68 protein-coding genes and 2 tRNA genes are annotated in these 82839 nt (G+C 59.5%); 24 read left to right on the forward strand and 46 right to left on the reverse strand.

Features of this window, described 5'->3' with window-relative positions; translation table 11 throughout:
* Nucleotides 1-26 precede the first annotated feature (26 nt).
* From ACM6J5_RS12765 to ACM6J5_RS12775, 3 genes are all read right to left on the reverse strand, one after another.
* Entirely contained in the window at nucleotides 27-917 is an 891-nt protein-coding gene (locus ACM6J5_RS12765; RefSeq protein ID WP_414928627.1) for an esterase/lipase family protein, read from the reverse strand.
* Between the two features lie 107 nt (nucleotides 918-1024).
* Nucleotides 1025-1330, reverse strand: coding sequence for a DMT family transporter (locus tag ACM6J5_RS12770; RefSeq protein WP_056725381.1), 306 nt, complete (start codon nucleotides 1328-1330; stop codon nucleotides 1025-1027).
* The gene (locus tag ACM6J5_RS12775; RefSeq protein WP_414928628.1) at nucleotides 1331-1969 is read right to left on the reverse strand and encodes an FMN-dependent NADH-azoreductase; all 639 of its coding nucleotides are present in this window, start codon (nucleotides 1967-1969) and stop codon (nucleotides 1331-1333) included. It lies immediately after the preceding gene.
* Between the two features lie 116 nt (nucleotides 1970-2085).
* Between ACM6J5_RS12775 and ACM6J5_RS12780 the strand changes: the two genes are divergently transcribed.
* The 3 genes from ACM6J5_RS12780 to ACM6J5_RS12790 all read left to right on the forward strand — a co-directional run bounded on the left by ACM6J5_RS12780 (nucleotide 2086) and on the right by ACM6J5_RS12790 (nucleotide 4813).
* The gene (locus ACM6J5_RS12780; RefSeq protein ID WP_414928629.1) at nucleotides 2086-3015 is read left to right on the forward strand and encodes a LysR substrate-binding domain-containing protein; all 930 of its coding nucleotides are present in this window, start codon (nucleotides 2086-2088) and stop codon (nucleotides 3013-3015) included.
* A 278-nt stretch (nucleotides 3016-3293) separates the two neighbouring features.
* A complete protein-coding gene (locus ACM6J5_RS12785; protein WP_414928630.1) occupies nucleotides 3294-4055 on the forward strand; it encodes a hypothetical protein in 762 nt (253 codons plus the stop codon).
* Nucleotides 4056-4129: 74 nt separating this feature from the next.
* Nucleotides 4130-4813 (forward strand): hypothetical protein, encoded by a 684-nt coding sequence (locus ACM6J5_RS12790; RefSeq protein WP_414928631.1) that lies wholly within the window; start codon nucleotides 4130-4132, stop codon nucleotides 4811-4813.
* Nucleotides 4814-4896: 83 nt separating this feature from the next.
* On the opposite strand, the gene ACM6J5_RS12795 is transcribed toward ACM6J5_RS12790, so the two are convergent.
* On the reverse strand, nucleotides 4897-6963 hold the full coding sequence (locus ACM6J5_RS12795) for an AsmA family protein (RefSeq protein WP_414928632.1): 2067 nt from the start codon (nucleotides 6961-6963) through the stop codon (nucleotides 4897-4899).
* 388 nt (nucleotides 6964-7351) lie between these two features.
* Between ACM6J5_RS12795 and ACM6J5_RS12800 the strand changes: the two genes are divergently transcribed.
* The 7 genes from ACM6J5_RS12800 (at nucleotide 7352) to ACM6J5_RS12830 (ending at nucleotide 12643) form a co-directional block, all read left to right on the forward strand.
* Nucleotides 7352-7822, forward strand: coding sequence for a hypothetical protein (locus tag ACM6J5_RS12800; RefSeq protein ID WP_095945432.1), 471 nt, complete (start codon nucleotides 7352-7354; stop codon nucleotides 7820-7822).
* A 172-nt stretch (nucleotides 7823-7994) separates the two neighbouring features.
* A complete protein-coding gene (locus tag ACM6J5_RS12805; RefSeq protein WP_095945433.1) occupies nucleotides 7995-8627 on the forward strand; it encodes a TetR family transcriptional regulator in 633 nt (210 codons plus the stop codon).
* A gap of 285 nt (nucleotides 8628-8912) precedes the next feature.
* Nucleotides 8913-9413 carry an urease accessory protein UreE gene (gene ureE, locus ACM6J5_RS12810; protein ID WP_150673196.1) on the forward strand — a complete coding sequence of 167 codons (501 nt, stop codon included), beginning with the start codon at nucleotides 8913-8915 and terminating at the stop codon, nucleotides 9411-9413.
* Nucleotides 9410-10084, forward strand: coding sequence for an urease accessory protein UreF (locus ACM6J5_RS12815; RefSeq protein WP_095945435.1), 675 nt, complete (start codon nucleotides 9410-9412; stop codon nucleotides 10082-10084). Before ureE ends, ACM6J5_RS12815 begins: the two co-directional genes overlap by 4 nt.
* Before the next feature lie 23 nt (nucleotides 10085-10107).
* Nucleotides 10108-10722 (forward strand): urease accessory protein UreG, encoded by a 615-nt coding sequence (gene ureG / locus ACM6J5_RS12820; RefSeq protein ID WP_046039876.1) that lies wholly within the window; start codon nucleotides 10108-10110, stop codon nucleotides 10720-10722.
* 27 nt (nucleotides 10723-10749) lie between these two features.
* The gene (locus ACM6J5_RS12825) at nucleotides 10750-11322 is read left to right on the forward strand and encodes a HupE/UreJ family protein (RefSeq protein ID WP_414928633.1); all 573 of its coding nucleotides are present in this window, start codon (nucleotides 10750-10752) and stop codon (nucleotides 11320-11322) included.
* Nucleotides 11323-11503: 181 nt separating this feature from the next.
* On the forward strand, nucleotides 11504-12643 hold the full coding sequence (locus ACM6J5_RS12830) for an AGE family epimerase/isomerase (RefSeq protein WP_414928634.1): 1140 nt from the start codon (nucleotides 11504-11506) through the stop codon (nucleotides 12641-12643).
* 7 nt (nucleotides 12644-12650) lie between these two features.
* Here ACM6J5_RS12830 and ACM6J5_RS12835 read toward each other — a convergent pair whose 3' ends face one another.
* From ACM6J5_RS12835 to ACM6J5_RS12880, 10 genes are all read right to left on the reverse strand, one after another.
* Complete coding sequence (locus ACM6J5_RS12835; protein WP_095945438.1) at nucleotides 12651-13556, reverse strand: cation diffusion facilitator family transporter; 906 nt, start codon at nucleotides 13554-13556, stop codon at nucleotides 12651-12653.
* Between the two features lie 170 nt (nucleotides 13557-13726).
* The gene (locus ACM6J5_RS12840; protein ID WP_414928635.1) at nucleotides 13727-14488 is read right to left on the reverse strand and encodes an SDR family oxidoreductase; all 762 of its coding nucleotides are present in this window, start codon (nucleotides 14486-14488) and stop codon (nucleotides 13727-13729) included.
* 297 nt (nucleotides 14489-14785) lie between these two features.
* Complete coding sequence (locus ACM6J5_RS12845) at nucleotides 14786-15034, reverse strand: hypothetical protein (protein ID WP_414928636.1); 249 nt, start codon at nucleotides 15032-15034, stop codon at nucleotides 14786-14788.
* Between the two features lie 298 nt (nucleotides 15035-15332).
* Nucleotides 15333-16049, reverse strand: coding sequence for an ABC transporter ATP-binding protein (locus ACM6J5_RS12850; RefSeq protein WP_007979701.1), 717 nt, complete (start codon nucleotides 16047-16049; stop codon nucleotides 15333-15335).
* Entirely contained in the window at nucleotides 16046-16918 is an 873-nt protein-coding gene (locus ACM6J5_RS12855) for an ABC transporter ATP-binding protein (protein WP_095945441.1), read from the reverse strand. Before ACM6J5_RS12855 ends, ACM6J5_RS12850 begins: the two co-directional genes overlap by 4 nt.
* Entirely contained in the window at nucleotides 16915-18198 is a 1284-nt protein-coding gene (gene livM, locus ACM6J5_RS12860) for a high-affinity branched-chain amino acid ABC transporter permease LivM (protein WP_095945442.1), read from the reverse strand. Before livM ends, ACM6J5_RS12855 begins: the two co-directional genes overlap by 4 nt.
* Nucleotides 18199-18201: 3 nt before the next feature.
* Nucleotides 18202-19116, reverse strand: coding sequence for an ABC transporter permease subunit (locus ACM6J5_RS12865; RefSeq protein ID WP_008048116.1), 915 nt, complete (start codon nucleotides 19114-19116; stop codon nucleotides 18202-18204).
* Nucleotides 19117-19355: 239 nt separating this feature from the next.
* Nucleotides 19356-20489, reverse strand: coding sequence for an ABC transporter substrate-binding protein (locus tag ACM6J5_RS12870; protein ID WP_008048115.1), 1134 nt, complete (start codon nucleotides 20487-20489; stop codon nucleotides 19356-19358).
* A 362-nt stretch (nucleotides 20490-20851) separates the two neighbouring features.
* Nucleotides 20852-22135, reverse strand: a complete 1284-nt coding sequence (locus ACM6J5_RS12875) for an NAD(P)/FAD-dependent oxidoreductase (protein ID WP_414928637.1) — start codon at nucleotides 22133-22135, stop codon at nucleotides 20852-20854.
* A 155-nt stretch (nucleotides 22136-22290) separates the two neighbouring features.
* Nucleotides 22291-23781 (reverse strand): aldehyde dehydrogenase family protein, encoded by a 1491-nt coding sequence (locus tag ACM6J5_RS12880; protein WP_056725425.1) that lies wholly within the window; start codon nucleotides 23779-23781, stop codon nucleotides 22291-22293.
* A gap of 174 nt (nucleotides 23782-23955) precedes the next feature.
* Here ACM6J5_RS12880 and ACM6J5_RS12885 point away from each other — a divergent pair, with 174 nt between their 5' ends.
* From ACM6J5_RS12885 to nadE, 3 genes are all read left to right on the forward strand, one after another.
* Entirely contained in the window at nucleotides 23956-24867 is a 912-nt protein-coding gene (locus tag ACM6J5_RS12885; RefSeq protein ID WP_095945444.1) for a LysR family transcriptional regulator, read from the forward strand.
* 205 nt (nucleotides 24868-25072) lie between these two features.
* Complete coding sequence (gene pncB / locus ACM6J5_RS12890; protein ID WP_095945445.1) at nucleotides 25073-26299, forward strand: nicotinate phosphoribosyltransferase; 1227 nt, start codon at nucleotides 25073-25075, stop codon at nucleotides 26297-26299.
* A gap of 4 nt (nucleotides 26300-26303) precedes the next feature.
* Nucleotides 26304-27131, forward strand: a complete 828-nt coding sequence (gene nadE / locus ACM6J5_RS12895) for an ammonia-dependent NAD(+) synthetase (protein ID WP_414928638.1) — start codon at nucleotides 26304-26306, stop codon at nucleotides 27129-27131.
* 173 nt (nucleotides 27132-27304) lie between these two features.
* On the opposite strand, the gene azu is transcribed toward nadE, so the two are convergent.
* Entirely contained in the window at nucleotides 27305-27751 is a 447-nt protein-coding gene (azu, locus tag ACM6J5_RS12900) for an azurin (protein WP_095945447.1), read from the reverse strand.
* A gap of 344 nt (nucleotides 27752-28095) precedes the next feature.
* Here azu and ACM6J5_RS12905 point away from each other — a divergent pair, with 344 nt between their 5' ends.
* Together ACM6J5_RS12905 and ACM6J5_RS12910 are read left to right on the forward strand one after the other, a co-directional pair.
* Nucleotides 28096-28683, forward strand: a complete 588-nt coding sequence (locus tag ACM6J5_RS12905; RefSeq protein WP_095945448.1) for a TIGR00730 family Rossman fold protein — start codon at nucleotides 28096-28098, stop codon at nucleotides 28681-28683.
* Between the two features lie 68 nt (nucleotides 28684-28751).
* Nucleotides 28752-28931, forward strand: coding sequence for a hypothetical protein (locus ACM6J5_RS12910; RefSeq protein WP_095945449.1), 180 nt, complete (start codon nucleotides 28752-28754; stop codon nucleotides 28929-28931).
* A gap of 153 nt (nucleotides 28932-29084) precedes the next feature.
* Here ACM6J5_RS12910 and ACM6J5_RS12915 read toward each other — a convergent pair whose 3' ends face one another.
* From ACM6J5_RS12915 to rnr, 11 genes are all read right to left on the reverse strand, one after another.
* On the reverse strand, nucleotides 29085-29975 hold the full coding sequence (locus ACM6J5_RS12915) for a transglutaminase family protein (protein ID WP_095945450.1): 891 nt from the start codon (nucleotides 29973-29975) through the stop codon (nucleotides 29085-29087).
* Nucleotides 29975-32461: a circularly permuted type 2 ATP-grasp protein gene (locus ACM6J5_RS12920; RefSeq protein WP_414928639.1), complete on the reverse strand. Its 2487-nt coding sequence runs from the start codon at nucleotides 32459-32461 to the stop codon at nucleotides 29975-29977. Before ACM6J5_RS12920 ends, ACM6J5_RS12915 begins: the two co-directional genes overlap by 1 nt.
* Before the next feature lie 88 nt (nucleotides 32462-32549).
* Nucleotides 32550-35825, reverse strand: a complete 3276-nt coding sequence (locus ACM6J5_RS12925) for a DUF2126 domain-containing protein (protein ID WP_414928640.1) — start codon at nucleotides 35823-35825, stop codon at nucleotides 32550-32552.
* 339 nt (nucleotides 35826-36164) lie between these two features.
* Nucleotides 36165-38468 carry a YgiQ family radical SAM protein gene (locus ACM6J5_RS12930; protein WP_007994999.1) on the reverse strand — a complete coding sequence of 768 codons (2304 nt, stop codon included), beginning with the start codon at nucleotides 38466-38468 and terminating at the stop codon, nucleotides 36165-36167.
* A 190-nt stretch (nucleotides 38469-38658) separates the two neighbouring features.
* Entirely contained in the window at nucleotides 38659-40056 is a 1398-nt protein-coding gene (gene dnaB, locus ACM6J5_RS12935) for a replicative DNA helicase (RefSeq protein WP_053153720.1), read from the reverse strand.
* A gap of 120 nt (nucleotides 40057-40176) precedes the next feature.
* The gene (gene rplI / locus ACM6J5_RS12940) at nucleotides 40177-40623 is read right to left on the reverse strand and encodes a 50S ribosomal protein L9 (RefSeq protein ID WP_034149636.1); all 447 of its coding nucleotides are present in this window, start codon (nucleotides 40621-40623) and stop codon (nucleotides 40177-40179) included.
* Between the two features lie 19 nt (nucleotides 40624-40642).
* Nucleotides 40643-41536: a hypothetical protein gene (locus ACM6J5_RS12945; protein ID WP_095945453.1), complete on the reverse strand. Its 894-nt coding sequence runs from the start codon at nucleotides 41534-41536 to the stop codon at nucleotides 40643-40645.
* A gap of 36 nt (nucleotides 41537-41572) precedes the next feature.
* Complete coding sequence (rpsR, locus tag ACM6J5_RS12950; RefSeq protein WP_002551829.1) at nucleotides 41573-41803, reverse strand: 30S ribosomal protein S18; 231 nt, start codon at nucleotides 41801-41803, stop codon at nucleotides 41573-41575.
* 28 nt (nucleotides 41804-41831) lie between these two features.
* Nucleotides 41832-42254, reverse strand: coding sequence for a 30S ribosomal protein S6 (gene rpsF, locus ACM6J5_RS12955; RefSeq protein ID WP_008048087.1), 423 nt, complete (start codon nucleotides 42252-42254; stop codon nucleotides 41832-41834).
* Nucleotides 42255-42559: 305 nt separating this feature from the next.
* Nucleotides 42560-43327, reverse strand: coding sequence for a 23S rRNA (guanosine(2251)-2'-O)-methyltransferase RlmB (rlmB, locus tag ACM6J5_RS12960; protein WP_095946402.1), 768 nt, complete (start codon nucleotides 43325-43327; stop codon nucleotides 42560-42562).
* Complete coding sequence (gene rnr, locus ACM6J5_RS12965) at nucleotides 43324-45951, reverse strand: ribonuclease R (RefSeq protein WP_095946401.1); 2628 nt, start codon at nucleotides 45949-45951, stop codon at nucleotides 43324-43326. The genes rlmB and rnr overlap by 4 nt, the downstream gene beginning before the upstream one ends.
* A 225-nt stretch (nucleotides 45952-46176) precedes the next feature.
* Between rnr and ACM6J5_RS12970 the strand changes: the two genes are divergently transcribed.
* The 4 genes from ACM6J5_RS12970 (at nucleotide 46177) to ACM6J5_RS12985 (ending at nucleotide 49365) form a co-directional block, all read left to right on the forward strand.
* Nucleotides 46177-46263 (forward strand) — tRNA-Leu (locus ACM6J5_RS12970).
* A 167-nt stretch (nucleotides 46264-46430) separates the two neighbouring features.
* Nucleotides 46431-46517: transfer RNA gene (locus ACM6J5_RS12975), tRNA-Leu, on the forward strand.
* A gap of 272 nt (nucleotides 46518-46789) precedes the next feature.
* Entirely contained in the window at nucleotides 46790-47800 is a 1011-nt protein-coding gene (locus tag ACM6J5_RS12980) for an extracellular solute-binding protein (protein WP_095946400.1), read from the forward strand.
* Nucleotides 47800-49365 carry an ABC transporter permease gene (locus tag ACM6J5_RS12985; protein ID WP_414928641.1) on the forward strand — a complete coding sequence of 522 codons (1566 nt, stop codon included), beginning with the start codon at nucleotides 47800-47802 and terminating at the stop codon, nucleotides 49363-49365. The genes ACM6J5_RS12980 and ACM6J5_RS12985 overlap by 1 nt, the downstream gene beginning before the upstream one ends.
* Before the next feature lie 120 nt (nucleotides 49366-49485).
* Here the strand turns inward: ACM6J5_RS12985 and ACM6J5_RS12990 are convergent, their stop codons facing one another.
* From ACM6J5_RS12990 to ACM6J5_RS13045, 12 genes are all read right to left on the reverse strand, one after another.
* Nucleotides 49486-51420, reverse strand: a complete 1935-nt coding sequence (locus ACM6J5_RS12990) for a methyl-accepting chemotaxis protein (RefSeq protein ID WP_095943161.1) — start codon at nucleotides 51418-51420, stop codon at nucleotides 49486-49488.
* Nucleotides 51421-51570: 150 nt separating this feature from the next.
* Nucleotides 51571-52860, reverse strand: a complete 1290-nt coding sequence (locus ACM6J5_RS12995; protein WP_150673205.1) for an adenylosuccinate synthase — start codon at nucleotides 52858-52860, stop codon at nucleotides 51571-51573.
* Between the two features lie 54 nt (nucleotides 52861-52914).
* Nucleotides 52915-54102, reverse strand: coding sequence for an ATP phosphoribosyltransferase regulatory subunit (locus ACM6J5_RS13000; RefSeq protein ID WP_150673206.1), 1188 nt, complete (start codon nucleotides 54100-54102; stop codon nucleotides 52915-52917).
* Nucleotides 54103-54414: 312 nt separating this feature from the next.
* Entirely contained in the window at nucleotides 54415-55284 is an 870-nt protein-coding gene (gene hflC, locus ACM6J5_RS13005; RefSeq protein WP_056725458.1) for a protease modulator HflC, read from the reverse strand.
* Nucleotides 55284-56459: an FtsH protease activity modulator HflK gene (gene hflK, locus ACM6J5_RS13010; protein WP_150673207.1), complete on the reverse strand. Its 1176-nt coding sequence runs from the start codon at nucleotides 56457-56459 to the stop codon at nucleotides 55284-55286. The genes hflC and hflK overlap by 1 nt, the downstream gene beginning before the upstream one ends.
* Before the next feature lie 96 nt (nucleotides 56460-56555).
* The gene (hflX, locus tag ACM6J5_RS13015) at nucleotides 56556-57857 is read right to left on the reverse strand and encodes a ribosome rescue GTPase HflX (RefSeq protein WP_008048071.1); all 1302 of its coding nucleotides are present in this window, start codon (nucleotides 57855-57857) and stop codon (nucleotides 56556-56558) included.
* Nucleotides 57858-57869: 12 nt separating this feature from the next.
* Complete coding sequence (gene hfq, locus ACM6J5_RS13020; RefSeq protein WP_414928642.1) at nucleotides 57870-58130, reverse strand: RNA chaperone Hfq; 261 nt, start codon at nucleotides 58128-58130, stop codon at nucleotides 57870-57872.
* Nucleotides 58131-58223: 93 nt separating this feature from the next.
* Nucleotides 58224-59195: a tRNA (adenosine(37)-N6)-dimethylallyltransferase MiaA gene (gene miaA, locus ACM6J5_RS13025; RefSeq protein ID WP_095943165.1), complete on the reverse strand. Its 972-nt coding sequence runs from the start codon at nucleotides 59193-59195 to the stop codon at nucleotides 58224-58226.
* Nucleotides 59195-61105 carry a DNA mismatch repair endonuclease MutL gene (mutL, locus tag ACM6J5_RS13030; protein ID WP_414928643.1) on the reverse strand — a complete coding sequence of 637 codons (1911 nt, stop codon included), beginning with the start codon at nucleotides 61103-61105 and terminating at the stop codon, nucleotides 59195-59197. Before mutL ends, miaA begins: the two co-directional genes overlap by 1 nt.
* Nucleotides 61102-62532 (reverse strand): N-acetylmuramoyl-L-alanine amidase, encoded by a 1431-nt coding sequence (locus ACM6J5_RS13035; RefSeq protein WP_095943167.1) that lies wholly within the window; start codon nucleotides 62530-62532, stop codon nucleotides 61102-61104. Before ACM6J5_RS13035 ends, mutL begins: the two co-directional genes overlap by 4 nt.
* Nucleotides 62533-63003 (reverse strand): tRNA (adenosine(37)-N6)-threonylcarbamoyltransferase complex ATPase subunit type 1 TsaE, encoded by a 471-nt coding sequence (gene tsaE, locus ACM6J5_RS13040; protein WP_095943168.1) that lies wholly within the window; start codon nucleotides 63001-63003, stop codon nucleotides 62533-62535. It abuts the gene before it with no gap.
* Nucleotides 62991-64490, reverse strand: coding sequence for an NAD(P)H-hydrate dehydratase (locus ACM6J5_RS13045; RefSeq protein ID WP_150673209.1), 1500 nt, complete (start codon nucleotides 64488-64490; stop codon nucleotides 62991-62993). Before ACM6J5_RS13045 ends, tsaE begins: the two co-directional genes overlap by 13 nt.
* Before the next feature lie 63 nt (nucleotides 64491-64553).
* On the opposite strand from ACM6J5_RS13045, the gene queG reads away from it, so the two are divergent.
* Nucleotides 64554-65624: a tRNA epoxyqueuosine(34) reductase QueG gene (gene queG, locus ACM6J5_RS13050; RefSeq protein WP_414928644.1), complete on the forward strand. Its 1071-nt coding sequence runs from the start codon at nucleotides 64554-64556 to the stop codon at nucleotides 65622-65624.
* Between the two features lie 31 nt (nucleotides 65625-65655).
* Here the strand turns inward: queG and ACM6J5_RS13055 are convergent, their stop codons facing one another.
* From ACM6J5_RS13055 to orn, 5 genes are all read right to left on the reverse strand, one after another.
* The gene (locus tag ACM6J5_RS13055; protein WP_414928645.1) at nucleotides 65656-70539 is read right to left on the reverse strand and encodes an RHS repeat-associated core domain-containing protein; all 4884 of its coding nucleotides are present in this window, start codon (nucleotides 70537-70539) and stop codon (nucleotides 65656-65658) included.
* A gap of 43 nt (nucleotides 70540-70582) precedes the next feature.
* Nucleotides 70583-71563 carry a hypothetical protein gene (locus tag ACM6J5_RS13060; protein ID WP_095943172.1) on the reverse strand — a complete coding sequence of 327 codons (981 nt, stop codon included), beginning with the start codon at nucleotides 71561-71563 and terminating at the stop codon, nucleotides 70583-70585.
* A 161-nt stretch (nucleotides 71564-71724) separates the two neighbouring features.
* A complete protein-coding gene (locus ACM6J5_RS13065; protein WP_150673212.1) occupies nucleotides 71725-75741 on the reverse strand; it encodes a dermonecrotic toxin domain-containing protein in 4017 nt (1338 codons plus the stop codon).
* 109 nt (nucleotides 75742-75850) lie between these two features.
* Nucleotides 75851-76462: a trimeric intracellular cation channel family protein gene (locus tag ACM6J5_RS13070; RefSeq protein ID WP_095943174.1), complete on the reverse strand. Its 612-nt coding sequence runs from the start codon at nucleotides 76460-76462 to the stop codon at nucleotides 75851-75853.
* A gap of 194 nt (nucleotides 76463-76656) precedes the next feature.
* Nucleotides 76657-77199, reverse strand: a complete 543-nt coding sequence (gene orn, locus ACM6J5_RS13075; protein ID WP_007995036.1) for an oligoribonuclease — start codon at nucleotides 77197-77199, stop codon at nucleotides 76657-76659.
* A gap of 106 nt (nucleotides 77200-77305) precedes the next feature.
* Between orn and rsgA the strand changes: the two genes are divergently transcribed.
* The 4 genes from rsgA to ACM6J5_RS13095 all read left to right on the forward strand — a co-directional run bounded on the left by rsgA (nucleotide 77306) and on the right by ACM6J5_RS13095 (nucleotide 80398).
* On the forward strand, nucleotides 77306-78337 hold the full coding sequence (gene rsgA, locus ACM6J5_RS13080; protein WP_150673213.1) for a small ribosomal subunit biogenesis GTPase RsgA: 1032 nt from the start codon (nucleotides 77306-77308) through the stop codon (nucleotides 78335-78337).
* A 200-nt stretch (nucleotides 78338-78537) separates the two neighbouring features.
* Nucleotides 78538-78945: a TIR domain-containing protein gene (locus tag ACM6J5_RS13085; RefSeq protein WP_414928646.1), complete on the forward strand. Its 408-nt coding sequence runs from the start codon at nucleotides 78538-78540 to the stop codon at nucleotides 78943-78945.
* A gap of 2 nt (nucleotides 78946-78947) precedes the next feature.
* Nucleotides 78948-79907, forward strand: a complete 960-nt coding sequence (locus ACM6J5_RS13090; protein ID WP_414928647.1) for a caspase family protein — start codon at nucleotides 78948-78950, stop codon at nucleotides 79905-79907.
* The gene (locus tag ACM6J5_RS13095) at nucleotides 79907-80398 is read left to right on the forward strand and encodes a toll/interleukin-1 receptor domain-containing protein (RefSeq protein WP_095943177.1); all 492 of its coding nucleotides are present in this window, start codon (nucleotides 79907-79909) and stop codon (nucleotides 80396-80398) included. The genes ACM6J5_RS13090 and ACM6J5_RS13095 overlap by 1 nt, the downstream gene beginning before the upstream one ends.
* A gap of 103 nt (nucleotides 80399-80501) precedes the next feature.
* Here ACM6J5_RS13095 and ACM6J5_RS13100 read toward each other — a convergent pair whose 3' ends face one another.
* From ACM6J5_RS13100 to ACM6J5_RS13110, 3 genes are all read right to left on the reverse strand, one after another.
* A complete protein-coding gene (locus ACM6J5_RS13100; RefSeq protein ID WP_150673215.1) occupies nucleotides 80502-80771 on the reverse strand; it encodes a PAAR domain-containing protein in 270 nt (89 codons plus the stop codon).
* Entirely contained in the window at nucleotides 80768-82447 is a 1680-nt protein-coding gene (locus ACM6J5_RS13105) for a DUF2875 family protein (protein ID WP_414928648.1), read from the reverse strand. The genes ACM6J5_RS13100 and ACM6J5_RS13105 overlap by 4 nt, the downstream gene beginning before the upstream one ends.
* A partial coding sequence (locus ACM6J5_RS13110; RefSeq protein ID WP_414928649.1) for a DUF3274 domain-containing protein occupies nucleotides 82444-82839 on the reverse strand: 396 nt, incomplete at its 5' end. The genes ACM6J5_RS13110 and ACM6J5_RS13105, both read right to left, overlap by 4 nt.

Genomic DNA, 82839 nt, shown 5'->3' on the forward strand with positions numbered 1-82839 from the left:
TTGCTCGCGATGAACGATAACCCGGTCTAAAGCCCTGCCGCGGTCAGCCGCGCCGCATGCTCGACAAACAAGCGGATCGGCTCGGCTCCCTTGCCTACCAGCCCCAGCGACTGGTTGACGATATCGAAGTGATCCAGCGGATATTCGTCACCAATCACCATGCCCAGATGCGAGCTGTAGCGTCCGACCATGCCGTCGCAATGCCCGGTTTCGCGGACGAAAGTTTTAGCGAACAGCCGGCAAGTGCGGTTGGTGCCGTCCAGCAGATTGCGCCCGCGATCGGTGATGCCCGGTTGCAAGGTGCCGGACCAGGAGTAATAGCGCACGCCGTTGACCTCCTCCGGCCCCTGACCACCCCAGGTCTCGGGCAATCCCTGTGGATAATGCTGGTTGAACAGCGCGACGCCAGCGCTGGTGAGGGAGTGATGGGACGCATGGATAGCCACCGGCAGCTTCGGCCCGCGGTAACCGGTGTCCAGCCACCCCATCAGCACGGCGACCATTCGCAGAAAAAAGCACAGTAGACGACCACGGACACTGTCATGGGGGTAATGCTCGTGCAGGTAATCGGCGAGCTCCGAACCGTGGTTCGGCCCCGCCACCGATGTCACCGATGCCACCAGGTCCGGGCGTTTGGCCGCGGCATAACGGGCGGTCAACGAGCCCTGGCTATGGCCGATCAGGTTGACCTTGGCGGCCCCGGTCTCCCGCAGAATTTCGTCGATACGCACAAGCAATTGTTCGCCGCGCACTTCGTTCGAATTGAGCGGCGAGACCTGCACGGCGAACACCACCGCACCACCATGGCGCAACGTCTCGACGATCCCGTACCAGTACGGATAAAACACCAACCGGATGAACCCGAGCATTCCCGGGACTAACACCAGCGGGTAGCGCGGGGCAGAACCTTGCGACATGGGCGGACATCCTGGTGGTCGGGCGGTGACGCAAGGCGGGATGCAAGACATCCGCCAAGCATCGCCAGCGAAGATGACAACTCAGCGACAAGTCTATGTCATCCGCCCTACTTCAACCCCACCACGCCCGCCACGATCAGCCCGACCGAGACCAGCTTGATCACGCTCAGGCTTTCACCCAGCAGCGCGAAACCGAGAAACACCGTGCCCAGCGAACCGATGGCGGTCCAGATCGGGTACGCGATGCTCACCGGCAACTCGCGCATGGCCAGGGTCAGGAAATAGATCCCACCCACAGCGGCCACCACGGTGATCAGCGAAGGCCAGAGCCGGGTAAAGCCCTCGGCGTACTTCATGCCCATGGCGAAGGTGACTTCGAACCCGGCGGCGACCAGCAGAAACAGCCAGGCCATCTAGAACTCCCCGGCCAGCGCCAACAGACGCCGCTCAGCCTCGGCGGCAGAGATCTCAAAGCTACGCTCGGCGGACTCTTCACCCTCGGCAGCCACCACGGTGACGTCCGTGATGCCGATGAATCCGAGCACCGTGCGCAGCAGCGTGTCGGCATGGTTCATGGCTTCCAGTTCGCCGCCCGGGCCAAAACCGAAGCCGCCACGGCTGGTGATGATCAGGGCTTTTTTGCCCTGCACCAAGGGTTGGTACTGGGCCACGCCATTGTCCAGGGTGTGAGCGAAGGTCACTCCCACCCGCACAATCTGATCGATCCAGGCCTTCAAGCCGCTGGGTACGCTGAAGTTGTGCATCGGCGTGGATATCAACAGCACATCGTGGCCAAGCAGTTCGCCAACCAGTTCGTCGCTGAGGGCCAGGTCAGCCTGCATCGACAGCGGCCGAGCGGCGGGCTCGGGGTAAAACGCGGCGGCCACGAATGCCTCGTTGACCGGAGGAATCAGTGCCCGACCGACTTCGCGCCGGGTCAACTGTGAATGTGGATGACGGGACTGCCAGGCCGACAGAAACACTTCGGCCAAACGCCGGGAGTGTGAACGGTCACCACGGGGGCTGGCGTGAACGGCAAGAATTCTACTCATCTGTCTCTCCTCAGGGCTAAACTCAAACGGCTTGTGGCTTGTGGCTTGCAGCTTGAAGCTCACCACCGTCCTCGTTCAAATGAGCAGAAATCAGTCTGGATGAATTCATTTCATCCATGGAGTGTTCAATGTTTGCCTCGTTGCCGTTGACCGCCCTGCGGGCCTTTGAATCCGCCTCGCGCCTGTTGAGCTTCAAGGCCGCCGCCGAAGAACTGTCCGTTACCCCGACGGCGGTGTCCCACCAGATCCGCTCCCTGGAGAGCTGGCTCGGCGTGCCGTTGTTCGAGCGCCTGCCACGCCAGGTACGCCTGACCGAATGCGGCGAACGGCTGTTCCAGAGCCTGCACGGGGCTTTCCTCGAAGTGGCGCAAAGTGTCGATACACTGCGTCCGCAACGCAGCGGCGCCAACCTGACGGTCTCCACCACCGCCGCCTTCGCCGCCCTGTGGCTGGTGCCACGCTTGGGACGCTTCTACGCCCGGCACCCGAACATCAATGTGCGCCTCGATACCCACTGCGAGGTCATCGATCTGCATCAGGACGCCAGTGTCGATCTGGTGCTGCGCTACAGCCTTGATGATTACCCCAACCTGTACGGCCAGTGCCTGTTCGATGAGTCCTTTGGTGTCTACGGCTCGCCCGAACAAGTGGCCTTGGCGTCGAGTCGCACCCCCACACTGATCAGCGTTCGTTGGCACAACTCCAAGCTCTATGCCCACGGCTGGGAAGCCTGGTGCGCTCGCTCCGGCGAAACCTGGCTAAGCGACCAGCCCGCCGTGCGCGAGTACGACGAAGAGCATTACGCCCTGCAAGCGGCAATTGCCGGCCAAGGCCTGGTGCTGGCGAGCAATATTCTGGTGTCGGAAAGCGTGGCCAGTGGCCTGTTGTTGCCGTACCGGGGGGAAATCCAGGTCGACGGTGCCGGCTACAGCGCACTGTGCGTGCCTGGACGCGAACGTCATCCACCGGTTCGGGCTTTTTTTGCGTGGTTGCGTGAAGAGGCATTGTTGTCCGGGCATGCGCTGGCACCTGGGGTAAATGACTGACCGGCAGATATCCCGTTACCGAAAGCTACAGCGCCAACTGCGAAGCGGCGCTGCGCCTGCTCGGCGAATAGCCGGTCATCGAACTGATGATATGGCGGATATACTGAAAAACTTGTGGCAACCAACAAAGCCATATGGCAACTAGCTCACCAAAATAACTTTATCGAAAGTTCAAAACACCAGCATCGAGTTACAAACACTCACTGGACTTGCCACACCACTTATTTATATTAAAACCACAGACAAGAAGTCTGCTTTAATCATAAAGGACTAGAACCATGCACATTGAACAACGACTTGAATTCCTGGATTCACTGCCAACCTTGGCAGCACCCACCACACCATCAATGCAACCTTTTTCCGTACACACTCCGATAGACCCCAATAAAGAAAGCGGCACTGTCGGCCCGGAAATGATGAACATCTATATGGCCGGTGTTTCGGAACAAAACCGCAAAGATGTCGACAACTGCAAGCTACTGGTACAAAACGCCGCAACTAAACTCTACGACCCAATCAAAGAGCTGCATCAATGGTACAAATATTACATCGACACACTGGCAAAACTTGGCTGGGTCACTCAAGCCTCCCAGGTAAAAGACCAGACGATCAAGCGCAGCGGTCTAACCATGGATATCGTTGCCGCCCATGTTTTGCAAGGACTGGTGGGGGCAAATGCTCCGAAATTGCTGGAACTGGCATCCAAAGCTGTAGATGGTGTAAAAAACAACCAAGGCCTGATCGACATTTACAATCGGAAAGCCAATATTGGATCTGACGCCAAATTTGACATGTCCCCTGTATGGCAGACAAAGGAAGGCTCCCCGATGATGGTCCTTAACTGCAACACCCTTAATGTTCGCGAAAGCAGTAGAGGCATTCTGTTCTGGAAATCCACTAGCCAGGAAACACGTATCAAGACAGCAGCGCAGGCTGTATACCTTAACCTTGGAGTGTATGACCAAGTGCGTAATGGGGTGCTCAAAAAACTCGGACAGGCCGCTGAAGAGGCTCTTGACGACATCCCTGGCTACCAATAAATCCCGACGTTTCTGAATAAAAGGTTCGTAACTACTTTACGAACCTTCACAAACATAACTTAACGAGGTCACGGATGACTCAAAACAAATCAGAAGTTTATGTCATCGCTGGAAACATCACTATCTTCCTGGGCTCCCACGCAGAGACACTAAAGCAGGACATCTTGCATTCTAGCCTGCTCGCACATTTAGCAACCAGTCTCAACGCGCCCCTCGACGACCGACTTAGCCCATACAGAAAACTTCTTGGCTCTATATTCTGGACAACTAAAAGTAGCGGAAGCCAGATCCTGAAAAAACAACCGACGAGCCTTTTAACGCTCATAGAGCTGGCGCTACAAGATTTCTTATCAGCGTCACAGAAAGCTCAAATATCGGAATGCCTCACCTCAATAAAGCGCCTGCCGGATCAATCCAACGTTATTGAAGCAACATTAAACAAATTACAACTAAACACCCCCAACACAAACAACTTTAATGCTGAAAGCGGCATCAACATCCATCCATTCCTAACCATTATCCTCGAAAACAAAACCATTATTTCCATTCAGATTTCATTGGATGCCAGCCACCCTGTAAACATTTCCTTCCTTGACGAACACCTGGACAAAGAAGACATACTCAGCGATCTTAAAATAAGCAAATGGACTGCTTACCTGGAGCAAGAAAAATACAACAGCATTCGCAAGACGGTTATAGACAAACTCGGCAGCAAGATAAAAACCGACTTGATTCAAGTTGAAGTTACGCAGCGATAGAAAATTACGTTACCGGTAATCCGCCCACCACGCTATTGGCAACCGATTGGCCAATAGCGTTAACCTGCGTCAATCCTCCATCGTCACTTGACGGTCTTCGGCGCCTTGCCCGCCTTCATCTGCTCCAGCAACGGCGCACACTGGTTCGCCTCGCCCCCACTCGGCGCCACCAACGCCAGCAATCCTGCCGCCGGTGCGGCGATCACGCCCAGCGCCACCATCCCGGCTCCGCGCAGCATCAACGGCACGGCCTTTACCCCGGCATCGGGCTTGATGAACTTGCCGCGCACATACAGCGGCGAGCGCAATGAAATCAGACGCCAGCCCTTGGATTCCGGGGTGATGGTCAGGTCCAATTGCTCCGTCGCCATGTTCGCCGTGCCATCGATGTAAACAATGGCGTTCTCGGTGTCGAACACAAACAAACGGGTACTCGCCAGGCCGGACTGGATGCCGAAGTCCGCGGCGGCGCAGTTGATCTTCACTTCCTTGTCACCAAAGATCTTGCCCACCACGTAGTTGCCGACGTTCAGGCCCGCCAGCTCCATCAGTTCGCGACTGATGGCTCCATCGTTGATCAGCATTTTCAGATTGCCATTGGCACTGCCCAGCAGTTTGGCCACCGAGTTGCCACGCCCGCTGATATCTGCATCGCCGTTGAGCTCACCGAAACTGGTTTTCATCGGCTCAAAACCGGGGAACAACTGCTTGAGCTTGAAGCCTCGCGCCGTGAGCCTGGCTTGGCCCTCAAGTGGATCGGTGCGGCCGTTCAGGCGAATCTGCGCATCCAGCTTGCCGCCGGCCACGCCGAAGCGCAGCGGTTCAAGGCTGAGCACGCCATCGGTGAGCACCAGATGGGTATAGAGGTCGTTGAACGGCAGTTTTTCGCTGTGCACGATGCGCTTGCCAGTGAATTCGACATCGGCGTCCATATCGCGCCAGCGATCGGTCTTGAACTCTTCGACCGGCAGCACTTTGTCCGCGGGTTGTTTACTGTCACCGCCCCGGGCCTTCTGTTCGGCGTTGGAGTCGGCACCGATCAGCGGCGCCAGGTCAGCGAACAGCAATTGATTGGACAACAGCGAGCCGCTGAGTTTTGGCCGTGGCTGGCTGGCCACGTAAGTCAGATTGCCGTGGATGTCGCTTTCGCCGATCTTGCCGTTGAATTCTTCATAGCGGAACACCGCGCCACCCGCCTCGTGCAACCTGGCGACCAGGTGGCCGTCGGTGGCATAGGGTGGTGTGTCCGGCAGGATCACGCCGGTCAGCGGATAGAGGTTGCCCAGGCTGATGCCGGCCAGTTTCAGGCGCAAGTCCAGGGCGCCGAGATTGAGCGGATCAGTCAAGGTGCCAGCCAGTTCGACGCTGGAATCGGCGATCTTCACCTGTGCCTGAAGCGGAAACGGCCGTGCCGCGTCCTGCAACGCCAACAGCCCGCCAATCTTGCCCTGGCCCGCGAGTTTCTGACCGTGGTACTGGCCGTTGACCTTGAGCGCGAACGCATAATCCTGGGGTGACGAGCCCTTTTCCTGCGCGGTTTTCGCTGCTTTGTCGCCGACGATATCGCTGAACGGAATCGGTTTGCCCAGTGGATCGATCAGTACGTCGAGTTGAGTCTTCAGGTTCTGGTCGTCGAGGGTGACGTGGCCCTTGTCGAAGCCGATCGCACCGATATCCAATACCCAGCTCGAAGGCTCGGCGTTTGGGTCCTTCGGGTCGAATTTGAAGGTCCAGTTGGCGCGCCCGTCAGCCAGGCGTTGCAGTTGGGCATTGGGCTCGGTGAGATCGATACGTGGGATCACCACCCGCTGCGCCAGCAATGCCAGGGGTGAAATACGCAGCTCCACCCGCTTGAGAGTGACCATCTGCGGTTGTTTCGACCAGTCGGGATTGCCCAGGCTCAAGTCTTCGGCCACCACATGAGGCCACGGTACCCAGGCGCGCCAGCCGCCTTCATCGGGCTCGGGCTGCCAGACAACCGACAGATTGCCGTTGATGGCAAAAGCGCGGTGCAGTTCTTCAGAAACTTTGGCGTTGAGCGGCGCTTTGATCCGGTTCCAGTCGAAGAACACGATGATCAGCACCAGCACCATCAACAAGGTAAGGAAAGTGGAAAGGGTCCAGACAAACGTCTTTTGAGTGCGCGTCATTGCACAGGGCTCCTGATACGACTGAGCGCCCCGACTGCGACGCACATGTGAAACGGTGAGCCGCAAACGGCTCGCCATGAAAACTACGACTGATAAAAACCCAGCAGGTTTAATCGGTAGACCGATTTCGCCGAATTCATCCAGTCCAATACTGACCAATCAGTCATTCAGCGTTACCGCCCCCCGCACTTTTGCCTATCAAAGATGAGTCGAAAATACCCGTTTCGGTGCAAGACTACTCGCCGGAAACGCCCGGTTTAGAGGCTCCGCAGCAAACAATCAATTCCGTTGATTATTACCATTGCGTTTATGAACTTTCATATCGATTTATCGAGAGTAGCATTGCTCTCGTACCCACTTTTTCGCACCCCCGAGGAGCACAACGATCATGAAACGCCAACTACTGCTTAGCCTTACACTCTCGATGCTGGCCAGCACTGCTTTTGCCCTGCCAGCAGCCGACCAGGCTACCCCACAAGTGAAACAAGACCACTCAGTGTTCAGCCAGACCATCGCCGCCGATGGCGCCGACCGCACTCCACAAGGCCAGACCCTTGCCGAAGGCGGCAATGATCGCCTGAAAGAAAAAGGCCTGATCACTCAGGATGGCTCGGACCGTACTCCTCAGGGTCAAACCCTGGCTGCCGATGGCTCCGATCGTACCCCACAAGGCCAGACTCTTGCCGCTGACGGTTCCGATCGCACCCCACAAGGTCAAACCCTGGCTGCTGATGGTTCCGACCGTACCCCTCAAGGCCAGACCCTTGCCGCCGACGGTTCGGATCGCACTCCACAAGGTCAAACCCTCGCTGAAGGCGGTGGTGACCGTGTGATCGAACGCAACAGCGCCGTGAGCTAAGCCCCATGGCCGCCCTGAAAAAAAGCCCAATCCCCGGATTGGGCTTTTGACTTTTCAGTGGTCCGCTTGATAAATGCCGCACCTCCCCGCTTGATCCCACCACAGTCGTTCGACGCCGGCAAAGCCGATTTGCTAGAGTGCGCCGCGTCCCTGTCCAGAAAACGCCCTTGCGATGCTGCCCCGCGCCGAACAGAAACAACAAACCCGTAATGCCCTGATGGACGCTGCCCGGCGCCTGATGGATGGCGGCCGAGGATTCGGCAGCCTGAGCCTGCGCGAAGTCGCGAAAACCGCCGGGATCGTACCGACCGGTTTCTATCGGCATTTTGCCGATATGGATGAATTGGGCCTGGTGCTGGTCAGCGAAGTAGGCCAGACATTCCGCGAAACCATTCGCCTGGTACGGCACAACGAGTTCGTGATGGGCGGCATCATCGATGCCTCGGTACGGATTTTTCTCGACGTGGTCAGCGCCAACCGTTCGCAGTTCCTGTTTCTCGCCCGCGAGCAGTACGGTGGTTCGCTGCCGGTGCGCCAGGCCATCGGCCGTTTGCGTGAAAACATCAGCTCGGACCTGGCGGCGGATTTGTCACTGATGCCAAAACTGCAGCATCTGGAGATCGCCGACCTCAGCGTCATGGCGGACCTGATCGTCAAGAGCGTGTTCGCCACCCTGCCGGACATCATCGATCCGCCAGCCGAGGCCTTGCCCGAGCACCTGACGCCCCAGGCGAAAATCACCCAGCAATTGCGCTTCATCTTTATCGGTCTGAAGCACTGGCAAGGACTCGGTAGCACCGAGTAACTTTCTGTGGATGAAATCCCTGTGGAAGCGAGCTTGCTCGCGATGAGGGCATGACATCCACCATCTATGTGACCGTTCCACCGCCATCGCGAGCAGGCTCGCTCCCACATTGAACCTCGCCGCTTCAACTTGGTGCGCAAATCAAAAACAGCGCACCAACTTCATCCAAAAGCTCCATCCCCTCGCAACTTATCCGACCCATCCCACAGCCATTTCCTACATGTCACGTCGATTGGCAAGCCCCTTGCTCTAGCCTGAGCATTGTCCACTGCTGGAAGCCTTCCGATGCTGGTGATTCATCGCAGAATCGACCCTCAACCCGTTTGGGCCGCCGAGCTGCACCTGACGTTCGAAGCCCGCAGCAAAAGCCGTTTGCGCTGCTTCAGTGCCGAAGGCGAAGACGTCGGGTTGTTTTTGGAGCGCGGCCAGCCGCCGTTGCATGACGGCGAATGCCTGCAAGCCGAAGACGGGCGAATCGTGCGTGTCTGCGCCCGCCCCGAACAATTGCTGCACGTCACCTGCGCCAACGCCTTCGAATTGACCCGCGCGGCCTATCACCTGGGCAATCGCCATGTCGCCCTGCAAGTCGGCGACGGCTGGTTGCGCCTGCTCGACGATTACGTGCTCAAGGCCATGCTCGAACAACTCGGTGCCGTTGCCGTGAACATCGAGGCGCCGTTCCAGCCGGAACATGGCGCCTACGGCGGTGGTCATCATCATTCGCGCCACGGCGATGAAGACTTCAACTATGCGCCGAAACTGCACCAGTTCGGCGTACGCACATGAACCCGGCCTGGGCGCTGCTGCGCCTGGCCAGTCCGCAATTGCCGATTGGCGGCTACAGCTACTCCCAAGGGCTGGAAATGGCTGTGGATAACGGCCGTGTTCACGACCCCGCCAGCGCCCGGCGCTGGATCAGCGATCAGTTGTTGCTGAACCTGGCACGCTTTGAAGCACCCTTGCTGCTCGCCCATTGCGTGGCCGCCAGCGAGGAAAACTGGAACGAATTGCTGCAGGTCTGCGAAGCGCATCGCGCCAGTCGCGAAACCCGCGAACTGCATCAGGAGAGCCGGCAGATGGGCTACTCGCTGCAGCAATTGCTCAATGGTTTGCCGGAACTCGACGCGCCCGCCCGTGCCTTCCTCGAACAACGCAGCGAGCCACATCTGGCCCTGGGTTGGGCGTTGGCCGCGCGCGCCTGGCAGATCAGCCCGCAGGACGCTCTTGCCGCGTGGCTCTGGAGCTGGCTGGAAAATCAATTAGCGGTGCTGATGAAAACCCTGCCCCTGGGTCAGCAAGCCGCCCAACGCCTGACCAGCGAACTGCTGCCGCTGCTTCAACAAGCTCAACACAACGCCACCCGAATCGACCCCGATCATTACGGCAGTGCCGCTTTCGGCCTGTCCCTGGCGTGTATGGCCCACGAGCGCCAGTACAGCCGTCTGTTCCGTTCCTAGGGTCTGTTATTTTGGAGAATCACATGAACACACAACCCCTGCGCGTCGGCATCGGCGGCCCGGTCGGTTCCGGCAAAACCGCCCTGACCCTGGCCCTGTGCCTGGCCCTGCGCGAGCGTTACAACCTGGCCGTTGTGACCAACGACATCTATACCCGCGAAGACGCCGACTTTCTGGTGCGTAACGAAGCCCTGGCGCCGGAACGCATCATCGGCGTGGAAACCGGTGGCTGCCCGCACACGGCCATCCGCGAAGACGCCTCGATCAACCTCGAAGCCGTGGATCAACTCAACCGACGCTTTCCGGGGCTGGACCTGATTCTCGTGGAGTCCGGTGGCGACAACCTCTCCGCCACCTTCAGCCCGGAATTGTCGGACCTGACGATCTACGTGATCGACGTCTCGGCCGGCGACAAGTTGCCGCGCAAGGGCGGGCCGGGGATCTGCAAATCCGACCTGCTGGTGATCAACAAGATCGACCTCGCGCCGCTGGTCGGCGCCTCGCTGGAGATGATGAACAGCGACACCCAGCGCATGCGCAACGGCAAACCGTTCGTGTTCAGCAATCAGAAAACCGGCCTGGGTCTGGAAGAGATCATCGCCTTCATCGAACGCCAGGGTTTGCTGACCGCGGCCTGATCACGACTTCAACAAGGAAGCTTATCCATGACACTCAAACGCATTCTCGGCGCTCTGGCCCTGCTGCTGACTCCGGCCCTCGCCTTCGCCCATCCGGGGCACGACGACAACGGTTTGATCGCCGGTATCGGCCATCCGCTTGGCGGCCTCGATCACTTGCTGGCGATGCTCGCGGTCGGTCTGTGGGCGGCACAGCAGCAAGGTGCTGCGCGTTTGGCGCTGCCGTGCACCTTTGTCGGCTGCATGTTCATTGGCGGGCTGTTGGGTTTTGAAGGATTGAACCTGCCGGCACTGGAGAGCGGGATTGCCGCTTCCGTGTTGGCCTTGGGGCTGGCGGTTGCCCTGGCAGTGCGTCCACCGTTGGTGATGGCGTTGGGTGCGACGGCGTTGTTTGCACTGTTTCATGGCGTCGCGCACGGGCTGGAACTGCCGGACATGTCGAGTCCCTGGACCTACGCCGCAGGCTTTGTCGCGGCGACGGCGGTGTTGCACGCGGCGGGTTATGCGCTGGTGCGGGTGTTGCCGCAGGCCGCAGCGCCTTTGGTACGGCTGGCGGGCGCGGCTTCGGCGGCAACCGGGGTGTGGTTGTTGGCGGGTTGATTTTTTGTTGCCTGTGATGACCCCTTCGCGAGCAGGCTCGCTCCCACATGGGTCCTGTGCGCACAGCTCCATTGTGGGAGCGAGCTTGCCCGCGAAGGCGGCCTGACAGACACAGCCTCTCTCAGGTCAGCCTCTCTGCTAACATGTCGCGCAATCGCCCCTGCCGTGACGACGCCAGCCAATGCCGCCTGTTTCCCGTTCTGCCTCCCAGCTTGAATTGACCGCCCTGTTCGCCTCGGTGCAACAGCACTTCCTGAACGTCATCGTGCCGCTTTGGCAAGGTCCGGGCTGGAACGCCGACATGGCGTTGCCCTACGAGGCGCTGGATGCCGAACACCGACCGCTGCCACCGCAACGCTACCGGGCCATGGCCTGTGCGCGGCAGTTGTATCTGTTTGCCAGCCTGATCGGTCAGGTGCCGGGTGCCGAAGAACGTGCCGCTGCATTGTTCCGCTCGTTGCAGCGGCACTTCCACGATGCCGAGCACGGCGGCTGGTTCTACAGCGTCGATGCACAAGGTGCGCCGCTGGATCAGCGCAAGGACCTCTACACCCACGCCTTCATCCTGTTCGCCTGCGCCCATTACTGGGACAAGGTCCGCGAACCGCTGGTGGAGTCGGTGCTCAACGCCTCGCTGGAAGTGGTCGCGCAGCGTTTCGCCACGGACGACGGTCTGTACGAAGCCACGCTCGACCGCGACTGGGCATCGCTGGACAGCGGCCCTTTGCAAAACCCGCTGATGCACCTGGCCGAAGCTTTCCTCGCCACTCTGTCGGTGCGCGAAGACCTCGACGTGCAACAGGCGCTCGTCGGGTTATGCACAGCCATGCACGCGCGCTTCATCGATCCGCAGCACGGCGTGTTGATGGAAAAGCCGCTGGGGTCTGTGGATAACTGGTTTGAACCGGGGCACCAGTTCGAGTGGTATTTCCTGCTGGAATCCTCGCCGCTGTTGCGCAATTCGACGCTGCATGCCGATCTGGAACGGGCCTTCGCCTTTACCGAGCAAGTGGGCGTCGATCAGCAGACGGGTGCCGTGCGGGCGATGCTCTACTTTGCAGCGGATGGCGGCGTCCGGGACGCCACGCAGCGTATCTGGGCCCAGGCCGAGTACCTGCGCGCATTGACGCTGCGTCCGGATAACGAGGCCGTCGTGCTGCGTCAATTACAAGTATTGCAGCAGCGCTCGCTGCATACCGGCGGCTGGCACGAATGCCGTGACGAGCACGGTGAAGTCAGCCGCCGCGACATGCCGTCGACCACGCCTTATCACCTGGCGACCTGCTATCGCGGGTTGGCGCAATATCTCGCCACAAGGTGAAATCCAATCACTCAGTCCACTTGCGATCCCCGGTAAAGCTGATGGTCAGCCATCGCGCGGCATCCGGCTTACCGAGTTTCGCGGAAATCTCCTCGCGCAAACTGTCCAGTTGCCCCACACCGTCCAGCCAGTAATCCTTCGGCAATACGATGTGAATCTCGATAAAACAGGCCCTGCCGTGTTTCTGCACGTAGGAAATGTAATCGTCGAAACCATGCTCGACCTTCGCCACCTCCATCACCTGACGCACCTTGTCGTCCAGTTGATCAGGAACGATCCCCAACACATCGCGCAAGGCCGGCCCGAGGATTTTGAACGCTGGGGGGAGCATGCCCAGGGCCAGCAGGATCAGGATCATCGGGTCGACATACACCGCCCACTTGTCGTAACCCTGAGTCTTGAGCAACAGCGCGATGAGGAAACTCACCAGCAGTCCCGCCGACAGCATCGCGTCCACCAGCCAACTGATGTTGTCGAACTGGATCAGCGATGATTTGAGTGTGCGATTGCGATGGCGGACGTAGAAGAAGTAAATGAGCTCAACGACGGTGAACACCGCCGCGTAGAGGATCACCAGACCGAGTTCGACCTCGCGGCCTCCATTGATGATGCCGAACACACCATTGAGAAACGCATAAACGGCCACCAGGAATATGAAACAACCTTCGATCACCAGCACCATGGGCTCCAGGTGCCAGGAACCGAACTGGAAGCGCTGGTTGCTTTCCTTGGCGATCAGCCGGGCGGTGATCAGCATCAGAACCTTGATGAAGGCCGCGATCAACGAAAAAAAGCCATCGAACAGGATGGATTGGGCGCCCGAAACAAAACCGGTGATGATCCCGGCGAATGTCACGGCGAGCATCAGGAAGGTCGATTGTTTGAGCAGCGACTGCTCGCCTCGATTGCTCACTTGATCTCCTCTAAAACCTCTAGACCGCCGGGTGTGGCGGGCTGCTTGAGGGAGGAGTCTAGCTGAAGCTTTGTGTCGCCTGTCGGCCCCTTCGCGAGCAGGCTCGCTCACACAGGTTCAATGCGATCCATGTGGGAGCGAGCCTGCTCGCGATTGGCCGTTACGCGGTCTTAAGACTTACGCTCGATCGCAAACCCGGCCCATGTCTGGCTCACCGGCATCAGCTCCAGGCTGTTGATGTTGATGTGCGCAGGCGCATTGAGCACCCAGAAAATGGTCTCGGCGATGTCCTGCGGCTGAATCGGCTCGGCACCGGCGTAAGTGGCGTTGTAGCGCTCCTGGTCACCGGCAAAACGCACCAGCGAGAACTCGCTCTCGCACAGGCCCGGCTCGATGTTACTGACCCGTACGCCCGTGCCTTGCAGGTCGCAACGCAGGTTCAGGGAGAACTGTTTGACGAACGCCTTGGTCGCGCCATACACGTGGCTGCCCGGGTACGGGTAGTTGCCGGCGATGGACCCCAGGTTGACGATACCGGCACCACGACCGTAGGCAATCAGGCGCGGCAACAGCAGACGGGTGCTGTACATCAGGCCTTTGACGTTGGTATCGACCATGGTGTCCCAGTCGTCGAGGTCGCACTTGGGCGCCGGATCAACCCCCAGGGCCAGCCCGGCGTTGTTGATCAACCCGCGCAGTTTGGCAAAGGATGGCGGCAGATTGGCAATCGCCTCCTCCATGGCCTTGCGATCACGCACATCGAGCACCATGCCATGGACTTCGGTCTGCTTCGACAGCTCGGCGCACAACGCATTGAGGCGCTCTTCACGACGGCCAGTCAGCACCAGTTTCCAGCCGGCCTCGGCAAAACGACGGGCACAGGCTTCACCAAAACCGGAGGTCGCGCCGGTAATAAACAGGGTGTTGGACATCGTGTTCTCCTTGCTTCGGCTGATCGCCAGCCATTGGAATAGAAAATCAGCAGGCAGCATGCCCGGCCTTGTTCACAGCGGCAACCACCGTTCAATCTGTTCAAAAAATGCTCAATCCCGGCAAACCCTTGACCAGCGTGGCCTACAGCCATGTGCGCGCACGTTATCCACAGGCCGGTCCACAGTCTTTGGGGGCAAGTGGAAAAGCCGCAAGCCGCTATCCACAAGGCTTTGCGCGGGGTTTTGAAACTTTTTTGCTTGACCCTCAACCGCCTGCTGTGTAGCCCTTGGCCATTTTCATGACTGACGGGTCAAACCGACGATGGCGCCAAGCCAGTAACCACGGCCTTCAGCCGAGTCTTTCCAGAGTTTAATCACAGACTTATCCACAGGCTTGCCCAGGTCGTTTCCATGCATTTTCATCCCGAACAAAAAGGTTGACAAAGCGGCTTGCAAGCTGCGCAAAAACACCTGATCAAAAAACAACCGCACCTCTGCAAGCCACGGTTTAAAAGGCCTACAGCCAGCTACTCCCACGTTATTCACAGCCGGTTCCACAGCAAACGGGGACAAGTCAAAACCGTGACAAAACAACTATTTGCAGCGGCTTTATGTCGCGCTTTACGAGCTTGGGAATATTGTTTTCCACAATTTCCACCGCCCCCCCTGTAGGAGCGAGCCTGCTCGCGATGGACGTCATCGATAACGCGAACATTCTGGATAAATGCGTTGTCCTGGGGATCTTCGCGAGCAGGCTCGCTCCTACAGGGGATTTGCGGTGTTTGGGGGGATGTAAAAAAGCCCCGGCGATTGCGCGCCGGGGCTTGTGTTTAACAACAATGACTCAGTGCCCGCCGAGATAGGCGTTACGCACATCCTCGTTGACCAACAATTCCTTGCCGGTGCCGGTCATGCGGATTTCACCGTTGACCATCACATACGCCCTGTCCGACAACCGTAGGGCGTGGTTGGCGTTCTGCTCCACCAGGAAGATGGTCATGCCGGTCTTGGCCAGTTCCCGCAGGGTGGCGAAGATCTGCTTCACCACGATCGGTGCCAGGCCCAGGCTCGGCTCATCGAGCAGCAACAACTTGGGCCGGCTCATCAGGGCCCGGGCGATGGCGAGCATTTGCTGTTCGCCACCGGACATGGTCATCGCCCGTTGGGTACGCCGCTCTTCGAGCCGAGGGAACAGCTCGAACATGCGCTGCATGTCCTCCTTGGCGTACTTGTCACCGATAGGGATGGTGCCCATCAGCAGGTTCTCCTCGACGGTCATGTCGGGGAACACCCGTCGCCCTTCCGGCGATTGCGCGATGCCGTTGGAGGCGATGTAGTGGGACGACTTGTGGGTAATGTCCACACCCTGATAAAGGATCTGCCCGTCGGCTGCCCTTGGCTGGCCGAAGATCGACATCAGCAGGGTCGACTTGCCGGCGCCGTTGGAGCCGATCAGGCTGACGGTTTCGCCTTCGTTGATGTGCAGCGAGACGCCTTTAAGGGCCTGGATCGGGCCGTAAAACACGTCCAGATCCTTGAGTTCGAGGATGGGTTTACTCATACCACCTCCTCTTCTTCGGCGCCCAGGTACGCAGCAATCACTTTCGGGTCGTTGCGGATGTCGTCGGGACCACCCTCGGCAATGACGATGCCGTGGTCCAGCACCACGATGTGGTCGGAAATACTCATAACCATGCCCATGTCGTGTTCGATCAGCACCACAGTCAGATCGTGCTCGTCGCGCAGCAGCCGGATCATCGCGCTCAGCGCTTCGGTTTCCTGAGGGTTGAGGCCGGCGGCCGGTTCGTCGAGGCAGATGATCTGCGGACGGGTGCACATGGCCCGGGCGATTTCCAGGCGGCGTTGCTGGCCGTAGGACAGTTCACCGGCCAATCGGTTGGCGCAGTCCACCAGGTCCACCACTTCCAGCCAGTAGAACGCGTGGTCCAGCGCATCGCTTTCGGCCTTGCGATAGCCCTTGGTGTTGAGGATACCGGCCAGCATGCTGCGGTTGACCCACATGTGCTGGGCCACCAGCAGGTTTTCCAGCACGGACATTTCCTTGAACAAACGAATGTTCTGGAACGTACGCGCCAGGCCTGCACGGTTCACCAGGTGGGTGCCGCCGAATGCCTTGTAGAACAGCCGACTGGCGAAGGATTTCGGCGAAACGAAATCCGTTGGTTTGAACGACTCGCCCAGCAATTTGATGACGTTGGTCTGTTGCCCACGGATGTTGAGTTCGATCTTGCCGCCGGAGGCCTTGTAGAACCCGGTCAGGCAGTTGAACACCGTGGTCTTGCCGGCGCCGTTGGGGCCGATCAAAGCGAAGATCGAGTTGCGGTGCACTTTCAGGCTGACATCGCTCAACGCCTTGATGCCGCCGAAGTGCATCATCAGCTTTTCGACACTGAGTACGACTTCGCTCATGGCGCTACTCCTTTACGCGGGGTCACACCGGTACGGCTGATCCGAATCAGGCCGCGCGGTCGCCAGATCATCATCAACACCATCAGGATGCCGAACAGCAGCACGCGATACTCGGCAAAACCACGCAGCAGCTCAGGGGCGACGGTCAGCACGAAGGCTGCGATCACCACGCCTATGGTCGAACCCATGCCCCCCAGTACCACGATGGCGAGGATCAGCGCCGATTCGAAGAAAGTGAACGAGGTCGGGTTGACGAAGCCCTGGTAGGTGGCGAAAAACACCCCGGCCAGACCGGCCGTCGAGGCACCAATGGTGAACGCCGAGAGCTTGACCAGTACGTGGTTCAGGCCCATGGAGCGGCAGGCGATTTCGTCTTCGCGCAGGGCTTCCCAGGCACGGCCGACCGGCATGCGGGTCAGGCGATGCTTGATGTGCAGCACGGCCAGGACCACCAGGAACAACACGGCGTAGATGAAGTAGTACTTCACGTCAGGGTTGTAGGCGATGCCGAAAAACTCATGGAACGGCACTCCGCCCTCTTTCGCCCTTTTTCCGAACTCGATGCCGAAGAAGGTTGGCAACGGCGCTGCCATGCCATTCGGGCCGCCGGTCAAGGACAGCCAGTTATTGAGGATCAAGCGAATGATTTCACCGAAGCCCAGGGTCACGATCGCCAGGTAGTCACCGTGCAGGCGCAGCACCGGGAAACCGAGGATGCAACCGGCCAGACCGGCCGTGATCGCCGCCAGCGGCAACACCGTCCAGAAACCCAGCCCGAGGTATTGATAACCGAGCGCCAGGCCGTAGGCGCCGATGGCGTAGAACGCCACGTAACCGAGGTCGAGCAGGCCGGCCAGGCCGACCACGATGTTCAGCCCCAGTCCCAGCAGCACGTAGATCAGCCCGAGGATGACCACGCCCAGCAGGTAGGAGTTGGAGAAAAACGGGAACACCACGGCGATGACGATCATCAGCGGGATGATCCAGCGCAACCGCGACTTGTAGTCCGGCGCCAGCACATGCACCCCGGAGCCTGTCGTTTCAAAGCCCTCGAGGATTCTCAGGCCCTTGGCTGTCTGCAGGAACAGGCTCAGGGCAAAGCGCCCGGCCATGACGATCGCCACGATCCACGCCACCCGAGTGGTTTCCAGGTTGAAGCCATAGCCATCGAGAACGACGCCGACAATCGGCCCGAACACAATCAGGGCAATGAGGCCGGCAAGAATCGCGTCAACCAGACTTTTTTTGATATCAATGGTTTTTTTAGTGGTTGAAGACATCGCTTACACCTTCGACACAAGAGGACGGCCGAGCAGGCCTTGAGGCCGAAAGACCAGAACGAGGACCAGCAGCGAGAAGCTGAAAACGTCTTTGTAGTCCGAGTTCACCAGACCGGAAAACAGCGACTCGGAAATCCCCAGAATGATCCCGCCGAGCATCGCGCCGGGCAGCGAGCCAATCCCGCCGAGCACCGCGGCGGTGAACGCCTTGATCCCGATGATGAAGCCGGCATAGAAGTCGAATGTGCCGTAGTTCATGGTGATCAGCACGCCGGCCAGGGCCGCCATCGCTGCACCGATGATGAACACGTAGGAAATCACCCGATCGGTGTTGATCCCCAGGATCGAAGCCATCTTGCGGTCTTGCTGGGTTGCACGGCACATGCGGCCGAGCTTGGTGTACTTGATGATGTAGGTCAGCGCGGCCATCCCGACGAACGCTGCGACCAGAATGAAGACCTTGGTGTAGGTCAACTGAACGAAACCGGTACCGATATCAACGCGCCAGGCACCCGAGAGCAGAGTTGGAACGCCTTGTTGCTTCGCGCCCTGGGAGATCTGTGCGTAGTTTTGCAGGATCAGGGAGATACCGATCGCACTGATCAGCGGTGCGAGTCGGGTGGAGTTGCGCAGTGGTTTGTAAGCGACACGCTCGATGACCCAGCCATACACTGCCGTGACGACGATGGTGAAGATCAGTGTGCCAAGCATCAGCAGCGGGAAAGATTCGATACCGAAGTAAGCCAGCAGAGCCAGACTGATTGCCGCGAGGTAAGCGGAAATCATGTAAACCTCGCCGTGGGCGAAGTTGATCATGCCGATGATGCCATAGACCATTGTGTAGCCGATGGCGATCAGGCCATAGACCGACCCGAGGGTCAGGCCGTTGACCAGTTGCTGCAGGAAAATACCATCCATAACGCAATCTCACGCAATGAGAACCTGCACATGTGGCTGTGCGGTTCTTCTAAGGAAAATACAGATTTACGTCGGAGCAATGTCAGCCACGATCAGCCGACACACCACCGCTCTCTGTAGGAGCGAGCCTGCTCGCGATAGCGGTTTAACATTCAACGAATGAGTTGCCTGTCAGTCCGTCATCGCGAGCAGGCTCGCTCCTACAGGGGAACTGTGGAGTCAGCCGATCGAGTCAGCCCTTACTTCTGTTTTTCCAGCTGGTGGTATTTGCCATCCTTGTCCCACTGGTAAACCACGTAGTCGGAGATTTTCAGGTCGCCCTTGCTGTCCCAGGTCTTCTCGCCCATGACGGTCTTCACCGGGTTTTTCTTCAGCCAGGCAGCCGCTTCTTCGCCCTTGTTGGACTTGGCGCCGTTGAAGGCTGCAGCCAGGGTCTGAACCGAAGCGTAGGCGTACAGGGTGTAGCCTTCAGGCTCGGTACCGGCCTTGCGGAAGGCGTCTACCACGGTCTTGCTGTCGGGCAGCAGGCGTGGGTCGGCGCCGAAGGTCATCAGCACGCCGTCAACGAATTGCGGACCGCCAGCGGTGGTCACCAGTTCGTCGGTCACGATGCCGTCGTCGGACATGAACTTGACGTCTTTCAGGCCTTGTTCACGCAGTTGGCGCACCAGAGGACCGGCTTCCGGGTGCAGACCACCGAAGTAGACGACGTCAGCGCCGGCGCCGCGGATCTTGGTCACGATGGTGCTGAAGTCTTTCTCGCCACGGGTCAGGCCTTCATACAGCACAGGCGTTACGCCGCGCTTGACCAGTTGAGCCTTGGTGGCATCCGCCAGGCCCTGGCCGTAGGTGTCCTTGTCGTGCAGCACGACAACCTTTTTGCCCTTGAGCACGTCGACGATGTAGTCGCCGGCCACGATGCCTTGCTGGTCGTCACGTCCGCACATACGGAACATGGCGCTCAGGCCACGCTCGGTCACGGCCGGGTTGGTGGAGCCTGGAGTGATGGCGATGATGCCCGCCTCGTCGTAGATCTCGGAGGCCGGGATGGTCGACGAGGAGCAGAAGTGACCGACCACGCCGGCGACTTTCTGGTTGGTCAGGTCTTTGGCGACCGTCACAGCCTGTTTCGGTTCGCAGGCGTCATCGCCCTTGACCAGTACGATTTTTTCCCCGTTAACCCCGCCCGCCGCGTTGACCGCATCGGCCGCCGCTTGTGCACCCTTCATGTACTGTTCGCCAAATGCCGCGTTGGCACCTGTCATTGGTCCCGCTACGCCGATCTTGATGTCAGCCTGAGCAAACGCAGAAACACCCAGCGCAGTTGCCACTGCGAGGGCCAGAAAGCCTTTCTTGTAAAACGTCTGGGACATGAGGTGATGCTCCTTGGTTTTTTTAATTGGCACTACAACTTCACTGAATGCTCAGAGCAAGGGCCGTGCCATCGGTTTTTTATTCTGAAAAAAGTCGCTGCTTTCTTGTTATTTCGACTGTTTCGATCCCATTTTCATTGGGCGTGCAACCGTCTAGACCGCGGAAGGTAAAACCATTATTTTTTTGAGGCGCAACCCACCTGCGCCATCATTGCAACCGCGGCTTTAAACGACGTGCAACCAGCCTGTAACAACGTGCGTCACCGAAGTGCACACTGCTGGTGCGGGACTGCTACAACCCGCACCACTACAGGCTAGCTGCAGATCGAAAAAGCGCCGCTTCCCACTGCAAAAATCAACCTTCAGATCACGATCCGCAGGCACTGGCCTGCGTGATACAGCGAGAATCCCGCCTCATACAGACAGCTGCGCAAGCCCACCCCGGCCAACGGCTGCATGGGCGCGAAAGGAATCGGTAGCGCTTGAGGATTTCCGTTACACAGGTAATCGGCAAAGGCCTTGCCGACCACCGTTCCCGTGGTCACGCCCCGGCCGTTGTAACCGGTGACCGCCACTAAACCGGGCGCGGGTTCGAACAGACGCATCAAATGATCGGGGGTAAAGGCGATGCAACCGGTCCAGGTGCACTCCCACTCCACCAGTTTGAGGTACGGGAAATAGTGCTGCTGCACCCGGTCGGCCCAGGCTTTGAGGAACCAGGCCGGCTTCTGATTGCCATTACCCAGGCTGCCGAGCAGCAGGCGACCGTCTTTGTCTCGACGAATACTGCTGAGCACCTGGCGGGTGTCCCAGGAACCCTGGCCACCGGGCAGAATTTGCCGGGCGGCGTCTTCGGTCAGCGGGGCCGAGGCCACCTGATAGTAGTAACCCGGGAAGAAATTGCGCCGCAGTTCCGTCCAGTCGCCTTCGGTGTAGGCGTTGGAGGCAATCACCACCTTTTCGGCCATGACCGAGCCCTGGGCGGTTTGCACAGACCAGCGCTGGCCCTGACGTTCGAGTCGGGTGACGGGGGAATGATCGAATAATTGACCGCCCAGGCCGATGGCCGCTTTGGCCAGCCCCGTGGTGTAGGCCATCGGGTTGAGCGTGCCGGCGCGGCGATCGAGCAGCGCGGCGGCGATCTTTTTCGTGCCGGTGGCTTGCTCGCAGGCCCGACCGGTGAGCAACTCCACCGGCGCACCGCGACGTTTCCATTGTTCTTCACGACTGCGCAGATCGGCTTCGCCGCGGGCGTTGTGCGCCATGTGCAGCGTGCCTTCGCGGCGCAACTGGCAATCGATGTTGTACTTGTCCACAAGGCTGAACACCAGGGAAGGCGCCGCCCCCAGCATGCGGTTGAGCTGGCTGCCAACCGCCTCGCCAAACCCGGCTTCGATCTCGTCCGGGGGAATCCACATCCCGGCATTGACCAGCCCGACGTTGCGCCCCGAACCACCATGGCCGGCGCGATGGGCTTCCAGCACACAAACGGTCTTGCCTTGCTCCAGCAGATGCACCGCCGCCGACAAACCGGTAAACCCGGCGCCGATGACGCAGACATCCACCGAAACCTCACCCTTGAGGGCCGAATTGTCCGGCCTTTGCGGCGTCAGTTTTTCCCACAGACACTCTTCGCGTAACGGCATTGCCAGACTCCAGGCAGAAACCTAACCAACACACAGTTCAAATGTGGGAGCGAGCCTGCTCGCGAATGCGGCCTGTCAGTCACATTGATGCTGAATGTGCCGACGCCTTCGCGAGCAGGCTCGCTCCCACAGGGGATCACTGCTCGGCGTGAGAATCAGTCGAACGTAATACCCTGCGCCAACGGCAACTCCAGCGAATAGTTCACGGTGTTGGTCTGGCGGCGCATGTAGCCGCGCCACGCATCGGAACCGGATTCACGACCACCACCAGTCTCTTTCTCGCCACCAAACGCGCCGCCGATTTCCGCGCCGCTCGGGCCGATGTTGACGTTGGCGATGCCGCAGTCGCTGCCCACCGCCGACATGAACTGCTCGGCTTCACGCACGTCGGTGGTGAAGATGCACGAAGACAGGCCTTGTGGCACGGCGTTGTTCAGGCGCAGGGCTTCCTGGAAATCGCTGTAACCGACCACGTAAAGGATCGGGGCGAACGTTTCGTGGCAGACCACATCGCTCTGCTCCGGCATTTCGACGATGGCCGGCGACACGTAGTAGGCATTCGGGAACTTGTCTTGCAACTGACGCTCACCGCCAAACACCCGACCGCCTTCGCTCAGGGCCTGTTCCAGCGCATCCTGCATGTTGTCGAAACTTTGCTTGTCGATCAGCGGGCCGATCAGGTTGCCTTCCAGCGGGTGACCGATCCGTACTTTCGAGTACGCGGCTTTCAGGCGGGTGACGATTTCTTCTTTCACCGATTCATGGGCGATCAGGCGGCGCAGGGTGGTGCAACGCTGACCAGCAGTGCCGACGGCGCTGAACAGGATGGCGCGAACGGCCATGTCCAGGTCGGCGCTTGGGCCGAGGATCATTGCGTTGTTACCACCCAGTTCCAGAATGCTGCGGGCGAAACGCGCGGCGATTTTCGGCGCCACTTCACGGCCCATGCGGGTGCTGCCGGTGGCGCTGACCAGCGCGACACGCGGGTCATCCACTAGCGCTTCACCGGCATCGCGGCCACCGATGATCACCTGGCTCAGGTACGGTGGTGCATCGCTGAAGTTCTTCAGCACGCGATCGAACAGCGCCTGACAAGCCAGTGCGGTCAGTGGCGTCTTTTCCGACGGTTTCCAGATCACCGGGTTGCCGCAGACCAGCGCCAGCGTGGCGTTCCAGGCCCAGACCGCGACCGGGAAGTTGAATGCGCTGATCACGCCGACGACGCCCAGCGGATGCCAGGTTTCGCGCATGTGGTGGCCAGGACGCTCGGAGGCGATGGTCAAACCGTACAGCTGACGGGACAGGCCGACGGCGAAGTCGCAGATGTCGATCATTTCCTGAACTTCACCCAGGCCCTCCTGGGTGATCTTGCCGGCCTCCCAGGACACCAGCTCGCCGAGGTCGGCCTTGTATTCCCGCAGGATGTCACCCAGTTGCCGCACCAGCTCGCCACGGCGCGGTGCCGGAACCTTGCGCCACAGTTCGAACGCATGATCTGCGCGACTGATGTGCTGCTCGACTTCAGCCGCGCCTTCCCAGTTCACGGCGGCAATCGTGCTGCCATCGATCGGCGAATGCACCGGCACTTTGCCGTTCTGGTACAGGGCCGGGTTCACACCTAGACGATCAAGCAATGCGGCAACCATGGGTCACTCCTCAAGCAAAAGACAGAACACGTGCAGCCGGAAATTCACGGCTGATCAGACCTGTAGTTTTAGCTGCCCGGAGGTTACTCAACAAACGACCTTTAAGAGAGATATCATTCCGTTTATTCATGCTGTGCATTGCTGGCAATAAGAAACAAGAACCAAGGACCGCCCATGCTGAATAAACGCTACTTGCCGTCGATCGCTGCGTTGCAGTGCTTCGAGGCCGTCACCCGGCATTTGAGCTTCACCCGGGCCGCCGAAGAGTTGAACCTGACCCAGAGCGCCGTGAGCAAACAGGTCGCACAACTTGAAGAGCTGTTGCAGCACCTGCTGTTTCGCCGGGTACGCCGACGCCTGCAGATGACGCCGGCTGGCGATCTGTACCTGGTTGAGGTGCGAAAAATCCTCACGCAGGTCGAGATGTCGACCCATTACCTGCGTTCCTACGGTGGCGAAACAGAAGTCCTTCGGGTATCGACGCCTCCAACCTTCGGCGCGCGCTGGCTGGTGCCGCGTCTGAAAGGCTGGCGCCTGCGGCACCCGTCGATCCACCTGGACCTGTGCAGCGAGCAGGAAGCCGACGATCTGCTGCAAGGTCGCAGCGACCTGGCGTTCTACTTCGGCCAAGGCTCGCGGCCCGGCTCCGAATGCCTGAAGCTGTTCGGCGAAGAGCTGGTGCCGGTGTGCGCCCCGGGCAGCCTGCCTGCCCAACCGTTTACCGATCCGACGCAACTGTCCGATCTGGTACTGCTGCAAAACGCCTCCCGCCCCCAGGCCTGGCACGACTGGTTCGAGCATCAGGGCTACCACACCGAGCACAGCTATCACGGCCCGCGTTTCGAAACCTTTTACATGTGCATCCGCGCCGCCCAGGTCGGCTGCGGCGTGGCGTTGTTGCCGCGCTTTCTGGTGGAGGAGGAACTGGCCGACGGCAAGCTGGTCATTCCCTGGCAGCATGCAATGCCCAGCACGGACGCCTATTACCTTGCATACCCGGAGCACTCGGCGGAAGTGCCCAAGGTACGGGACTTTGTGAAGTGGATGCTGGAGCAGATCGACAATCTGGATGCCCCACAACATTGAGCCTTGGCGCATTCCTTGTGGGAGCGAGCCTGCTCGCGAAGGCGTCGGCACATCCAGCATCAATGTGACTGACAAACCGCATTCGCGAGCAGGCTCGCTCCCACAGGGGAATTGCAGCGGCCAAAAAATCGCTGGCATTCCTTGCTACTGATATGCGCCACTAACGCCATTGTCCAATACCGCAGCAACGCTGGAGATTCCCGTTATGAGCGAGAGTGTGTTTGCCGATCGCATCGTGCAGAACCTGCTCGACACCGACTTCTACAAACTGACGATGATGCAGGCGGTGCTGCACAACTACCCGAACGTCGAAGTCGAATGGGAGTTTCGTTGCCGTAACGGCGAGGACTTGCGCCCGTACCTGGCGGAGATCCGATTCCAGATCGAGCGCCTGTCCGAACTGAGCCTGAGCGCCGACCAGTTGAGCTTTCTGGAGCGCATCAGCTTCCTGAAGCCTGACTTCCTGCGTTTTCTCGGTTTGTTTCGCTTCAACCTGCGCTATATCCATACCGGCATCGAAAACGGTGAGCTGTTTATCCGCCTGCGGGGCCCCTGGCTGCATGTGATCCTGTTCGAAGTGCCGCTGCTGGCTCTGGTCAGCGAGGTCCGCAACCGCTATCGCTACCGAGAAGTCGTGCTGGAACAGGCCCGCGAGCAGCTCTACCGCAAGTTCGACTGGCTGAGCGCCAACGCCGGCAGTGATGAATTATCCGAATTGCAGGTGGCCGATTTCGGCACGCGTCGTCGTTTCTCGTATCGGGTGCAGGAAGAAGTGGTGAATGTGCTCAAGCACGATTTCCCCGGACGCTTCGTCGGCACCAGCAACGTGCACCTGTCCCGGGAACTGGACATGAAACCCCTGGGCACCATGGCCCACGAATGGATCATGGCGCACCAGCAACTCGGCCCGCGGCTGATCGACAGCCAGATCGCCGCACTCGATTGCTGGGTCCGCGAATACCGTGGCCTGCTGGGGATTGCCCTGACCGACTGCATCACCATGGATGCCTTCCTCGGCGATTTCGATCTGTTTTTCGCCAAGCTTTTCGACGGTTTGCGCCACGACTCGGGCGATCCGGTGGCCTGGGCGGAAAAAGCCATCGCCCACTATCACAAGCTCGGCATCGACCCGATGAGCAAGACGCTGACGTTCTCCGACAGCCTGACCCTGCCCAAGGCGCTGGAGATATTCCGGGCGCTGCGCGGTCGGATAAATGTCAGCTTCGGCATCGGCACCAACCTGACCTGTGACATTCCGGGTGTCGAACCGATGAGCATCGTGCTTAAAATGGCCGCCTGCAACGGCCAGCCGGTGGCGAAGGTCTCCGACGAGCCAGGCAAGACGCACTGTAAAGACCCGAATTTCGTCGCTTACTTGCGACACGTTTTCCAGGTTCCTGCCGCCCTTTCAAGTACATCTAGCAAGGAGTGAATTCATGCAAGCCGTACAGCGTGAGATTGCTGAACAGCTCAAGGTCCAGCCGCCATTCGCCGACGAAGCCGCCCTTGAGGCCGAAGTCGCCCGGCGGGTGACCTTCATTCAGGACTGCCTGGTCAACTCCGGGCTCAAGACCCTGGTGCTGGGCATCAGTGGCGGTGTCGACTCCCTGACCGCCGGCCTGCTGGCCCAACGGGCCGTCCGGGAACTGCGTCAGCGCAGCGGTGATGCCGCGTACAAGTTCATCGCCGTGCGCCTGCCCTACGAAACCCAGTTCGATGAGCACGACGCCCAGGCTTCGGTGGATTTCATCAAGCCGGACGAGCGCCACACCGTGAACATCGGCCCGGCGGTCAAATCCCTGGCCAATGAGGTGGCGGCCTTCGAAGGCAAGCACGCGGTGTCGGTGGACTTCGTGCTCGGCAACACCAAGGCGCGCATGCGCATGGTCGCCCAGTACACCATCGCCGGCGCGGCCCATGGCCTGGTGATCGGCACCGATCACGCGGCGGAAGCGGTGATGGGTTTCTTCACCAAGTTCGGCGACGGCGCCTGCGACCTGGCGCCACTGAGTGGTCTGGTGAAAAACCAGGTCCGCGCTATCGCCCGCCGCTTCGGCGCGCCGGAGTCGCTGGTGGAGAAAGTCCCGACCGCTGACCTTGAGGATCTGTCGCCGGGCAAACCGGATGAAGCCTCCCACGGCGTGACCTACGCCGAGATCGACGCGTTCCTGCACGGCGAGCCGGTGCGTGAAGAGGCGTTCAAGATCATTGTCGATACCTACAACAAGACCCATCACAAGCGGGTGATGCCGTTTGCGCCTTGAGGCGTGAGTGAATGAAAAAGCCCGCTGAGGCGTGATCCTCAGCGGGCTTTTCTTTGACCATTAGATTCATTGATGCTGATGGCCCCTTCGCGAGCAGGCTCACTCCCACATTGACGGCGCAGTACCTGTGGGAGCGAGCCTGCTCGCGAAGAACGATGACGCGGCGTGCCTGATTACTTCAGAGTCACGGTGCCTTTCATCATCGAGATGTGGCCCGGGAACGAGCAGAAGAAACCGTACTTTTGAGCGGCATCGAGCTTGGACACATCGAAGGTTACCGAATCTGTCTCGCCAGCGCCGATGATCTTGGTGTGGGCGATCACGCGGGCGTCGCCTTCTTTCAGGTAGTTCTTGTCGATGCCGGCGCTCAGACCATCGGTGGCGATCGGCTGCATGTCGGCTTCTTTACTCAGCACCCAGTTATGGCCCATGACGTTCTTCGGCAAGCTGCCGGAGTGCTTGAGTTCCACGGTAAACGTCTTGCAGCTCTTGTCGATTTCAATGGCCTTCGTGTCGAAAGACATCTGGTCGGTGGAGTCGACGGTGACTTTGCACTCGGCAGCCATCAATTGGCTGCTGGCCAGCGTCAACAGGGATACCGCAACAAGTTTGGCAAACATGGTGAATCTCCAAGACAGGGTTAACGAAATCGCGAATAAACAGAAGACTGCCTGAAAACTTCGCAAGTTCATATGACTTGAATCAAAAACTGTATACAACTTTCGGGCTATGAGGCCGATGCAAATTATCTACCGGCCAAGTGTCTGGCCCGGACCTATCATCAGGCCGTCCCCCTTCAAATGGAATGTCTGTCATGTCGATCAACAGCCTGTTGTGCAGTTTGCTGGCCGCCTACGCCTGCGGCGCCAGCGGTACGTACGAAACGCCAGAACTCGAAGTCTAGCCCTTGGAGTACCATGCGCCTGCCTTTACTCTGTGGCCCTGATCGACCATGGAGCAAGGCATGTCTTTAACATCCGTTTGTGTATTTTGTGGTGCCAGCACCGGCACCAACCCGGCTTACCGCGAAGCTGCCGTGGCCCTTGGCCGGGCATTGGCCGAGCGCAAGCTGACCCTGGTGTATGGCGGTGGCGCCGTGGGCCTGATGGGCATCGTCGCCGATGCGGCCCTGGCGGCCGGCGGTGAAGTGATCGGCATCATCCCGCAAAGCCTCAAGGACAAGGAAATCGGCCACAGCGGCCTGACTCGCCTGGAAGTCGTCGATGGCATGCACGCGCGCAAAGCACGGATGGCCGAGCTCAGCGATGCCTTTATCGCGCTACCCGGTGGCCTTGGCACCCTCGAAGAACTGTTCGAAGTCTGGACCTGGGGCCAGCTCGGCTACCACGGAAAACCGCTGGGATTGCTGGAAGTGAACGGTTTCTACAGCAAATTGACGTCTTTTCTCGATCATATCGTCGGCGAAGGCTTCGTTCGCGGGCAGCACCGTGACATGCTGCAAGTGAGCGAATCGCCGCAAACCCTGATCGATGCTCTGGATGCCTGGCAACCGTCCGTAGCGCCAAAATGGGCCGAGCAAAAACCCAACTAACGGCTCGGCACCGATACAGGGCAGAATATGCGCCGCTCAACCTCACCTTCGACCCCAGAGGATCGCCCATGGCTAAACCTAATTATTCCTTCGCCAAACGTCAGAGAGACTTGGCCAAGGAGCAGAAGAAAGAGGAAAAACTTCAGCGCAAGAAAGCTACAGCTGAAGAAGCGGCACTGAACCCTGAGGGTGAAGTGTCGGCAGAAGACGATGTTGATGCACCGAAAGACTCGGCGCCCGACGCCTGAGAACCTCCGGGCCGATAACCTGATCAGGCCCACCGGATCCTCTGTAGGAGCGAGCTTGCTCGCGATGGTCGTTAACGATGACGCGGGAAACCGGTAGAAACACGGTGCCCCATCGTTTTTCGCGAGCAAGCTCGCTCCTACAGGGGACCTGCGTTAATCCAGAGGCATCACTGTGACGCGCACTTCCGGGTCATGGTTCCCTCCCCCCAGAATCACCCCCCGCAACGGCGACACATCGGAAAAATCCCGGCCCCAGGCCAGGGTGATGTGCTCCAGCGCCGGTTGCACATTGTTGGTCGGATCGAAATCCACCCACCCCAGCACCGGGCAAAACACCGAGACCCAGGCGTGGGACGCATCGGCACCGATCAGCCGTGGCTGGCCCGGTGGCGGCTGGGTCAGCAGGTAGCCGCTGATATACCTCGCCGCCAACCCTCTGGAGCGTACGCAAGCGAGCATCAGGTGGGCAAAGTCCTGGCAGACCCCGCGCCTACGCTCCAGCACCTCCACCAGCGGCGTCGCCACCTGGGTCGCTTCGGCATCGAAGGTGAACTCACTGAAGATTTTCTCCATCAGCGCCTGCACGCCGAGCAACAACGCTCGACCGGGCGGAAAACAGCTTTGCGAAAACTCGACGAAGTTTTTCTTCAAATGCACATACGGCGATTCAAACCGGTATCGGCAGGCTTCCAGCAATTCGGGCGACAGCGGTTGGCTGCTGTAGGTCAGCGCGCTACGGGTCTCTTCCCATGCGGGTGACAGATTGAAGTCCAGTGCAGCTCGGGGCAGCACTTCAATGGTCAGGCTGGCGTTGACCAGCAATTCGTCGTGGGGACGCTCGAACGCCAGCCGGGTCAACGGATTGCCGAACACATCCAGTTCATCGCGACGCGAGGTCGGCTGCGGGCTGATCTGCAATTGCCGGTCGGTGCAGCGCTGCCAGGCACAAGGCCGTGGCCACAAATGCGCCAGTTGCTGGGCCAGGGACACCGGGCTGTCGTAGTGGTAATGGGTGTCGTGAAAAATCTGGTAGTGGGCGCTCATCAGACGGACACCGTGCGCTGGCTGACATCATCGACATGGGCGAAATGCCGCAGCGCCAGGCGATCGGAAACCTGCCCGCTGGCATCGGCGATCTCTTGCAGCAGCGCGGCCAGCCCCTCGATGGCGGCGCGAACACTGGCGTCGCCGAACAGCGGGTTTTCCAGGCAGCCCAGATCGAATCGCGCCAGACGCTCGACCAATTGCGGCAGCGCTGCTTCGCGCGGCACGCCAAAGTCATCATTGAGGCGTTTGAGGGTGCGGGTCACCAGTTTCAACTGGAACAACACGGCGTGAGGGTTCTGCTCGTCGAGCAATAGCAGGTCGAGCACCGGAATCATCTGCGCCACCGCCAGGTAGCGAGAACGGTAGGTGATGCTGCTGTTGCCCAGTTCCAGCAGCCATTCCAGCCCGGCCTGGTCGAAAGCCCCGGCGCCCCGCAGGAACGCCGCCAGGCTGGCGCTGAGAAATTGCAGGCGCTCGATCCGCCGGCCAATCATCAGGAAACGCCAGCCTTCGTCCCGGGTCATGTCGTCCAGGGCAAAGCCGGACAGCGCCGCCAGGGACATCACCAGACGGTTGAGGAAATCCAGCAACTCGCCGAAATCCGGCTCTTCGGTTTCCAGCTCCATGGCTTCGCGCTGCAACTCCACCAGCGCCTGCCAGTTTTCCCGCGAGAGTTTGCCGCGCACCTGTGAAGCCGCCCACTGCAAGCGTTGCAGGTTGGAACGCAGGCTGAACGGCCAGTCATCGCCGAGCAACGCCGCCAACAGGCGCTCCGGCAACTCGCCCTCCTCGGGCAGCAGCATCAGCCGTTCGCCGAGGTCCACCGCGGCCTGCAAGGCTTGCGGGTCGTCGCCGTCGACATAGCGCGCCAGCATGATGCGCAGCAAGCGGGCACTGTCGTCGCAACGTTCGCAGTAACGACCGAACCAGAACAGGTTTTCCACCACTCGCGACGGCAGGTACGGATCGCGCCGCACCAGGTCATGCACGCCGATGTTGCGCTGGGCCTTCCATTGTTCGCCGCTGGGCGCACGTTCGCCCAGCACCCAGGTGTCCTTGCTGGCGCCGCCGCGCTGCATAGACACCACTTCGGCATCGGCTTGGGCGGCGACCCGGGTCAAGCCACCGGGCAATACCCGATATCCCTCGCGGCTGGCCACCGCATACACGCGCATGCCGATGGCACGGGGTTGCAGTTGACCGCCTTCGGCTTGCCAGATCGGCGCCTGAGACAATTGTGCGAGCTCTTGCGCCACATAGGCGTATGGACGCGCCTGCATGTGCTCGGCGAGTTCCTGACGCTGCTTTTCACTCAAATCACGGCCAAATACAGGAGCAAAACTCTGGGACGGAAACGCCGGTTTGATCAGCAACTCCGGAAGCTTCTCCAGGGCCTGGGCCAGAACCGGCGCTTCGCCACACCACCAAGTGGCAATGGACGGCAGGATCAGCTCTTCGCCAAACAGGAATTGATTGATCCTCGGCAGAAAACCCAACAAACCGGGCGACTCCAGCACACCGCTGCCGAGGGCGTTGGCCACCAGCACCCGCCCCTGCCGCACGGCTTCCAGCAGGCCCGGCACGCCGAGGGCTGAGTCGGTACGCAACTCCAGCGGATCGCAGAAATCGTCATCGAGTCGACGCATGATCGCGTGGACCCGACGCAGGCCACTCAGGGTCTTCAGATAGACCGTGGCGTCGCGCACCGTCAGGTCGCCGCCCTCCACCAGCGGATAACCGAGTTGGCGGGCCAGATACAGATGTTCAAAATAGCTTTCGTTGAAACGCCCCGGCGTCAGCAGCACGACCAACGGCGCGTCCCCGTCACTCGGGGCCTGACGGGCCAGGGTTTCCTGCAAGGTACGGAAGAACCCGGCCAGGTGCTGCACTTTCAGATCGCGGTACAACTCGGGAAAGGCCCGGGACACAATCGTACGGTTTTCCAGCGCATACCCGGCTCCCGAAGGCGCCTGGGTACGATCCGCCGTCACCCACCAGCGGCCATCGGGTGTGCGCGCCAGGTCCACGGCATACAGATGCAGAAAGGCTTCGTCTGGCGGGCTGATGCCCTGACAGGGCCAAAGAAAGTTGTTGTGACCGAACACCAGCTCGGCGGGCAGCAGACCTTCGGCAACCAGCCGTTGCGGGCCGTAAAGGTCAGCCAGCACGGCATTGAGCAATCGCGCCCGCTGAGCAATGCCGGCCGACAACTGTTGCCACTCATCGGCCGCGATGACATGGGGCAGCAGGTCCAGCTCCCACGGCCGGTCCGCGCCCTTCGGGTCGGCATAGACGTTATAGGTAACGCCGTTTTCCTGAATCTGCCGGGTCAGCAGGGCCTGACGCTGCACCAGTTGCGCCGGCGTGCTGCGTTGCAACTGCTCGAACAGCCGGCGCCAGTGCGGGCGCACGGCACCACTGTCGTCGAGCAGTTCGTGATAGGTGCCCGCCGTCAGCGGGTAGCGGTCTAGCAGGTCAGGCATGGAAAACTCGGCAGACAGCAATGAACGGTCAGACTAACGCAGGCTCGTGACACCCGGATATACGAAAAATCCGAGCGTCGCGTACGGTTTAGAAACGTCGCAAATCGAGTGTCATTGGTAGCTCGTCGTTGATTTCCAGTTTAGGTACAGGAAGTTTCCCTGGCGTGTGTCCGATGCGGAAGAAGCGCGCCATCCGCCGGCTCTCCGCTTCATTGGCATTGACCGGCAAGCTGTCATAGTTGCGCCCGCCCGGATGGGCGACGTGGTACTGACAACCGCCCAGCGAGCGCTGCATCCAGGTGTCGAGCAGGTCGAACACCAGCGGCGCGTGAACCGGGATGGTCGGTTGCAGACAGTTGGCCGGTTGCCAGGCACGAAATCTCACGCCCGCGACGAATTCGCCTACACGCCCCGTGGGCTGCAATGGCAGCGGGATGCCGTTGCAGGTCAGCAGATAACGCTGGGGCGGTAGACCGCTGAGCTTGACCTGCAAACGCTCCAGCGACGAATCCACGTAACGCACCGTACCGCCCACAGCGCCCTCTTCGCCCAGCACATGCCAGGGCTCGAGGGCTTGACGCAGTTCCAGCGCAATGCCACTGACGGCGAAGTCGCCAACCTTGGGAAAACGGAACTCCAGATGCGCGGCGAACCATTCGGCCCGCACCGGATAACCGGCGGCGTTGAGGTCGACGATAACATCGGCGAAGTCTTGCTCGATAAAGTGCGGCAACAGGAAGCGATCGTGCAGCTCCGTGCCCCAGCGCGCCAGTTTCGGCGGTGCATAGGGCTCGCGCCAGAACCGCGCGACCAGCGCCCGCAGCAACAGTTGTTGCGCCAGGCTCATGCGTGCATGGGGCGGCATCTCGAACGCGCGCAGCTCCAGCAACCCGAGGCGCCCGGTGGCACCGTCCGGCGAATAGAGCTTGTCGATGCAGAACTCGGCGCGGTGGGTGTTGCCGGTCACATCGATCAGCAGATTGCGCAGCAGCCGGTCCACCAACCATGGAGGACATTCCTCGCCCGCTTCAGGCATCTGCGCGAAAGCGATCTCCAGTTCGTACAAGGCATCGTTGCGCGCTTCGTCGACACGGGGCGCCTGGGACGTCGGGCCGATGAACAAACCGGAAAACAGGTAGGACAGCGACGGGTGGTTGTGCCAGTAACTGATCAGGCTGCGCAATAGATCCGGGCGACGCAGAAACGGCGAGTCCCCCGGTGTCGCGCCACCCAGCACGAAATGGTTACCGCCACCCGTGCCGGTATGCCGGCCGTCGATCATGAACTTCTCGGTGGTCAGCCGGGTCTGGCGCGCTTGTTCGTAGAGGAATTCGGTGCGCTCGACCAGTTCATCCCAGGTCGCGGACGGCTGTACGTTGACCTCGATCACCCCCGGGTCCGGAGTGATGCGCAAGTTGCTCAGGCGCGGATCGCTCGGCGGCTCATAGCCCTCCAGCAACACCGGGCACAGCAACTCTTCGGCGGTGGCTTCGATGGCGGCGACCAGTTCAAGGTAGTCCTCGACCCGTTCCAGCGGCGGCATGAACAGATACAACCGGCCTTCCCGCGCCTCGGCACAGAAGGCGGTGCGGGTCAGCCAGTCGGCGGATTCGTCAATCTTCGGTGCACGCTCCTGCACCTCGGCAGCTTCGTTTTTGCTTTGCAGTTGCGTGGTATCGGGCAGCGGCGGGAAATCCTGATTCGGGTCTTGCGGATGAATGAACGGATACTCCGCCGCCTTCACCCACGGTTGCGAACCCAATGGCAAGCGATAACCCAGCGGCGAATCACCCGGCACCAGTCGGCAGTGCTCGTCGCGCAGATACCAGCGCCCGCTCTGCCACTGATCACCCTTGGCGGTGCGCGCCAGCGGCAGGACCTGGCCGATGACCTTGTCCAGGCCTTGGTTGAATACTTTGCGCAGGCGTGCCCGTTCCAGCGGTTCTTCCAGACGCGAGTCTTCGGCACTGACGTTCTGCGGCAGCATGCCTTCGCGCCAGAGGTAATAGAAATTGTCTTCGTAGGCTGGGAACACAAAGCGTGTCGGAATCTTAAGGCGTTCGGCGACGCTCGCCAGGAAACGCCCGGCCAGCGCGCCGTCGGCACCGTAGTCTTGCTGCTCGTCGGCGATCAGTGCGCTGTTGTGCCAGATCGGCACGCCGTCACGGCGCCAGTAGCAATTGAGCGACCAGCGCGGCAGTTGCTCGCCAGGGTACCACTTGCCCTGTCCGAAATGCACCAGCCCCTGGGGCGCGTAGTGCTTGCGCATGTGCTGGAACAGCTCGGCGGACAGCCGTCGCTTATCCGGTCCCAGTGCCGCGGTATTCCATTCGGCGCCGTCCGGGTCATCGATGGACACAAAGGTCGGCTCGCCACCCATGGTCAGGCGCACATCGCCCTCCAGCAGGTCGGCATCGATCTGACGGCCCAGGGTCTGGATCGCCAGCCACTGGTCGTCGGTGTAGGGCTTGGTGACCCGTGGCGCCTCCCAAATCCGTTCCACGGACATTTCGTGGCTGAATTCACACTCGCAGGGTTCCACCAAGCCGCTGATCGGCGCCGCAGAGGACGGATCGGGACTACAGGCCAACGGAATGTGTCCTTCACCGGCAAACAGCCCGGAGGTCGCATCCAGGCCGATCCAGCCGGCGCCGGGCAGGTACACCTCGCACCAGGCATGCAGGTCGGTGAAATCCACTTCGGTGCCGGACGGCCCGTCGAGACTTTTGACGTCGGCGGTCAGCTGGATCAGGTAGCCCGACACGAAACGTGCCGCCAGCCCCAGGTTGCGCAGCAGTTGCACCAGCAACCAGGCGGAATCGCGGCACGAACCGGACGCCTGGTCGAGGGTGTGCTCAGGCGTTTGTACGCCGGGCTCCATGCGGATCAGGTAGTCGATGTCTTCACTCAAACGCTGGTTGAGCGCGACGAGAAAGTCCACGGCGGGCAACGGCGTGCGGTCGATGCCGTCCAGGTAAGCCTTGAACTTCGGCGTCAGGGGCAGGGTTTCCAGGTACGGCGCCAGCTCCTTGCGCTCATCCGCGGCATAGGCGAAGGGGATCTTTTCCGCGTAGGGTTCGAGAAAGAAGTCGAACGGATTGAAGATCGCCATTTCCGCCAGCAGATCGACCTCGATTCGCAATTCTTCGGTTTTTTCCGGGAACACCAACCGCGCCAGGTAATTGCCCTGAGGGTCCTGCTGCCAGTTGATGAAGTGCTGTTCGGGGGAGACTTTCAGCGCATAGGACAGAATCCGCGTGCGGCTGTGGGCAGCGGGACGCAGACGAACGATCTGCGGGCCGAGCTCGACAGCGCGGTCATAGCGGTAATGCGTAACGTGGTGCAATGCGACATGAATCGACACGGCGTGCCTCCTGCGAGCCCTAAGCGTATTCAAAAGCGCGCAAGACTTATGCCATCCAGCAGCGCTGGCGCTTTCTTCGGTTGCCTGAGGCAGTACAGCACCAAAATCGGGCGATGCGGGAAAATGGTTTGACGCAGGTGCACGTAAATGTGGCGATCCGTCAGAAATTGCTTGGCAGTTCCGGCCTCTTCGCGGGCAAGCCCGCTCCTACAGGGAAACGCATTTCATTGTAGGAGTGAGCCTGCTCGCGATGAGGCCAGTAGCTCCAGTACATTTTCTCAAGCCTTGAATGCAGAACGCCAACCCGAAGGTTGGCGTTCTGTTCAGCGGGGGCGCGGCTTAGCGCGGCACGACCGGCTTGCGTGTCGGCTTTGGCCCCTTGCCTTTGGCCGCATCCTTGCGCTCCTTGGCCGCCTGCTGATTGCGGGCGAATGCCGCCGCCTTGGCCTGTTCGCGCTTGTCCCACGGGTTGCCGCCATCGCTGGCACGTGGCGGAAGGCCGGTGTGCTGGGTCAGGATCTTGGTGGTCTTTTCCCCTGCAACCTTGTGGCTACCGGCCGGCGTCGAATTCTTGCGACGGGCGCTCTGGTAGCTGTCAGTCGACGGCTGGTGCAATGGAATCAACTGGTTCTTGCCCGGCCCGATCAGGTCGGCTCGGCCCATGCGAGTCAGTGCCTCGCGCAGCATCGGCCAGCCCTTCGGGTCGTGATAACGCAAGAACGCCTTGTGCAGACGACGCTGCTCCTCGCTCTTGACGATGGTCACCGCGTCACTCTTGTAGGTGACCTTGCGCAGCGGGTTTTTGCCCGAGTGGTACATCGCGGTGGCGGTGGCCATCGGCGACGGGTAGAACGCCTGCACCTGGTCGGCACGGAAGCCGTTACCCTTGAGCCACAGGGCCAGGTTCATCATGTCTTCATCGGTGGTGCCCGGGTGGGCGGCGATGAAGTACGGAATCAGGTACTGCTCCTTGCCCGCTTCCTTGGAGTACTTCTCGAACATGCGCTTGAACTTGTCATAGCTGCCGATGCCCGGTTTCATCATCTGGTTGAGCGGACCTTCCTCGGTGTGTTCCGGGGCGATCTTCAGGTAACCACCGACGTGGTGGGTCACCAACTCTTTAACGTATTCCGGCGACTCGACCGCGAGGTCGTAACGCAGACCGGAAGCGATCAGGATCTTCTTCACACCCGGCAACTCACGGGCGCTGCGGTACAGCTGGATCAGCGCCGAGTGGTCGGTGTTCAGATTCGGGCAGATGCCAGGGAACACGCACGAAGGCTTGCGGCACGCGGATTCGATTTCCGGACTCTTGCACGCGATGCGGTACATGTTCGCGGTCGGGCCGCCGAGGTCGGAGATCACGCCGGTAAAGCCCGGGACCTTGTCGCGAATCTCTTCGATCTCGCGAATGATCGACTCGTGGGAACGGTTCTGGATGATCCGGCCTTCGTGCTCGGTGATCGAGCAGAAGGTGCAGCCGCCGAAGCAGCCACGCATGATGTTCACCGAGAAGCGGATCATGTCGTAGGCCGGGATCTTCTCCTTGCCGTACGCCGGGTGCGGAATGCGCGCATAAGGCATGCCGAACACGTAGTCCATTTCTTCAGTGGTCATCGGAATCGGTGGCGGGTTGAACCAGACGTCGACTTCGCCATGCTTTTGCACCAGCGCACGGGCGTTGCCCGGGTTGGTTTCCAGGTGCAGCACGCGGTTGGCGTGGGCGTAGAGCACCGCGTCGTTGCGGACCTTTTCCACCGACGGCAGACGAATCACGGTCTTGTCGCGGGTCATGCGCGGGCTGGCCAGGATCTGTACGACCTTGGCTTCCTGCGGATCTTCAACCGGACCTTTTTCCTGCTCGATGGCGCAGGCCTGGGTGTCCTGGGTGTTGACGTACGGGTTGATGATCTTGTCGATCTTGCCCGGACGGTCGATGCGCGTGGAGTCGACTTCGTACCAGCCTTGTGGCGTGTCACGACGAATGAACGCGGTGCCACGCACATCGGTGATGTCTTCGATCTTGTGACCGTAGGACAGGCGCTGGGCGACTTCGACAATCGCACGCTCGGCGTTGCCGTAAAGCAGGATGTCGGCGCTGGCGTCGATCAGGATCGAGTTGCGCACACGGTCCTGCCAGTAGTCGTAGTGGGCGATGCGGCGCAGGGAAGCTTCGATGCCGCCGAGCACGATCGGCACGTGCTTGTAGGCTTCCTTGCAGCGCTGGCTGTAGACCAGGCTGGCGCGGTCCGGACGCTTACCGGCCAGGCCACCCGGCGTGTAGGCATCGTCGGAACGGATTTTCTTGTCCGCGGTGTAGCGGTTGATCATCGAGTCCATGTTGCCGGCCGCGACACCGAAGAACAGGTTCGGCTCGCCGAGCTTCATGAAGTCGTCTTTGGACTGCCAGTTCGGCTGGGCAATGATCCCGACGCGGAAGCCCTGGGACTCCAGCAGCCGGCCGATGATCGCCATGCCGAACGACGGGTGATCGACGTAGGCATCACCGGTGACGATGATGATGTCGCAGGAATCCCAGCCGAGCTGATCCATCTCCTCCCTGCTCATGGGCAGGAACGGCGCTGGCCCGAAACATTCGGCCCAGTACTTGGGATAGTCAAATAACGGCTTGGCTGCTTGCATGTCGATAACCGGTGTTGGCTTTCATTGAATTTCGCGGGCGCGGAATATAGCACAAATTTTGACCAATTCCGACGGCTGTGGTCGGAAATTGTGGCAACCTCATCGCGAGCAAGCTCGCTCCCACAAGGATCACACCGAACCTGTGGGAGCGAGCTTGCTCGCGATGAGGCCAGGTCAGGCGATGAAAAACTTATTCGTCATCGTCGAAGTTGTAGCTACCCGGCGCCAGGTTCTCGAAGCGCGTGTACTTACCGATGAACGCCAGGCGGATAAAGCCGATCGGGCCGTTCCGCTGCTTGCCGATGATGATTTCGGCGATGCCCTTGTGCTCGGTTTCCGGGTGATACACCTCGTCGCGGTAAACGAACATGATCACGTCGGCGTCCTGCTCGATCGCTCCGGATTCCCGGAGGTCGGAGTTGATCGGCCGTTTGTTCGGTCGCTGCTCGAGGGAACGGTTGAGCTGGGACAGCGCCACCACCGGGCAGTTGAACTCCTTGGCCAAGGCTTTCAAGGAGCGCGAGATTTCAGAAATCTCGTTGGTTCGGTTGTCGCCGCCGGAACCTGGAATCTGCATCAACTGAAGGTAGTCGATCATGATCAGGCCGATCTCACCGTGTTCACGCGCCAGACGTCGGGTACGCGCACGCATTTCCGACGGGCTTATACCGGCGGTGTCGTCGATGAACAGCTTGCGGTCATTGAGCAGATTCACCGCCGAGGTCAGGCGCGGCCAGTCGTCATCTTCCAACTGACCGGAACGCACCTTGGTCTGGTCGATCCGACCGAGGGACGACAGCATACGCATGACCAGCGATTCGCCTGGCATCTCGAGGGAATACACCAGAACAGCCTTGTCACTGCGCAGTACGGCGTTTTCCACCAGGTTCATCGCGAAGGTGGTTTTACCCATCGACGGACGACCGGCGACGATGATCAAGTCAGCCGGCTGCAGGCCGCTGGTCTTTTCATCAAGATCGGTATAGCCAGTGGACAGGCCGGTAATGGCGTTGTCAGTGTTGAACAGCGTGTCGATGCGATCGATGGCCTTGGTCAGCAAATCGTTCACACCCACCGGGCCACCGGTTTTCGGCCGGGCCTCGGCAATCGCGAAGATCTGGCGTTCCGCTTCGTCGAGGATCTCCTCGGCAGTGCGACCTTCCGGGTTGAAGGCGCTGTCGGCGATCTCGGTGCTGATGCCGATCAGTTGGCGCAACGTCGCGCGCTGACGGACGATCTGCGCATAAGCCTTGATGTTGGCGACGGACGGTGTGTTTTTCGCCAGTTCGCCAAGGTAACCGAGGCCACCCACCTGCGACGTCTGACCTTCCTTGTCCAGCTGTTCGGCAAGGGTCACGACGTCAATCGGGGAGTTCTGATCGGCCAGCTTGGCGATCGCACGGAAAATCAGACGGTGGTCATGTCGATAGAAATCGCCGTCGGAGACTTGATCGAGCACGCGTTCCCAGGCGTTGTTGTCCAGCATCAGACCACCGAGTACAGCCTGTTCGGCTTCGATGGAATGCGGCGGCACTTTCAGCGCGGCGGTTTGCAGATCGTATTGCTCGGGAGCGGAGATTTCGTTCATGGCCACTTGGAATCAGATGTAAAAACGGGGATGCCAGAAAGACAAAGGGCACGACCTGTAAACAGGATCGTGCCCGATGTTACCGGCAAGCACCCGAGGGTGCCAGCCGACAAGTGCTGCTTAAGCTGCTACCACGACAACGCGTACGGTGGCTTCAACTTCGGCGTGCAGGTGCACGGCTACGTCGAATTCGCCTACGTTGCGGATGGTGCCGTTCGGCAGACGAACTTCGCTCTTCTGCACTTCAACGCCGGAGGCGGTCAGTGCGTCAGCGATGTCGTGAGTACCGATCGAACCGAACAGCTTGCCTTCGTCGCCAGCGGTGGCAGTGATGGTCACTTCCAGCTCGGCCAGTTGGGCAGCGCGGCTTTCAGCCGACGATTTACGATCTGCTGCAGCTTTTTCCAGCTCAGCGCGACGCTCTTCGAACGCAGCCAGGTTGGCTGGGGTCGCAGCGGTAGCTTTGCCGTAAGGCAGCAGGTAGTTACGACCGTAACCAGCCTTAACGTTCACTTTGTCACCCAGGTTGCCCAGGTTGGTGACTTTTTCCAGAAGGATCAGTTGCATGTGAAAATCCTCTTAACTTTTAACCTTCACCGTTCGCGTTATCGGCATCTTTCGGTGCCGAACGACCGCGAAAATCAATCAGGCTGTCGACGATGGCCAGGACCACCAGCAACGGATAGATCAGTTGCATGAACAGCAACAGCGTCACGTACAACCCCACCAGCCAGAACCTGGCCAGTCGCTTCTGCGCCACCAGCCCGTGAATCAGGGCCAGCCCGGCGAACACCAGCGGTACACTGCACAACGGCGTCAACATGGCCATCTGTGAACCGAAATTCGGCCCCAGAAGCATGCACGCCAGCAGCAACATCGCCGGCAACAGCGGGATGCGGATGGCGCGAAACTCGCGACCAAAACCGCCCGGGTTGTACAACAACGCCTGCCAGTAGCGCCCGACAAGCAGGCTCAGCAAGCTGACGATTTGCAACAAAGCCGCAATCAGGCCGGTCAGGACCGGTGCAATCAGGGACGCGAAACGCGCTTGTTCGTCTACCGACAACTTCTGGTAGACATCGCCGAGTAGCGACGGCATGACTTTGATCAAAGCCTGCGCCAGCATCTCGATCTGGGGAGCAAAAGCTGTCCCCAACACCACTGAAAACACCACTCCCATCGCTATGCTGACCAGCAGCACGCGGTTCCAGGACTCGCTTGCGCGCAAAACCAACGCAAGGCTCGCAGACCCCAGTAGCACCAGAAGTGCCCGTGGGTCGTCGGAGTAAAGCCACCAGGCCAATGCCGGCAGCAGTCCCAGAGCAAGAACGCCCAGGGCGTCCCTCAATCCGCGCCGCAGGAGCACAAGGCATCCGGCGGCAGCACCCAACCAATACAACAACGGCAATGCCGCGCATCCAGCCACTACGAGAGTGGCCTGCATACGGCCGCGCATGATGAACTCAGCTATGGCCCGCATGCATTCAATCCTTTGCTACGTGTCGACTGCCCGGTCTCAGCGGCCGTGGCTGTCGGTGTAGGCCAGCAGGGCCAGGAAGCGGGCGCGCTTGATAGCGGTGGCCAGCTGACGCTGATAACGAGCTTTGGTACCGGTGATGCGGCTTGGAACGATTTTGCCGGTCTCGGATACGTAGGCTTTCAGAGTGTTGAGATCTTTGTAATCGATCTCTTTCACGTCTTCAGCGGTGAAGCGGCAGAATTTACGACGACGGAAGAAACGTGCCATGTAATTGGCTCCTTAAAAGGTCCGTGGATTACTCGTCAGCGTTATCGCTGTTGTCGCTGTCATCACTATCAGCGCTTTCAGCGCCTTCGTGCTCAGGACGGTCGCGACGCTCACGGCGCTCACTGCGGTTTTCTTCAGCCTTGAGCATCTCGGACTGGCCGGTAACGGCTTCGTCGCGACGGATGACCAGGTTACGGATCACTGCATCGTTGTAGCGGAAGTTGTCTTCCAGCTCGGCCAGGGCCTTGCCAGTGCACTCAACGTTCAGCATCACGTAGTGAGCCTTGTGAACATTGTTGATTGCGTAGGCCAGTTGACGACGGCCCCAATCTTCCAGACGGTGGATTTTGCCGCCGTCTTCTTCGATCAGCTTGGTGTAACGCTCAACCATGCCGCCGACTTGCTCGCTTTGATCCGGGTGGACCAAAAAGATGATTTCGTAATGACGCATGAATGCTCCTTACGGGTTGTAGCCTGCCGCTCAAAAGCGGTCAGACAAGGAGTGAATGACACTTATGGACTTGCGGACGCTAGACACGTTGGTGCCTGCCATCACAGCAAGGGGCGCAATTGTAGAGAAGGGGCGAGGGAGGCGCAAGGTAATTGGTGATTATTTGAACAACCCCAACCTTTCCCTCACCACAAAAACACTGTGGGAGCGAGCTTGCTCGCGATGGGGATGCAACATTCGACATTGATGCTGAATGTTACTCCGCTATCGCGAGCAAGCTCGCTCCCACAGGGACTGCAACTGGATCAGGACTTCTTGGCAGCAGCCTTGGCTTTGACACTGCGCTGGCGCTGCGCTTCGAACAGGCAAACACCCGTCGCCACGGAAACGTTGAGACTGCTGACGCTACCGCCCATCGGCAGGTTCACCAGGTAGTCGCAATGCTCGCGGGTCAGGCGACGCATGCCCTTGCCTTCGGCGCCCATGATCAGGATGGTCGGGCCGGTCAGATCCTGGTCATACAGACTGACCTCGGCTTCACCGGCCGTGCCGACCACCCACAAGCCGCGCTGCTGGAGCTTTTCCAGGGTGCGCGCCAGGTTGGTCACGGCAACCAGCGGAATCACTTCCGCCGCGCCGCAGGCGATTTTTCGTACAACCGGAGTCAGGGTCGCCGACTTGTCCTTCGGCACGATCACTGCCAGCGCACCCGCCGCATCGGCCGAACGCAGGCAGGCGCCGAGGTTGTGCGGATCGGTCACGCCGTCGAGCACCAGCAACAACGGCGCGCCGTCGGTGCGATCGAGCAGCTCGTCGAGCATCGCCTCGCCCCAGACCTGGCTCGGACTCACGTCCGCGACCACACCCTGGTGCACACCTTCAACCCAGGCGTCCATTTCGCGGCGCTCGGCCTGGCCAACCTGGACCCGGTTTTCGTTGGCCAGCTCGATCAGCGTCTGGACCCGAGGATCATTGCGGCCTTCGGCCAGCCAGATCTGCTTGACGCGTTTCGGGTGGTGACGCAACAACGCTTCTACAGCATGTACGCCGTAGATCTTTTCCAACTGACTCATGGCTTGGCCTTAGGTTTACGCGCCCCGCCACTCTTGGCTGGAGCCGAGCCCGCTTTTGGCGGGCCTTTACGATGTTTGCTCGGTTTGGCTGGCTTGCCGCCGACGGCCTTGTCAGGCGTCGACCGACTGGTCTTTCCCCCAGACGCCGCTTTACCGCCGCTTTTCGCACCGGCGAGCAACGCCTGTTTCATTTCACGACTTTTGCGCACCTCGGCGTTCTTCGCCGCTGCATCGCTCGGGCGATAGGCTTCTACAGCCTTTTCCCTGGCAGGACGACGACCGGTTTTCGCCGGGGCCGGTTCTGCTTCGACTTTCGCTGCGGGTGCGGTGCTTTCGGTGCCACGCTTCTTGCGGCCGATCGGCGCGCTGATGGTTTTTTCGGCCATCTCGAAGTCGATCTTGCGCTCGTCGAGGTCGACGCGCATGACCCGCACTTCCACGGTGTCGCCCAGACGGAAGCTGCGACCGGTACGCTCACCGGCCAGGCGGTGGTGCACAGGATCGAAGTGGTAGTAATCGCCCGGCAGCGCCGTGACGTGCACCAGGCCTTCGACGTAGATATCGGTCAGCTCGACGAACAGACCAAAACCGGTCACGGCGGTGATCACACCCGGGAACGATTCGCCCACGCGGTCCTTCATGAACTCGCACTTGAGCCAGTTCACTACGTCGCGGGTCGCTTCATCGGCACGGCGCTCGCTCATCGAGCACTGCTCGCCGAGTTGCTCCAGGGCCGCTTCGTCGTACGGATAGATGCGTGCTTTCGGAATGGTCATCGCACCGGCACGGCGAACGTGCGGGGTGTTCTGCTTCGAATGGATCACGCTGCGAATCGCCCGGTGCGTGAGCAAGTCCGGGTAGCGGCGGATCGGCGAAGTGAAGTGGGTGTACGCCTCGTAATTCAGACCGAAGTGGCCCTGGTTATCGGCGCTGTACACCGCCTGACTCAACGAACGCAGCATGACGGTCTGGATCAGATGGAAATCCGGACGATCCTTGATACCGGCCAACAGTGCCTGGTAATCCTTCGGCGACGGACCATCCTTGCCTTTGTGCAGGGACAGGCCGAGCTCGCCGAGGAACGCGCGCAGCTTTTCCAGGCGCTCCGGTGGCGGACCATCGTGAACACGGTACAGCGCGGGGATTTCGTGCTTCTTCAGGAATTCGGCGGTGGCCACGTTGGCCGCCAGCATGCATTCCTCGATCAGCTTGTGAGCATCATTGCGCACGGTCGGACGGATTTCGGCGATCTTGCGCTCGGTACCGAAGATGATCCGGGTTTCCTGGGTTTCGAAATCGATCGCGCCACGTACGTGACGGGCCGCCAGCAACACCTTGTACAGCGAGTACAACTGCTTGAGGTGCGGTACCACGTCGGTGTATTCACCGCGCAGCTTGCGCCCTTCGGTGGCTTTCGGCGTCTCCAGCATCGCGCTGACCTTGTTGTAGGTCAGACGGGCATGGGAGTGGATCACCGCTTCGTAGAAGCAATAGTCGGTCATTTCGCCGGTTTTGGAGATGGTCATCTCGCAAACCATGGCCAGACGATCGACTTGTGGGTTCAGCGAGCACAAACCGTTGGACAGCTGCTCAGGCAGCATCGGGATCACGCGCTCGGGGAAGTACACCGAGTTGCCGCGAACCTGCGCTTCGGCATCCAGCGCCGAACCGAGTTTCACGTAGCTGGAAACGTCGGCAATCGCCACGTACAACTTCCAGCCGCCGGAGAACAGGCGCAGCTTGCCCGGGCGGGCTTCGCAATAGACCGCATCGTCGAAGTCGCGAGCATCTTCGCCGTCGATGGTGACGAACGGCAGATGACGCAGGTCGATGCGCTTCTCTTTGTCTTTCTCTTCGACTTCCGGCTTGAGCTTGCCGGCTTCCTTGAGCACGGCGTCAGGCCAGACGTGAGGAATGTCGTAGGTACGCAAGGCAACATCGATCTCCATGCCCGGCGCCATGTAGTTGCCCACGACTTCAACCACGTCGCCTTGCGGCTGGAAGCGTGGCGTCGGCCAGTGAGTGATCTTCACTTCGACGAACTGACCGATCTGCGCGTTGGCGTTACGACCCGGGGTCACCAGCACTTCCTGCTGGATCTTCGGATTGTCGGCAACCACGAAACCGATGCCGCCCTCTTCGAAGTAGCGGCCGACGATGGTTTCGTGAGCGCGGGACACCACTTCGACGATCATGCCTTCGCGGCGACCACGACGGTCCAGGCCGGAAACCCGGGCCAGGGCACGGTCACCATCGAACACCAGACGCATCTGCGCCGGGCTCATGAACAGGTCGTCACTGCCGTCGTCCGGCACCAGGAAGCCGAAACCATCACGGTGACCGCTGATGCGCCCCAGGATCAGGTCGAGCTTGTCCACCGGCGCATAAGTGCCGCGACGGGTATAGATGAGTTGAGCATCGCGCTCCATGGCGCGCAGGCGGCGGCGCAGGGCTTCGATCTGGTCTTCTGTGGTCAGACCAAACTCTTCGACCAGTTGCTCGCGGTTAGCAGGCGAACCTCGATCAGCAAGATGCTGAAGGATCAGTTCGCGGCTAGGAATAGGGTTTTCATATTTTTCCGCTTCACGAGCGGCCTCGGGATCGAGGGACTGCCAATCGGCCATTAGAGAGTTTTCACCTTGTCTATATGCGGGTTAGTTTGGCATAGGCGTAATGAAACGGGAAATTTCAGGCTAAGACGACCCATCTAAAGCCCTGTATCGACACCGTAAAGCTGTTTTGAAGACCGTCGATGAAATTTTCCATGTTTTTTTGACCCTGGGGGTTTACAGTTAAAAAGACGCTCCGTATAGTGCGCGCCATCGACGACGGACAACGTTGCCGATACTGCCCAGATGGTGAAATTGGTAGACACGCCAGCTTCAGGTGCTGGTGACCGCAAGGTCGTGGAAGTTCGAGTCTTCTTCTGGGCACCAATTTCGAGCTTGAGATTAGTTCAATTTCAAGGCTCACACAAAAACCCGCGAAAGCGGGTTTTTGCATTTTTGACCACTGGTTTATTATTTTTAGAATCAGGGGTTTACAGATCAAAATGCTCTCCGTATAGTGCGCCACATCAACAGCGGCAACGCTTGCGATGAATGCCCAGATGGTGAAATTGGTAGACACGCCAGCTTCAGGTGCTGGTGACCGCAAGGTCGTGGAAGTTCGAGTCTTCTTCTGGGCACCAATTCAAATTCAAGGTTACGACCTTGAATTTCACAGAAACCCGCGAAAGCGGGTTTTTGCGTTTCTGGCCCCTGAAAAATCACCGACCCTCTGTAGGAGCGAGCTTGCTCGCGATGCACTCGAGAACAGCGCTTGTTCTCAGACAGAACGCGCCATCGTTCACGCCCATCGCGAGCAAGCTCGCTCCTACAGGAATCAGCGTCCGCATTTGAGAAACAATATCGTTTATCATTGTTGCAAGTTTTTGCAATGCGACAGTGAGGAACCCTGCGAATGATGTTTCGAAATACCCTGCGCCGCGGCCTGACCATTACCCTCCTCGGCCTGGCACTCGCCACTCCCCTCACCCAAGCCGCCGATCCGGTCGCCCTGACCCTCTACAACGGCCAACACAAAGAAGTCGGCGACGCGGTCGCCAAGGCCTTCGAAGCCAAGACCGGGATCCACGTCAATGTGCGCAAAGGCAGCAGCAACCAGCTCGCCAGCCAGATCGTCGAGGAAGGCGATCGCTCCCCCGCCGACGTGATCTATACCGAAGAATCACCACCCCTGAACAAACTTGGCGAACAAGGCCTGCTGGCCAGGACGGATGACGCCACGCTGGCCGTTCTGCCCAAGGAATACGTCGCCGGCAACGGCACCTGGATTGGCGTGACAGCCCGGGTGCGCGTCGTTGCATTCAACCCCAAGCTGATCGATGAAAAAGACCTGCCGACATCGGTGATGGAATTCTCCGATCCGAAATGGCAAGGCAAGGTCGGCTTTGTACCCACCAGCGGCGCCTTCCAGGAGCAAGCAGTAGCGATCATCAAGGTGCACGGCATGGACGCCGCCGAAGAGTGGCTTACCGGTCTGCGCGCATTCGGCAAGACCTACAGCAACAACATGGTCGCGCTCAAAGCCGTGGAAAATGGTGAAGTCGCCACAGTGCTGGTGAACAACTACTACTGGTTCGCCTTGCAACGAGAAAAGGGCCAGCTCGATTCCAAGCTGCATTACTTCACCGGTGGCGACGTCGGTGGGCTGATCACCGTTTCCAGCGCTGCAGTCCTGAAATCCAGCAAACACCCCAAAGAAGCCCAGCAGTTGCTCGCCTACATGGCCAGCGAGGAAGGCCAGCGCGTGATCACCCAGACCACCGCCGAATACCCGCTGCACAAAGGCATGGAGTCCGATCGCGGACTCAAGCCGTTCAGCGAACTGGAAGCACCGAAAGTCACGCCAGCCGACCTCGGCAACGCCGAAGAAGCGCTGGACCTGGAACGCGACGTTGGCTTGAACTGATGAGCGCATCGCTCTCTGCCACCAGTCTGCGCAGCCACAACGCGCCTCGCCGCAAGCGTCCACCCATAGGGCTGGTGTTGCCGGTATTGTTGCTGGTCGTACTCAGCCTCCTGCCGCTGGCCTATGTCGGACTCAAGGCCTGGCAAGCAGGCTGGGCCGAAGCCTTGCACCTGTTGTGGCGACCGTACGTATTCGGCCTGCTGCGCAACACCCTTGCGTTGATGCTGGGCGTCACCCTCGCGTGCGGCGTGATCGGCCTGTCGCTGGCGTGGTTGCTCGAGCGCAGCAATCTTGCGGGACGACGACTGTGGGGCGTGATCCTGTGCCTGCCGTTCGCCGTACCGGCCTTTGTCAGCAGCTTCACCTGGGTTTCTCTGAGCGCCCACCTTGAAGGACTCGGTGGCGCGATCCTGGTGATGAGCCTGTCGAAGTACCCGCTGATTTTCCTGCCTGTAGCAGCAACCCTGCGCAACCTTGACCCCTCCCTTGAAGAATCGGCCCGCACCCTGGGCCAGAATCGCTGGGGCGTGTTCTTTCGCGTCACCCTGCCCCTGCTCTGGCCCCCGCTGCTGGCGGGATCACTCCTGATTGCACTGCACATGCTGGTGGAGTTCGGCGCCCTGTCGATCATCGGCTTGCAAACCTTCACCACAGCGATCTATCAACAGTTCGAACTGGAGTTCAGCAATGCCAACGCGGCAATGCTCTCCGCCGTACTGCTGATGTTGTGCCTGGCGCTGCTATGGCTGGAGCTGCGCGTGCGCGGCAAGGGTCGACACGTGCGCACCGGCCAGGGCGCGGCGCGACGCGCGGAACAGATTCAACTGGGCTCTTGGGCCGTGGCGGGACAGCTTTACTGCCTGCTGCTGGCAATCATCGGCAGCGGGATTCCGCTGGGCATGCTGGCCTACTGGCTGGCGGTGGGATCATCAGCCGCCTTTCCCGTGGCGGCAATCGGCGAAGCCTTGCTGTCCTCCCTTGCCCTGTCGCTGGGTGGCGCGGCGCTGTGCCTGGTGCTGGCGGTGCCAGTCAGCCTGCTGGTCGTGCGCTACAAAGGTCAACTGGCGATCTGGGCCGAGCGCCTGCCGTATCTGCTGCATGCGCTGCCGGGACTGGTCATTGCCCTGACCCTGGTGTATTTCGCCCTGCACTACGTGCCGATGCTTTACCAGACTTCGGCATTGCTGCTGATCGCCTACGCCCTGCTGTTTCTGCCGCTGGCCCAGGCGCCGATCCGCACCGCCCTGAACAAGGCAGCACCACAGCTTGAGGAGGCGGCGCGTACGCTGGGCGCCTCGTCATTCAGCGCTTTTTGCCGAGTGACACTGCCGATCATTTTCCCGGCGCTGGGGGCGGCGTTTGCACTGGTGTTCCTGGATGCGATGAAGGAGCTGACGGCGACCTTGCTGCTGAGCCCCACCGGGCTGAACACCCTGGCGACGGAAGTCTGGGCGCATACGGCGAATGTGGAGTTTGCGGCGGCTGCGCCTTATGCGGCGTTGTTGATACTGGTGTCGGGGTTGCCGGTCTATCTGCTGACGACCCGGATGTATCTGAGTCGTTAAGACCGCCATCGCGAGCAGGCTCGCTCCCACATTTGATCTGAGGCGCCCACAATTTTTGTGTCCGCCAACCATCATTGTGGGAGCGAGCTTGCTCGCGATGAGGCCATCCCTGACAAAGCATCAGGCCCTGAACTGCCCCAGGCTCGCCTTCAACTGCGCCGCCAGACCATCGAGCACCTTTCCGCTCGCCGTGGTCTCCACAACGGCTTGCGCCGCCTTCTCGGCCTGGGCGTGAATGGTCTGGACCCGCCCCCGCACTGCCTGTGCGCCCTGAGCCTGATGCGCCGCGGCCTGGGTAGCCAGACCGATCGCCGCATGCACCTGCTCGACGGATGCCTGCACCGACTGCTGCAACCGCGCACTGTCACGCAGCACCAGCAAACCCTCACTGGCCTGGCGCCCAGCTTGACCAATCGCAGCCACCGCCTCACGGGCACCTTGCTGCAATGCCACGATGTGCGCCTGAATATCGCCGGTGGAACTCTGCGTCTTGCTCGCCAGCGCCCGCACCTCGTCAGCCACCACGGCAAACCCGCGTCCAGTCTCGCCGGCACGCGCCGCCTCAATCGCTGCGTTCAGCGCCAGCAGGTTGGTCTGCTCGGCGATCCCGTGAATCACCGTCAGCACCACCTCAATTTGCTCACTTTGCTGCGCCAGGCGCTCGATTACCTGGGCACCTGTGTTGACCTGCCCCGCCAGCTCCTCAATCAGACTGCCCACTTTCGCCGAGGTCCGGGTGTTTTCGTCGGTAGCCTGACGAATGTCCACCACCTGCTTCAACGCCGCCTGCATGGCATGGCTTTCCGACTGGGCTTCATCAGCCATTTGCGACAGCGCGCGCAAACTCTCCGCCACCTCATCACGCTGCATGCCAGCCGCGGCATCCGCACCGGCGTTGCGCAAGGTCATGGCACCGATTTCCACGCCGGTACGCTGGGCCACATCGCCCGCCTCACGCACGATCGGCTGCAACTTATCCACAAAGCGATTGACCGCCGAGGCCATGTCGCCGATTTCATCCTTGCTGTTGATCTGCACACGTTTGGTCAGATCGCCCTCGCCCGCCGCCAGGTCATCCATGGCAACGATCAGCATTTTCAGGCGATTGACCACTCGACGACCGAGCACCACCGCCAACAACAGCAGGACACCGAAACCCACCACCGCCAGACACACGCCGATGCGCCAGCGCAATGTCGTAGCAGCTTCCTGCACGGTACTGGTGGTATTGGCCTTCATTTCAGCCGCGGTGGACTGCGCCGACTGCAGGCGCGAGCGCATGGCCGTTGCACTGTCGGCGGCCGCACCTTTGAGGCTGTCGCCCACCAGCTGGTCGCTGCTGGCGATCAATGCCGAGAAGCGCTTGTCGAGGGCCGCCAGATCAGTCTCAACCGAAGCAGTCGAGACCCCCATCAGAACCTTGCCGATTTCTACGCCATTAGGATTGATCGAGGCCTCGATGTAGAACACCGATGGATCGTTCTTCGCCGCATCCAGCACCTTGTCCAGCGCACGCTCGCCCTGGCCCTTTTCCAGCAGCGCCTTGTTGATCGGATTTTCCCGGTTGAGGTAGCGCGTCAGGTGCTGGCCCGTCGCGTCGTCATACACTACGAACAGCACATTGGGATTGCGCTGGGCCCGGCGGGCAAATTCGGAAAGTGTCGGAACGTCGTTGTCCCACATGGCGCGAGGCGCGACAGAGGCCAATAGCTGCGCCATGTCGCTGGCGGAGTCCTTCAGATCTTTTTCCAGCGTTGAGCGCAGCTGCGCCTGCTCGTCCTTCAGCCGCGAGGACAAACCGGCCGTGAGGCGCTGACGCGTACTGGTGGAGAGGCTGTCAAGGCTCGACGTGACTTCGCGCCCAGCCTGCTCAAGCTCGGCGGACAGCTTTTGGCTGTCCGCACCCAGGCGCAGGCCCAGATCGGCTTCCAGCGCGGTCACCGTGCTCCGGGTCAGAGCGACAGCTACCAGCACCTGCACCAAAAGGGCGATACCAAGGGTAACGAACACGGGCCGCAACAAACGGCTCTGTAACAATGAGAGAACGGCCGACACTTGATATCCCTCTGCAAAAGCGCCATTAAATTGATGGCACGCCAAAAGTGACGTTTTAGGCAAAGCTAATAGCAAAGGTCATGCCGTCCAACAGGCATAAACGACAAAGGCCCCAATTAAGGGGCCTTTGTGTTTTACATCAACGACTTATCAAGCAAACGGATGGCGCAGAACGATGGTTTCGTTGCGGTCCGGGCCCGTCGAAATAATGTCGATCGGCGCGCCGATCAGCTCTTCAACGCGCTTGATGTAAGCACGGGCGTTAGCTGGCAGCTCTTCCAGGGTTTTGGCACCCACGGTCGACTCGGTCCAGCCCGGCACTTCTTCGTACACAGGCTGCAGGCCCACGTAGCTGTCAGCATCAGTCGGGGCAACGGTATTGCCTTCTGCATCTTTGTAGCCGACGCAGATGTTGATGGCTTCCAGACCGTCGAGCACGTCCAGCTTGGTCAGGCAGATGCCCGAGATGCTGTTCACATCGATAGCCCGACGCAGGATAACAGCGTCGAACCAGCCACAACGACGAGCACGGCCAGTGGTGGCGCCGAACTCGTGGCCTTGTTTAGCCAGGTGCGCACCGACTTCGTCGAACAGCTCCGTCGGGAATGGACCCGAACCTACACGCGTGGTGTAAGCCTTGGTAATGCCCAGGATGTAGTCCAGGAACATAGGGCCAACACCCGAACCGGTAGCAACGCCGCCAGCAGTGGTGTTAGAGCTGGTCACGTACGGGTAGGTACCGTGGTCGATGTCCAGCAGGGAGCCTTGGGCGCCTTCGAACATGATGTCTTTGCCAGCGCGACGCAGGTCGTGCAGCTCGGCAGTCACGTCCAGCATCAGCGGCTTGAGCAGCTCAGCGTATTCTTTGCATTCGGCCAGGGTCTTGTCGAATTCGATGGCTGGCTCTTTGTAGTAACCCACCAGCATGAAGTTGTGGTAATCCACCAGTTCACGCAGTTTGTCTTCAAAGCGCGGCATGTTGAGCAGGTCGCCCACACGCAGGCCACGACGTGCAACCTTGTCTTCGTAGGCCGGGCCGATACCGCGACCGGTGGTACCGATCTTCAGCTCGCCACGGGCCTTTTCACGGGCCTGGTCCAGCGCAACGTGGAAGGACAGGATCAGCGGGCAGGACGGGCTGATACGCAGGCGCTCGCGCACCGGTACGCCTTTTTCTTCCAGCTTGGTGATCTCGCGCAGCAGGGCGTCAGGTGCAACCACCACGCCGTTGCCGATCAGGCACTGCACGCCTTCGCGCAGCACGCCCGACGGGATCAGGTGCAAGACGGTTTTTTCGCCGTCGATCACCAGCGTGTGGCCAGCGTTGTGGCCACCCTGGTAACGCACTACGGCGGCAGCATGTTCGGTCAGCAGATCAACGATCTTGCCTTTGCCCTCATCACCCCATTGGGTGCCCAGGACTACGACATTCTTACCCATAACACTTGTCCTCATTCGCGCAAACTTGGTGCCGGCGGCAGCCGGCGGGAAAACTCAAGAAGCCAGTGGCGATACTTGCCAAAGCCCGTTCTGCTGAATCAATTGCCGGTCGCAGTCCGCTTCACGGGCAGCGGCCAAAGGTTGTCCAGGCAAGGCCTGAACGACACGCTGACCCTCACTGCGCAACTGGCAAACCTGCTGCCAGAGTGCCGCATCCGTACTGTCAGGCATCCAGATACCGCCAGACGGTAGCTCGATCTCAGCACGCCCCAGGGTCACCAGGGTTTTCAAATCAGTGGAGAAGCCAGTCGCCGGGCGGGCGCGACCGAAGTCGGCGCCAATGTCGTCGTAACGACCACCCTGGGCAATGGACTGGCCAACACCCGGTACGAACACGGCGAACACCACACCGGTGTGGTAGTGGTAACCGCGCAGCTCGCCCAGGTCGAAATACAGCGGCAGCTCGGGGAAACGCACGGACAGCCGCTCGGCAATTGCCAGCAAGTCATCCAGCGCAGCCAGAACAGGGGCCGGCGCCTTGGCCAGGCGCTCGCGGGCCGCAACCAGCACTTCACGACCACCACACAGGTCAACCAGCGCCCGCAGCATGCCCGACAGATCGGCAGGCAAGCCTTCGGTCAAGGTAATGACCTCGTCGATGGCCTTGCGTTGCAAGGCATCGAATAACTGCTGCTCGACTTCACCGGACAAACCGGCCGCGCGGGCCAGGCCACGGTAGATGCCAACATGACCGAGGTCCATGTGCACATCCGGCACATCGGCCAGTTGCAGCATGGCCAGCATCAGACTGATGACTTCGACGTCGCTGCTCGGACTGCCGTCGCCGTACAACTCGGCACCCAGTTGAATCGGGCTGCGCGAGGACGACAAGGCGCGAGGCTGAGCGTGCAGGACACTACCGGCATAGCACAGACGGCTTGGGCCTTCACGACGCAGGGTATGCGCATCGATGCGCGCCACTTGCGGCGTGATGTCGGCACGGAAACCCATCTGACGGCCCGATTGCGGGTCGATGACCTTGAAGGTGCGCAGATCCAGGTCCTGGCCCGCGCCGGTCAGCAGGGATTCCAGGTACTCGATATGGGGAGTCACGACAAACTCGTAACCCCAGCTCTGGAACAGATCCAACACCTGACGACGCGCGACTTCAATACGCGCAGCTTCCGGTGGCAGTACTTCTTCGATGCCATCTGGCAGAAGCCAGCGGTCTACCGTTGCCATTACGCCTTCCCCTATCTCCGGGCGACCAGCCTGTCGGCGAGCCTTGAGTGAAGCAGAAAATGATCGGCTTGCGCACAAACCACGCGCATGAGCGACGGAGCGAAAAGCCCTTCTACCGGCTTCGCCAACCACTTTCCTCGAAAAACTGTCGAGCCAATCGGCCCGGCATCTGCTTGAAAACAGCAATCAAACATGCAGACGCAAAAAAGCCGGGAATTTCCCGGCTGCCGCATCATACACACGTTTTCCCAAAGGATCACCCCGCCAGAGGTTTTAGCCGCCCGGCGGGGGATAAATCAGGTCAACGCCGTATCAAGGCTTGGCTTTTTCCAGGTAGTGGAAGAAGTCGCTGCTTGGGTCGAGGACCAGGACGTCGGATTTGTTCGCGAAGCTTTCACGGTAGGCGCGCAGGCTACGGTAGAACGCGTAGAACTCCTGGTCCTGACCGTAGGCCTTGGAGTAGATCGCAGCAGCCTGGGCATCACCGTCACCGCGAACCTCTTCGGATTCACGATAGGCTTCAGCCAGCAGCACACGGCGTTGACGATCGGCGTCGGCACGGATGCCTTCGGCCAGCTCGTTACCCTTGGCGCGGTGCTCGCGAGCTTCACGCTCACGCTCGGTGCTCATACGCTCGAACACGCTGCGGTTCACTTCTTTGGGCAGGTCGATGGTCTTGACCCGAACATCGACCACTTCGATGCCCAGCTCTTTCTCGGCCATCTTGTTCAGCGAAGCCGTGATATCCGCCATCAGCGCATCACGCTCACCCGACACCACTTCGTGCAGGGTGCGCTTACCGAACTGGTCACGCAGGCCCGATTCCAGACGACGGGACAGACGCTCGTCGGCGATCTGCTTGAGGCCGGAAGTCGCGGTGTAGTAACGCTCTGCGTCCTTCACGCGCCACTTGGCGTAGGCATCGACCATCACGGCTTTCTTTTCCAGCGTCAGGAAGCGTTGTGTCGGTGCATCCAGCGTCATCAGGCGTGCGTCGAATTTACGCACCTGGTTAACGTAAGGCACTTTCACATGCAGGCCTGGCTGAACATCGGTCTGGACCACGCGACCGAACTGCAGCAACACCGCACGCTCGGTCTGAGCCACGATGTAGAAGCAGTTCCAGGCAGCGATCGCCACGACGACGCCGACAATAAGGGCGATCAGCGATTTATTGCTCATCAGCGACTCTCCCTGGTACGTGCTGGCTGTTGCTGCAGATCAGCTGCCGCACGCGCATTCGCTTCATTGCTGGTGGCTGCCGCACTGCTCACCTGGGTGCCGGTACTGCGACCACTTTCGACCATCTTGTCCAGCGGTAGGTACAACAGGTTGTTCTGGCCGTTCTTGTTGCCGGTCACGAGAACCTTGCTGGTGTTGCTGAAGACTTCCTGCATGGTGTCCAGGTACAGACGCTGGCGGGTGACTTCAGGGGCCTTGCGGTACTCGGCGACCAGCTTGGTGAAGCGGTCGGCCTCACCCTTGGCGCGCGAGACGGTCTCGTCACGGTAACCGTTGGCATCCTCAAGGATGCGCTGGGCCTGACCACGAGCTTCCGGCACGACGCCGTTGGCATAGGTTTCGGCCTGGTTGCGCGAACGCTGCTCGTCTTCCCGGGCACGGATCACGTCATCGAAGGCTTCCTGGACTTCACGCGGTGCCGCTGCGCTCTGAACGTTGACCTGGGTGACGGTGATACCGGTGCGATAGGTGTCCATGAAGCGTTGCAGACGCTCCTTGATCTCGCTGGCCATCAACTCACGACCTTCGGTCAGTACCTGGTCCATCGCGGTGGAACCCACCACATGGCGCAAGGCGCTGTCGGTCGCGTGCTGCAGGCTGATTTCCGGCTGATCGACGCTCAGCACGAAGTCCTGCAGGTTGCTGATCTTGTACTGCACGGTCAGCGGCACTTCGACGATGTTCTCGTCTTCAGTCAGCATCTGGCCCTGCTTGGTGTACGCACGCTCACGCGTGACGTTTTCCATGTACTTCTTGTCGATCGGCGGGAAGTAGATGTTCAGGCCCGGACCCACGGTTTCGTAGTACTTGCCGAAGCGCAGCACTACAGCTTGCTCCTGCTCGTCGACGACATAAACCGCGCTGTACAGCCAAACGGCGGCCAACACGACCAGACCGATGCCGAGCAGGCCGCCAAAGCCGCCACTCTTGCCCGGACCACCGCCGTCGTCGCCACCACGTTTCTTACCGCCACCGAACAAACCGTTCAGGCTTTCCTGCAGCTTTCGGAAGGCCTCGTCGAGATCCGGTGGCCCCTTGCGGTCGCCGTTGTTACGACGTTTGCCACCCCAAGGATCCTGATTATTCGAGTTGCCACCCGGCTCATTCCAAGCCATAGCGCTCTCCATCTGATAAAGCAAAGACGCACCCACGGCGCGCCGACCAATGCTACAGAATGCCTGTCACCACGGCACAACCGCTTTCTCAGGCTTTTATTGCAAAGTGTGTTGCTCGATGAATTCCATCGGCTGCAATCCTTCGCGGCTTACCAGTCGATTCAACTCGACCCGGGGCAAACGAACGGCCAGCAAACTGATGCCTTCTTCGTCGTGCTCTTCTTTCTGCACCGCGCCAAGTTCGAAGAACTGCGCACGCAGTCGAGCGAATCGTTGCGGCAAGCGCAGGGTACCGACAAACAAATCACTGCCCAATAACTCGGCAATGGCTTGTTCAAGCAATTCCAGACCACTGCCATCGCGCGCCGACAGCCAGACCCGTTGGGGCTTGCCGTTTTCGTCGCGCTGGATTTGTGGCTCAACGCCTTCAAGCAAATCGAGTTTGTTATAGACCTCGAGGATCGGCAAGTCCTGAGCACCAATCTCGCCCAGCACCACCATGACCTGCTCGATCTGCAACATGCGATCGGGCTCGGCCGCATCGATCACGTGCAACAACAGATCGGAGTTGCTCGACTCTTCGAGGGTAGACCGAAATGCTTCGACCAGCTTGTGGGGCAAGTGGCGAATGAAACCCACAGTGTCCGCCAGGACAATCGGCCCCAGATCGTCTATATCCAGACGACGCAAGGTCGGGTCCAGCGTGGCAAACAATTGGTCAGCTGCGTAGACGTCGGATTTCGTCACGTTATTGAAGAGCGTGGACTTACCGGCGTTGGTGTACCCCACCAGCGACACGGTAGGAATATCCGCACGCGATCGGCCACGGCGCGACTGTTCGCGCTGGCTGCGCACTTTCTCCAGCCGCCCCTTGATCTGCCGCAGGCGAACCCGCAGCAAACGGCGGTCGGTTTCCAGCTGGGTTTCACCCGGGCCTCGCATACCGATACCGCCACCTTGGCGCTCAAGGTGAGTCCAGCCACGAACCAGCCGGGTGCTCATGTGGTCAAGCTGGGCCAGTTCGACCTGGAGCTTGCCTTCATGGGTACGGGCGCGCTGGGCGAAAATATCGAGAATCAGACCGGTACGGTCGATCACGCGACACTCGAAAACACGTTCGAGGTTACGTTCCTGACTGGGCGTGAGGATGTGATTGAAAATCACCAGATCGGCCTGTTCGGCTTTGACCAGGTCGCGCAGTTCCTCGACCTTGCCACTGCCAATCAGGGTCTTGGCGGTTGGCCGATGACGCGGCACGTTAAAAAACGCAACGGTCTCGGCACCCGCCGAATTAGCCAATTCCTGAAACTCCTGCGGATCTTCGCGCGCCTCAGGGTCCTGTCCATCCAAGTGAACGAGGATGACTCGCTCACCACCACCGTGGCGCTCAAAGAACAAAGGAGACTCCTATCAGGCGTTACCTGGCTCAGCGTCACCTGCTTCGGCTTCGGTTGCGCTAGGCAGACGAATTGGACGAACCGGCACCACTGTAGAGATCGCGTGTTTGTAGACCATCTGGCTGACGGTGTTTTTCAGCAGGATAACGAACTGGTCGAAAGACTCGATCGTGCCTTGCAGCTTGATACCGTTGACCAGGTAGATGGACACCCCAACTTTCTCTTTACGTAAAGTATTCAAGTAAGGGTCTTGTAGCGAATGCCCTTTTGACATGTGCCGCACTCCTTTAAGGATTCAATATAAAAAATAGGTAATCAGATGGCTTTGGCCGCCACACCCCCAAGGATAGACGGCAATTGCAAGGACTCAGCTCAATATGGAGATGGTCCCAAGGTATTTCAAGGCGCGCGGCAGATTGTCGCAATCCAGACTGTCCAGCCAATGCAGATCAGTCCAACTGCGCAGCCAGGTGAACTGGCGTTTCGCCAACTGGCGCGTGGCAATGATTCCACGCTCCTGCATCTCGGCTGACGTCAGCTTGCCATCCAGGTAGTCCCAGACTTGGCGGTAGCCTACTGCACGTATAGACGGCAACCCGGTATGCAGGTCACCTCTATTACGCAGGGCTACGACCTCGTCAATGAATCCCTGTTCCAACATTAAAGTGAATCTTTGTTTAATTCGCTCGTGCAGTACCTGGCGATTTGCCGGAGCAATGGCCAAGTTCGCGACAGTATAGGGCAATTGTTGCAGTCCCGAAGCGGCTGCTTCAGTACTTTGCACAGATTGTTGCAAACGCAGGGCGGTCATGCTTTGACCGCTGACACGATAAACTTCCAGCGCTCGACTCAATCGCTGAGGATCGTTCGGATGTATTCGCGCTGCGGACTCCGGATCGATCACCGCCAATTGTTCGTGCAAGGCTTGCCAGCCAAGGCGCGCAGCCTCTTCTTCGATTTGCGCGCGGACCTCGGGATCGGCGGCCGGCATATCCGCCAGGCCTTCGACCAAAGCCTTGTAATAGAGCATGGTGCCGCCCACCAGCAGCGGAATTTTTCCGCGCGCGGTGATATCGGCCATGGCCTCCAGGGCGTCACGGCGGAAATCCGCGGCCGAATAGCTCTCGGCCGGGTCGAGAATATCGATCAGACGATGTGGATATTGCGCCAGCAGCTCTTTGGAAGGCTTGGCGGTGCCGATGTCCATGCCACGGTAGACCAGCGCCGAATCGACGCTGATCAACTCGCAAGGCAGGACCTTGGTGAGTTCGATGGCCAGGTCGGTCTTGCCGGCGGCGGTCGGGCCCATCAGGAAAATCGCAGGTGGGAACTGGCTCATCAACGACCGCGCAAGAACAGTTTGTCCAGATCGTCCAGGCCCAGCTGGGTCCAGGTCGGTCGGCCATGGTTGCATTGACCGCTGCGCTCGGTGTTTTCCATGTCACGCAGCAGAGCGTTCATTTCCGGCAAGGCCAAACGCCGATTCGCGCGAACCGCACCGTGACAGGCCATGGTCCCGAGCAATTCGTTCAAGTGCGCCTGAATGCGGTCGCTGGTGCCGAACTCCATCAGATCAGCCAGGACGTCGGCGACCAGCCGGTTGGCTTCGGCCTGCTTGAGCAGTGCCGGGATCTGCCGGATCGCCAGGGTTTCCGGGCCCAGGCGCTGCAATTCAAAGCCCAGGCGCTGGAACCAGGCGACATGTTCCTCGGCGCAATCGGCTTCACGCTGACTGACGGCCAGGGACTCCGGCACCAGCAACGGCTGGCCGCTCAGGCCTTCGCTGGCCATTGCGACCTTGAGGCGTTCGTACATGATCCGCTCGTGGGCGGCGTGCATGTCCACCAGCACCAGGCCCTGGGCGTTTTCCGAAAGAATGTAGATGCCCTTGAGTTGTGCCAGCGCATAACCGAGTGGCGGGATGTCATCCTGCCCGGCCGGCAGCGCGACGGCATTGGCCTCGGGCAACGGCGCAAAAAACTCGCGATAGGCGGCCTGCGCTTCGGCGACAGGCACACCGGACTGCGGACGCGGCGTGTATTGATACTGATAACCCGCGCCAGCCCCCGAACCCGCCGGCGTATTGAACAACGGCTCAGCCTGGGGTTGCTCCAGCAGTGCATTGGCGGCCAGGCGCATTTCGCCCTGGGGCCCGAACTCACCGGCTTCAAGGCCGGTAGGCCGGACGATGGCCGTCGCAACCGGCGCCGCCAGTTGATCGTCGGGGCGCACATCGCCCAAGGCGCGGTGCAAGGTGCCGTAGAGGAAATCGTGAACCATGCGCCCTTCACGGAAGCGCACTTCGTGCTTGGTCGGGTGCACGTTGACGTCCACACCGGTCGGATCGACTTCGAAAAACAGCACGAAGGTCGGGTGCCGACCGTTGAACAACACGTCGCGATAGGCCTGGCGCACCGCGTGGGCCACCAGTTTGTCGCGCACGGCACGACCATTGACGAAGAAATACTGCAAATCGGCCTGGCTGCGGTTAAAGGTCGGCAGGCCGACCCAGCCCCACAGGTGCAGGCCATTGCGCTCGATTTCGATCGGCAGTGCCTGCTCCAGGAAACCCGGACCGCAGATCGCCGCCACGCGTCGGGCACGGGCCGCATCATCATGGGCCTCGTGCAGGCTGAGGATGGTCTTGCCGTTGTGGCGCAGGTGGAACGCCACATCGAAGCGCGCCAGGGCCAGGCGCCTGATCACTTCTTGCAGGTGATCGAATTCGGTTTTTTCGGTCTTGAGAAACTTGCGTCGCGCCGGCGTATTGAAGAACAGGTCGCGCACTTCAACCGAAGTGCCCACCGGGTGGGCCGCAGGCTGCACGCGGGGCGCCATGTCACGGCCCTCGGTCTCGACCTGCCAGGCCTGATCGGCGTCGCGGGTGCGTGAGGTCAGGGTCAGGCGCGCGACGGAGCTGATCGATGCCAGGGCCTCGCCGCGAAACCCCAGGCTCATGACTTGTTCAAGATCTTCCAGATTACGGATCTTGCTGGTGGCGTGACGGGCCAGGGCCAGCGGCAGGTCATCGGCGGAAATGCCGCTGCCATCGTCGCGCACCCGCAGCAGCTTGACGCCGCCCTGCTCCACATCGACGTCGATGCGTTTGGCGCCGGAGTCGAGGCTGTTTTCCAGCAGTTCCTTGATCACCGAAGCCGGGCGCTCGACCACCTCACCCGCGGCAATCTGGTTCGCCAGTCGCGGGCTGAGCAGCTCGATTCGCGCGCCGTTGTTCACGACCTGATTCATTCTTTGGCCGCCAGTTCAGTGCTCGGAATAGTCAGGTGCTGACCGATCTTGAGCTCATCGCTCGACAGGCTGTTGGCGCTGCGCAGGGTCGCGGGCGACACCTGATAGCGCACGGCAATCATCGCCAGGGTCTCGCCCGGGTTGACGCGGTGGTCACGTGGCCCCTGCACAATCTTGCCGGAGTCGCGCAGCCAGGCAATGTAAGTGCCCGGTGGCGGGTTCTGCTGGAAGAACTGACGCACGCCGCTACTGATCGAACGCGCCAGCGCCTGCTGGTGGTTTGATGCGGCAAGCTTCGAGGCTTCGTTGGCGTTGGAGATGAACCCGGTTTCCACCAGGATCGATGGAATATCCGGCGATTTCAGCACCATGAACCCGGCCTGTTCAACCCGTTGCTTGTGCAGCGGTGTCACCCGGCCGATGTTGCTCAGCACCTTCTGGCCAACGTTCAGGCTGGAGGTCAGGGATGCCGTCATCGACAGGTCAAGCAACACGCCGGCGAGCATACGGTCCTTGTCATCGAGGCTGACGTTGCCGGCGCCACCGATCAGGTCGGAACGGTTTTCGCTGTCGGCCAGCCAGCGGGCGGTCTCGGAAGTCGCGCCACGATCGGACAGGGCAAATACCGAGGCACCGAAAGCGGCGGCAGACGGCGCGGCGTCGGCGTGGATCGAGACGAACAGGTCGGCGCCTTTTTTGCGGGCGATTTCGGTACGGCCGCGCAACGGAATGAAGTAGTCGCCGGTACGGGTCAGTTCCGCGCGGAAACCCTTCATGCCGTTGACCTGGCGTTGGGTTTCGCGGGCAATCTGCAATACCACGTCCTTTTCGCGCTGACCGCGAGAGCCGGAAGCACCCGGGTCTTCACCGCCGTGACCGGCATCGATTACCACAACGATATCGCGCTTGCCTGCCGGCGCAGGTGGCAACTTGATTGCAGGTTCCGTCGGCGTGACCGGCACGGCGGGCACCGTGGCGACCGACGGTGTCGGCGCTGGTGGAGGCGCGGCGTCTGCGGCGTTATCGAACAGATCGACCACCAACCGGTTGCCGTACTGGGCGTTCGGCGCCAGGGAGAAGCTTTTCGGCGTCACGGCCTTTTTCAGGTCGATGACCACCCGCAGGTCGGTCGGCGTGCGTTGAGCCGAGCGCATGGCGGTTATCGGCGTATTCGAGGTGTTGACGTTGAGCGGCGCACCGAGGGTTGCGCCATTGATGTCGATGACCAGGCGATCCGGGGCCGTCAAGGTAAAGACGCTGTGTTGCACCGGGCCGGTCAGGTCAAACACCAGTCGTGTGTTGTCCGGTGCCCGCCACAGACGAACACTGTTGACCTTCGAATCGGCCACGGCGTCGACGGTCACCGCCAAAAACAACACCCCTACGGCAGCCACCAACGCGCGAAAGCGCATACCTAACCCCATCATCTATTTGGATTCCAATGCCAAAGCGGCACACCAGGCCTCGCCACGCGAGCCCTGGGATAAAATTTTCAGCGAACGCCCGCTGTCTTGCGGGCTAATGGTAATGGTCAGGTCAGGCTTTGGCAAAAAGCCTGCACCTTTATCGGGCCATTCGATCAGACACAGGGCATCGTCTTCGAAATAGTCACGGATACCGAGGAACTCTAGCTCTTCCGGATCGACCAGACGGTACAAATCGAAATGAAAGGCGCGAATGTCACCGATCTCATAAGGCTCGACCAGGGTGAAGGTCGGGCTTTTGACTGCCCCGACATGTCCCAGGCCGCGGATGATGCCTCGGGACAACGTGGTTTTGCCCATCCCCAGGTTACCCTCGAGGAAGATCAGGCCATGGCCTCGGGTGATTCGGGCAATGCGTGCGCCAAAGTCGCTCATGGCCTGCTCATCGGCCAGGTACAGGGTTACTTCAGACACGGTGCTTGCTCCTCCAACAACTGACGAATGGCTGGGATCAGATCACTGGCCGCCAGCCCACGGCCCGATTTTCCTTGTTGCTCGCCGGCATTGGCGTGCAGCCAGACCGCCAGGCAGGCCGCGTCGAATGGCTCCATGCCCTGGGCCAGCAATGCGCCGAGCAAACCGGCCAGCACGTCGCCCAGACCGGCAGTGGCCATGGCCGGGTGCCCCTGATGACATAGCGCCAGACGCCCGTCGGGATGGGCGATCAGGCTGCCGGCACCCTTGAGGACGACGACCGCTGTATATTTTTTGCTCAAGGCATGGGCTGCGGCGGGACGGTCAGACTGAACATCGGCAGTGCTCACCCCAAGCAAACGTGCCGCCTCCCCCGGATGCGGGGTGATCACGCAATCGCGGGGCAGATCGACGTGCCCGCCAGCCAGTAGATTCAGGGCATCGGCATCCCATACTTGCGGCAAATGCGCATTGGCCGCAGCCGACAGCAGGCTGCGCCCCCACCCTGCCTGGCCCAGACCCGGCCCGACCACCAACACCGATACCTTCTCAAGCATCCCCATCAGTTGATTGGCCGACGACGTGCCCAGCACCATGGCTTCCGGAATTCGAGAAAGCGCTGGCGAAACATGTTCCGGACGGGTGGACAGCGAAACCATACCCGCACCGCTACGCAGAGCACTTTGTGCACTCAGCAAGATTGCCCCACCGTAACCGCGATCACCGCCAATGAGCAGCACATGGCCGAACTTGCCTTTATGGGATGCCGGTGCCCGGGACGCCAGACGCGGCAGGTTACCGATATTCAATCGCCGAGCCGTGAACGCAGTGCCGTCCAGCAACTGCGGATCAGCCTGCAGATCGTTGAACACCAGCTCACCCGTCACATTCGCGGCATCACCGGTGAACAGCCCTACCTTCAAGCCAATGAACGTGACCGTCAGGTCGGCATGCACGGCATGACCAAGGATGCGGCCCGTATCCGCGCACAACCCTGACGGAATATCCACCGCCGCAACCGGCAGCCCGCTGGCATTGATCGCGGCGATGGCGCTGGCATAGGGCTCACGCACATCACCGCTCAGGCCGGTGCCAAGCAAAGCATCCAGCACAATGCCGCGCAATCCGGATTGTGCCGTCCAGGGCTCGATGAGCACGTTTTCGGACACTGCCTCGGCATGGGCCAAGGCCGCATCACCCTGCAACCGTTGCGGATCCCCCACCGCCAGCACCCGCACCGACCAACCGGCACGCCGGGCCAACACGGCCACCAGATACCCGTCGCCTGCGTTGTTGCCATGTCCGGCCAACACGCTCAGTTTGTTCGCTGTCGGCCACTGCCGCACCAGCGCCCGCCACGTCGCCCGCGCCGCGCGCTGCATCAATTCGAAGCCCGCCGTACCGGCGGCGATCAGGCTCGCGTCGAGTGCTCGCACCTGGGCGGCGCTATACAGCGCGTCGGGTAATTCATCTTTAGTGTGCGGCATGCGTCTTCGGGCTCCGATGTCTGGCAGAATTATACGCACCTCAGCTCCGGTTTCTCTCGTCTCATGCCCGCTATTACCACAGACCTGCCCGCCCTCGCCCAATCCATCAAGGACTGGGGCCGAGAGCTGGGCTTCCAGCAAGTCGGCATCAGCGGCCTCGACCTGGCTGAGCATGAGCAGCATCTGGAACGCTGGCTCGAAGCCGGCTACCACGGCGAAATGGACTACATGGGCGCCCACGGCAGCAAACGCTCGCACCCGCAAGAGCTGGTGCCGGGCACTTTGCGCGTGGTTTCGCTGCGCATGGACTACCTGGCCGGCGACACCCAAATGGCGAAAGTGTTGGCCCAATCGGAAAAAGCCTACGTCTCCCGTTATGCCTTGGGCCGTGACTACCACAAGCTGATTCGCAAACGCGTGCAACAACTGGCGGAAAAAATTCAGGCCGAGATCGGACCGTTCGGCTTCCGCGCTTTTGTCGACAGTGCCCCGGTGCTGGAAAAAGCCATCGCCGAACAGGCGGGGCTTGGATGGATCGGCAAAAACACCCTGGTCTTGAATCGCAAGGCCGGCAGTTACTTTTTTCTCGCCGAACTGTTCGTCGACCTGCCGCTACCGGTCGACCCGCCCCACGCCACCGAACATTGCGGCCGTTGCAGTGCCTGCCTCGACATCTGCCCGACCAACGCCTTCGTCGGCCCCTATGTGCTGGACGCCAGACGCTGCATTTCCTACCTGACCATCGAACTCAAAGGCGCGATCCCTGAAGACCTGCGGCCACTGATCGGCAACCGGGTGTTCGGCTGTGATGACTGCCAGATCGTCTGCCCGTGGAACCGCTTCGCCCGGCCGTCCGGTGAAGGCGACTTCAAGCCGCGGCACAATCTGGACAATGCCGGGCTGGCGGAACTGTTCATGTGGGATGAAGAGAAGTTTCTCAGCAACACCGAAGGCTCGCCGCTGCGCCGGACCGGTTACGAAAACTGGTTGCGCAACCTGGCGGTGGGGTTGGGGAATGCGCCTTCAACGATTCCGGTGCTGGAGGCGCTGAAGGCGCGACGGGAGTATCCGTCGGAGCTGGTCAGGGAGCATGTGGAGTGGGCGCTACAGCAGCATGCTCTACGTGCCGTTTAGGCCTATCAACATGAACCCCATGACCAGACTGTTACCATTGAGGATCGTGTGATCCGATCTGCTTGATGACCACCCTCATTTCCGTTCGATACTCCAGGAAAAAAACCCGGTCGAATCCGCCGAGACGCGCATGGATATGGTGTGGTTCGGAGATCAACGCCGGGACCTGCCTGGATCTCCCGCCTGCATTCGCCGCCGCCTGATTGCTCGCCCGGACTTCACTGACAACTCTCGTATAACCGCTGTAACCGGGGTACGGATCATAACTGTTGCCCAGATGGGCTCTTGCGGACTCGTGAGGGCTCAAGCCCTCCTCTACCCCCCTTTTGAAGTCGGCATATTTGCTGCGTGCAACATTGCCGGGTCTTCCGTTCGGGGTGAAATCGTTCCTGCCAACATCATCCACTAACGTCCATCTTTCCGGTCCTGGCGCTTTCGCGGCAGCTTGCGGCGTTCTGCTACCCCCTCGCGCCCCTTTGGCCACCCCCCTTCCTCCACCTGCCAACACCCCCGGCCGATAACCGAATGCCGAGACGTTGGTAGGCGGTGTGGTCAGCAATTTGCTGCCCCACTGGGTGTATGCCTTGGTGGCGGCAAGGCCACCCCCGACGAATGCCCCAAGACCTGTCGCCACACTGATCCAACCCAACACCTCACCTGCCGCCGAGGACGGCATCAGTTCTGTGGCAACCACACCAGCGATGCCGGTCAGGCCGGAAATCGTCCCCAGTCCAAGCGCAAGAATGGCCAATGGCGTTGCAGCGCCAAAAGAGGCAAAACTGGCGACGATTCCCACCACCGCCAGCGCAATGCCCAGAATACTTTGCCAGGAGAAATTCCCTGTGGGATCGACCCGATTGATGGGGTCGCCCAGGCAGTAGGCATACGGATTCAACCCGCCCGCACCGAAAGGACTCAGGCTGTCTGGACCGAGAAAACGCATCAAGGCCGGACTGTAGGCGCGATGTCCATTGCCCAGTAGATACAGCCCTGTCACCGGATCAAGCTGCTCGCCATTGAATCCAGCCAGGCTGAACAACCCGCCTTCCGCCAGACGATGCCCATAGGGGCTGTAAACGATTTCGCTCTGTTCGCTTGCCGTGATTTCGCTCAGAACAGACTGCTGCCGATCGGTACCGGCCAACCTGAACTCCGGGTTTGTCCCCGTTTGATGCCGTCCCAACAGAAGGCCGTCCTGACGCAGACAGGTGATCGCCTCGTTGTCGCACACCTCATTGATGACCCGCCCGTCGCGATAGTAGCGCTGAGTGGATAACTTATCCGCCGATGACAACTGAACAAGTTTGTCCAGGGCGTCATAACCATAACCACGCAAGACAGCGCCTTGCGCACTGGCCACTTGCGTCAGTCGCCCAAAAGCATCGTAGGTCAACCTGCGCGCCTGCTCATCCCGAACCAGTTGGCCATTTGCGTCGTACTCAAGGGTCACCGGCGCCGGGTAGTCCCCATGGCTATGCTTGATGCCGACCAGCCTAGTCGGATCGACCTCGCTGTATGCGCAGGTTGTCAGGTTGCTGCCACCGGGAAATTCGGTTTTCAGCGTCAGGATGTTATCCAGTGCATCGAAAACATAGGTTTGCCGAATGATCTCCTTACCCTGGAAGTCGCGCGGCCGCAGCGATCCTTCGCACTGGTAATCCGTGAGTCGTCCACGTACGTCGTAGGTAAACAACTCGTCGCGAACAACCAGGTCGCCATTTTTCAGGGTTTTTTGGGCCAGCTTGTTGCTCAAGGTGTATCGCGACGCCAGGGTTTGCGTGACGTTCCTGCTGGAGTCAAAACTGCGCAAGACTTCTCGCCCCAAGTCGTCGTAGACCAAACGGGTTATCAGTGAACTGCCGCTATCAGGATCCTGGGCATGGATGCTGACTAACTGCCCCAAGGCGTTGTAGGAAAAATCTGCCTTTACCTCATCTTGCACATGGGTTTCGGGGCGCCCGAAGACGTCGTAGGTCGTCTTGTGTTGTTTACCCAGCACATCGGTATAGGCCAGCAACCGTCCGGCCAGTGAGTAGCTGTATTCGGCCGTGGCCTTTTTCTGGCCTGTCCCGGTTGATGTCTCACGCCGCAACTTGCCGGAGCGACTGTATTCGAAGGTCGATGTCCGGCCCTGCTCACTACAACCGATCAACGCCCCCTGCCTGGCTTCATAGGTGTAATCGGCCTCGAGTGCCGGGCCGGGGAGCGGAGCATTCTCGCCCCCCAAGGCCTCGCGCCGAACCACTTTGCCACCCAGGTCACGCTCATAGGTGTACTTGATACGCTCACCGTTGTGCCTGATTTCGACCACAGGGTGCTTCGAGCCATCGTCATATCGCAAGCCGGTTTCCCGGCCACCCACTTCACTCCGGGTAAGCCTGGCGAGACCATCGAATGTCTGCTTGCCAATGCTTTGCGTCCCCACTTTGATTTCAACGGGTAATGACAGGTGACTGTGGCTGGCGTACCTGGTCTCCACGGTTGTGCCATCGGGCAACACACTGCACAGCAACCGGCCAAAAACATCGTACGTGTATGTCGTGGTGTTTCCCTCGGGATCCGTCTGGCTGACAGCGCGGCCAAGCCCGTCATAGACATGCATCGTCTTGCCCAGGCTTTGCCCCGTGCGGTCGAACACTTCGACACTGACTGGCTTTTCGAAATCATTGAACTGCGTAACCGTTTTGCCAGCGCCTTCGGTCCAGCGCGATAGTTGTCGGGTCACTGGATCATGGTTGTCGTGGTGCTTGAGGCCGTCCTGGGAAAGAGTGGTCTGGATCTGCCCCCAATCATCGAAGACAAAGCTTTGCTTGAGGGGCAGCGCGACACCAGCGAGCCAATCGGTGCGCACTTCTGCGACAAGCTCACCGATCCCGTCGTACTGCGCCGTAAAAACCACTCGCAAAGGTCCATCTGCCGAGGAATCACTGTCCTGCTCCTCGATTGTCACAACGCGCCCGACACCGTCGTAAGTTACCCGCTGCTGCACGCCGCTGGCGTCGGTGTTAAGCAATGATGCGGGTGAGGACTTGGTCGCAGCTGTGCGCAGCGAATGGCGCCGCGCCTGGTATTTTGTCCCTTCGGCAACGGTTTCAGCCAGGGGGCGACCCATGGTGTCATAGACGAAGTCTGTGGCGAGCCCCTCCTGGTTTTTCCCGGACACCAATACCCCACTCAATGCCGAGTAGGTCCTGGAATCTGTCGTTTTTGTTCCATCGAAGCCGGTCAGTACCGTCTGCACGAGCAGATTCGCGGCCTGCACGGTGTAGGAAAACTCGCAATGGGTCGCATGCCCCTGCTGCGTGCGGGTCTGTTTTTTCAGCAGGCCCCGCCGATGAGGTTCATCCGACAGAGCGAAATAAGCCAGATCCGTTTGCAAGTGCAGCGTTTCAACATCCGCTGTCTGCTCACAGAACGCCTCCGCGACAGGCACGACATGTTGCGTCGAGCTTCCAGCCGGCCCCTTCAGCAACTGATAGCGATAGCGAGTGATGGTCACAGGAGCTGGCGCCAGCCCTTTGGGGCTCTCGGCAGGATGGACCGTACGCTGCTTCTCGAAACGGACAAAACCCAAGGGATCGGCGGGGCAACCCTCAGCGCCGGATGCCGCGTAAAACTCGCTGACTGTGGTAACGCCGGAAGGATCGACCTGCTTCAACAAATTACCGAACCTGTCGAACTCCGTTCGCGTCACCTCTTCGCGCTGCTTGCCCGTACCTTCATTCCTGTACAGATCGGTGCGACTCAACGGCAGGCGAAATTGCGCGGGTTGCTCCGTAATACTTTTGCCCGGGAGGAGGTGATACTGCGTCGTTGATGACGTCGTAGCCTGCCCGCGCCGAGTCACCTGCGAGAGCAGCAGATGATATTTGTTGTAAGTCCTTACCGTCGTGGAGCGGAGGGTTGTGCCTTGCATCCGCCGCTCTGTCGAGGTGTAGCAATAGTCCTCCGCTGCCGCACTCAGGCTGTCCTGCTCCTGCGACCAGACAAGCCCATCATCGAACCCGAGAAAGTTATGCGTGGAGAATTCGTACTCCGTCACGATGGCGGGTTGTTTGACCTTCGGGAACACGGTGTGCGAAATCACGTACGGCAACGTCTCGACAGGCGCCCCGGGTGGGAAGGCGTGACCGTCTTCAGCATAACCAATCAACTCACGTGCGCCCAACGCCGAGTTCACCTCAGTCAGGCAAAGAAACCCCTGCTTTTGTTCATAGGCAAATGACCATCGTTCTGCGGTCGGCAGTCTGATCTCGGAAACCTCGCCGTTACTCAGTATCAACGTAAACTGTGCTTCACATTCCGTACCGGGATAGCGAGTGAGGACGACTTTCGCGTCGCTGTAGGTAAGGCTCAGTAAAGCTTGTTCGTTACTTCTGAGCGCAACCAGTACCGGCCGACCCTGGTGCGCGGCGTAGTCCAGATAGATTTCGCCGCCATTGGCTGCGACGATCCGCTTCGGCACTGCGAAGCCAGTCTGATCGAAGTCTTCGAGTTCTTCCCGCAGACCGCTTTTATGCCGCAGTGAATACTGACCTGCGACGGAGCGGGTGACGTTGAAATCCTCCACATGGGGTTCGGTAAATTTGAGCCCATCAACAACCGGCACCGTTTTGTAACTGTCGCCACTGGATAACGACAGCGTATTGTTCACCCGATCATAGTACGACAACGGCAACGACCATCCGGCCCCCAATCCGCTATCAATGGTATTGAGCGGGCTGAACTGAAGCCTGATCTCCGGCGACGGCCCATTCAACGCCAATGAATTGATATTACCCAGCGATAAATTGAACGTGTACAGGCCGGTTCGGGGGTCAACCCCGCCACTCAAAAACTCGGAAAAGTTAAAGGCATTGGAAAAAATAGGCGTATTTGTTTTTTCAGACATACCATCATCCTGATTGATGTGCATCAATGCTCGTTGAATACAAACATTTTTAACTCAACGAGAACAGCTAACCCCTCTCGAGAACAAAATAGTTTGGAAAAACAGAGTTATCAAAACGCAAGCACAAATCATGTCCCGTACCAAAAACATCGTATACGGTAAAATAAAATAAACCTTTTTTACCTACATACTCATCAGCAGTAAAATCCAGAGTCACCCCCTGAACAATGGACAACATGCCTTTTCTATCATTAATTGGAACACGGTATATCTGAGGCCTATTCGATTCACGCCCCGAAGGAAGAACCACGAACAACTCTGCCTCATCAACCCCTCCAACATGGCAGACCGACCTCCACCAGTAAGCATTATCCGAATGATACCCACGACACTCGAACGCCAAATGATTTCTGGAAAACACATTAATGCTCGCATCAATCCGACTTGACCACCCAACCAGCTTTATCTGTTTCCCTTCGACATTCAATCCCAAGTAAAAATGGGTAATCGTCGTCGCAGAAACAGGACTGCTTGCAACTGCACTCAAGTTAAACTTCGCGAAATCATAAACAACCGGAGGTTGTGCCTCGATTGTTACGCTACTGGTTGCGCTGAATCCGGCTGTTGTACCATTGGTACGAATCACTACATCATTCAAGATGACCACGGCACCAATCTGCATATCCAGGGCGACCGAACTGGAAACCCAATAGGTAATCACCCGGGTGTAGGGATCCACGGGTGGTGGTTCGTCCTTCCAGTCCAATGGAATGTTATATAACTCTCGCGAGAAACGGTTGGGAGCGCTGGCCTCCCAGCCATCCCCCAACAACTCTCCGGTCTTGTAGTTGATTAACCTCACCGTCAGATAAACCGACGGCGGCAACATAACCTTCTTGCCGCTCCCATCAACGGCAGCAAGTAACACTTGAACCCGGACCTGCATCCTGCCATTGGCATAAATCGTTTTTGACCGCGCGCCCGTTCCACCGTCAAGTTGTACTTTGAACGTAGTTATCCGTGCCGGCCTGGAATTTTCATCCACCATAAATCGACTCCCTCTTGCGTGATCAAATAATAGCTTGAAGTTATATGAAGGGCCGAACCGAGCGACTTAGACCAGCCCCACACAGATAAAACTACATCAATGATTCACGAGACAGCACACAGAAAAGAGTCAAACCATGTAAACAGCATCCACATCAAAACTCAACCTTGGCCTCCATCGCTCTCCTCACCACTACTGATAGCACTGTCTGCGGAGCCATCTTCAAAGTCACTTGAAAAACTATCTTCCTCGGATGGCAACTCATCAAATCGAATCAAGATCTTTCTATCCAGGCTCGCACGATCAAGATACTCATTAATTCCTGCAATAGTTTCCAACCCCAAGGGATTATCACTGAGATCCACATCAATGGTACGAGTATCCGGAATATCAAAAAATTCGTCCGGCACTTCGATGATGTCATTGGACGTCAAATCAACTCTCGATAAATATTCAAGACCAGACAGACCAGATGGCACTTCAGATAACCCGGCATCATGCAGATAAACGTCACGCAGCCCCTTCATGAATCCCAGATGCGGACTGATCCCCAATGGATTGTCATTGAGACTCAGCAACTTCAGGCTTTCAATGCGTGACAGCCCTTCTGCTGCAGGCTCGGAAAGACGCAAGGCGCAACGGTTAAGCGTCAATGACTCCAGGCGGCGCATCTGAAAAATTTCCATGGGGAAAGTCTCCAGGTTGATCCCCTCCAGTGTAAGAAACTGCAGCCCGGTAAACCCCTTTAGAAAACCATGCCCTTGCAAGGGCTGATGATGGCTTCCCAAGACCAACTCGGTCACATGGCTAAAATCGGCGGACAGTTCCGGCAACTCGCCGATGATGTCGAGGTACAGATAAAAGTGGTAAGGCTCATACGGGCTTGCGGAGGTCTGCTTGCGCGACCAACTGGCTTTGAGTTCTTCCATGAAGGCCTGTCTTTTGCGGACTTGATCCTCGACAGTACCGGCATCCAGTGGCAAACCGGTGAGCGGATGACGCTCGGGGACTGCCTTGACCCAGATCTCCAGCTCATTGACCAGCGTGAGGTACTCGTTTTCCAGGCGGGTGACGGCCTGCAATGGATCCCCGGTCATGCGCTCGCTACGCAAGTCCGCCAGATCCTCTTCAGACAGCGTTGGATAAAGCGCACGCAAGCGTTGCTCGATGGGTCGCGACTCGACCGATTTGAAATCCCCACCGCCCAACAGATAACCGGACCGTCCTACCGCAAGCCCCATGGGCGAACGGGCGTCCGGGCCCACTGGCGGCTGGGCAAACAGTTTTCGCAGCGTAGCGCGCGAGGGTAACGGTTGTTGCTGGATCAATTGTTTCAACTCACTGCCCCGGCTCGAGTAGGACAGCCCCAACGCCGAGCGTTGCCCGTCGGGAAGCGCATGCATCACCGCGCCATAGAGGGTGTCGAATCCATGCAGTTGCACGCCAAAGGCATCATGGGCCTGATACTTGCCGTTCTGTCTGACCAGCACTCCAAGGACAGGCGCCTCGGGACTGCCAACGCTGTCCAGCAATGTGCCGGTGAACTGTTCGCCGCGCACCTCAAGGCGAACATGGGGTGACCAGCCGCTGATTTTTTCGAACATATGCAGTGCGATCCTGTCACTGTCCGGATGACTGACGGCTTCCAGATAGAGGCCCTCACACGCGCGGCTGAGGCGCAGCTCTCGCAAATAAGACAGTGCTTCGTACGCCATTGGTCGGCTTATTCCAAGCCGGTTGTGAATTCGCAAATGCTCGGAAGCGCCGGCATTGCGCCATAGCTCCTTGCAAATGGTTTTGGGCAGCTCGGGAAAAACCCGCCGTAATTGTCGGATTTCCTCTTCGGTGCTGTGTTCGAACGCAAGTTCCCTGGCATTGAACAACTCGGAACGATGCACCTTGGCCCAGTCAGCCATGCGCGCACGCAGTAGCGCGCAGCGAACTTCAATCGCCGGCAGAGAATCGCCAGACGTCGGGTTCACACCCAGCAGCTTTTTCAACGTTGCATCGTCCAATGACTCAACGATGGCTTGCAGGCCCTTGCCATTGCGCAATTGACTTTCAAATATGCGGACCCCATGCATCTGTAGCAATTGAGCCTGCATCTGCGGTTCGACACGCGCATACACCGCAGGATCGGCACTCAACAGTTGGGCACGCAATGTACTGATTCGGTCATCGAGCCTGAACCGCCGAATGCTGTCCTCAAGCAACGCAGGCGGGCGCCGAGAGTGAACATGCAAGTCCCGCAGCACCGCCTCATCGATGCCACTCACTGCAAGAATGCGCCTTGCCGTGATATCGGAAAACTCCGCAACCGAGTGTCCAAGACGCCGGAACAGTTGCGCACCTTGCCACTCCATCGGACGCTCGACTTCATGGGCCCAGGCGCCTTCGCCGTTGTGGGTCAGGCGCGGTCGATAGGCGGTCGGCCGCTCCGGGTGGCGCACGTGGTAGGCGCCGCTGTCAGGGTCGGCAGCCACTTCATAAGTGCGACTTTCAAGCGTGAGGAAAGTCTTGCCAGCGTGATGCTCAAGACCCAGTTCGTCCGTAGCACCTCCCATCGGTAGCGAGACCGATTGCTCGTAAGGCGCAAGGTCAGGATTCCACAAGCGTGTGCGTCCGTCGTGCAGCGTCACCGGCTTGAGCCCCTCGACAAATGCCGAAGGCTTGATCGCCAGCACTCTGCCAACCACAGTCGCCGCCGTTCCGAAAGCCGCCAGTTGCGCCAGGTTTTCGGCGATGCCCAGCAAATGGTCGGCCGCCTCGGCGACCTGCCCCTCGGCCCAATCGAGAATGCCGGTAAAGGTATCGTCCAGCAATTGATAGGCGGTGTAGGCCAGCATCAACTCGCCCGCGAAAGGCACGAACGGCACGGCCACCAAGGTGGCGACCTGAAGAATGATGGACGCCACGTTCTGCAGACTGTCCCAAAACTCCCAGCGAGACTGACGGTCTTCGTCCGCTGTGGGCACAGCGATATTGCGTGCGTCATTGAGGATTTTGTTGAGCGCGCCCTGATACAACCATTGCCACGGATCACTCTGAACCTTATGCATGTGAAATCGCAGTACGGGTTTATCAATTGGCGTATTGCGCCAGGCGGGTCGTGGATCTGCTGGTTGCGGGGGATGCCACTTCACAACGTTCAATTGCTGGTCGAGCGCGGCAAAAAACGCCCCGCGCTGCGCATGATCAATAAACCGTGCAAAAAACCTTTGGTAGACCGGAGAGCGCAGTTGCTCAATCAATGTCGCCCTGAACGCCAGCGTCGACGGATATTCCTTGATCGGGTGCAGTGGATCATCGGGGATGTAAACCAAAAGCGGCTCAACCCAGGCAGAACGCTCCAGATCACCGGCCAGCAGCATGATCCCGGTCAGCCGGGCCGTCATGATCTGCAATTGATAACAATGCATGCCCGGGCTGCGCACCCCATCAAGCAGGCGCAACAGCAAGACCTGTGAATCCGCGCAAATATCCCCTTTCATCCGCGCCAACAACACCGCCGCTCTGAACGCGTCCTTTTGACTGGTTTTTACTCTGTATTCCAGGACGGCCTTGGCTACCGCATCCGTCGGTAACAACATGGCTTCCAATTGCTGTGAGTACTGACCACCGATATCCAGATCGCGGCAAGCCAAAATAAACGCATCAATACCTATCCGCTTATTAAGCGACAGAATACTGAAGTGACCACGAGCATCGGGCTCACTGATAAAACAGGACGCACTGTCAAAATAATTCGCAGCCGACTCCTTCACTTCGAAGTTATGCAACGCTGCATCAAGCAGAGAAAGGGTTTTAACTTTATATCCATTCAAAATTCCCGTTGGCAGGTAGAGCCGCAGAAACGTTCGGGAGACATCCAGTTCAACTCCAAAACGATCTTTCAACGCCTTCTGGAGCAAAGGCTCGGCAAACCGACGGGCATCGGCAAGCGGCTCGAACACTTTATCCAGCCTGGACTGCGACAACCAGGCAGTCTTGACAGCTTGGGCCAGGGCAGCGTGAGAGGCCTTTGAGGCGGTTCTGTACCAATCAGCAACGGCCACAGGCGCTTGTCGCAGCGCCAAGCGTCTGTGAGGTAACGCCTGGATCAGCCAGTTCGGGATTTTTTCTTCGATGAATTGATTACGACTATTACCCGTGCAAGTCTCTGAACATGCGTCAACCATTACTTGTCGCCTATAAACTGAAATGAAAATTCAGCTTATAAAAAGCAACAGTTCATAAAGTGCTAAATAATTACCGCACATTCTCTTGCAGCAACAAGAGCTATAACACTCAATGCTCGTCGTTATAAACAAACTTGGGCATTTCCCAGTGGAAACGGATCGCCAGCAAGCGCAGCAAAAACCCACCGAACAGGGTGATCAGAATCGATTGTTCACCGGGTAATTGCAGGTAGATACACAGCATGTAACACCATGCCGCCGCAAACGAAACACTGGCATAAAGTTCACGCCGGAAAATCAGCGGAATATCGTTGCAGAAAATATCCCGCAGGATGCCGCCGAATACGCCGGTGATCACACCGCTGACCGATGCCACCAACATGCCATGGCCCATTTCCAGGGCGGTGATGCAGCCAATCAGGGTGAACGCCACCAGGCCCATGGCGTCGAGTACCAGGAACAGTGAACGCAGATGCCGCATCCAGCGCGCCGTGAACACCGTGATCATGGCGGCAGCCGTGGTCAGCACCAGGTATTCCGGGTGTTTGACCCAGGTCAGCGGGTAGTGCCCGAGCAGCACATCTCGCACCGAACCGCCGCCCAGCGCCGTGACGCAAGCGATCAGCACTACACCGAACCAGTCCATGCCGCGCCGGCCGGCAGAGAGGGCGCCAGTCATGGCTTCGGTGGTGATGGCGATCAGGTAGAGCATCAGCAGCATAGTGGCGGTCCTTGCAGAAAGGCGCGCAGTCTACTCAGTTCATCCAGGCACCAAAAGAGGGCGCCCGAGATTCGCCTCAGCCATCCAAGGTGACTGAACTGACGTCATCGCGAGCAGGCCCGCTCCCATAGGGGCGGCGCTGTACCTGTGGGAGCGAGCTTGCTCGCGATGGGTCCGGTACGGACGGCCGTGATTCAGAACTTGATGAAATGCTTGCGGTAGTGCTGCAACTCGGCGATCGATTCGCGGATGTCGTCCAGGGCCAGGTGAGTGCTGCCCTTCTTGAAGCTGTCACGCACGTCCGGTGCCCAGCGCGCAGCCAGCTCTTTGAGCGTGGACACGTCGAGGTTGCGGTAGTGGAAATAGCTTTCCAGGGATTTCATGTGGGTATAAAGGAAGCGACGGTCCTGGCAGATGCTGTTGCCGCAGATCGGCGACTTGCCCTTCGGCACCCACTTTTCCAGGAAGGCGATGGTTTCGGCTTCGGCTTCGGCCATGCTGATGCGGCTGTCGCGAACACGCTGGGTCAGCCCGGAACCACCGTGCTGACGGGTGTTCCACTCGTCCATGCCAGCGAGGATTTCGTCGCTGTGGTGAATGGCGATCACCGGGCCTTCGGCCAGGGTGTTCAGGTCACTGTCGGTGACGATGGTGGCCATTTCGATGATGACGTCGGTGTCCGGGTTCAGACCGGTCATTTCCAGGTCGATCCAGATCAGGTTCTGTGGGTTTTGCATGTTTGGCTCCTAGGCAATGCTGCGCAGTTTAGCCTAGGCCGGTAGCCGGGCGTGCTAAACTCGCGGCCGTTTTACCTAATCGCTGCATTCTTTATACGGAACACCCATGGCCAAACGCCAACTCAATCGTCGTCAAAACTGGCGCATCGAAAAGATTCAGGGCGAACGCGCTGCCCGCGCCGCCAAACGCGAGTCCTCGGCTGTCGAGGCGCTTGAGGGCGGCGATCTGGGCCCGGAACAGCATGGCCTGGTGATCGCGCACTTCGGTGTGCAGGTCGAAGTCGAGGCCCGCGACGGCGAACTGGCCGGCCAGGTATTCCGTTGCCACCTGCGCGCCAACCTGCCGGCGCTGGTGACCGGCGATCAGGTGGTCTGGCGCGCCGGCAACCAGGGTATCGGCGTGATCGTGGCGCAACTGCCGCGCAACACCGAGTTGTGTCGTCCGGACAGCCGTGGTCAGCTCAAGCCGGTGGCGGCCAACGTCGACATGATCGTCATCGTGTTTGCACCGCTGCCCGAGCCCCACGCCAACCTGATCGACCGCTATCTGGTCGCAGCCGAGCATGCGGGTATCAAGCCGCTGTTGCTGCTGAACAAATTCGACCTGATCGACGAAAACAACGCCCCGGCACTGAATGCCTTGCTCGCCGTATACCGCACCCTCGGCTATCCGGTGCTGGAAGTGTCGGCGCACCACGGCAACGGCATGGAGCAACTGCAAAAGCAGCTCGACGGACGCATCAGCGTGTTTGTCGGCCAGTCCGGTGTCGGCAAGTCTTCGCTGGTCAACAGCCTGCTGCCAGATGTCGAAACCCGCGTCGGTCCGTTGTCCGAACTGTCCGGCCAGGGCACCCACACCACCACCACCGCGCGGTTGTTCCACTTCCCCGGCGGCGGCGAGTTGATCGACTCCCCGGGTATCCGCGAATTCGGCCTGGGCCACGTCAGCCGCGCCGACGTCGAAGCCGGCTTCATCGAGTTCAACGATCTGCTCGGCACCTGCCGCTTCCGTGACTGCAAGCACGACCGCGAACCCGGTTGCGCCCTGCTCAAGGCCCTTGAAGACGGCCGCGTGCAGCAGCAACGGATGAACAGCTACCGCTCGATCATCGCCAGCCTGCCGGAAAACGGCTACTAAACAGACGTGCCGACCGCCCTGCCTTCAGCGGGGCGGCCGGCGGCTGGATCTTCCCCCCCGCTTAAACATCAGACCTTTCTGTAAGGCATGCGTAAGCCCGCTTGTAGGGCATTTCTCTTTCTGCGCCGCCCCCTTGTGGCCGCCCTGCAATCACCTAAGTTCAAACCCTCTTCGCACTCCTGCGACACCGAGGGACACCCATGCAAACCTACCATCTGTTCATCAGCCACTCGTGGAATTACTCCGACGCCCACGACAATCTCGTGCGCCTGCTCAACGCCAAGCCGGGTTTCGCGTACAAGAACTTTTCGGTACCACCGGACAACCCGATTGTCGGCGCGAAAACCGACAAACAACTTGAGGAGGCCATCGAAAACAAGATCCGCCCGTGTTCGGCGGTATTGATCATGGCCGGGATGTACTCCACCTACAGCAAGTGGATCAACAAGGAAATCGAGATCGCCAAGCGCATGGGCAAGGTGATCATTGCGATCAAGCCGTTCGGCGCCGAACGCATTTCCACGGTGGTACGTGACGCGGCACATGCCGAATGTGCGTGGAACACCAACAGCATCATCGATGCGATTCGCAAGCATACGGCGGTGTAACCATGCGCAAGGGACTGTTTATCGGCATCAACGACTACACCCATGTGTCGCGCCTGAGCGGTTGCAGCAATGACGCCATGGCCATGGCCTCGGTACTGAAGACCGACGCCAATGGCGATCCGAACTTCAAGAACATCGTGCTGACCTCCGCCGAGGACTACCTGAGCCGGGAAAAACTCGAAGACCAGATCCGCGAGCTGTTTGCCGGGGACTGCAATGTCGCGATGCTGTATTTCGCCGGCCACGGCAGCTTCGACACCGACACCGACGAAGGCATGTTGATCCCGCAGGACTACAAGAGCGCCAAGGACGGAATTCGTCTCAGCGACATTCTCAACTGGGCGAGCAAGGCCACGAAGATCAAGAACAAAGTGATCATTCTCGATTGTTGCCAGAGCGGCTCGGCCGGCGAACTGCGCGCCTTGCGAAGTGAAGGCAGCGTGATCGGCGAAGGCATGACCATCCTGACCGCCTGTAAAAAGGAAGAGCCGGCGATGGAGGGCGTGCAGCACGGCGTGTTCACCGGATTGCTGCTCCAGGCTCTGCACGGCGGAGCCGCGAACATCCTGGGCAAGATCACTCCCGGCAGCCTCTACTCGTTTGTCGACAACGCCCTCGATGCCTGGGAACAGCGTCCGGTGTTCAAGACCAACGTTTCGCAATTCATTTCCCTGCGCGAAGTGTCGCCGCTGATCCCCAAGGAAATCCTGCGCAAACTCCCCGAATGGTTTGCCGAAGCGGAGTCGGTGTACCCCCTCTCCCCCAGCTTCGAGCCCACCGAACCCGAGTTCAACCCGGAACAGGGCGAGGTCTTCGCCCAACTGCAAAAGTGCAACCGCCACAGCCTGGTCGAACCGGTGGACGCCGAACACATGTACTACGCCGCCATCCACTCCACCGGCTGCTGCCTCACCGCCCTCGGCGCCTATTACCGCGAACTCGCGATCAAGGGACATTTCTAATGCCAGTGTTTATCAGCTACCGCCACATGGATCGCGCCCACGCGGTCAAAATCAACGCGCGCCTGATCCAGGCCAACATCAAGACCTACCTCGACGTACTGGATGCCGAATCCCAGACCACCGATGACATCACCGGAGTGATCACCCGCAACATCAGCGAATGCACGCACCTGTTGGCGGTGGTGTCGGAGAAAACCGCACTGTCCTGGTGGGTGCCGTTCGAAATCGGCGAGGCGACCATCACCAACCGACGCATCTGCTCGTTCAAGACCGGCCCGACCGAGCTGCCACTGTACCTCGATAAATGGCCCAAGCTGACCAGCGACCGGGACATCGAGTTCTTTATTGATGCCTATCGCAACGAATCGACACTCAAGCGCTCGATGTCACTGGATTCGGTGAACGGTAGCGAGTCGGTGCGTAGCGTTAACAAATCCAATGCGGATCGCTTTCACACCGATCTCAAGGCCCGAGTCATCCGCGGCTTTTAACGTAGAAAACGCCCACAAAAAAGCCGACAGTAATGTCGGCTTTTTTACAACAAACTGAAACCACCAGCCGTCCCGCAACAAAGAGATAACCCGGTGTTTCAGCCTAGACCACCTGCACATTCTGAGCCGTGCCCGCCACAGCATGACAACCGCAGGCCAGGAGATGGCCCTGCAATACGACGGGAATGCCGTTCATTCGCCGGCGCGGATGGCCTTCGACGAAGGCAAACTCGCCCAGATGCAATGGGCAGGTAGCCTTGTCGCCCAACACTGCGGGTGTTTTTCCATTGAGGATGTGTGTGCCTTCGAGCTGGCAGGAGACGACGGTGCCGCCACTGCTGGTGGCATCGCCCAGGCAAATGGGATTGGTCATGGTTTGTCTCCCGGCATACGAAACCTGAACGGGTCGGTGCCGTGGGTTTGCTGGTTCTTCGTTTTACGGGCTTCGTCAGGCGGGCGGACCATTTGCACGGTGACGCTGCCGTCCTCGCCGGTGTACACCACCGCGCTGACACCACCCTCCTGATAGCTGGCAATCGTGGCGAGGTTGATTTCGACCAACGCGCTGCTGACACCGGTATTGCCCAGGCGCCGACCGATGTCGTAGCCCTCGTCGACATTGCCCAACGCCAAGCCGGTTCCATCGCTGTTCAGGCTGTGCAGCGCGAGGGTCAGGGCGACTTCGCCAGCAGTGTTGTCGGTGCTGTCGTAAAATACCCGTGCCGGTTTTTCACCCTCAGGCAGGGTTTCCAGCGCCTGTAGCCAGCCTGCTTGCAGGGCCTTGGCCTGTAACGCGGGCTTGAGCAGTTTGCCGTTATCGTCATGCATCGAGACTTTGATCGGGCGGTGCAGGTAGCCCAGGACCGGGGCTTTATCGAACTCTTTGACTTGATGCTCGGCCCAGCGCACCGGTAGCCATGCAGAGGGTTCGAAATGGCCGGGGCCTCGGTTGCTCAGGGTTTGCCAGAGGGTGGGGAGTTGGGATTGCCAGTAGGTGGAGGACATGGTGGTGATAGGACGAATATGACCTGTCCTGCCTTTGGCACGCTCACTTTCTTTATACCAATCCAGAAATGCATCATCGCGACTCCAGTAGAACGCCCACAACTTGCCCATGTCGGTGTTTGTGTTCTGGTTGTCCTCCGAATCCTGTGTGGCAAAGGGGCGGATGTAACGGTCTACCCGATCCGAACGGGTGAGCAGCAGACCTGTCGTGCTTCCGAAAATAGTCGGAACGGCCTGGACGCTTTGCAAGCCGGGTGTACCATGCTTTCGGTACAAGTTTCGGGACACATCGCCATCTTTGCTAACGATCAGTGCCTGGGGCACCTGTGGATTGTCGTCAAAAAACTCGAACAAGCGCTCGATCATGCTCTGGGCATGGGTGGTATTGTCCGCGTCCTGCCAGAGGAACAGCGTGACACCCAAGGTAGCGGCATTGCGTCCACTAAGAATAGTGTTTGGGGCTCCGGCGTCCTCAGGCTGTTTGGGTGGTGCTATCGCAAACACCGGAATTGGCCAGTAGGCCACGGAGTCACTGGCTGAATACTGAAAAGCAGCCCGTGTACTGAGACGACTGGAATTTTCTCGGGATGTTAATGAGGCTTTGTAATCCTTAACGTCCTTCGAAAAAATCGAAGCAAAGTTGTCTGCCTTTTTCTCGACTTGTTGCCACACCGATGATTGATACCAGCCTTGCACCGCGAGCCCCAGCCCCCGTATTTCCAACGCATAGGTGCGCTCTTGGATAGCGACTTGCTCGGCTCTTTCGGCCATGATTTTTGTTTTGTAGGCCTCAAGCTCTGCGTCTTGGTAGGCCTCGGCCTTGCCGAGCCAGTGGCAGCTGTAAATCAATGCCAGCGTGCCAAAAATACTCGCGACTCCCCAACGCATAACGGCTCCCATGTCCCTGAGCTCCCTGTTTTCAGCCTGTGCTGTGTAGATGATGAACAGTAAAAAACCGAGCCAAGTGGCTATCATTATCCCGGCCGCCCAGAGATAACCCTTCAGGCGCGGTCGCTGTGATTTGTCGTGTCGGCGATCCCTCAAGGTGTTACTCCTTTTCCCAATGAGGCGACCACCAGTTGCGGCGGAGTCAGCGAGACCAGTTCGGTTGCAGGAAATTTTCCCTGGTCGTAATACAGATAGCTGGCCTCGACCAGCGCTTTAGTCCCTGCACTAAGCCGTGACCAACCTTCCATTTTCATGACTTTATCGAATCGCTCGTCATCCATCTTCCAATCCGCAACCGCCACCAACACCTCCCGCATAACCGGGTCATCCAGACACCTGGCTTGCCCAATCGCAATATCCATCGCCGTCACCCAGCGATGGTTCTCCGGGCTACGCAATACGGCCGAGTGATAGCTGTTGTCAGTCCATTCCTTCTGATCAACCTGCATGCGCGCACGGATTTCGTTAGGGGTTTCCTCGCGGTAGAC

It is taken from the genome of Pseudomonas sp. IT-P74, assembly GCF_949768175.1.
Classification (GTDB): Bacteria; Pseudomonadota; Gammaproteobacteria; order Pseudomonadales; family Pseudomonadaceae; genus Aquipseudomonas.

Bases quoted from the DNA above. Each gene is read 5' to 3' on its own strand.
- ACM6J5_RS12765 (WP_414928627.1), bottom strand. From the start codon at position 917: ATGTCGCAAGGTTCTGCCCCGCGCTACCCGCTGGTGTTAGTCCCGGGA.
- ACM6J5_RS12770 (WP_056725381.1), bottom strand. From the start codon at position 1,330: ATGGCCTGGCTGTTTCTGCTGGTCGCCGCCGGGTTCGAAGTCACCTTC.
- ACM6J5_RS12775 (WP_414928628.1), bottom strand. From the start codon at position 1,969: ATGAGTAGAATTCTTGCCGTTCACGCCAGCCCCCGTGGTGACCGTTCA.
- ACM6J5_RS12780 (WP_414928629.1), top strand. From the start codon at position 2,086: ATGGAGTGTTCAATGTTTGCCTCGTTGCCGTTGACCGCCCTGCGGGCC.
- ACM6J5_RS12785 (WP_414928630.1), top strand. From the start codon at position 3,294: ATGCACATTGAACAACGACTTGAATTCCTGGATTCACTGCCAACCTTG.
- ACM6J5_RS12790 (WP_414928631.1), top strand. From the start codon at position 4,130: ATGACTCAAAACAAATCAGAAGTTTATGTCATCGCTGGAAACATCACT.
- ACM6J5_RS12795 (WP_414928632.1), bottom strand. From the start codon at position 6,963: ATGACGCGCACTCAAAAGACGTTTGTCTGGACCCTTTCCACTTTCCTT.
- ACM6J5_RS12800 (WP_095945432.1), top strand. From the start codon at position 7,352: ATGAAACGCCAACTACTGCTTAGCCTTACACTCTCGATGCTGGCCAGC.
- ACM6J5_RS12805 (WP_095945433.1), top strand. From the start codon at position 7,995: ATGCTGCCCCGCGCCGAACAGAAACAACAAACCCGTAATGCCCTGATG.
- ureE (WP_150673196.1), top strand. From the start codon at position 8,913: ATGCTGGTGATTCATCGCAGAATCGACCCTCAACCCGTTTGGGCCGCC.
- ACM6J5_RS12815 (WP_095945435.1), top strand. From the start codon at position 9,410: ATGAACCCGGCCTGGGCGCTGCTGCGCCTGGCCAGTCCGCAATTGCCG.
- ureG (WP_046039876.1), top strand. From the start codon at position 10,108: ATGAACACACAACCCCTGCGCGTCGGCATCGGCGGCCCGGTCGGTTCC.
- ACM6J5_RS12825 (WP_414928633.1), top strand. From the start codon at position 10,750: ATGACACTCAAACGCATTCTCGGCGCTCTGGCCCTGCTGCTGACTCCG.
- ACM6J5_RS12830 (WP_414928634.1), top strand. From the start codon at position 11,504: ATGCCGCCTGTTTCCCGTTCTGCCTCCCAGCTTGAATTGACCGCCCTG.
- ACM6J5_RS12840 (WP_414928635.1), bottom strand. From the start codon at position 14,488: ATGTCCAACACCCTGTTTATTACCGGCGCGACCTCCGGTTTTGGTGAA.
- ACM6J5_RS12850 (WP_007979701.1), bottom strand. From the start codon at position 16,049: ATGAGTAAACCCATCCTCGAACTCAAGGATCTGGACGTGTTTTACGGC.
- ACM6J5_RS12855 (WP_095945441.1), bottom strand. From the start codon at position 16,918: ATGAGCGAAGTCGTACTCAGTGTCGAAAAGCTGATGATGCACTTCGGC.
- livM (WP_095945442.1), bottom strand. From the start codon at position 18,198: ATGTCTTCAACCACTAAAAAAACCATTGATATCAAAAAAAGTCTGGTT.
- ACM6J5_RS12865 (WP_008048116.1), bottom strand. From the start codon at position 19,116: ATGGATGGTATTTTCCTGCAGCAACTGGTCAACGGCCTGACCCTCGGG.
- ACM6J5_RS12870 (WP_008048115.1), bottom strand. From the start codon at position 20,489: ATGTCCCAGACGTTTTACAAGAAAGGCTTTCTGGCCCTCGCAGTGGCA.
- ACM6J5_RS12875 (WP_414928637.1), bottom strand. From the start codon at position 22,135: ATGCCGTTACGCGAAGAGTGTCTGTGGGAAAAACTGACGCCGCAAAGG.
- ACM6J5_RS12880 (WP_056725425.1), bottom strand. From the start codon at position 23,781: ATGGTTGCCGCATTGCTTGATCGTCTAGGTGTGAACCCGGCCCTGTAC.
- ACM6J5_RS12885 (WP_095945444.1), top strand. From the start codon at position 23,956: ATGCTGAATAAACGCTACTTGCCGTCGATCGCTGCGTTGCAGTGCTTC.
- pncB (WP_095945445.1), top strand. From the start codon at position 25,073: ATGAGCGAGAGTGTGTTTGCCGATCGCATCGTGCAGAACCTGCTCGAC.
- nadE (WP_414928638.1), top strand. From the start codon at position 26,304: ATGCAAGCCGTACAGCGTGAGATTGCTGAACAGCTCAAGGTCCAGCCG.
- azu (WP_095945447.1), bottom strand. From the start codon at position 27,751: ATGTTTGCCAAACTTGTTGCGGTATCCCTGTTGACGCTGGCCAGCAGC.
- ACM6J5_RS12905 (WP_095945448.1), top strand. From the start codon at position 28,096: ATGTCTTTAACATCCGTTTGTGTATTTTGTGGTGCCAGCACCGGCACC.
- ACM6J5_RS12910 (WP_095945449.1), top strand. From the start codon at position 28,752: ATGGCTAAACCTAATTATTCCTTCGCCAAACGTCAGAGAGACTTGGCC.
- ACM6J5_RS12915 (WP_095945450.1), bottom strand. From the start codon at position 29,975: ATGAGCGCCCACTACCAGATTTTTCACGACACCCATTACCACTACGAC.
- ACM6J5_RS12920 (WP_414928639.1), bottom strand. From the start codon at position 32,461: ATGCCTGACCTGCTAGACCGCTACCCGCTGACGGCGGGCACCTATCAC.
- ACM6J5_RS12930 (WP_007994999.1), bottom strand. From the start codon at position 38,468: ATGCAAGCAGCCAAGCCGTTATTTGACTATCCCAAGTACTGGGCCGAA.
- dnaB (WP_053153720.1), bottom strand. From the start codon at position 40,056: ATGAACGAAATCTCCGCTCCCGAGCAATACGATCTGCAAACCGCCGCG.
- rplI (WP_034149636.1), bottom strand. From the start codon at position 40,623: ATGCAACTGATCCTTCTGGAAAAAGTCACCAACCTGGGCAACCTGGGT.
- ACM6J5_RS12945 (WP_095945453.1), bottom strand. From the start codon at position 41,536: ATGCGGGCCATAGCTGAGTTCATCATGCGCGGCCGTATGCAGGCCACT.
- rpsR (WP_002551829.1), bottom strand. From the start codon at position 41,803: ATGGCACGTTTCTTCCGTCGTCGTAAATTCTGCCGCTTCACCGCTGAA.
- rpsF (WP_008048087.1), bottom strand. From the start codon at position 42,254: ATGCGTCATTACGAAATCATCTTTTTGGTCCACCCGGATCAAAGCGAG.
- rlmB (WP_095946402.1), bottom strand. From the start codon at position 43,327: ATGAGTCAGTTGGAAAAGATCTACGGCGTACATGCTGTAGAAGCGTTG.
- rnr (WP_095946401.1), bottom strand. From the start codon at position 45,951: ATGGCCGATTGGCAGTCCCTCGATCCCGAGGCCGCTCGTGAAGCGGAA.
- ACM6J5_RS12980 (WP_095946400.1), top strand. From the start codon at position 46,790: ATGATGTTTCGAAATACCCTGCGCCGCGGCCTGACCATTACCCTCCTC.
- ACM6J5_RS12985 (WP_414928641.1), top strand. From the start codon at position 47,800: ATGAGCGCATCGCTCTCTGCCACCAGTCTGCGCAGCCACAACGCGCCT.
- ACM6J5_RS12995 (WP_150673205.1), bottom strand. From the start codon at position 52,860: ATGGGTAAGAATGTCGTAGTCCTGGGCACCCAATGGGGTGATGAGGGC.
- ACM6J5_RS13000 (WP_150673206.1), bottom strand. From the start codon at position 54,102: ATGGCAACGGTAGACCGCTGGCTTCTGCCAGATGGCATCGAAGAAGTA.
- hflC (WP_056725458.1), bottom strand. From the start codon at position 55,284: ATGAGCAATAAATCGCTGATCGCCCTTATTGTCGGCGTCGTCGTGGCG.
- hflK (WP_150673207.1), bottom strand. From the start codon at position 56,459: ATGGCTTGGAATGAGCCGGGTGGCAACTCGAATAATCAGGATCCTTGG.
- hfq (WP_414928642.1), bottom strand. From the start codon at position 58,130: ATGTCAAAAGGGCATTCGCTACAAGACCCTTACTTGAATACTTTACGT.
- miaA (WP_095943165.1), bottom strand. From the start codon at position 59,195: ATGAGCCAGTTCCCACCTGCGATTTTCCTGATGGGCCCGACCGCCGCC.
- mutL (WP_414928643.1), bottom strand. From the start codon at position 61,105: ATGAATCAGGTCGTGAACAACGGCGCGCGAATCGAGCTGCTCAGCCCG.
- ACM6J5_RS13035 (WP_095943167.1), bottom strand. From the start codon at position 62,532: ATGATGGGGTTAGGTATGCGCTTTCGCGCGTTGGTGGCTGCCGTAGGG.
- ACM6J5_RS13045 (WP_150673209.1), bottom strand. From the start codon at position 64,490: ATGCCGCACACTAAAGATGAATTACCCGACGCGCTGTATAGCGCCGCC.
- queG (WP_414928644.1), top strand. From the start codon at position 64,554: ATGCCCGCTATTACCACAGACCTGCCCGCCCTCGCCCAATCCATCAAG.
- ACM6J5_RS13055 (WP_414928645.1), bottom strand. From the start codon at position 70,539: ATGCACATCAATCAGGATGATGGTATGTCTGAAAAAACAAATACGCCT.
- ACM6J5_RS13060 (WP_095943172.1), bottom strand. From the start codon at position 71,563: ATGGTGGATGAAAATTCCAGGCCGGCACGGATAACTACGTTCAAAGTA.
- ACM6J5_RS13065 (WP_150673212.1), bottom strand. From the start codon at position 75,741: ATGGTTGACGCATGTTCAGAGACTTGCACGGGTAATAGTCGTAATCAA.
- ACM6J5_RS13070 (WP_095943174.1), bottom strand. From the start codon at position 76,462: ATGCTGCTGATGCTCTACCTGATCGCCATCACCACCGAAGCCATGACT.
- orn (WP_007995036.1), bottom strand. From the start codon at position 77,199: ATGCAAAACCCACAGAACCTGATCTGGATCGACCTGGAAATGACCGGT.
- rsgA (WP_150673213.1), top strand. From the start codon at position 77,306: ATGGCCAAACGCCAACTCAATCGTCGTCAAAACTGGCGCATCGAAAAG.
- ACM6J5_RS13085 (WP_414928646.1), top strand. From the start codon at position 78,538: ATGCAAACCTACCATCTGTTCATCAGCCACTCGTGGAATTACTCCGAC.
- ACM6J5_RS13090 (WP_414928647.1), top strand. From the start codon at position 78,948: ATGCGCAAGGGACTGTTTATCGGCATCAACGACTACACCCATGTGTCG.
- ACM6J5_RS13095 (WP_095943177.1), top strand. From the start codon at position 79,907: ATGCCAGTGTTTATCAGCTACCGCCACATGGATCGCGCCCACGCGGTC.
- ACM6J5_RS13100 (WP_150673215.1), bottom strand. From the start codon at position 80,771: ATGACCAATCCCATTTGCCTGGGCGATGCCACCAGCAGTGGCGGCACC.